Raw genomic sequence first — 115,343 nt, forward strand, 5'->3', positions numbered from 1 at the left:
CAACCTGCAGAATCATCTGATCGAGGGCGTCGTCTCCGCAAAGCGCTTTGTGGACGCCGCCCATGAGCACCGGACGACCGTCGGCATTCTGGCCGTCTCGCTCTATATTGCCGCCATTCTCGACGGCATGTCCGTCCATGACAGAAAGCGTCCCGTCGTCATCAGCGTGCCGGTGAATCTCCGGCAGTTCTTTCCCTCCGAGACGGCCCGGAACTTTTTCGGCGTCATCAACATTCCGTTCTCGGCCGACAAATACGACGGCACGCTGGAGAGCATCATCGATGTCGTCCGCGCCTCCTTTTCCGCACAGCTTACGCCCGACCGCATCAGCAGCACCATGAATTCCTACTCGGCGCTGGTCAACAATTACGTGGTCAAGGTCGTGCCCCTCTTTCTCAAGGAGCCCGTGATGACCTATTATCTGGCCCACGCGCACAGCGGCATCACCGCCACCATCTCCAATATGGAGCGCATACACATGCCCCGCGAGGTCGAGGGCTATATCGACCACTTCGCCGCTTTCATGACGGCGCCGTCCATGCAGATCACCATGGCGACCTACGGCGACAAGCTGGTCTTCGGCTCCGCCGGCTCCTACGCCGATCATCAGGTCATGCTCCATTTCTACCGCCGTCTGACCGCGATGGGCATGGAGGCCGAGATCGCCACCAACGACTGCGATGCGCCGGACAGCGCAGAGTCTGCCGCAGAAAAAAAGACGGCCGCGCGGCGCGCCCGGAGCCGGCGCAGAGAAAAGCGGCGCGCGGCAAAGCAGCAGAAAAAAGCCGCAAAGGAGGCCCGCTGATGCAGTATTGTCCGAAATGCCGGATCTCGATCCGGGGAAACAAGGCCTGCTGCCCCTTATGTCAGGGGCCGCTCACCGGCGAGCCCGGGCAGGGCGCGTTCCCGGTCACGCAGCAGAACATCGAAAGCAAGCTCTCCCTGTTTTTCAAGATCATCACATTCCTGCTGATCCTGATTGAGATTTCTCTGGCCGCCGTTAATTATCTGACGGGCCGTTCGCTTCCCGGCGTGTCGCTGGCCATGCTGATCGCGCCCGTTGTGTGGGCTGATCTCCGGGTCGCCACCTATTTCCGGAACAACGTCATCAAGATGCTCACCATGGAATTCTATATCGTCATGCTCATCTGCCTCATCGCTGATCTGCGCACCGGCTTTCACGGCTGGTCCGTCGCATGGGTAATCCCCTCGGTGTTCGTCTTCATGGCGATTCTCACGGTGACTCTCGGCATGATCGTCAAGCTGACGCTGGAAACCTATATCATCTATCTCTTTTTCATCGTGCTGCTCTCTCTCTTCCAGATGATCCCGCTGGCGCTCGGCGTCAATCCGTTCCCAATCCCGGCGGTTCTGTGCATGGCGGCGCTGGTCGTCTTCGGTTCCGGCGGCGTGATCTTCCGTTCGCGCGAGCTCCTGTCCGCTTCAAGGAAATGGTTCAGCCTTTGACCGCAGCCGCAGAACCGCCGGTGCAGGCTGTCCCCGACGCATGCCCGCACAGGGTGCTTCCGCATGGTGACTCCCATGAAAGATCAGACTTCATCCTCTGAAAATAAAAACCGCCGGGAACGGCGCCGGAAACAGGCAAAGGTGTTCGCCGCCAACGCGGGGAGCTTTGTCGAGCACTCGATCGGAAGCTTCATCGAGCAGCGCGAGGAGGCCCCTGTGCTGAGCGGCGAGCCCATGCTGCACGTCTGGTACCGCATCCCCGTTCCCGAGGGGCTCTCCGGCGACGGCACCGCCTACCATATCTATCTCCGCAGGGGAAACACGAAGCGGCTCTGCCTCTTTCTGTCCGGCGGCGGCGCGGCATGGAACGAATATACGGCGGCAAGGCCCGTCACCGGAGCCGCCGTCGCGGCCGGCGAGCCCAATTATTACTGGAATAATCTGCGCCCGTTCACGCAGATCATGAACATCAACATCGGCATCACCGAAAACAGCCCCGCACACAACCCGTTCTGGGACTGGAACATGGTCGTCGTTCCGTATACGACCGGCGATTTTCACGTGGGCCGAAACGATTTCCCGTACACCGCCCTCGACGGCTCCCGGCAGATCCTCCATTTTCATGGCCGACGCAATTTTGAGGAGGCCATGAAGCTCTGCCTTTCTTTCTTTGATACGCCCACAAAGCTCCTCGTCGCAGGGGACTCCGCCGGCGCGTTCGCCGTCCCCGCCCTTGCGGGAACCATTGCCGACGACTGGTATCCGGACTGCGGCGACATCACCCTCTTCTCCGACAGCGCCCTGCTCATCAACGATCAGTGGCAGAGCATCGCCCGGGATGTGTGGCACGCGGACGCCTCCGTATGGGAGCCGCTCCGCTCCGATAACATCGTTCTCGACTGGTACCGCGCGCTCCTTGCCTCGCACCCGGGGCGTTTCCGCTGCCTGTATGCCAGCTCCACCCACGACTATCTGCTGAGCGCCTTTTACAATGACATGACGAACCGCGTCTACCGCACCGACAGCGCCGTGCAGAAGTGCTTCCGCTGCCAGCTCCGGCAGCTCGTGCCGCAGCTTCGCGCTCTCGATCCGGATTTTTCTTTCTTCTTCAACAACTGGAAAAATCCCATCTACACCAAGGGGCAGCCCGGAACGATCCATACAGCCGTCCGGCTCCGCTATTTCTACACGCGCAACAAAAAAGGCGCCACGATGGCCGGATGGCTTCGTGACGCCGTAGAGGGCAGGCGCTATGATATCGGGACGGAGCTGCTTTAAGCGGGCAGATGCCCCGACGGAAGAAAAAGCCGCCGGCTTATCCGGGACAGCCGCCCGCCGGTACCGTCATTCGCTGTCATTTTTCCAGCGCAGGATGATCGCCGCCGTTCCGGGCAGCGTGAACTCTAAAATCCCATCCTGCACAGCACATCCCTCTCCCGCGCAGGAAAAGCCTCCGGCCTCCGTGAGCAGCAGGCGCTCCAGCCGGGCATCCGCGGGAATATCCGCATACAGCGCTTCGATCCGGAGTGTCCGCTCCGTCTCGTTGTTATTCACCAAAATCAGCAGCGTTTCCGACCGGTCAAAGCGGGCGTAGCCGATGACCCCCTGCTCCGCCGCCATCTGCCGCAGAGCCCCTGTGCGCAGGCACGGGTTTTCTCTCCGTATCCGGATCAGCTCCCGATGAAAGGCAATGAGCGCCTTGTCCTCTCTTCCCCACGGGTAGCTGCGGCGGTTGTCGGGATCCGTAAAGCCGCAGAGCCCCGCCTCGTCGCCGTAGTAAATCGTCGGCGCGCCCGGCCACGTCATCTGCAGCACGACCGCCTCGCGGAACACTGCCTTGTTCACATTCCGCTCCGCCGCCTCCGAGCCGAGCTCCGCAACGCGTCCCACCGCGTGATTCGTCCGGGTGAGAAAACGCGAATGATCGTGGTTCGACAGCTCGTTCATGCTGATATAGATCGGAGGAGCGCACATTTCCCCGTCGTTGAAGTAAGTCATGCGCTTCCAGAAGCTGTCCGTATCTCCCATGAGCTCCGGCCACCAGCTGTCGCTGTGCTTCTCCATGCCTGTCAGAAACCATGTCACCGGCTCCATGAACGCGTCATAATTCATGATCGTGTCCCACTCGCCGCCCTGCAGCCACGGTGAGGAATCCCCGTAATGTTCCGCCAGCACGACCGCCTCCGGATTCGCCTCCCGTACGGCCTCCCGGAAGCGCCTCCAGAAGCTGTGGTTATACTCCAGGGAGTGTCCGAGATCCGCCGCGACATCGAGGCGCCAGCCGTCGGCACCGTAGGGCGCAGACACCCACTTCCTCCCGATGGAGAAGATATATTCCTCCAGCTCCGGCGCGTTCTCATAATTGAGCTTCGGCAGCGTATCGTAGCCCCACCAGCTTTCGCAGCGCGTCTGCCCCGCCTTGTCCTTTCGGAAAGCAAACCAGCTCCGAAACGGAGATTTTTCGTCGGTATACGCGCCCCGCGGTCCGGGGAGCCGCTCATAGATGCCCTCGCGGTCAAAGCAGCGGTGGAACGAGCCGCAGTGATTGAACACACCGTCGATGATGACCCGGATTCCGCGCCGGTGCGCCTCCTCCACGAGCTGCGCGAACAGCGCGTCACTGGCCTCCAGATTGGCGGGATCGGTGGTCCTCAGAATATAGCGGGTCGCAAGCCGGTTGTCCGTCTCTCCCTCTGCGAGAAGCTCTCCGCCGTCCCGCACGATTCTGCCGTAGTGAGGATCGATGTGCTCATAATCCTGACTGTCATACTTGTGATTCGAGGGGGAAACAAACAGGGGATTTAGGTAGATCGCCTCAATGCCGAGCTCCGCGAGATAATCCAGACGATCCATGACGCCCTGCAGATCGCCGCCGTAAAAATCCCGGATATCGTCCGCCTGCGGAAGACGGTTCCAGTCCTCCACTCGCCTCGCCTGCGCCCCGACATACTGATACTCCCCGCTCAGCACATCGTTGGACCGGTCCCCGTTGCAGAAGCGGTCCACATAGATCTGATACATGACGGCTCCGACGGCCCATTCGGGTGTCCGAAAGCCGGGGATCAGGTTCCACCACGAGGCATCGCAGAGCTTCCTCTCCTCGCCGCGGCGCGTAAAGAAGATGCTCTCCGCCTCATCCTCCACGCGGAAATGCCACGAGAGTCTTTCCTCTCCTGTCATGACCGCCGCCTCATACCACGCAAAGCTTCCGTTCTCGCGCCCGCGCACCATGGGATATTCCCCGCGGCCGCGGATCACGAGAAAGCAGCGGCAATCCGCCGCCCTCCATGTGCGCAGCCGGATCGTCACCCGCGTGCCCGGCATCGGCTGCCACGGCTCCACATAATCCGACGTATAATCACAGAACAGCGCTTTCCGTTCCGTCTCGTTCATTCTGCTCCTCAGGCTGCAAATACGATGCTGAACAGGTGCTTTTTGCAATAAAAAAGACAGTGCTTGGGGGGACTGTCTCTTTTACAGAAGGTATTCTTCTAATGGGGTATAACAAAAAACTTATAATGTATTGGGGGGGGGTTACAATTAGTATAGTAGCATCCGCCCCCCGATCCGGTAAATATCAAGAAGTGACAAAGTTAACAATTATCATTGCCGGTTTTTGTTGATTTTTCACGATGCATTTACGATTCAAAGAGAGCCTCAAACTCGCTGCCCGTAATCTTCTCTTTCTCAAGGAGGAGCTGCGCCGATTTCTCGAGCACATCCCGGCGGTTCATGATGATCTCCTTGGCTTTCCGGTAGCAGTCGTCCACAATCGCCCGGACCTCCTTGTCGATCTCTCCCGCCATCAGCTCGGAATGCCGGCTGGCGTGCCCCAGATCATAGCCGAGGAACACGTCCTCTTCCTCCTGCTCGTAATTGACCGTTCCCAGATTCCGGGACATTCCGTAGCGCGTCACCATCTTGCGCGCCGCGGCCGTCGCCCGCTTGATGTCCGAGGAGGCTCCGGTCGTGATATCGTCGAGCACGAGCTCCTCCGCGATGCGTCCGCCAAGGCTGACCATGATATCCTGCAGCATCTGCCCTCTTGTCATGAACATCTCATTTTTCTCCGGCAGCGGCATCGTGTAGCCGGCCGCCCCCATGCCGGTCGGAATGATCGAGACGGTGTAGACCGGCCCCACATCCGGCAGATCGTGAAACAGAATCGCATGGCCGGACTCATGATAGGCGGTGATGCGCTTTTCCTTGTCGGAGATAATGCGGCTGTGCTTTTCCGCGCCGATTCCGATCTTGATGAAAGCCGCCTGAATATCGCTCTGCTGAATATAACCGCGGTCATCGGCCGCCGCCCGGATCGCCGCCTCATTCATCAGGTTCTCGAGATCGGCTCCGGAAAAGCCCGCCGTCGTCTGCGCAATCTCCGCGAGCTTCACATCCTCGCCCAGCTTTTTGTTCCGCACATGGACACGGAGAATTTCCTCTCTCCCCCGGATATCGGGGAGCGCCACGCTGATCTTGCGGTCAAAGCGCCCCGGACGGAGAATCGCGGGATCCAGAATATCCACGCGGTTCGTAGCCGCCATGACAATGATGCCCTCATTGACGCCGAAGCCGTCCATTTCCACAAGGAGCTGGTTGAGCGTCTGCTCTCTCTCGTCATGTCCGCCGCCCAGACCGGTGCCCCTGCGCCTTGCCACCGCGTCGATCTCATCGATAAACACGATGCAGGGGGCGTTCTTTTTCGCCTCCTCGAACAGATCGCGCACGCGGGAGGCGCCGACACCGACGAACATCTCGACAAAATCCGAACCGGAAATGCTGAAAAACGGCACGCCGGCCTCTCCGGCGACGGCCTTGGCAAGGAGGGTCTTTCCGGTGCCCGGGGCTCCCTCCAGCAGCACTCCCTTGGGAATGCGGGCCCCGATCTCCACGTATTTCTGCGGATTCTTCAGGAAGTCGATGATCTCCCCGAGCTCTTCCTTTTCCTCATGAAGCCCCGCCACGTCATCGAGCCGGACCGGATGCGAGCCGTCGGACATTTTGGCGCGGCTCCGCCCGAAATTCATCATCTTCTGATTCGCCCCGCCGCCCATCTGCTGCGCGTTCATCATGAAGAAAAAGAGCAGACAGACCCCGGCCACCATGAGCACCGGAACCACGCTGGTCATAAACCAGCTCTGCTGCGGCACATCCCGCACGATCGCGTCGATCCCGGCCTCCCGGGCCAGCGCCTCCACCTCGGTGATGTCCGTCGCGTAAAGAGTCTGCGTGCCGCCCTCGCGGAGCAGAACGCGGGCCGCCCCGGTCGGTGTGTCGCGGTTCGGAATGATCACGACCTGACTGACCCGGCCTGCACTGAGATCTTCCTCGTAGCTGCCCAGTGTATACGCCGTCGCATCCGGACTGAAATTCTCACGGAACAGCGGCGTCAGAAAGATCATCGCAAACAGGACGATCAGGCCGACCCAGAAATATGCATTGAAATTCTTCTGATTTTTCGTTTCCAAAAATACTCCCTCTCTGCCGCCTCAGTCGAGCGTCACAACGCCGATATACGGCAGATTGCGGTAGCGCTGGCCATAGTCCATCCCGTAGCCGACCACAAAGGTGTCCGGGATCGTGAAGCCACTGTAATCCGGCTTGAAATCCACGACGCGCCGCTCCGGCTTGTCGAGAAGCGTCGCCACGCGGATCGACGACGCGCCGCGTCCTGCGAGCATCTCCGTGAGATAGCTCAGCGTCCGGCCGGAATCGATGATATCCTCCACAATGATCACGTCGCGTCCTTCAATGGAATCGTCCAGATCCTTGTTGATGCGGACGACACCGCTCGACTTCGTCGCGTTTCCGTAGCTCGATACCGACATGAAATCGACATACACCGGAACCGAGATCCGCTTTGCCAGCTCGCACATGAAAAAGCTCGCGCCCTTGAGGATTCCCACCAGCGTGATGCTTTTCCCCATGTAGTCTCTGGAAATCCGTTCTCCCAGCTCACGGATCTTCTGATCGATCTGTTCCTCTGAAATCAGCACATTGATTGTCTCTGACATACTCTCCTCCGCCGCGGCGTTTTCTGCACCGTTATTTTCTGCCGTTTCCGGTCTCTGTATTTTTCAGCGTGATCTCCAGCAGCCGCTCCGTCCGGTCCGCCACCCCGAACCGTCCGCTCACGCGGAAGCCGGGCACCCACAGAATTTCATTGCCCGCCGCCGGGAGCACCAGCCTGTCACGGGCAGCCGCCGGTATCTTTTCATCGATCATAAAGCGGCGGAGCGTCTTCTTCTCTCCGCCCGCCCCGATGGTGATCACATCCCCGGGGCACCTCGTCCGGAAACACAAATCCGTGGCTATTCTATCATAATCAAAGTATTTCGTATACCGATCCGCCCGCTCGTCCGCAGTGCTCCGGCGCTGCTCCGGCGGGCACTCCCGGACGGCATAGGCCTCCGGAGCGCGCGGAAAAGGACGGGAGATTCCATTTCCGTCAATATAGAGTCCGGGAAGATTCTGCTGCGGAGCGTCCTCCCGGAAGAGGAGCAGGCTGCCGTAGCGCCGCTCCGCGCGGAGTCCTCCGGGGAACCGCATCTGCGCGCTCCCCTCCTGACTGCGGCACAGCGAGAGGAGCTGCTCCACATGCCTGCGCCCGATATTCTTCTTGCGTCCGGCCGCTCCGCAGAGCGCCCGGTACAGTATCCGACGCTGCAGGAGCAGCGGATATTCCTCCAGCCGACCGATGCAGAGGCCTCCCTCTGTCCGGCAGAGGGCCTCGGCCCGCCCGGTTTCCCGCTCCAGATAATCCTCCAGCTCCGCCGCCGCGAGCGCAAGCTCCGCGATATGCTCCGCTGCGCCGCCGTGCACCGACTCCTCAAGCGCCGGCAGGATATGGTGACGGATGCGGTTGCGCGTATACGCATCGCTGTCGTTCGTCTCGTCAAGGCACCAGTCTCTGCCCTTTTCCGCAAGATAGGCCTCAATCTCCTCCCGGGAGGCCCGGATGAGGGGACGGATGCGGTTCTCCGAGAGCGGCCGGATCCCCGAAAGGCCCGGAAGAGAACAGCCCCGGCTCAGATGAAAGAGCACCGTCTCCGCACAGTCCTCCCTGTGGTGCGCAAGTGCGATGCGGCAGGGGCGGCGCACCGCGGCGCATTCTGCATCCCAGTCCTCCGCCGCGCGGCGGAAAGCCTGCTGCCGCAGCTCCCGGCCCGCCTCCTCCAAAGAGAGGCGGTGCTCCCGCGCGTAGACGTCCGCCTGCATATACTCGACGCGCAGCGCGATCCCCTCCTCCCTGCAGAAAGCCCGGACAAAATCCGCATCCCGTTCCGCCGTCTCCCGGAGACCGTGCTGGACATGAACGGCGCGGAGGAGAAAGCCCATATCCTCCGAGAGCTCTTTCAGCACAAGCGCAAGGCACAGGGAGTCCGCACCGCCGGAAAGTCCTATAATCACGCGGTCGCCCGGCTGCGTCATATGAAATTCCACCATGGTCCGCCCCGTCCGGCGCGCCAGATCAGATGCTCTCACGATATCCTCCATGCCGAAGCGTTTTTTCAGCGAGGCACGCGCCGTAAAAAACACCCTGCGCCGGCGCATGACAGCAAAGAACGAAGACAGCTCACTCGCCGTCCTCGTTCCTGAAAACCGTCTCGCCCTCATAGACAAGACCCAGCTTGTCCCTCGCGACCTCTTCGATATATTTCTTGGTCTTCGTATACTTCTCGTATTCGTCGAGCTCGGCCTGCCGCTGCTCCTCTGCCGCAAGCTGCTCCTGCGTCGCCAGCTCCAGCTTCTGATCCGCCGCCAGCGTATTCTGCAGCGCGTAGCACCGGAAGCCGATGACGCCGACCACGATCCCCACTGCGAGCGCAGCGAGAAGAAGTCCTTTATGCCGCTGTCGCTTTCGTCTCCTCTTTCCGCTCACCCGACGCTCCCCCTCAAAGGTACCGGAACAGATCTCCGGCCGCTTCCTTGCGGACGGTTTCCTCCACCGCAAGAATCTCCGCTTTCGTCACGCGGTTTCCGAAGCTGATCTCGAGAATATCCCCGGGCTTCACTTCGGCAGACGCGCGCGCGGCTTTTCCGTTCAGCAGAACGCGGCCGTTGTCGCAGGCCTCGTTCGCCACCGTCCGCCGCTTGATCAGGCGGGAAATTTTCAGATATTTATCCAGTCGCATCGCCGTTCTTCATTTCCGGGAAAGAAATGGCCCGGAGATTTCTCTCCAGGCCATCACACATCAATGACACAACAATAATCAGTTGATGGCATCCTTAAGAGCCTTGCCGGCCTTGAACTTGGGAGCCTTGGAAGCCTTGATCTTCATGACCTTGCCGGTCTGAGGATTTCTTCCCTCGCGGGCCGCTCTCTCCGCAACCTCAAAGGTTCCGAAGCCGACGAGCTGAACCTTGCCGTCCTTCGTCCGGAGCTCCTCCGCCACAGTCTCGGTAAATGCCTTGAGTGCAGCCTCGGCATCTTTCTTGGAAAGTCCGGACTTCTCAGCCATCGCTGCGATCAGTTCTGTCTTGTTCATTTGTAACGATCCTCCTAAAGGTCTCTTTAATTGCCCGTTTTCACAGGTGACATACCATATTTATAGTCGCTCCGTAAGCGTTTGTCAACAAAAATCCCCATTTTGCGCCGTTTGCCGGATATTTTACAGCTGCCGCGGCCGGTGATCGTTCCTTCGTGGAAAATTTACTCCGCCTGAGAGAAAGAATCTCTCCCTACTCCGCAGATCGGGCACACAAAATCGTCGTCCAGATCGTCGAATTTGGTCCCTGCCGCGATTCCCTGATCCGGAGCTCCCTCCGCCTCATCATAGACCCATCCGCAGATATCACACACATACTTCATTTCCTTATCCTCCTCCATGCAGGTTGCCGTCCGCGCCCCCGCGCAGACAGATTTATGGCGCTCCGCGCCGTGAATCAATGAGTATCAGCCGCGCCCGAACGGAGCCACAGGGCTCCGGCAGCGCCGAAACGCGCCGGCCGCGCTGAAAGGTCATTGCACCTTTCTTAATCATATCGCGATCATGTCCCGGATGCTAGCCGAGATATTGCTTCAAAAGATATTCTCTCGTATTGTGATTCGGGTACTGGAGAACATCCTCGAGCATCCGCCGCAGAAGCACGCCCATTTCCCTGCCGGGCTGCACCCCCGCCGCGATCAGATCCTCCCCGCTCACCGCGAGATCCCGGAGAGTCAGGCAGTCCTTTTCCTCCAGAATCCGCCGGTATATGTTCTTCCATGCGTCGATTTTCTTCCGCTTTTCCTCCAGACGGTACTCGCTCTGCGCCGCGCCGTCCGCGAGCTTCACCTCAAAGAGCAGCGGGAAGAGCTCCTCCCCGATGACCGCCATGCTTTTGCGGATGGAATAGGGCGTCTCTCCCATATTGATGTCATGGTAGCGGACGAGCGTCTCGACCCGGTGCAGCGTGTCGTTGTCGAACTTAAGGCGTCTCATGATGTCCACGGCCATCTTCGCGCCGGCCGGCGCATGTCCGTGAAAATGGTCGATCCCCTGCGCGTCCGTAAAGTGGCAGGCAGGTTTCCCGATATCATGAAACAGCATCGTATACCGGAGCACCCGGTCCGCCCGGACCGCCTCCACCGAATGGAGGATATGCTCCCCTACATTATAGCGGTGGTGCGGATTGTTCTGGGAGGTTTCCATGCAGGCGTCAAATTCCGGCAGGATCACCCGTGTGATTCCCGTCTCATACAGCGTCCGAAGTTCCCCCGGATGATCCGACAGGAGGAGCTTTGTCAGCTCCGTACAGATGCGCTCGGCGCTGATCCTTTCGAGTGTGGGCGAGAGCTTCGCGACAGCTCGGCGTGTGTTCTCCTCAATTGTATAGCCGAGCTGGGCGGAAAAGCGGACGGCCCGCATGATGCGGAGCGCGTCCTCGCGGAAGCGCTGCCCGGGATCCCCTACGGCGCGGATGCTCCGGCGCCCGATATCCCCCAGCCCGTCGAAATAATCGATGAGCCCCTCCTCCGAATTATACGCCATCGCATTGATGGTAAAGTCCCGGCGGAGAAGATCCTCCCGGAGGCTCGCCGTAAAGGTCACCTCGCGGGGATGCCTGCTGTCCTCATAGACGCCGTCGATGCGGTAGGTCGTGACCTCGTAGCCGTCGTCCCCCATAAGAACCGTGACCGTGCCATGCTTTATTCCGGTGTCCGCGGTGCGGCGGAACAGCGCCTTGACCTCGCAGGGCGTCGCCGAGGTCGTGATATCCCAGTCGTCCGGCTCTCTGCCCAGTATGCTGTCGCGCACGCAGCCGCCAACCGCATAGGCCTCGTGGCCGTGCTCCCTGAGAGTTCTCAATATGGTATTGACTTTATCAGGAAGCGCTATCACAAAAGAGCTCAAGACTTTTTCTCATCCCCGGCCTGCACGATCGCCAGCGTCTGGCGCGCGATCGCAAGCTCCTCATTGGTCGGAACCACCATTGTCGCCACCGCATCCTCCGGCGCGGACAGAATGACCTCCTCCCCCCGGGTTCTGTTCCTCTCCGGGTCCACGGAGGTTCCGAGGAACTTCGTATATTCGGAGATCCGGGCGCGCATCGGCCCGTCGTTCTCGCCGACGCCCGCGGTAAAGACGATCGCATCCGCGCCGCCCATCTCCGCCGCATAGGCCCCGATGTACTTGCCGACGCGCAGCGCATACGCCTCAAGCGCCGTCTCCGCATCCTCATTTCCGTTTTCCGCCGCTGCCGTGAGATCGCGGAAGTCGTTCGACACGCCACCGGACAGGCCGAGCACGCCCGACTTCTTATTAAGAATCGAAAGCACCTCTTCGGCGCTGCCATTCAGCTTATCCATAAGGAACGTGATGATCGCCGGATCGAGGTCGCCGCTCCGCGTCCCCATCATCAGGCCCTCAAGAGGCGTAAGCCCCATGGAGGTGTCCACCGATCTGCCGTGGTCTACGGCTGAAACCGACGCGCCGTTCCCGAGATGGCAGACGATGATGCGCAGCTCCTCCCGCTTTTTCCCCAGAAGCTCGGCGGCGCGGCGGCTGACGTAGTCATGGCTCGTGCCGTGGAAGCCGTAGCGGCGGATCCGGTAATCTCTGTAATATTCCAGCGGTATACCGTAAAGATACGCCTTTCGGGGCATGGTCTGATGGAACGCCGTATCGAATACGCCGACCATCGGCACCTCCGGCATCAGCGCCCGGCAGGCCCGAACGCCGATCAGGTTGGCCGGGTTGTGAAGCGGCGCCAGATCCGACACCTCCTCGATGGCGGCAATCACTTCCTCGTCAATCAGGACGGCGGAGGCAAATTTCTCACCGCCGTGCACAAGCCGGTGTCCTACCGCCGCGATTTCTTTCAGCGAGCGGATTACGCCGACCTCTTTGTCCGTCAGCCTCTCGATGACCGCCGCGACCGCCGCATGGTGATCCGGCATGGGAAGCTCCGTCTTTTTTTTCTCTCCGCCCGCAGGCGCATGTGTTATGCAGGCTCCACCGCTTCCGATCCTCTCACAGATTCCCTTAGCGAGAACATTCTCCGAAACGCTGTCGATGAGCTGATACTTCAATGAAGAGCTGCCGCAGTTAATAACCAGTATATTCATTTTTGTCTCCATAGATATGCAAATCGATATGCAAATCCTGCCCGATCAGTACGCACGGCCCCAGTAAACCATCTTCTTCGCTGGCCGCCCGCAGCAGACGCAGGTATCCGAAAGCATCTCCTGCTCAAAGGGGATGCAGCGGCTCGTCACGCCGTAGTTTTCCTTGATTTTATCCTCGCAGGCGGGATCGCCGCACCACATGGCCCTGACAAAGCCCTTTGTCTCGCGGAAGTTCTCCTCGAACTCTTCTTTATTATGAGCCGCAAAGGTATGCGCCGCAAGATGCCTCCGGGCGCGCTCCAGCATCTCGAACTGCATGCGCTCCAGCGTCTCGCTGACCACGCGGGGAAGCTCCCCGATCCCGCAGCTTATCTTCTCGCGGGTATCTCTCCGGCAGATCACGGCGCTCCCCGCCTCAATGTCTTTCGGCCCGATCTCTATGCGCAGCGGAATGCCGTTCACCTCCTGCTCCGCAAATTTGAAGCCGGGACTCCGGTCCGTATCGTCGACCTTTACGCGGTAATCGGACAACGTCGCCGCGATGCTCTGCGCCGCCGCGAGAACTCCCTCTTTCCTCTGCTGGATCGGAATGACCACGACCTGCGTCGGAGCGATGCGGGGCGGAAGAACAATGCCGGAATCGTCGCCGTGCACCATGATAAGGGCGCCGATCACACGGGTCGTCATGCCCCACGAGGTCTGATACACGTAGTTCATCTTGTTGTCCCGGGCGGTGAAACGGATGTCATAGGCCTCGGCAAACTTTTTGCCGAAATCATGGCTGGTGCCGGACTGCAGCGCGCGGCCGTCATGCATCAGTGCCTCGACGGTGTAGGTCGCTTCGGCCCCCGCGAACTTTTCCTTATCGGTCTTGCGGCCCTTCACCACTGGAATTGCGAGCTCTTCGGCGAGGAAATCCGCATAGACGTTCAGCATCTGCTGCGTCCTCTGCTCCGCCTCCTCCGCCGTCTCGTGAATGGTGTGCCCCTCCTGCCACAGAAATTCCCGGGAGCGCAGGAACGGGCGCGTCTCTTTCTCCCAGCGGACCACCGAACACCACTGGTTGTAGAGACGCGGGAGATCACGGTAGGAATGGATATCCTGCGCATAGAAATCGCTGAACAGCGTCTCGGAGGTCGGACGTACGCAGAGACGCTCGGTCAGCGTCTCCTGCCCTCCGCTCGTCACCCATGCGACCTCCGGCGCAAAGCCGTTTACCAGCTCGCCCTCCTTTTTCATGAGGTTCTCCGGAATGAGCATCGGCATATAGACGTTCTGCACGCCGGTCGCCTTGAAACGTTCGTCGAGATTCCTCTGAATGTTTTCCCAGATTGCGTAGCCCGCGGGCTTGATCACCATAAAGCCCTTGATGTTACTGTACGCGATCAGATTCGCCTTAAGGACGACGTCCGTGTACCACTGGGCAAAATCCTCGTCGCGGGGCGTGATGGATTCCACAAATTTCTTCTGCTGTTCTGCCATGACAATCTCCAATAGTAATGATTTTGAAATTTACATTGCCGATTATCTCACACCCGCGAAATCTCTTCAACTCCGTCAGACGCCGATTCCGTTCTGCGAAGCCCCTTCATGCAGGCGGTTCATCGCCGAGAAAATCCCCCGGACGGATGCCCGCGTAATATTCGAGCTGACGCCGACGCCCCATGTGACCCGGCCACTGTCCGCATCCATGAGATGAATGTAAGCCGCCGCCTGCGAGTCCGAGCCGGCCGTCAGCGCATGCTCCGTATAGTCGAGAATGCGGTACTCCCGCCCGAGGCTCTCCCGGACGCCGCGTCCCACCGCATCGAGCGGCCCGTTGCCCACCGCCTCGAAGCTCTTCTCGCGCCCATACTCCGTGTAGACGACCGAAACTTTCGTATCGAAGCTGCTCTCCGTCTCGTTCGAGAGATCCGTCACCTGTATTCTGCGGAAATGCAGGGGCTCCTTGCAGTCCAGATAGCTCTCGCGGAACGCCGCCATGATCTCCTCCGGCGCAACCTCTCCCTCTCTCTCGGAGATCTTCTGTATCACATCGGCAAACTCGCGGTGCATTCCCTTGGGGAGCTTGAAGCCGAAATAGCTGTCCATCACAAAGGCCACGCCGCCCTTTCCGGACTGCGAATTGATGCGCACAATCGGCTCGTACCGGCGTCCGATATCCGCCGGGTCGATGGTCAGATACGGGACGGCCCAGTACTTTGAATTTCTCTCTCTCAGCGCCTGCATCCCCTTGTTGATGGCGTCCTGATGCGAGCCGGAGAATGACGTGAACACCAGCTTCCCGCCGTAGGGGTGACGCGGGTCGATGGGCATCTTATTGCAGCGCTCGCAGACCGCGATGATCTCGCCGATATTTTCAATGTTGAGCTTCGGATCGATCCCCTGTGAGAACATATTGTAGGCCACGTTCAGGATATCGAGATTGCCGGTGCGCTCGCCGTTTCCGAACAGCGTCCCCTCCAGTCGGTCCGCGCCCGCAAGGAGGGCCAGCTCCGCCGTCGCCGTCCCCGTCCCCCGGTCATTGTGCGGGTGGATGGAAAGAATCACGCTGTCACGCCGGTCGAGACGGCGGCTCATCCACTCCACGCCGTCTGCAAAGACATTGGGCGTCGTCATCTCCACGGTGGAGGGCAGATTGATGATCATCGGCTGCTCCGGCGTCGGCTTCCACTCGCCGATCACGGCGTTGCAGACCTCCAGCGCATAGTCCGGCTCCGTGCCCGTGTAGCTCTCCGGAGAATACTCGAGCATGAGATTCCCTCCGAAGTCCCGCATCCCCTCGCGAACCCAGCGGACGCCCTGCAGCGCCAGCTCTCTGACCTCATCCCGGCTCATGCCGAACACGACGTCCCGCTGCAGCGTAGAGGTCGAATTATAAATATGAAAAATTACATTCCTGCACCCGCGGATGCACTCAAATGTGCGGTCGATCTGCTCTTTCCGGCACTGGGAGAGCACCTGCAGACGAACGCCGTCCGGGATCCGGTCCTCCTCGATGAGACGGCGGATGAAATCAAACTCGATCTGACTTGCCGCCGGGAAGCCGACCTCGATCTCCCGGAAGCCCAGGCGCAGAAGCAGCTCGTACATCTCCAGCTTCTCATCCACCACCATGGGATCAATCAGCGCCTGATTGCCGTCCCGCAGATCCACACTGCACCAGACCGGCGCTTTCACGATCTCCCGATTCGGCCACTCTCTCTCCGGATACTGCATGACCGGCACTCTCTGATATCTCTGATAATTCAGCATAATGATCCTCCCCGCCGAAGCATTGCTGCACCTGCATGTGAATAAAAAAAGATCGATCCCGTGCGCCGGAACCGATCTCTGCATCAACTGACCGAAAAAAGGAAAGAGACAATTACTCTCCGAGACCCTCTTCGATTTCCCTCACCAGAAAATCCAGAGCCTCCCTCTCGTCCTCTCCGCTGCAGAAAAGTTCAATTTCATCACCGGATTTTACACACGCACCAAGAACACTCAGAACTCTCTTGGCATTCGCCGTCGTTTCCTTGAACTGAAACGTGATCTGAGACTTAAATAGCATGGCGTCCTTGCATAGGACCCCTGCGGGACCCAGATGAAGACCGGTTGGATTTTTGATCGTAACTTTCTGACTGACCATATTTTCTGAAAACTCCTGCATTCCCACATCATAATCCCTACAAAAGAGAACATCCGCCGCGGGAATTATATGAATTATATCACGAAACACAGGCAATGCAAACAGATTTACGCCATGACGCGCTCGATGAGATCCGCCAGCTCCTGCGCTTTTGCCGCGATCAGCTCCTGATCCCGGCCCTCGATCATAACCCGAACCAGCGGCTCCGTGCCGGACGGCCGGATGAGGACGCGCCCAGCGCCCGCAAATTCCTTTTCCAGTTTCGCACAGGCCTCCGCTACTTCCGGGAAGTCCATGTAATGCTCTTTCTTGTCATTGGCCACGGAGGCATTGATCAGCGCCTGCGGCATCATCTCGCAGATCGAGGCGAGGCGGGACAGCGGACGGTTCGTCTCGCGCATGACCTGAAGCAGGTGCAGCGCGCTTAAAAGGCCGTCGCCGGTCGTGTTTTCCCCGAGAAAGATGACATGACCGGACTGCTCTCCGCCGAGATTGTAGCCGTCCTCTTTCATTTTTTCCAGAACATAGCGGTCGCCCACCTTTGTCTTTTCCGTGCGGACACCCTCCCGGTCGCAGCAGAGGTAAAAGCCGAGATTGCTCATGACCGTCACCACGACGGTGTCCTGCGCGAGCGTCCCCTGACGCTTCATGAATTTCCCGACAATCGCCATGATCTGGTCGCCGTTGACAATATTTCCATGCTCGTCCACCGCAAGAAAGCGGTCCGCATCGCCGTCAAAGGCGAGGCCGCAGTCGGCCCTCTCGGCCACGACGCGCTCCGCCAGCTCCTCCATATGCGTGGAGCCGCAGTTCCGGTTGATATTGGTTCCGTCCGGATTCACATGGAGCGTGATCAGATCCGCGCCCAGCGCCCGGACCGCCTCGACATTCGTCCGGAATGAGGCGCCCTCCGCACAGTCCATTACGATCCGGAAGCCTCCCAGATCGACCGGCACAAGATCAATGGCATGCTGCACATATTCTCTCCACATCCCGAAATCGTAGGTGATGTGGCCGACGCCCTCTCCGGCCGGAAGCTCTTCATTCGGAATGCCGCTTCGGACCAGCGCCTCGATCTCGTCCTCCGTGGCATCCGGAAGCTTGAAGCCCTCTCCGTCAAAGAACTTGATCCCGTTAAACTCCATCGGATTGTGGGACGCCGATATCACGACGCCGCAGTCCGCATGATGTCTGCGGGCCAGATAGGCCACTGCCGGCGTCGGAAGAACGCCCAGATAGACGACGTCGGCCCCCACCGCACAGGCCCCCGCCATCAGCGCATTTGCGAGCATATCGCCGGACAGGCGGGTATCGCATCCGACGAGCATCACCGGCCTGCGGCCTCCGTCGTTCTTTGCGAGGACATAAGCGCCCGCCCGCCCCAGCTCCATGGCGAGCTGCGGTGTAAGCTCCCGGTTTGCAACTCCCCGAACCCCATCTGTCCCGAACATTCTGCCCATACTGTTCTCCATTCCTGCCGTCATTCCTTTATTCTTCATTCTTCCGGATCCGCACAACGGCCGTGACCGGATTGACTGCCGACGTGTACTCCGGCAGCGTAAAGCGCAGTCCTCCGATATAGCTTCCGGCCGGCCCCGTCCCGTCACCCGATAGATCAAGCTGCGACACGTCAAAGACCGGATCAAGCTCCGTCTCCGACAGCGCCGCAAGATCCGCCGAAAGGCCGCTGACCGTGAGCTGCAGCGGCGAATCAAGAAGCGGAGAGGCCGTATGCCCGAGATTGTCGTCAAGGCTTACGATTTCAAGACGGTATCCCTCCGGCACATTGACCGCCCTCACCTCGTTCAGCGCAAATTCAAGCGTCCTGTGCGACAGGGGCTCGACGCCCGCCGTTACCGTGACCTTGCCGTCGAAGCCGGCTTCCGCAAAGCTCGTGTTTTCCGGCAGATACTTACTCAGGTCGACAGTCCGCGACACCGTATCCGAGGCGCCGCTGATATCGAGCTCCTCTGCAGGAATCGCAATGGAGGAAATGCCGGACAGCACCGATCCTTTGCCGGCGATCACAACAGAGGCCGGCTCCACCGTAATCTCCCGGGTCGCGGCATAGCCCGAAGCCGGTGTCCCCGAAACCGAGGCCGCAACCGGCACCTCCCGGGTCGGCAGAATGGTGACCGTCACCCTGACTGAGCTGATGTTCATGGTCAGATTGGAGGGATCGACCGCCGTCCCCTCCGCATCCCGCAGCACCACGTCCGCGGCTGTCGTGATCGTCCCCGATGCGCCGGACACATCGACGATGGCTGCCGCCGAGACGATCGAGGATACCACGGACTCCGGCCCGGATACGCGGATCTGGTTCTGATCGGCCGCAGACTCGCGGACCACATAGCCCGCGCCCGGCTCACCGCTCGTCGAAACACGCAGCGTCAGTATCGTATCTTTCCTGTCCTCGATATTGAGCCGGACCGCCTCGAGACTACCCCGAATCGATTCCAGCTTGCCGTTGTACTTGTTCGAGGACAGGACGATATCCACGGTTTCCAGCTCGGAAAGGTTCTTCACGTCCGCCGTCGCCACAATATTGTCCTTGTCAATGGAATCCACGATGGATCTTGCCCCCGTCACCTTGACGACGGGAACCACATCCGTATTGTCGAGCACCGTGTAGACCTTGCCGGCCTCCGTGATGATATTCGTATTAAGGAGCTTTACCGGAATATTGTCAAACTGCGAGGTCACCACCGGATCATTGATCGTCGTGACGAGAAGCCACATGATGGCCGCGGTCACCAGCGCAAAAATTTTCAGCCCGATATTATTGAGAATCGCCGGTTTTTTCCTGTCCTTCACCATTCGCCTCCCGCACTGCTTCCGCCGTTTCCCCCGCGCGGACGGCTCTGCGCTCCGCAGGCGTCCTGCCGGCGATCTGCTCGAGCCGCTCCCTGAGCTGCTCCTGCGTCACTCCGCGCGTCAGCCGCCCCTTGTAGGCAAGGCTGATCCCTCCGGTCTCCTCGGAAACAATGATCGTCAGGGAATCCGTCACCTCGGAAATGCCGACGCCCGCCCGGTGCCGCGTCCCGAGGTCCTTGTCCATCCGGTTTTCCGACAGCGGCAGATAGCAGGTCGCCGACACCACGCGGCCGCCGCGCACAATCACCGCACCGTCGTGCAGCGGCGTGTTTTTCTCAAAAATATTGATCAGAAGCTGGCTGGTGAGCACCGCGTCGATATCGATCCCCGTCCGCTCATACTGCCGCAGCGGCGTAGTCTGCTCGATCACGATGAGCGCCCCCGTGCGGGCCTTTCCCATCTCGACGCTCGCGCGCACAAGCTCGCTGATCGTCCGTTCGGAATACCGGTCCGCCGTGCGCCGCGCCGGATCAAAGGGGACGAGAGATGTCATGAAATTTTTCTGCCCCAGCTCCTCCAGCGCCCCCCGCAGCTCCGGCTGCAATAATATGATCATCGCCGTCACCGCGATTCCCGTGACATTCTTCACAATCCAGAGAATTGTCGTCATATTCGCGATGGCCGCGACCAGAATGAACATCAGGATGATGACCATGCCGCGCATCAGCGACCACGCGCGCGTATTCTTGAACCAGAGCAGAATGTGGTACAGCAAAAAGGCGATGATCAGTATCTCTATGATATCCAGCCATCGAAATTTTGGCATATGCAGGTTGTACAGATAGTTCTGAAAAATGTCCGTTGTAAAATCCATGCCGGTCCCCATGCTGCCGGATTTGCAGGCGTCCGGACAGACGAAGCGTCACCTGTCCGCAGAGCGGCGGACAGCCCCCGCGGCGTCAGCCGCCCTGTTACCCGTGATTTTCTTCCTCGTCATAGACGGTATAATCCTCCGCGCAGCCCCCGTCTCCGCGATAGGCGTCGGCGTCATCGCCGTAGTCCTCGTACTCGTCGTAGCCGTCCCGGTCATCATCGCTTTGCATCTGCGCTCCGCGCCCGCCGCGCGAGGCCGGCGCATCATGCCGCCGCATGGTCCGGCTGATCGTCTTGACGGTCCGCTCCCGCGTCCTGAGCGACACCTTGGGAACCGCCTTTACATAATAGTAGTAGTCGTCATCTTCAAACTGCACCTGCTCGATGCGGGAATAATCCAGATTGAAGAAGAAAAAGGCCAGCCCGGAACAGATTGCCACCGAGACGATCATCCCCAGAAAAACCAGCGCGATCGAAAAGTTCGTATCGTAGATGACGTCGCCGATCAGAAGAAGAATGAGCTGCGCCACGGCTCCCGCGGCGATCGCGGCCGACCATGCGTAGGCGACGCGCATGCGTCGGACATAATAGACAAGAAGCACGCAGACGGAAAATGCGGCGATCATGACCAGCATCGTAGGATTGGCAAAAATCCCTCCGATGATGGTCTGCGAGGATTCCACCAGCGTGTCGCTGTCCACGCTGCTCAGCACCGTCTCATTCTGGCTGATGAAGGAGATGGCGAAATGCACGACCAGTCCGAACGCGATGGAAAGAGCCGCCGACGGAGAAAGAAGAAGCCCCGCCGCCATCGGAACGACATAGGGAATTCCCAGACGCAGGCAGACGGGCGTGAGGACAATCAGAACGCCGTCCCGGGGAGAAAAGCGGAAATACAGCAGAAAGATCAGAAGAAAAATCACCGCCGCCAGAGCGAGCGCCAGAACAGACAGGACGTAGAGCTGTACAAGAATCACCGCACCGATAACCGCGCACATGCCCCCGGAGGGAATCACCGCACAAAAAAGCGCCAGAATCAGGGTCGGCAGCGCGCCCGTCACCGCTCGCGAATAACCGGTGGCCTCCCCCACCATGGAGATTGCCGCCGCCGCGAGCAGGAACTTTGCAGCCGCAAGAATGTACTGAGAATACCGGCTGTAAATGCGCTTGATATTCTCACGTATTTCCAATAACGTCGTCATTTTCTGTCAGAATCCTTTCCCCCGTAGCCGTCGGACAGACGCCTCAGATCCTTGCAGTAGCGGCGGAGTCTTTCCTCTCCCCTCTCATAGCGCAGGGAACAGACGATCCATGTGACCGCCTCAAAGCACAGCATAAAAAGGACATATCTCAGGCCGACCCCGCGGGCAAGCGCGAGGATATCCATGCTGTACAGTGTGAGCATCAGCGTCTCGATATGATAAAATGCGTAGACCCCCGCAAGGACCGCAAACGCGGCCGTCCCCACAAGGAAAGAAAGAAGCAGCTCCTTGGAGAGATAGTCCCCCTTGAACCACGCGTCCCTGCGGACGTCCGCCTTTCCCGCATTTGCCTCATACATGGCCATCCGGGTCATAATCCGGATCTTCTCTTCGTTAAGCATTCTGTCCCGCCTGCGCTCCGATCGCCAGTGCCATGAAATAGACAGAACCGGCTCCGCCCCGATACAATGCCTCCGCACAGGCGTCCATCGTCGATCCTGTCGTATAAATATCATCGATAAGTATAATCGTCTTTGATTTTACATCATCCGAACAGCTATGAAAAGCGCTTTTGAGACAGCTCCGGCGTTCCGGGGCGCTCATGGTCTTAAGGGGCGCTGTATTTTCCGTCCGGATGAGGACGTCGCCGCGGCAGGGAATTCCGAGCCGCCTCTCCGTTCCCCGGGCAAGAAGCTCCGCCTGATTGTAGCCCCTTGCAAGGAGACGCTCCCGGTGAAGAGGAACCGGAACCAGCATATCCGCCGGCACGCGGAAGTCCTTCCGCAGCGCCCTGTCCAGCGCCGCAGCCAGCTCTTCGGAAAAATAGTCCGCGTATTCCGGCCGGTTCCCGTACTTGAAGCGAAGCAGCGGGCCTGAAATACTGCGGTAGTCAAATACCGCCGCTCCGCGCCGGTACGCATGGCGTCTCCCCGCACAGACCGGACAGAACAGCGCCTCCGGTTCGCGGAGCCGTCCCCCGCAGCAATGGCAGAGCGGCCCGTTCATTCTCACGGGAACCAGCGCGCAGGCGGGGCAGATCAGCGTGCCGAACGGCGCCGCCCGGTCACAGACAGGGCAGCGTCTCGGATAGAGCAGATCCAGCACTCTGTTTTTCCACAGACAATATCTCATGAATCCGATCCCCCAGACCGGTCCAGCGCATGTTCTGACTCGTCCCTGCGATCATCTGCGCCACAGCCGCCCGGCTCCCGATGATGACCACGCAGCTCCTTGCCCGCGTCACCGCCGTATACAGCAAGTTCCGGTTCATCAGCGCCGACGGGCCGGACAGGAGCGGCAGAATCACAACCGGATATTCCGACCCCTGCGACTTGTGCACCGTGACCGCATAAGATAATTCCAGCTCATCGAGATTCCCCAGCGGGTAATCCACGACACGGTTCTCGTCAAAGCAGACTGTCATGGTTTCCGCCGCTGCATCGATCCTCCGGATGATGCCGAAATCCCCGTTGAACACCCCCGTTCCGCTGTCGACCGGGATGTCATATCTCCCCGGAATACGCCATTCAAGCTGGTAATTGTTGCGCGTCTGCATCACCTTGTCTCCGACGCGGAACAGCGTATCCCCATGCCGGTGCTCCTGCTTTCCAGCTCCCGGAGGGTTCAGCGTGCTCTGCAGAATCTCATTGAGCTTCTCCACCCCGAGCAGTCCCTTTCGCATCGGGGTCAGCACCTGAATCTCCCCCGGCTCACAGTGAACATAGCCCGGGAGCTTATCCCGCAGGAGCTGCACGGTGTGCTTGTAAATCACCGGGACGCTCTCCCGCTCCAGAAAGAAGAAATCCCTGCTTCTCGTATCAAGCCGGATCGCCCTGCCCTCATGGATGCGGTGCGCGTTGACGACGATATCGCTCTCCGCCGCCTGACGGAAAATCTTTTCCAGTACAATGCTCCGGAACGCACCGGATTCGAGCAGATCCTGCAGCACCTTACCCGGTCCGACACTGGGGAGCTGATTCATATCGCCCACCATGATGAGTCTTGTCCCGGGGACAATCGCTTTGAGAAGCGCGAGAAACAGGTGCATGTCCACCATCGACATCTCATCCACGATGACCGCATCCGCCTCCAGAGGATCCTCCTGCCCCTTGGTAAACACGGCGCGGGAAAAGCCGCCGTCCGCGCCTCCCCCGCCGTCGCCGCGGCTCTCGGGGCCGCTCCCCGGCGCGCCGTCCACGCCGCGCACTCCCAGCAGCCGGTGAATGGTCCGGGCCTCGTACCCTGTCGCCTCCGACATGCGCTTGGCAGCGCGGCCGGTGGGCGCGCACAGCAGCACCTCGAGCTCCTCGGACAGCAGATAGCGGATAATCGTGTTGATGGTCGTCGTCTTGCCGGTTCCGGGACCGCCCGTGATGAGAAGCACCGAGTGGCCCGCGGCCTGCTGCACCGCGTTGCGCTGCAGCTCGTCCAGCTCGATCCCCTCCTCCGCCTCCAGTGCGCGGATCCTTTCCCGCACCTGCTCCTCTGTGCCCGCGTGATGCGGCGTCTCCCCGGCAAGCTCAAGCAGAAGCCTTGCGGTCTGCTGCTCCTCGTAATACGCGCGCGCCCCGTAAATCTGCACCTCGCCGCGTTTCCTCTGGATGTGAAGCTTCCCCTCTATCGCAAGATTCCCTAGCTGAACGGATATCGTCTCCTCCGGGAGATCAAGCAGCGCCCGGCTCCTGCGGAGGAGCTCCGGCTCCGGCAGATAGACGCTGCCCTCGCCCATCGCCTCCGAGAGAAGAAACAGAATGGCGCTGCGAACACGGTAATCCGAGTCCGCCCGTATGCCCGCCCGCTCTGCAATCTCATCCGCCCGGGCAAAGCCGATGCCCTGAATATCCTCCGCCAGCCGGTACGGATTTTCCCTCATGATCCCGTAGGTCTGCATCCCGTACTTCTGCCAGATCCGCACGGCAAAGCGGTTGCTGATCCCGTACTGCTGGAGAAAGAGCATGACGTCCCGGAGATCCCGCTTTTCACTCATCTGCGCCGCGATCTCCCGCGCCTTTTTCTCACTGATTCCCCTGATCTCCGCAAGACGCTCGGGCTCCTCCTCCATGATGCGGAGCGTCTCATCCCCGAATTTTTTGACAATGCGGGCCGCCAGAGCCTCGCCGATTCCCTTTACCGCGCCGGAGCCGAGATACCGCTGCATGGCCTGTGCGTCCTCCGGCGGACATTCCCGGAAGCTCTCCATCACAAACTGAGGCCCGTAGCTGGGATGCTCCCGGAAGCTCCCGGAAACCGCCAGATTGTCTCCCACGCTGATCGACGCCGGATAGCCCGTCACCGTCTCCTCGCCGTCCGCCGTTTCGAGCGCGAAAACCGTATACAGATTTGTCTCGTTGCGGTAGATGATGCCGGTCACATAGCCCCTAAGCTCCGTGAGCGCTCCTGATTCCTCCATGGCTGTCCCCCGCGCCGTTTTCTGCAGAAACGGCTGTCAAAACGCAAAACAACTATTCAGTCAGCCGCTGCGAATGGCCCTCCGAATAGTTGTTTTCTAACGATTTCTTAGAAAAGGCCGGCACAGCAGGGGCAAATCCGCCCCCGCATCCCCGCCGGCGGGAATATTCTTTTTCTTTCCTGCCGCTCAGTAATCGATATTGCTGCTGCTCGAAAGGAATTCAACGTACTTTCCGGTGCCGATCGCAACGGCTGTCATGGGGTCCTCCGCGGTCACCGTGTTGATTCCGGTCTTTGAGGAGATCAGCTCCTCGAGTCCGTGCAGAAGACTTCCGCCCCCGGTGAGAACAATGCCGCGGTCGGAGATGTCGGCCGCCAGCTCCGGCGGCGTCTTTTCGAGCACGCTGTGAATTGCCTCGACGATCTGATTCGTAGGCTCTTTCAGCGCCTCCTCCGTCTCCTCCGAGGAAACCTGAATCGTGCGGGGAAGTCCCGTCACGAGATTCCGCCCCCTGACCTCCATGAACTCGGGATCCGGCAGCGGATAGCAGCAGCCGATCTGAATCTTGATGTCCTCGGCCGTGCGCTCGCCGACGAGCAGATTGTATTTCCGCCGCATATAGCGGACAATGGCGTCGTCGAAATCGTCGCCCGCCACCTTGATGGAAGTGCTGACGACCGTCCCGCCGAGAGAAATGACCGCAATGTCCGTCGTGCCGCCCCCGATGTCGACGATCATATTGCCGCAGGGCTTGGAGATATCTATGCCCGCACCGATGGCCGCCGCGATCGGCTCCTCAATGATATAGACCTCCCGGGCGCCCGCCTGAAAGGTCGCGTCCTCGACCGCTTTCTTCTCGACCTCCGTAACCTGACTGGGCACGCAGACCGCGATACGGGGCTTGCGGAACGTTCTCTTGCCGATGGATTTGACAATGAAATACTTCATCATCTTCTCTGTGACGGTATAGTCCGAAATCACGCCCTGCCGGAGCGGCCGGACCGCCACGATGTTCCCCGGCGTTCTTCCCAGCATAAGGCGGGCATCCTCGCCGATCGCCTTGATCTTGTTGGAGTCGCGGTCAAACGCGACCACCGAGGGTTCTTTCAGAACAACGCCTTTCCCTCTGATATACACGAGGACGCTCGCGGTCCCCAGATCGATCCCGATATCTGTAAACGACATTTCTTACCTCATCGCACGGCTCTGCACACAGTGTTTTCTTTCACAGGGCTCCCGCCCGTGCCAATGATTATAAACTACGCGCCGCCCGGATTCAACCGCAGCGCCCCGGGATTCCTTCCCTCTCCAGCATCTTTCTCACATAATACCCCGTATAGGAGTCGTGATGCTCCGCGAGCTCCTCGGGCGTTCCTTTCGCGATAACCGTGCCGCCGCCGTCTCCGCCCTCCGGGCCGATGTCAATGATATAATCCGCACACTTGATGACGTCGAGATTGTGTTCGATAACGACGACGGAATTTCCTCCCTCGACGAGGCGCTGAAGAATCTTCACCAGTTTATCCACATCCGCAAAATGCAGCCCGGTTGTCGGCTCATCCAGAATGTAGATCGTCTGCCCGGTGCTGCGCCGCGACAGCTCCGCCGCGAGCTTGATGCGCTGCGCCTCGCCGCCCGAGAGCTCCGTGGAGGGCTGGCCGAGCTTCACATAGCCGAGCCCCACATCGTAGAGCGTCTGAATCTTATTCCGTATCGACGGGACGTTCTCAAAAAAGCCGAGCGCCTCCTCGATCGTCATATCAAGCACATCGTAAATGCTCTTTCCCTTGTACTTCACCTCCAGCGTCTCACGGTTGTAGCGTTTTCCGTGGCAGACCTCGCAGGGGACGTAGACATCCGGGAGGAAGTGCATCTCGATCTTGATGATGCCGTCGCCGCTGCATGCCTCACACCGGCCGCCTTTCACATTGAAGCTGAAGCGTCCCTTATTATAGCCTCTCGCCCGCGCGTCGCTCGTCCCCGCAAAGAGGTCGCGGATCATATCGAACACGCCGGTATAGGTCGCCGGGTTGGAGCGGGGTGTGCGCCCGATCGGAGACTGATCGATGTCGATGACCTTGTCGAGCTGCTCTGTCCCCGTGATGCCCTCGCTCTTTCCCGGGATCAGGCGGGCCCGGTTCAGATCGCGTGCAAGCGTCTTGTACAGAACTTCATTCACAAGAGAGCTTTTGCCCGAGCCGGAAACTCCCGTCACCGCCGTCATGACACCCAGCGGAAAATCGACGTCGATATGCTTCAGATTGTTGACCTCCGCGCCGTGCACAGTAATCCAGCCCGACGGGCTGCGGCGCTCTGCCGGAACGGGAATCGCCCGCGCCCCCGACAGATATTGTCCCGTGACGGAGGCCGGGTTCGCCATGATCTCCTCCGCAGTGCCGGTCGCGATCACCTCGCCCCCATGCGAGCCGGCCCCGGGTCCGATATCCACGATATAGTCCGCCGCCCGCATCGTATCCTCGTCGTGCTCCACGACGACGACCGTGTTCCACAGATTCCGCAGGCGCTTCAGCGTATTCAGCAGTTTGTTGTTGTCTCTCTGGTGCAGCCCGATGCTCGGTTCATCCAGAATGTAGCAGACCCCGACAAGGCCGGAGCCGATCTGCGTGGCAAGGCGGATGCGCTGTGCCTCGCCTCCGGAGAGGGAGGCGGTCCCCCGCGCCAGCGTCAGATAATCCAGACCCACATCGTTCAGGAAACCCACGCGGTTCATGATCTCCTTGAGAATCTGCCGGCCGATGAGCTCCTGCGTCTTTCCGAGCTTCATCTGCGAGAGAAAGGTCCGCAGCTCGCCGATGGACATACAGGTGATCTCATAGATATTACGGTCCGCGACCGTAACCGAGAGCGACTCTTTCCGGAGCCGCTGCCCGTGGCAGGCCGAACATGGCGTCACCTGCATGAATTCCTCATACTGCGACTTGGCGGACTCGGAGAACGCCTCCCGGTAGCGCCGCTCCGTGTTCCGCAGAAGTCCCTCGAACGCCGTCGGATAGACTCCCGTGCCGCGCTGGCCGGTGTAGTGCACGTCGACGCTGATCTCCGTCCCGTACATCAGCATCTGACGAATATCCTCCGGAAGCTCCCTCCACGGCGTATCGAGCGAAAAGCCGAATTTCTCCGTCAGAGCCGTCAGCAGCGCATTGGTGAAACTTGCGCTCTGCATGCAGCTCTGCCAGCCAATCACCGCGATGGCCCCGTCGTTGATGGAGCGGTTTTCATCCGGAACGATCAGCTTCGGATCAAACTCCATCTTGTAGCCGAGTCCCGCGCACTCCGGGCAGGCCCCGAACGGATTGTTGAACGAAAAGCTCCGCGGCTCGATCTCCGGAATACTGATGCCGCAGTCCGGGCAGGCGAAGCTCTGGGAGAACTCCATGGGCTTCCCCCCGATCACATCCACCAGAAGCAGTCCCTCCGCGAGCTGCAGTGCGTTTTCGATCGAATCCGTGAGGCGCCGCTCGATCCCCGGCCGCACAACAAGGCGGTCGATGACGATCTCGATGCTGTGCTTGATATTCTTGTCCAGCGCGATCTCCTCCGAGAGGTCGTACTGGTTCCCGTCGACGCGGACACGGACATAGCCCGCCCGTCTCGCGCGGTCAAAGATCTTTTCATGCCTGCCCTTTCGGCCGCGGACGACCGGCGCAAGGAGCTGAAGCTTCGTCCCCTCCGGCAGAGCCATGATCTGATCCACCATCTGATCCACGGTCTGCTTCTCGATGACGCGGCCGCAGTTCGGACAGTGCGGCGTGCCGATCCGGGCATACAGGAGGCGGAAGTGATCGTAGATCTCCGTGACCGTCCCGACCGTCGACCGGGGATTGCGGTTCGTGGACTTCTGATCGATGGAAATGGCCGGGGAAAGCCCGGAGATATCGTCCACATCCGGTTTCTCCATCTGCCCGAGGAACTGCCGCGCATAGGAGGACAGTGACTCCATATAGCGCCTTTGTCCCTCGGCATAAATCGTATCAAAGGCAAGGGAGCTCTTGCCCGAACCCGACAGTCCGGTCAGCACGACCAGTTCGTTCCGGGGGATATCCAGATCGATATGCTTCAGATTATGCTCGCTAGCCCCCCGGATCCGGATGCAGTCATCCTTGCTGATGATCTTCCGACGCGCCTCATCGGCGCGCGATTCCTTCAGAAATCTGTCTTCCTCTGCTTTTAACGCCGGCCAGTAGTCCGGCCTCATTTTCACTGCCATCATTTACCTTTCGTCACTTCCAGATAGTGCTTTTTCAGCTCGATGAGCTGATCCCGGAGCTCCGCCGCCGCCTCGAAATTGAGATCGGCCGCCGCCCGCTTCATCTGTTTCTCCGTTTTTTCGATGAGCTTTTTCAGCTCGGCCCCGCTCATGGATTCCGGATCCTTTTCAAAGCGGAGCTGTTCCTTTGATATCTCCTGCGAAATCGTGATGAGATCGCGCACCGCCTTGCGGATCGTCTGCGGCGTAATGCCGTGCTCTTCATTGTATTTCTGCTGAATTTCGCGGCGCCTTGCCGTCTCCTCAATCGCCCGCCGCATAGAATCCGTGACGGTGTCGGCGTACATGATCACATGGCCGTCCGCGTTGCGGGCCGCCCGGCCGATCGTCTGCACAAGCGAGGTCTCCGAGCGGAGAAACCCCTCCTTGTCCGCATCGAGTATGGCCACCAGCGCAATCTCCGGAATATCGAGGCCCTCCCGCAGCAAATTGATGCCGACCAGAACGTCGAATACGTCGAGCCGCATGTCCCGGATGATCTGCGCCCGCTCCAGCGTGTCGATGTCCGAATGAAGATACTTGACGCGGATCCCCGCCTCGGCGAGAAACTCCGTGAGATCCTCCGCCATTTTCTTTGTCAGCGTGGTAATCAGCACCTTGTTCTTCCGGTCGACCTCCCGGTGAATCTCGCCGATGAGATCATCGATCTGGCCGTCGATGGGACGAACGGAAATCTCCGGATCGAGAAGCCCCGTGGGCCGGATCACCTGCTCCGCCCGCATCAGCTCATGCTCCGCCTCATAGGGACCCGGCGTTGCGGAGACAAACAGCATTTGATCAATGCGCTGCTCAAATTCCTCAAAACTGAGCGGCCGGTTGTCCAGCGCCGACGGCAGACGAAAGCCATACTCGACCAGCGTCCGCTTGCGGCTCTGATCTCCGTGATACATCGCCCCGATCTGAGGAATCGTAATGTGGGACTCGTCCACCATGATCAGAAAATCATCCCGGAAGAAATCCATGAGGCACAACGGCGCGGAGCCCGGCGCGCGGCCGGAGAGCGGCCTCGAATAATTTTCGATTCCGCTGCAGAAGCCGGTCTCGCGCAGCATTTCAATGTCAAAATTGGTGCGCTCGGCGATCCTCTGCGCCTCCAGCAGCTTATCCTCGCTCTTGAAATAGCGGACGCGCTCCCGGAGCTCCGCCTCGATCTCATCGCAGGCGCGGTTCACCTTTTCCTGCGGAACCACGTAGTGCGAGGCGGGGAAAATCACGACGTGCTTCAGCTCCGCGCAGGCGCGTCCCGTCAGAGGCTCCACCTCCGTGATGCGGTCGATCTCGTCGCCGAAATATTCGATGCGAATGAGATGCTCCGAGCCCTCCGCCGGATTGATTTCCAGCACGTCTCCCCTCACGCGGAAGCAGCTTCGCTGGAGATCCGCATCGTTCCTTGTATAGTGAATCGAGATCAGCCGGTCGATGACCTCCTCCCGGCTCTTTTCCATCCCCGGACGCAGGGAAATCGACATTTTCTCATAGTCGTCCGGCGATCCCAGACCGTAAATGCAGGACACGCTGGCCACCACGATCACATCCCGGCGCTCCGTGAGAGATGCCGTGGCCGACAGCCGCAGCTTGTCGATTTCCTCATTGATCGCGGAATCCTTGGCGATATAGGTATCGCTCTGGGGCACATAGGCCTCCGGCTGATAATAATCATAGTAGGAAACGAAATACTCCACGGCATTTTCAGGGAAAAACTCTCTGAACTCGCCGTAGAGCTGGGCCGCCAGCGTCTTGTTGTGCGAGATGATGAGCGTCGGCTTGTTCACCGCCGCAATGATGTTCGCCATCGTAAAGGTCTTGCCGGAGCCCGTGACGCCGAGCAGCGTCCCGAACTGATTGCCCGAAAGGAACCCCTCCGTAAGCGTCCGGATCGCCTCCGGCTGATCGCCCGTGGGCTGATAGGGCGCCGCAAGTTTGAAATGATCCATGCCAATCACCACATTTTTTATTTTACTGAAAGGTTCAGCGCATCCGTGTGATTTTTTACACTGCGTTTCGTCAGAAAAAGCCGCAGTACAGACCGTGCACACAGTGCAGGCACGGGTATTGTAACACGGCTTGTCCGTTTATTCAAACATATGTTCGATGTTTTCCGTGAACGCTCCGTTATTTCCCGAGCTCCTTAAGGAGCAGCTCTTTCGCTTTATCCATCTGATTATCCGTCCCGTCCTCCCGGTATGCCTCCGCGTCGAGAGGAAGAACGACGTCCGGCGTGATGCCCACATGATTGATATCGCGCCCGTTTCTCGTGAAATAAGCAGCCGTCGTCAACTTGACCGCAGTTCCGTCCTGTAAATCATAGACCGTCTGTACCACGCCCTTGCCATAGGTTTGCGTCCCGACAAGCGTTCCGATCCCGGCGTCCTGTATCGCTCCGGAGAGAATTTCCGACGCGCTCGCCGAATAGTCGTTCACAAGCACGACCAGCGGCAGAGAAAATGCGTGCTTTCCGCTCGCGCTGTACTCCGTGCGCTCGCCGTCCCGATCCTCATAGTAGAAGATCAGCCCCTCCGGAAGAAGCTGCTCGGCAATCTCCGTCACCGTCGTCACATTGCCCCCGGGGTTCCCTCGCAGATCGAGAATCATGCCTTTCATCCCCTGCTCCCGGAGCGAGGCGAGCGCTTCCTCGAACTGCCCCGAGGTGACGTCGTCAAACTCGGCGATCGCAATATACCCGATCTGATTCTCGAGCATTTCGGACAGAACGGTCTCGGAGCTCACCTTGCCGCGGATGATCTGCACCTCAAGGTAATCGGGGTTTCCCTCCCGATAGAGCGTCAGATGGACAGGCGTTCCCTCCGGCCCGCGGATCATGCTCACCACCGTCTCCAGATCCGAGCCCATCGTCTCCTCGCCCTCGACCTTATAGATGATGTCTCCCGCCTCAAGTCCGGCCGCCTCCGCAGGGGACTGCCGTATCGTCCCGGTGATGACCGGCGCGTCCGAATCCGTGTTCCAGCTCACATAGGCGCCGATGCCGTAATAAACTCCCTCCGTCTCGGCGTCCAGCTCCGCAAGCTCGTCCTCATTGTAGTAGACCGAGTAGGGATCCTCCAGCGATTCCATCAGTCCGCGGTAGAGCCCGCTTTCTTTCTGCTCCCGGCTCGTGTCATCCGCATAATAATAGACCGAATCGATCAGCTCCTCGATCTGGCGGAGCTTGCGGATCGACTCAGAGCGGACCGCGCTCCCCGGAGTACGGGTTTCGGACGGCTCCGAGGGGAGCGCCGCCATCCCGCCGGTCCCTTCCCACGAGAGCTTCCCGCTGTGCAGAAGCGCCCCGGCTGCATATGCTCCCCCGAGAAGACAGATCAAAACGCCGGTGAGAATACCGGCAATAAAAAAGCGGGCCCCCATCCCCGGGCGCTTCCGCCCCTCTCCCGGAACGCTGTTCTGTCCCCGGCCATCATTCTGTCCCGGACGCTGATCCGGCATCCGATATTCTGTCATAGTATTCCTCCATGCCGAAGCGTTCCTCAGCGAGGCACGCGCTGAAAAATCCGCGCAGGCGGTTTTACGGCGTCCGCGTCACAGATAATTCATCGGATTCTGATATTCCCCGTTCAGACGAACGGAGAAATGCAGGTGCGGCCCGGTCGAATTTCCCGTGCTTCCGACCGCAGCAATCTGCTGCCCCGCCGAGACCGAGGTTCCCTCCGAGACATACAGCGCCGACGCATGCATATAGATTGTATACAGTCCATCCCCGTGATCGATCATCACGTAGTTTCCCATGGATGGACTGTACGACGCCGCCACGACCCGCCCGTCGTACGCGGAAAGAATCGGCGATCCGGACGGAGCCGCCATATCCACACCGTTGTGAAAGCGCTGGTTGCCGTAAAGCGGGTGCGTCCTCCAGCCAAAGGGCGATGAAATATAGGTATACCCCGGCGCCGGCCACACGAACGGCCCCCCGCCGTAGTGAATCTGATTCTCGGCAGCGAGCTTTGCCTTTTCTGCCGCCACGGCGCTCTCCAGCGCCGCAATCTCGGCCTCCTGCTGGGCCACCTCTGCAGCGTACTGCTCGATCGTCTGATTGGCACCCTCCAGTTCGCTCGCGACGCCGCCGATCTCGGCATTCTTGGCGGCGATCAGGCTTTCCACATTCGCTTCCTCGGCCTCCTGCTGGGCTCTGGCCTCCTCAAGTGTCTCCCGTTCCGCCTCCAGCGCCTCTTTCGTCACCTTCACCAGCCTTGTCTGTTCCTTGAATTCATTCAGTTTGTTCTGGTCATAGGCGGACAGCTGGGAAATGTAGAACGCCTTGTTCAGCATCTCGCCGAAGCTCCCTGCGGACAAAAGAAATTCCAGAAAATAATCCTGTCCCCGCTCATACATGAACTGGATGCGCTTCTTCATGGACTCGTACTGCGCCTGCTGCACCGCCACCGCCTCGTCCAGCTCCTGCTCCGTCCGGTCGATCTCCGCTTCCTTATCTTCGATATTCTGCTTCAGCGCGTCAATTTTAAGCTGAATATCTGTGAGGCTCGCATCGAGCTGCGTGACGTAGCTCTCCAGATTGCTCTTGCTCGCCTCGAGCTGCTCTTTCACCGCCTGCATATCGCTCAGCGTGCTCTTCATCTGCTCCCGCTCGCTTTTAGCCGCGCTGATCTGCGCCTCCTTTTCGCGGATGGAGTCGTTTGTCAGCTCCGCTGCGCGCACAAAATAAGAGGCGGAAAGCGCATTGCCGCCCACAGCGCTGCACAATATACAGATAGAAAACAATATGCCCCAGAGGGCATATTGCATAGCATGCTTTTTCTTCAATTTATCCGCTGTGCCTCATACTCCCATATGTCGCCGGACAGTAAATACGCTTCCGACAAAGCCGATTCCCACGCCCAGAGCAATCGAAATCGGAACGAGCGTCTGCATGATGACGGACGCCGGAAGAAAACGGATCAGACTTGTCAGCATGGAAAAACGCTGGGTAATATACTCCACAACCTTTTCGTAGACGAAATAGATCGCGGCCAGCGGAATCACCGAGCCCACAAAGCCGATGATGACGCCCTCGATCACAAAGGGCGCGCGGACAAACAGGTCCGTCGCTCCGACGTATTTCATAATGCTGATTTCATCCTTGCGGACAGAAATTCCTATCGTCACGGTATTGCTGATGAGGAAAATCGATACCAGAAGCAGAATCAGCACGATGCCGATATAAATATAGGTAACCAGACTGTTGAAGCCGCTCAGGGTCGTCGCCGTGATTTCCGAGCGGTTAACCTCCCGCACGATGTCGACCGATTCCAGATAGGATACCAGATCTGCCTGACGCGAGACGTCATTGAGATAGATTTCGAGATTGGCGGAATTTTCCAGCGGATTCTCCGTGAAGCCCTCCGCATACTCCCCGAGGTACTCGCCCTTAAAGGAATCCCACGCCTCCTGCGCGGAGACGTAGACGGCCTCCTTGACCTCCTCGCGCTCCTCGACTCCTATTTTCAACTGGCTGATCTGCTCCTCGGTGGTTCCCTCGTCAAAAAAAACTGTGACCGAAACCCCCTCCTCCGCCGTATGCACCACATTCTGAAAATCCACAATCATGGAGTAGAACAGGCCGAACAGAAAAAGGCACGCGGCAATCGTCGCAATGGATGCCAGCGTAAACCATTTGTTGCGCACAAGATTGCGCAGCCCCTGTCCGATGGTATAGAAAAAAGAACTCATCAATATCCTCCGCCTCTCCGGTCGTCGAGATCATAGAACTCAGATGTGACACCGGCAAAATCCGTTCCGTCGTCCTCTGCGTGATCCGGCTCCGGCGGAAGACTGCCCGTGTTTTCATGATAGTTCAGCTCATACCGGAAATCCTGATCAAACTCATCCGGATATTCATCGGGATACTCGCCGTGCGGCTCGTCGAAGTCCTGCTCTCCGCCGGACTCCCCGTACTCCTCCGCTCCGCTGCCCGGCAGCTCATCCATAAAGCCGTCGGTAGGAAGATCCTCCATCGGGGAAATATCGCCCGCCTCAGCGCTGTACGCGCGGTTTTCGGACTCGGTATACCCGCCGTTCTTTTCATCGCTGACGATCACGCCCTTCTTCATGGTGATCACCCGTTTGTGCATGGCGTTGACGATCTCGCGGTTGTGGGTCACGACGACAACGGTCGTTCCCTCGTCCATATTGACCTGCTCCAGACGCTTCATGATATCCCATGAATTGCGGGGATCGAGATTTCCGGTAGGCTCGTCGCACAGAAGAACATAGGGATGATTCACAATCGCGCGGGCGAGCGCCACGCGCTGCTGCTCGCCGCCGGAGAGCTCCGTGGGCATTCTGTCCCACTTCTTTTCCAGCCCCACGGCCCCGAGCGTCTTCGGAACATTGACGCGCATCTGCCTGACCGGCGTCTGGATGATGCGCTGCGCAAAGGCGACGTTTTCATAGACGGAGCGATCCCTGAGCAGGCGAAAATCCTGAAAGACGATACCCAGATTGCGGCGGAACTTCGCCACCTTGCGGTGAGGAAGCGTCGCCATATCGTAGCCGAGCACGTTGATGTTCCCCTCTGTCGCCGTCAGTTCATGGAGCAGAAGCTTGATCAGAGTCGATTTGCCCGAGCCGGAATCACCGACAATAAACACAAACTCGCCCGCCTTGATATCCAGCGAAACGCCGTTGAGCGCAGCGGTATTCTTGGAGTAGGTCTTGTATACGTTCCTCATGGTGATCACATTTCCTTCAGGAACGCCGTACGATAATCGTTTTGCCATTCAGGGCCCTTTCAATACTCAAACGTATCCATATTTTCCATATATTTCATATACTTTACTACCATCAGCGCGATTTTGAAAGTGATCGCGTCGTCGAACACACGCAGATCGAGCCCCGTGCTCTTCATGAGCTTGTCCAGACGGTACACCAGCGTATTGCGGTGAATGAAGAGCTGGCGCGAAGTCTCCGAGACGTTCAGATTGTTCTCAAAAAAGCGGTTGATGGTAGTCAGCGTCTCCTCGTCGAACTCGTCCGGATTGTGCGCGTCGAAAATCTCGCGGATAAACATCTTGCACAAAGGGAGCGGAAGCTGATAGATCAGGCGCCCGATGCCCAGCTCGTTGTAGGCGATGATATTCCGGTCCCCGAAGAAGATCCGGCCCACGTCGAGCGCCATCTTCGCCTCCTTATAGGAGCGGCTGACCTCCTTGAGCTCGCCGACCACCGTTCCGTAGGACACATGGATATCCTTCACGCCCGCCCCGCTTAAGTAGCTGCGGATCGCCTCCGCGGAGGCAGCAATCTCCTCCATATTTTCACACTCCGCCAGGTCCTTTACAATCACGACGCCGTTCTCATCCACCGCCGTGACAAAATCGGGACTCCCGGCCGCAATATACTCCTGCATGATTTCAAGGACATTGAATTCCCTGTCCGGCGCCGTTTCCACAATCATCGCCACGCGGCGGCCCGTCGCCTCAATATGCAGCTTCTTGGCTCTTCCGTAGATGTCCACCAGCAGAAGATTGTCCAGCAGAAGATTTTTGATAAAGCTGTCTCTGTCGTAACGCTCCTTGAACGCGCCGATGAGACCGTGAAGCTGAAGCGCCGTCATGCGGCCGATGATCTGCGCATGATCTCCCGCGCCGCACAGAACCAGAACAAACTCCAGGACCTGCTCGTCAAACACCTTGAAAAATTCGTACTCTCCCCAGCTCTGAGAATCGGCCGGGGACTCCGCAAAGCGCGGCACGACCGCCGCTGCCTCCGCAAATACCGGCGCCGTGACCGCCTGCTCTCTGCCCTCCACATCGAAAACTCCCAGCTCGCAATGTGAAATGTCACGGATTCCCTCAATCGTGTTCTGTAAGATCTGATTTGAAATCATACGCCCCCACACTTTCCCCACAGCAACCGATGGCTGAATTTATCTTAAAGCATCCTGCCGGAAAAATCCATAAAAACGCCGCCATTTTTTGTACACTTTTTTACATTTCTTCAGCACCCCGGAAGAATTCCAGAAATCGCGGATGAAATGCCTGCATTTCAGACCGATTTCGGGATTTCTTCCGAGGCGGACAAGCGGCGCAGCCGCTCTGACCGCCTGTATGAGCAAGCCGCAAGGCGGCTGCGAATACGGGGGCTGAAGCATTGCCCGATCTGTAGAGCAAGCCGCAAGGCGGCTGCGAATACGGGGCTGAAGCATTGCCCGATCTGTAGAGCAAGCCGCAAGGCGGCTGCGAATACGGGGCTGAAGCATTGCCCGATCTGTAGAGCAAGCCGCAAGGCGGCTGCGAATACGGGGGCTGAAGCATTGCCCGATCTGTAGAGCAAGCCGCAAGGCGGCTGCGAATGCCGGTTATCAGAGCTTTGCCAGCGTGTCCACTACGATATATATGACCGGAATCACCATTCCCGCAATGAGGGGCACGGAGATCAGAGATGGCCCCCGCCGCCGTTCTCTCCGTTTCTCCGTCATATCGTTTCCCTGACTCTCCGCCGAAAAGCGCCGGTTTTCCCGCATTTCACGGGCAGAAAACGGCTCCGGCTCTTCTCTTTCCACGCGGAAAACAGCCCGCAGAATCAGCACCGCAAGCGCGACGGACGCCGTGCAGATCCCCCCGACTGCAAGGCTCCCCGCAAGAAGCTTAGACGCTCCTGCCTGTGCAAGAACGTCCGCTGCCTGTCCATGCATGGAAAGCTCCTCAGCCGAAAAGCCGGACAGCGCTTCCTCCGCCCCGTACATCATCAGCACCTCCGCCGAGTTGAAGCTCACGTGCATCAGCACCGACGGCCAGATGCTCTGCGCCGCCTCATCCGCCGCCGCGAAGAAAATTCCCAGGACCAGCGCGTAGCAGGCTTGATTAAGATTCATGTGCATCAGACCGAAGAGAACGGCGGAAAGAAAAACCGCCCCGCGAACCCGGCCGCTGCGGCGAAGTCCCCGATAAATATAACCGCGGAAAACGAGCTCCTCACAGACCGGTCCCAGAACACCGATCAGCAGAAGCGTCTCCCACAGCGGCTCCGCGAGAATGGCGTCGCTCATAAGCTCCACCGCATTCTCCGTAAAAAGCATCGTCGCCGCGTTGACAAGAATCACCAGCGGATAAAGTACGATAATAAGGAGAAGGGACAGGCCCGCCGTAGCAGGACGGATTCTCCGGAAGCCGAACTGCTCTCCGACCGGCGTCAGCGTACAGAGTGCAAAAATGAGCGCCGGCACAAACAGAATTCCCTCGCTGAGAAGGCTGTTCCAGAAAAAGCCGGAGCTCTCCGGAAAATACGGCATCAGCACTGCCGCCGCAAGGCCCGTCAGAATATACAGGATGATAATGCTGAAAAACAGCGCCCCGGCTTTTTTCGGCGTCACGATAATCACCATACCGAAGCACTTTGGTGCGAGGTACGCGCCGCAAAATCCGCGCAGGCGGTTTTGCGGCTGCGATGGGAGCTATTTGGGCTTCGGCACAAACAGCCTTGTGAAAAATCAGCGCATCAGAGTGATGCTTCACACTACCTCCCGTCTTTCCGTTGCCGGGTCGGCGCAGCGCACAGACGGCCGCGCCGGCAGCCGCCTCCGGACCGTCACTGATTAATCATAAAATCAATAAGCCGCTTGGTATCCTCCGGCTCATAGGCGACCACCTCGAGCTCCGGAATCTCCCCGTTGGAAAAAATATTCACCAGTGAAACATACTGGGACAGCTTGGACTTGAGATTCAGGCGGTCTCCCTCCCCCGTCACGAGCTCCACCCGTCCGGTGCAGCTGTCGATCACCGAGAAAAATTTATTGATATCTTTAATGTTTTCTACTTTCATGCTATTCCTCCTTGCCGAAGCGTTTTTTGCGAGGCACGCGCCGCAAAATCCGCGCAAACGGCTTTGAGGCACGCGCCCCATGCACCCTGCGCCGGAAGCGCGCCCTCACTCCTGCGTAAGATAAATTCCGTCCTCCCGGATCCGGCAGAGGCCCGCTTTCATGAGGTGCCCCACCGCCCGCTTGAACTGGTTCTTGCTCATCTGCATCTCTTCCCGGATCCGTTCCGGATCCGCCTTGTCCGTGAACGGGAGAGAGCCGCCCCGTTCCCGCAGCCGTCGGAGCACCAGCTCGCTGTCCGCTTCAAGCTGAAGCACCGCTTTCTCGCGCAGCGCCAGATTCAGCTTCCCGTCCGGGCGGACGAGAGTGACCCGGGCGGAAACCGTCTCGCCGACGCGCAGCTCCCTCACCAGCTCCTGCTTCGGAATCAGCGCCGAGTAGCGGTCATCCACCGCCACAAAGGTTCCGAAATTCCGGCTCGTCTCGTAGACCGTTCCGGTTACGCGGTCCCCCGCGCGGTACGGCGAGTCCGAGCGAAGATACGGATAGACGTTCATCGTGGCGCAGAGGCGCCCGCTCTTGTCAATATAGACGGCCACGAGACAGCTCTGTCCCTCTTTCACTCTCTGATTCCGCGGCTGCTCATGAAACGGCAGCAGAAGATCCTTGTCGAGACCCCAGTCGAGAAAGGCTCCGACCCGGCCTGCCTGCACCACGGTGAGAAAGCCCACCTCATGGAGCTGCAGCTTCGGTTCCCGCCGCGTCGCGATCAGGCGGTCTTCGGAATCCCTGTAAATAAATACCTCGAGCTCATCCCCGGGCGCCGCTCCCTCGGGGAGCTGTGACTTCGGGAGGAGGATATGCTCCGGCGCGTCCTGCCCCTGACGGGGCTCCTCCGGGGCGCCGTCCCCTGAGACCCGGTTCTCCGAAACACTGTTATCCAAAACGCCGCTATCCGAAGTGCCGTTCCCTGAAATGCTGTTATCCGAAGCGGCGTTATCCGAAATACCACCCGCCGCCTCTTTCAGATAAGCGCCGTGCTCGGCAAGCTTCTCAATGACGAGCCTCTGTTTCCTGCCCAGATCGAACATCGGTCTGCCATCCTTTCTTTTCTCCGCGAAGCCCCCGGCTGCTAGAGCCACGCGTCCTGCTCCCTTTCGGTCCGCCTGCGGACACGGAGCTCTGCCGCCGCATAGAGCGCACCATCCGGCGTCCCCATGGTGATCGTGCGGATTCCCGGATCGCCGCTGCGCTCCGGCTCCCGCACATACTGCACAAACTGCATGGTATCTCCGATAAAGGCCTGCCTGCGGTACTCCACACGAAGCCCCGTCACCAGCTCCTCCGGCGGAATTCTCTCCACGGCAAAGCGGACATACTGTCCGTTATTGACGTGGCGATTCGAGTCGATATGACCGCGGTCAACGACGATGCTGTCCAGAAGCTCGCCGCCCTGCTTCGGAACCGCAATTTTCCGGGGCAGATACTCCATGTCCAGTTTATCATGAAGTTCAAATACTTCCACCATTTTCTGCGTCGCACGAACCGGAACCAGCCGGTTCAGATCCAGCAGCGACCACACGGAATTCGCAATCGCCAGACGCTCCCCCTCCGGCGTGTCCATCACAAAATTGCGGAGTCCGAGAAAGCCCCTGAGCTCATAGGGGCTGGTTCCGACCACCACGCGCTCGCCAAGCGCCGGGTAACGCCGGATATCGATCTGCCAGTAATTGACGATCCATGCGGCGCCCTGCCCCAGCATATACCGTATCCCGACGCCGCCGTCCTCCGACTGGAACGTGGAGCAGTCCTGAAAATAATTGATCAGCATGTCCGGCCGCAGAAGCCCGCCGCCGTCCACCTCACTGTAACGGACCCTTCCGTCAAAGCCGTACATCCGAAAATTCCTTTCCGAGCACCTCGCGGATTCTCTCCGGCTCCGCGGCCCATGTTCCCTGAATCATCTCCGCCGATCCGCCGCCTCTGCCCGAAAGATTTGCATTCAGCGCTTTCGCGTGCGCCCGCACATCCACGCGGCGGCTCCCGAGACAATAATACCACCCGCCCTCCTGCCGCGACAGCACCAGAGCCACGGCTCCGAGGCCTCTCTCCAGAAGATAATCGCAGAAGCGCCTCGTCTCCACCGGGGACAGCCCCTCTTCAAAAAGAATCTGCAGCGGCCTGTCCGCCGGCAGCGCTTCTGACGCCGCGGCGAAATACCACGTCATGACCTCCGCAAGCCTTCGGTCCTTGTCCGCGCTCTCCCCGCGAAGCCTCTGTACCGCCTCTGCGATGTGTCCCGGCTCCGCCGCCAACATCCGCGACAGCTCGATGCTCTGATCCACGCGGCGCGTGAGCTCCGACAGCGCGCGTCGCCCGCTTGCCATCTCAATCCGGACACCGCCCTTATAATTCATGAGGGAAAAACACTTGATCAGGCCGATCTCACCGGTCCGCGCGACATGGAGGCCGCAGCAGGCACAGGCATCCGTCTCCGGCACCGTGACGATGCGGACCTTTCCGGAGAGCTCCTTTTTGCTCCGGTATGAGAGCTCCCGCAGTTCCGCCTCATCGGGGTACGACTGCGCAATCGGAAGATTCCGGTATACCATACCGTTCGCCTGCCGCTCCAGCGACATCAGTGTTTCCCAGTCCATCGGCCCCGAAAAGTCGATGGTGATCATCTCCCCCATATGGAAGCCCACATTCTCGTAACCAAGCGCCGCATGCACCAGCCCGGACAGGATATGCTCCCCCGAATGATTCTGCATGAGATCGAAGCGCCGGTCCCAGTCGATCCGGCCGGTCACTCTCGTGCCTGCGGACACAGGAGCATCGCAGAAATGGACGATCGTCCCGTCCTTTCTCCGCCTCACATCCGTCACTCTCAGCTCTCCGTTCCCGTCGTCCGGGCGCAGAGTCCCATGATCCGCAGGCTGTCCGCCGCCCTCCGGATAGAATATCGTATCGTCCAGAACAACGGCAAAGCCGTTTCCCGCCGGTTCGCAGGAGAGAACCTTCGACACAAGCTCTCTCGCGTAGGGATCCCGATAAAATTTCTCTGTAAACTCTTCTATCATACAAAGCCTCATGCGAAAGGACGGAGCGGCGGCGAAAAATCTCCCGCCGCCGCTCCGCCCCTGCTTCTATATCTGCGAATCAATAGGTGATGGTGATCGCATGGAGAAAGCCGTCCGTACCGACGCCGACCTGCACCGTAATCGTGCTGCCGATGTACAGCGCTCCGACGCTGTTCATGTTTGTCGAGCTGTCCAGCTTGATCGTCATGTTCCCTCCGCTCGTGGACAGATACAGGGTGTCCGCCGTGGTTCCGGACATGATCTGGCCCTTTACCGTCGCCGACAGCGCGGGAGAAGCCGCATTCTGCGCGTTCTCCGTGCTGGCCACCTTTGCCGCATGCACATAGGCATCGCTCCCGAGATAAATATATGCCGTCACCGTGCGGTTCGGCACAAGAAGCTTGCAGCCGGTCAGGTCCGTGGAGCCATCAATCCGAATCTCCATTGTTCCGGCAGAGGTCTTCAGCACCATGGTGCCGTTTTTCGTATTGCTTTGGATCGTGCCGGGAACCTGTGTGGTGTTGACGCCGTTCACCGGGACGTTCGCGACGATCCTCTGCGTATCCGCTCCGTCTGTCACCTTCAACACGTGCAGATAGGCATCCGATCCCCGGCCGAGCGTCACGTTGACATTCTTGCCAATCACCAGAACCGTGACGCCGCTCAGATCGGAATCGTCGTCGAGCTTTGCCTGTATCACGCCGCCGTTCGTCTTGATATACAGCATCTCCACGGTCGTGCCGCTGGCAAGCGTTCCGGTGACGCCCATGGTATTCTTTTTATCCACCGTGATCAGACTGCTGGCAGAACTGCCGATGATGCTCTCCGCATGGAGATAGCCGTCCGTCCCGGTGTTGACTCCCACCGTAACCGCCCTGCCCGGAAGCAGAATCTTGCACTGCGAGGTATTCGTCTCCGCATCGATCTTGATCTGCATCTGTCCCTGCGCCGTCTTAAGGTACAGCAGCTCCGGGGTCGTGCTGCTCTCCACCGTCCCCTGCACCGTCGCCCACGCGGCAAGAACCGTCTGCGAAGCCGCAGGCAGATACCACGCCGCCGCAAGAACGGCCGCCGTCAGACAGATCCTCATCCACAGTTTTCTCATTCGCTTCTGCCCTCCCATCTTTTTCAATCCATCGCATCATTTCTCACACTAGTCGATCCGGCCCGCCGCAGAAAATGGGAACCAGACAAACGCCGCTTTTCCGATGATTTTATCCTCTGCGACAAATTTATTAGCCCAATAGCGCGAATCCAGCGAGTGATTCCGATTGTCCCCGAGCACAAAGTAGCAGCCCTCCGGCACCACATACGGGCCGAATGTCCCATCCATCGGCTCGGCGATGAAATCGTCCCGCAGCGGCTCCGCGGAATCGTCAATATAGACCCTGCCGTCAACGATCGTGACCGTCTCTCCCGGCAGGCCGATGACTCTTTTCACAAACAGCTCCGTCTCGTTGTCGGGATAATGAAAGATTACCACATCGTAGCGCTGCGGCGCCTCCTCCCGATAGGACAGACGGGTTCCCACAACGCGCGCGCCAGACGGAATCGTATTTTCCATGGAGCCGGACGGGATCTTTGCGTTGATGAGAAGAAACGTGTCCACAAGCCACACCAGAAGAAAAGCCCCCGCGACAATCGCGGCATCCACCGCAAGCTCCCGCTTCCAATTCACCCGTTCCTCTCCGACCTCCCGGCCGCCGCGCCGCCGCTCTTTATCCGTCAAAGTCCGTCTCCTGTCTGTCTGTACTCAGCGTAGGCGAGAATTCCGGCCACCGTCTTGGCATCACAGATCTCTCCCGTGCGGATTCTGTCTAGCAGCTCTCCCAACTCGTAAAAGGCAAAGGAAATGTCCTCGGTTGCATCCAGCCGCTGTTCTCCCTCGCGGCTCACATTCTCCGCCAGATACACATCCACCGTTTCGCTGCAGTAGGCTACCGCTGTTTTAAGCTGCGCGAGACGCACAAAACGCTCCGCCGCATAGCCGGTCTCCTCCAGAAGCTCCCGCCGCGCCGTCTCCTCCGAGGGCTCCTCCTCCGAGTCCCGGGTCCCCGCCGGAAGCTCCAGTGTCTCCGCGTCAATCGCCTGCCGGTACTGCCGGATCAGAATGATGCGCCCGTCCGGAAGAACCGGAACCGCCGCCGCGCCGCCGCCTCTCTTATGGCGGACATAATCCCATTCCTCCGTGTGTCCGTCCGGAAGAACCACCGTATCCCGGTAAAAATCCACAATCGTACCGCGGCATGCAAGCGTTCTGTCCCGCCGCTGAATCATATTTCCACTCCTCCGTGCTGCGCGCTGCTCCCGGCCCGTCCGGTTCCGCGGCAGATCATCCGCTGTTTTTACATCATACCATTTTGACGGCGCATTTTGTATAATCAATATCGCAGCGCTTCATTTCCGAGCTTTATTATCATATCACGCAGGAGGTTCCATGAACGCATCCCAAAACGCACGCGCGGAAGAGCTCATCCGCCATTACCACCTCGAACGGCACCCGGAGGGAGGTTGGTTTGCCGAGGTTTACAGCTCCTCTCTTTCTCTGCGGGAAAACGGCCGACCGATCGCCGGCAGCATCTATTTTCTTCTGCAGGGCGGTGACATTTCACATTTCCATCAGATCGACTGCGACGAGCCATGGTACTACCACGAGGGCTGCGGCGTCAGGATCACGGTGCTGGCGGAGGACGGGAGCCTGCGCGAGGAGCTCCTCGGCCCCGACTTCACGCAGGGGCAGCAGATGATGGTTTCCATTCCGAAAGGCGCCGTCTTCGCCGCCGAAAACCTCGATCCGAAAGGATATACCTTTATGAGCTGCATGACCGCCCCGAAATTTCAGTATGAGGGATTCCGGCTTGTGAGCGCCGACGAGCTCGCCGCCCTTCTCCCCGGGCGTGCCGAGACTCTGCGCCGTCTTTGTCTCTGATAAAGCAGCAGGCGGCCACTTTTGTCAAGTACGCACGCAAAAAGGCGGCGGTCGCTTTTCCGGCCTGCCGCCCGCCATTCATATTCTCTGTAAATAGGCGGCCGTCACTTCTCCTGCCGCTCCTCCGCGCTCATTTCATCCTCCTCCGGGCGCTCCAGCGTTTTCTTTCTTTTCTCATACAGAAACGCCAGCACAAAGAGCAGGGGCAGGGTCAGCACAAAGACCGATGCCGCAGCTATCACCGCTGAAGCAAGCCCTCCCACAGGGTACTCCGGATACCTGCGGCGGTTCGTGACAAACACAACCAGCCCGGTGAGTACCGCGGCGGCCCCCGAAAACAGGAGATTGGTCAGCGGATCCGCCTTGAAGCGGCGGTCCCATATTCCCTTTCTGATGCAGGCCGCAAGCATGTAGACCGTGAGGGCCATAAGCACCAAAAGCTCTCCCAGTGTCTCCCGGAAGCCCGCGCCGAGCGCAGTCTGCACCAGAATCGCCGCCAGCAGCCCCCAGAGAACAAGATAACAGCCGTTGTGCTCGATTTTCAGCAGACTCTGCTCCTGATATTCATCCAGATTATTTTTCCATTTCTTCATGTTCATCCTCCTCCCAGAATATATCGTTCAGCGTTACACCCAGCGCGCGGCAGATCGACGTACAGAGCTTGATGGACGGATTGAATTCCCCCGCCTCGATGAGTCCTATGGTCTGTCTCGTCACACCGGCTTTCGCCGCCAGCTCGGACTGAGACATATCCAGCTCGATTCTTCGGAATTTCATTTTCAGGTTCCGCATGCTCATCTCCTTTCTGATACAAATTATATTTTGCATTTCTCGCATTGTCAAGTATACATTACATATGGAATTTATATTCCTTACCATTCCCTGAAAAAGAACAGCAAAAAAGCAGCAGACGACGGATTTCGCCGAAACTGAAACATCTTGCGGAGACGGATCGCTCCTTCAATGAAGATATTCCTTCTTCTGCGTGAGGAAATTATTGACACTGCCGGTCTGAATCGCCCCATAAAAAGCCCGTGTCTCTGCGCAAATATTGGCAGAAACACGGGCATCTTCCAGAGGTTGGTTATTTCAGGATTATTGTGTATCGCCTTCCATGGAATTTCCTCTCGTCATCATGAGAGGAACCGGTGAAAATCCCTCGGGACGATCATAGAGCTGGCAATCACAGTCATCCAGATGTTTTACCTTGAATCCGTTTGCCTTATACTCTTTATAATCAAAAGCGTTCAGCTCATCGATTGCGATTTGATGGAAGTGGTCAAAATCGGGCCACCATTCCCAGCCGCTCCCGAAATCATTGTATAAATACGCATCCGCAATTTGTTTGCCCAATTCCGGAGTCACATAAAAGGCACCCATCGCGAGGACATTGACGCCATTCCCTGTAATTGCGCGGAAAGCGGCCGGAACCGACTCGACCACGCCTGCATGCACCCCAGGACATTTGCTCGCCGCAATGTGAATCCCCATGCCGGTTCCGCAGAAGATCATGGCCCTCTCATATTCCTTTTCCGTGATCATGGAACCGACTCTCAGCCCGATGCGGTGGAACATCAGCTCCGTATCGTTTGGATCCGAGTCCGGAAGGACCCCGATATCCTTGATCCTCCAGCCCTTATTTTCCAGATATTTTTTTACCTCCTCTTTCAAAGGATATCCGGCAAAATCAGCGCCCATCAACAGTTCCTTGTCTTTTACTGACCTCATGTTCGTTCCTCCTTATTAAGATAGAATCGTGCCTGTGTCCTGGCGCAAAACGCACTCGTGCCGCGAATCTGTCCCCGCCCCTTCCAGTGGATGTGACCAATGATAAGTGCCAGCCTCTGCCAGACTTGTATCCCCCCAAGGCAGGAAAACCCGCGCTTTGGTTCCGGTGGGAACAGTCAGAAACAGGTGCATATTTCTATATTCCTTTCTCCAAAGAACATGGATATCGCCGTACTTAGTGGCGACGGACGCCTCCGCATACAACAGCTCGGAGGGAATGTAAGGCTGAACAATGAAATCACGCCATCCTTCTGCCCCATGCTGCAGTCCTGCCAGATATTTGTAAAACCACAGTCGGACCGATCCATACATCGGATGATTATGCGAATTCATCGTAGGATTTTTCTTCAGCTCGAACCGCTCCCAGATGGTCGTCGCCATGTTTTGCAGCATATAACCAAAGGAAGGATAGTCTTCACTGGTAATTAATTTCCACGCATCATCAACATACCCGTACCGAGTCAGCTCCTCAAACAGGTATCGCGTGCAGAGGTTTCCTGTCGTGATCCGATAATTTTCTCTCACAAGGGTATCGCGCAGGTTCCGGGCCGCCCGCTCCCGATGCGCGGGGGGCAGAATATCCAGCCAGAGCGCAAATGCGTAGCACGCCTGGGAGCCGGTCCCGACTACGTCAGTTTCTTCATCAAACCATTTCTGCAGGAAGGCAGCCTGAATTTTTTCTGCCAGAACCCTGTAATATTGTGAATCCGACTCATATCCCAGGACATCCGCCATTTTTGTCAGAAGCCGTGCGTTATAATAATAGTAGCCTGTCGAAATGAGCACCCCCGGCGTGACCGCGGACACGGCATTTTCCTGATCGACACAGGCATAATCCGGAGCGGCCCAATCTCCATAATACGAGTAGTTCACGATATCGTGATCACTGTGTTCTCCCAGCAGCTGATTCCACCTGCAGAAGCCCGGGTAGCCTTCTCGAAGCACTTCAGGATCCTCTGTCTTGAAGTAATGTTCCATACCGGCAATCAGAAAGGATGAACACACAGGATCCGCCGGTCTGCTTCCAAATGCAAAGGGAGCGGTACAGGTAATACTGCCATCCTCGGCCTGCGTGTCCAGACAGTCCCTCACCAGTTTTTTATAAATGGCAGCCGTGTCAAAGTCGTAGGAAAGGGCCTCCAGCCGTGCGGTATAGTCGTTCAGCCATCCCATTCTCTCATCCCGCTGCGGGCAATCGGTCATCAGCCCCTGAATATTGGACAATTCCGTCTGAATAGCGCAGTCATAGATTTCGTTGACCAGTGCATTGCCGCATTTGAAGAAAGAACTTGTGCGGATATCGGAATAGAGTCGGATCGCTTCCATATCGTCCTTCCCTACTGCAGTCGGATAACCACTGACTTCCACATACCGAAATCCATGGTATGTAAAATATGGCTGCCAAAATGCGGTTCCATCCTCGTTCCCTGAGGCAATATACGTATCCGTACACTGTGCGTTCCGTAAAGGCGCAGTAAACAATCTGCCACTTTCATCAATTTCTTCCGCATGGCGGATCTGGATCCTGTCTCCCGCCTGCATCAGACCGGGAATTCTGATTTTGCAGACCCCTGCAAGATTTTGTCCAAAATCAATTTGATAAACTCCTCGCTCAACCTCGGTTACTACCTTGGGAACATAGTGCTCCTGTTCGCTGACATAGGGAACCAGCTGCGGCGTCATGAGACTGCAGGGTTCCTCCGTTTCAATGCAGAGTTCTCCATTGGATTCTGAACGCGGCGGATTCACCATGGATGCATCAAAGATTTCCCCATCGAAAATATCGGAAGCAACAATCGGCCCGCGGAACACGTTCCAGGAGCTGTCCGTCCCAATGATCTCTCTGACGCCATCGTCCATTCGGATCTGCAGCTGTGCGCGGAGTTCTGTCTCACCTGTGAACTCCGGAATTCGTTTGGTCAGTTCATAGCAGACATTCTGGCTGGATCTCCACCCCGTAGAGACCGCGATGCAAATCCTGTTTCTTCCGGGCTTCAGGATATCCGCGATCCCCGGAACCACATTATAATAAACGCGCTTGTCATACTCACTGCTGATCGGATTCAAGGGATACGCAAAAACCTTTTCACCATTGATTTCCGCATAATGAAAGCCGATACCACACAGGAATAAACACGCTGATTTTGCAGTTCCTGAAAGGGTAAAATCCTTATAAAAATAAAGTACATCATTGGGTTCGTGCACAGCCTTCGTAATCCAGGCAGCATTCCAATCCGTCAGAACCCCATAGCAAAATCGGTGTTTTGTCGTGCACTCGCCCCCTTTGGCCTGTACGTACACCACCCTCGCGAGATAGGCTTCTCCTGCCGTGAATGCAGGCCCGGAATATCTCACCGACAGCGAAGCCACATCCGAAAATACACTTTGCCAAAGGAGGTGTTCTTCATGCCAGACTTCGACCCTCCCCTGGATCGTCTCTGCATGTCCGCTCACGGCCCAGGAAATTTCAGGTGTTACTGTATCAATAATCGTTGCAGAATTCTCTGTTCCAGTTGAATTTTCAATTCGAAGATTGTATGGTTTCATTTTACCCTCAAAAAGTCCCTAAACGGTTCACATGGTCTTCGCGCCTTATCCCTTTACAGCGCCGACCATCATGCCCTGAATATAATATTTTAAGGTGCTGGCCATGGATACCACCAGAGGAATCGTTCCAATGATAAATGCTGCCGCAATCAATCCCAGATCATTGCTCCCCTTCCCGGCGGCATTGTTGAAGACAATCTGACAGAAGGTCTTGATTTCATCTCCGCTCGTCAATACGACGGTCGGCCAGATGAAATCATTGTACATTGCCACAACCGCCGTAATTCCTACGGTAATCAGAATCGGCTTTGACAGGGGAAGTGCAATAATGAAAAATTTTCCCCACTCGTTTGCCCCGTCAATTTCAGCCGCCTCAAACAGATCCTTGGGCAGCCCCTGGAAGTAGGAAGCCGCAATGATGATTCCAAAAATCTGCTGCCCCGAAATATAAGGAATGATCAGGGACCAGTAGGTGTTCAAAAGATTCATCTTCGTCACGATTTCATAAGTAGGAACGATCATGAGCGTGTACGGTATCATCATCACCGCCAGCACCAGGTTGTAAAGGATGGTTTTTCCTTTGAATTTCAGACAACCGAAGGCGTAGCCGGCCAGCGAAACGTTGATGATAATCCCCACCAGTGATATCGCGCAGACGATCAAGGAATTGAGGACGGGCTTGAACGAAAAGGAGAATGCCTTCACAAAATTCGCCCAGTACGGTTCTGTCGGCAGCCCCCAGAAATCCGTTTTAATAAGTACATTGGGTTTTAAAGACATATTGAACATGACAAACAGCGGGACGAAGGTCAGGATGAGAAGAATCAGAATAAAGATTCTGCTCACAATACCGCCTGCAGAAATTCTCGTTTTCATGATTAATCCTCTTCACCAAAGAGCTTGCGGCTCAAGATAGTAACTATGACAATCACCGCCATCAAGAGGATGCCCAGAGCGGAGGAGTATCCAAAATTTCCGTCTCCAAACGCAATCTGGTACATCTGCAGTGCCGGAATCATGGTTGAATAGCCAGGACCTCCGCCTGTAGTGGCAAAAACATTTCCGAACCCTGACAGACTGCTGATTAATGACAGTGTGAACACGGTTTTGATGTAGGGCTTAACATTCGGAAGGTGAATTTTCGTCACAATCTGCAGGCTGGCAGCGCCATCGATCCTGGCTGCTTCATTGATGTCTGCACTCAGGGTATTCAGCCCGGTGTGAAAAATCAGAAAGTACATTCCTGAAACAAAGGGGAAGCCGATCAGCACGATAGAAATTAACGCCGTCTGTTCCTCGTTTAACCAGTTGCGTGTCCAATCGGACAAACCGATACGATTCAAAATACTGTTGAATCCGAAATGGGGATTGTATAGATATTTCCATAATAAAATAATGACAATGGACGGTACCATCATCGGAACGACAAAGCCAAAGCGGAGAAAATCATGGAACCTGCCCTTTTTGACGAAAAAAAGCAGTTCGGCAGCCAGCAGAGGCCAGAAAATACTGTTGAATACAGCAAATCCTGAAATAACAGCCTGATTGATAAAGGAAACCTTAAAGACGGGATCCGAAAAAGCGCGTTGATAATTTTCCAGCCCGACAAATTCTCCAATCACGCCAAACCGCACATTCATAAATGAATTCACAAGCGCTTTCCCGATGGCGTAATAAGAAAAAACAGCCATCATCACAAAGGCGGGCAAAAGAAACAGATAGGGGATTACTTGCCTGTACAGCGATTTTTTCTTCATGCACTGCTCCTGAAAAAAGGGCTGTAAGGTACACTTACAGCCCTGATTAAGAAGGAACTGAGGATACAGACTGCTATCAATTTGCCTGATCCGGTGTGGCAGGATCGAGGTCGAAGCCTGCATTCTTAATCTGTTCCTGATTGTAATGATCGTAGACGGTCTGCATCTGTGTCAGAAATTCATCAACTCCGATCTCGCCTGATGCGAAACCATTCATAAGATCATGATAAACCGGCGCATCCGCTGCGGTGTTCCACTGCATTCCGGTCGCAAACGCCCATTCTTTGGACGGACTGGACTCAAATCCCTTGAGCAGCTGCTCCAGCTCATCGCTCAGCTTCACGTTGTTGATGACGCAGGGGCCCTGAACGAAGTTTCCATTGTTTAAGGTTTCCTCGTAGCAGAGCTTTGCATTGTCTGCAGAATACCAGAACTTGTAGAAGTCCTTGACTCTTGCCATGTGATCCTCATCGTCCTTGGGAACAATGCTCATAATGTTTCCAAAGTCCCAATAACCTCTCAGATCACTTCCAAAGCCTTCCGGCGGATTGTCAAATTTTGCAATCTGGGTGGTTCCCCAATTAAACTTCGCGCTCTCCGGGAGCTGGTTGATATCACTCAGAATCAAACCCGCGTTGAAACTCGCCTGATAGAGCATCGGGGATGTCTGAGACTCAAAATCCGTGATAGCCTCTGTACTGTCACCCGAAATCCAGTTTGCCGGGAAATACTGGGCCGCCGTGTAGAAAGTCTCGTAGATCTTCTTGTTCAAATCTGTGCCAATTCCGTTTTCAGTGGCGTATTTCATCTGGCGTTCCACAGAAAAAACGGTGAACTGGTCGCTATACAGATTCGTGTCATCAAACTTGAAATCCTTGTTTGCCGCCATCGTTTCTTCATTCCAGAGGGCATCCTCCGGCTGAACCAGGAACTGCTCTTCCTGGTTTCTGTAAGCCGCATCCGCGATGGTATTCGCCAGGCGGAAGCTCTCCATTCCAGCAGCAACCGGGATGTCATATCCCTTGTCTTTGAACTTCTGGCAGGCATCAATAAATGTCTCAAAGGAATTCGGGACAGCAATTCCCTCTTTTTCAAACAGATCCTGATTGTAGAACAGAGCAAAACCGATTTTGTCAAACGGGAGCCATGTGATATATTTCCCGCCCGCTTCACTCAGAGCCAGGGCGAGATCTTCTTCGTTGAACGCATCCCGCACTTTTCCACCATTGTATGGATTCTCCTCATCGAGCATAGCGGTCATATCATAGAGGTAGCCCTTTTCAACTGCCAGGCCGGTATTGTTATTCCCAAGAGCCATCCCAACGAAATTGCCATGCACAATATCCGGAGCCGCTTTTCTGTCGCCGCTTAACGAGGTGACCATCTTCGTCTTGTAGGCATCATTGTCCGATACGACGTCAATGACGACCTTTGTCTCGGGATGAAGCCCGGTGTATTCCTCTGCGAGCTTCTTCTCCCCTGCCGTGTAAAAATTATTGATGACAGAGACGGTGACAACGTCGTCTTTGCTTGTGTCCCAGCCGGCTTCTGCAGAGCTTGCCGCCACCCCGCCCGTCCCGGCAGCTTCCGACGATGCCGCGGCAATTCCCTCAGTGGCATTGCCGGAGTTCGTGCCGACCGCCTGCCCACAGCCGGAGACGAGTGCTGCGGTCAAAATAACAGACATTCCTGTCTGCGCTGCTTTAATGCGCCATTTCTTCTTGTTCACTCTTGTTCCTCCCTGATTTCTTAAAAGTTTTCCTGCCTTTAACCACCAAACGACTTATTCACACCATAAAAATCTGCTTCAGCGCTAAAACAGATTTTTTACGAGCAGTTACATTTCGAGGCCGAATCCCTCTCGATTAATTTCAGAGGGTTGCATGAATAGCCAACCACGTTGTTCGTCATGCTTGCATGCAGCATTTCAAATGCCTGTTTCCCGAATTCGAACTGATCAAAGCCCATCGATGTAAGGGACGGGAGAGTGTATTTGCCTAGTTCAATTCCATCAAACCCCATCACCGATACATCGTCAGGCACGTGCATCCCCTTCTCTTCAAGAGCCCGGATCGCGCCGATCGCCATCAGATCATTGGTGCAGATGACAGCCGTAAACCGGGCGCCGGAACCGAGCAGAGACTCTACCCCCCTGTAGCCTTCGTTCATGCCCGTTCTGTAGGGCGTTTTCCCGTCCACATAAAGCCGCGGATCGAATTCCATCCCATATTTCTTCAGGGCCTTGATATAACCGGCATAGCGAAGATCATAAGCAAAGGTGCTGGACAGCCCACTGACATAGGCGATCGATCTGTGCCCCAGGCTATGCAGGTAGGAAATCGCCTGGTCCATGGCATCGATATAATCATTCTCAATGGCGGCGACCCGTTTGTGATCCACATTAATGTTTCCGCTGGCAATGACCCTGACGCCATTTTCTACCAACGAATAGAGGCGGTCCGTTTCAAACTTATAAGGCAGCGCCGTCACGAAAATTCCATCCAGTTGCCTCTCTAAAAAGCTTTCAAAATAATCATGTACTCTGCCGGAGGTTGTGCACACATTCACAAAGTACCCTTTATCATTTGCCGCATTTTCAAAGCCGGTAACCAGCCCTGCAGAAAATGGATTGGAAATATCTTCCAGAACAATTCCCAGTTGCATAGTCTGATTGGTCGCCATGCTCTTCGCAACAAAATTAGGGTGATACTCCAGCTCGCGAATAGCCTGCATGACGCGATCGTAGGTTTCCTTTTTGACCTTCTCCGGTTTATTGATCACGAAAGAAACTGTGGCAGAGGAAACGCCTGCTGCCTTCGCCACATCATTTCTCGTAACTTTTTTCCCTGTTTTTCTACTCGCGTAAGTATTATTTTTGTCCATATCGCTTAATATTCTATATTTATATTCCAAAGTTTATAATGTATTTGATATCTTTATTATAGCTTTCCACAGATATTTTCCAATACTCAAGATATACAAATTTACGCGTGTAGATTTGTGAGTATTTCATAGTTCCGTTTCCCTGCTGCCAGAGTCAGATGAATGCAAAATGTTCCGGCTCTGAAAAGGATCTTTGCATAAAGAAGCCCGGAAAGCTCAAAACAACAAGCTTTCCGGGCTTCCAAACAGCGTGGAGCATACGGGATTCGAACCCGTGACCTCTTCCATGCCATGGAAACGCGCTCCCAGCTGCGCTAATGCCCCGTGCTCACTGCTACACAATAAACCATATACTCCGCCGGTGTCAACAAAAGATTTCCCTTTATCACATTTTCCCGTATTTTCACCGCATTTTCCGCGCATCCGGGCGTTTCCTTCAGGACTCGCGTTCCCGCCCCGCGCTCCCGCCTATCGCGCAGACCCTTGCGGTTTCGATCCCGGAGAGCAGGATCCGGTCGTACGCCATGCGGGGGTACACCCCCACCGACGCACAGGTGAGGCCGTGCTCCGCCGCGAGCTCCATCAGGCAGCGGTCGAGCACGATCTCCATTCCGAGCGCGCCGCGTTCCTTTCTGGGAATCCGTATCACGCCGGTCCGCTCCGAGGCAAAGCGGTCCGAAAAATCGCTCCTGCCCGCTCCGGTCCGGTCGATGACCAGCTCCTCCTCGTCCGCGGAGAGCTTCAGCGCTTCTCCGTAGCCGTTGGCAAAGCTGATGCTCCCGCCCGCGCACAGCTCCACGGATACTCCGACCGCCTGCCCCACGGGGAGCCCTGCCGAGGCATCCTCCCGCCCGGACAGCTCCGTTCCGCTGCAAAGCGTTTCCCGCAGGCCGCAGAATTCACTTTTCAGGCGATAGCCCTCCGACGTTTCGACGAGAGAGAGCTTCCTTCCCAAAGTCATCTTCCCCTGAAAGCCCTCCTCCCCGGCCGGCGATTCGTTCGCATAATCCCAGTTGTCCGCCCAACTGATCATAATCCTCTCCGGCGCGTCATTGAACGTGACGGACGCATAGCTGTCGGTCCCGTAATCCAGCAGCAGGGGCTCCGGAGAACCCTGCGTATCGAGAAAACGATCCCCGTCAAATGTTCCGACATAATACTGCGTGACGTGAGACATTCTGTTGCCGGGCATCACCGGCTCTCCCGCCCCGGGCTCCGGCACGATCATGCTGACGATCAGCACCCAGAGGACACCCTCCGGCGTCTCCATCGGAAAGCAGTCCGGACATTCGCAGATTCCGCAAAGTCCATGCTCCCCGCAGTAAAACTCACCGGTCTTTTCCCATGTCCTGAGATCCTGCGAGGCATAAAAGCTGACGCAGTCCTCCGTCGCAAGCGCCATGCTGAAGCCTCCGCGCACGGGATTGCGGAACACCTTGGGATCGCGGCTGTTGCCTCCCGGTATTCCCTTAATGACGGGGTTCCCCTCATATTTCGTGAAGTGAATATAATCGGTACTGTACGCGATGCTCTGTTCTTCTTTTTTGCTGGTCAGATTATGATTCGTATATACCAGCACCATCGGCGGCCTTGTTCCGTCGCCGAAGCCGGTCACATTGTCCGTATCCATAATGGCAGAGCCGGAAAAAATCGCACCCAGATCATCCGGGACCAGCGCCATCGGGAGATGCTCCCAGTGAATCAGATCCCGCGATACGGCATGTCCCCAGTGCATCGGCCCCCAATGGGTCGCGTTCGGATAATGCTGGTAAAAAAGATGATAATTCCCGTTTTCGTAAACCAGCCCGTTCGGATCATTGATCCATCCCTTTTCCGCGCTGAAATGAATGATCGGTCTGTATATCTCTGTTTTTTTCATAATGATCTCTCCGCCGATGGACTGGTAGAAAAAACGGACGGCCGCCCTGTCCTGTCCGGCGGCCGTCCTGCAGCGTTCCCAGGCGTTCTTTCAGGAAGCCGGTATCACCGGCTGATTATTCTTTGCCTTTGCTGCGGTCGACTGCCGTCTGATAGATATCCACAACATCCTGCACGCCCGCCGCATCCAGCTCGGAGAGGTACATGTTCCAGTTGTCGTCCGTGACGCCGGTCGTAATCCATGTATTGATATAGCGGTCGACGATATCCGACACCGTGGGCTGAATCTGAGCAAGCCGCATCAGCTCTTCCGTGGTCATCATGACACGCGGGATCGCGGTATACTCCGCCATGATCTCCTCTTTTCCGTTCGTCTTCTGGTTCTCAAGGAGCTGCACCGCATCGTAGGCATAGCCGCAGACCGTCTCATAATATTCGTCAAGAACGATCATCGAGCCGCGGCAGGGCGTGGAGTTGACGCGCGCCTCGCCGAAATTCGTGTACTCCGGCTGCTGCGCGACATACCGTCCGTCCTCATCAAGAGGTGTGCGGATGATGCCGTTTTCGTCTTCCTTGTAGTTGTAGCCGATGGCTCCCCAGTTGGACTGCACCGAGATCGACGGATCGCCGACCATGTAATCCACGAATCTTGCGAGGACATGAGGGAAGCGGCAGGTAGTTGTGATCGCGGTGTTGGAGGAATCCTGAAGCTGCGAATAGTTATTCAGGAAGCCCGACTTCCCGGCCTCGCCGGTCAGCTGCGGAATCGCCACATACTCATCGTGCACGTCAAGGTTGGTGATCTCCTGATCGGTCCATGTGCAGAAGCATCCGATGCGCGCGACATCCTCCTTGATCAGAGAGGACTTGAACGACGCGCTCTCATCCGCCTCAAAGGAGCCATCCCAGATCAGACCGTCCGCATACAGCTGATTGAAGAACTCCGCCGTCTTGCGGAACGCCTCGTCCTTTGCCGTGAAAACGACCTTGTCATCAATGAGGCGCAGATGGTCCGCATAGGCATTGCCTCCGCAGTAGGAATCCGCCTGTCCGAAGCACCCCGTGAAGCGGTAGAACATATTGTAGGAGCCAAAGGTATCCGTCGCGCCGAACCATGACGCCATGGGGATCTCATCGCTCACGCCGTTTCCGTTGAGATCGCCCCCGTCGCGGAACGCCTCCAGGCATTTCACCCACTCGTCCACCGTGGTCGGAACCTCGAGTCCCAGCTCATCCAGCCACGTCTTGTTGATCAGCATCGGCCCGCCGGTGAGCACCAGACCGTACATCTCCTCAATATAAGGGAAGCCATAGGTGTGCCCGTTCGGCGCGGTGATTTCCATGCGGTACGTCGGGCGCTCATCGAGAATCTTTTTCAGATTCGGCATATACTCATTGATCAGGCCCTCGGTCGGAAGAAAAATATCCTGATCCGCATACTGAACGACGATATTGCCAGATTTTCCGTCCCCAAAGTTCCAGAACGCGTCCGGAAGATCATCGCCGGAGGCCAGCATCAGGTTGATCTTCTCCTGCGCGCCCTCACCGGGGATGGGCTGCCAGTCAAACTCCACGCCGGTGTCCTCAAACCACTTCTGACACATTGCGAGCTCCGCGGGAGCCACAACGCGGTCCGCCGAGTTCACAAGCAGCATGGAAATCTTTCCGTACTTCTCCTCGAACGCCGCCGGATCCTTGATGATCGGCAGCGTGCCGTCGAGCCGGATCAGACCGGCGTCGACCGCCTCCTGCTCCTCCGGGGTCAGACCGGTATCCGATGCCGACGTCGCGCTGTCGACCGCTTCCTGTATATCGGTCGCGCTCTCACCGGACGACTCGCTCGCTCCTGTTCCCGTTCCGGCTGCGCCGCCGCAGCCCGAAAGCAGTCCCGCCGCCATCACGGCGCCAAGAACCGTTGCCAGCACTCTCTTGTTCATAATGCTTTTCCTCCCTGGACTTTTTGTCCGTGAATGTATCAACCCCGATCAGCCCTTGACAGCGCCGATCGTAACACCCTTTGCAAAATATTTCTGAATGAACGGATACACGGCAAGGAGCGGCGCCGCGGAGACAACGACAATGCAGTATTTTAGCTGCTCCGCGAGCTTCTGCTTGGTCACCATCGCATCTCCGGACGAGCCCATCTGGTTCGCCTGATTCATCAGCACGAGGTTCCTCAGCACGACCTGCAGCGGCATTTTGTTGTCGTCCTGCAGGAACATCAGCGCGTTGAAGAACTGGTTCCACAGCGCCGTCGCGTAAAACAGCGCCATGACGGCAATGATCGTGGACGAAATCGGGATCGCGATCTGCAGAAAAAACTTGAAGTCCGAGCAGCCGTCGATCCGCGAGGCCTCCAGCAGCTCCTCGGGCACGCTCGACTCAAAGAACGAGCGGCAGACGATCAGATTGTAGGCCGACACGGCGGTCGGCAGAACCATCGCCCATATCGTGTTGTAAATGTTCAGTGCCTTGACCGTGAGATAGAGCGGAATGATGCCGCCGGAGAAGAACATCGTGAACGTGAAGATGAAGATCAGTCCTCTTCTCCCCGGAAGATCCTTTCTCGACAGCGCATAGCCTGCGGGAATGGTCGCTGCCAGTGCGATCAGCGTCCCGACGGCGGTATACAGTATCGTGTTTTTGTATGAGGTCCAGAGCGGCTTGTACCGGAACGTCGTGAGATACCCCTTGAAGTACGGCGCCTCAAGATAGAAAAGCGGCTTGCCGGAATTGACGGTCACAGGGTCCGTCATCGACGCCAGAATCACATAATAAATAGGGTAGATGATAATTACGCACAAGAGGAGCATCAGGACGATGATCAGTCCCATAAAGGCACGGTCTCCTCCGGACATCTTCATTTTGTGCCTCGGTGCCGGCTCTGTCTTCCATTTACTCATTTCCATCCTCCTCGAAAAAATCAGAAAATGCTGATGTCGCTCACTTTCTTGGCGATCATATTCGCAGCGACCAGAATGATGAAGTTGACAACAGAGTTGAAGAGCCCCACCGCCGTAGCGAAGCTATACTGCGCCGTCTGAAGACCGACCTTGTACACGTAGGTTGAAATCAGTTCACTCACAATGGTATTGGAGCCGTTCTGCATCAGGTACGCTTTCTCATAGCCGATGTTCATGATGTTGCCAATCTGGAGAATCAGCATCAATATGACGGTCGGCATAATCATCGGGATATCGATGTAGCGTATTCTCTGCCACTTGGACGCCCCGTCGATCATGGCCGCCTCGTAGTAATCCGGGCTCACGCTCGTCAGCGCTGCAATGTAGATCACCGCGTTGAAGCCCATCGTCTGCCAGATATTCGAGCCGATATACAGTGTCCGGAACCACTGCGGAAGCGAGGTAAACAGAATCGGCGCGTCGCTCCCGACCATGTGATTCACCACGCCGGTTGCCGAAAAGAATACCGAAATGATGCTGACGACAACGACATTCGACATGAAATACGGGGCGTAGCTGATCGTCTGGATGGTCTTTCTCACCCGGTCACCCTGAATCTGGTTCAGCAGGAGCGCAAAGATGATCGGAATCCAGAATGCGATCGCAATGCTCTCGAGAGAAATGACAATTGTATTCTTAATGGAATTGAGCGCGATGCTCGTGCTGAAAAACTGTCCGAAATACTTTCCGATCGGATCCGCCCAGGGACTCCCCAGGATCCCCTGCCGGATCTTGTAATCCTTGAACGCGATGATCAGCCCGTACATCGGATAGTACGCGAATACCGCCGCCCAGAGGAGCGCCGGCAGGAGCAGAACATACAGCTGCCACGCGCGCAGAACGCCTTTTGCGCCGGACTTCTTTCTCACGCTCACCGCCGGCGCCGCCGTCATGTGTATCTTCATATTCCCTCCCTCTGCAAATACCGGATCACTTTCATTATCATGAAAGCGCCCTTGAAGAATCGGTAAAGTTACCGGTTACTTTACGGCTCAATTTTATTCTTTCTTTAATGAATAGTCAACAGCTTTTTGCGTAACCGGTTCCTGTACCGTATTTCCGATTCTTCTGTTAAAATGAAAGGAACATTTGCAGAGGAGCTTCGATCTTCCTCGATCCTTAATCGCCGTATTTCATGCTGTCCCCCGCGAGGCCCGCCGTATGCGTCTGAAAAACAAAGTCACCTTTGATGACATCGCAAGCTACACCGGATTTTCAAAAACCACTGTATCACGCTATTTCAATAATCCCGATTCCCTGACCGCCGAGAATCAGGCTACGATTGCGCGTGCGCTGAAAAAGCTGAATTATCATGAAAACAAGGTGGGCCGCATACTCGCCAGCGGCCACACGGAATTCATCGGACTGATCGTTCCGAATCTGTATATGCATTTCTTCGCCGAGACATTGCAGGCCTTCCTTGCGACCTACAATCGCTACGGCTACAAGTTCCTGGTCTTTGAGGGGAACCGGACCGAGGACGAGGAACGTCGCTATATTTCAGAACTTCTCGCCTACAACGTGGAAGGAATGATCGTTATGAGCCACACCATCCCCTCCGAGGAGCTCGCCGGCTACGGCATTCCGCTCGTCACCATCGAAAGAGAGGATCGCTGCGTCTCCTCCGTCAACACGGACAACCTGATGGGCGGGATCCAGGCCACCAGCCTCCTGTATAAAAACAACTGCGACATTCTGTTCTACATCGACGGGATCAACGACCACATCGTTCCGGCGCAGGGCAGACAGATCGGCTTCGAGCAGATCTGCCAGCAGCAGAAGATCGCGCACGAGGTGATCCTGCGGGAAATCGGGCACAGCTACGAGGAAAGCTATCGGGTCATCTCCGGGAGCATCGACGACATCGCCATCCGCCATTCCGGAAAAAGAAAGGGCATCTTCTGCGCCAACGACACCTATGCCAGCATGGTAGTGACGCATCTCGTCCGAAGCTACGGAAGCTTTCCGGATGATTTCCGTCTGATCGGCTTTGACGGTTCTCCTATTTCCGCACAGACCGTGGTTCCTTTCAGCACGATCGGGCAGCAGATCGACAAAATCGTAGAGGCCACCATGGAGCTTCTGATCGAGCAGATTCAAAACCGGACAAAGAGAATCCCCGTTGAGACCCCCGTCCGGCACAAGGTAATCACCCCCGTCCTGATCTGCCGGGACACCTCGCGGCCGGATGCCTTTCTGGAGCGCGAGCGCCATCGTTACGAGTGACGCCAAAGCGCCCTTCCGGCCGACTCAGTCGCATGGATGTTACGCACAGAATGCCGCGCGTTCCGCTTAGAAAAAATCTGTTCAGAAAAAGGCCTGACCCCTGCAAACAGGAAATCAGGCCTTTGCTGCTTAAGCGGTTCTTTCTATCCGGCTTTCCGGATGCAAGGCATGCGAACCGTCAGAATTACCGGCTGAAATTGAACGCCTGTGTTCCCGGGTAATCCGCGCAGACGCCCAGCTCCTCTTCGATTCGGATGAGCTGATTGTACTTCGCGACGCGCTCGGATCTCGACGGCGCGCCGGTCTTGATCTGGCAGGTGTTCAGCGCCACCGCCAGATCGGCGATCGTGGTATCCTCCGTCTCGCCGGATCTGTGCGAAGAGATCGCGGTGTAGCCGGCCTTATGCGCCAGCTTGATGGCCTCCAGCGTCTCGGATACCGAGCCGATCTGATTCAGCTTGATAAGAATGGAATTGCCGCAGCCCAGCTCAATGCCCTTTTTCAGTCTCTCGGTGTTGGTCACGAAGAGGTCGTCGCCGACAAGCTGCACCTTATCGCCCAGCTCTGCGGTCATCTTCTTCCAGCCCTCCCAGTCTTCCTCATCCAGACCGTCCTCGATGGAATAGATGGGATATTTTTCAACAAGGCTCTTCCAGTGCGCGATCAGCTCGTCAGAGGTGAAATCTCTGCCGGATTTCGGCTGATGATAGAACCCCTTGCCTTTCTCGCTCTTCCACTCGGAGGATGCCGCGTCCATGGCAAGCACGAAATCCCGGCCTGGCTCATAGCCCGCATTGCGGATCGCCGTCAGAATGTGCTCGATGGTATCCTCATCGTCCTTAAGATCCGGCGCGAAGCCGCCCTCGTCGCCGACCGCCGTCGTATTGCCCTCGGCCTTAAGAAGCTTCTGCAGCGCGTGGAACACCTCGGTGCACCAGCGAAGTCCCTCGGAGAAAGAGGGCGCGCCCGCCGGCATGATCATAAATTCCTGCGTATCCACGGAGTTGGTCGCATGCGCGCCGCCGTTCAGAATATTCATCATCGGAACCGGAAGCTTCGTCGCCTGCGCCCCGCCGAGAAAGCGGTACAGCGGAATGTCAAGAGAGGCCGCCGCCGCTCTTGCCGCTGCAATGGAAACCGCGAGAATCGCGTTTGCGCCGAGCTTCGACTTGTCCTTTGTCCCGTCCGCCGCAATCATCACCGCATCCACCGCATAAGTATCGGACGCATCCATGCCGAGCAGGGCCGGCGCAATGACGCGGTTGATGTTTTCGACCGCTTTCAGGACGCCCTTTCCGCCGAAGCGGGAGGCATCCCCGTCCCGGAGCTCGAGCGCCTCGAACTCGCCGGTGGACGCGCCGCTCGGGGCCGCGCCCCTCCCCACCGTGCCGTCAGCCAGCGTGACCTCAGCCTCTACGGTCGGGTTGCCTCTCGAGTCAATGATCTGTCTTCCATAGACCTTTTCGATCTGAAGATAATCGTGCATTTTATTCTTTCCTCCTGTATACTTCCGTCATTCTGCACACCGCCTCCCCTGTCAGGCCGCTTCTTCTTTGGTCCGCCGCCCTGGGCTCCCGGGTTAGCTCTATCTAATTATCACTATGAAGGTACACCATCCCGGCGCCTCTTGTCAATGTACCGCGCCGGACTCTTCCCCCTTTTCCGCGCCCCGGAGGAGCTTCCCTGTGCCGCACCGGCGGCATTCAGCGCCCGCATGGAATTCAGAATACACAGCACCGCCACGCCCACATCGCCGAATACGGCCGTCCACATCCCCACAAGCCCGGGAATGGACAGCAGCAGAATGAGGAACTTCACCGCAATCGCGAACATCACATTGCAGCGGACAATCCGCATGGTCCGGCGGGCAATCCGCATCACGGCGGGGAGCTTGCGGATATCATCGTCCATCAGGACGATATCGGCAGCCTCAATCGCCGCATCGGAGCCGAGAGATCCCATCGCGAAGCCGACATCCGCGCGCACCAGCACCGGAGCGTCATTGATGCCGTCCCCGACAAAGCCGAGCCGCCCCGGGCTTCCGGCCTCCTCCATGCTCTGTATCAGCGCCTCCGCCCGCTCCACCTTCTGCGCGGGCAGCAGCCCGCTGTAAAACTCACCGATCCCGAGCCGGCCCGCGACGGCCTCCGCCGCCTCCCGGCGGTCTCCGGTCAGCATGACGATTCTCTCAATGCCGGCCCGCCTCATGTCCGCGACCGCCTCTTCCACGCCCTCCTTCAGCTCATCGGAAATCAGGATCGTACCGGCAAATACGCCGTCATACGCCACATACACAAGCGTCCCGCCGGCCGAAAGCAAAGGACTTCCGGCGGCGTCTGCCGGAGACACCGGGCCGCCCGCTGAAACGGGAACCGGCGACGCCGCTGAAGCCGCCGAAAAGCCCTCGATTCTCTCCTTTTGCATCAGTCCCGCATTCCCGACAAGGAGACGCCTGCCGTCCAAACAGACTACGCTTCCCAGTCCTGCCAGTTCCTCCGGCTCCGTGACACGGGCCGGATCGGCGGCCTCGCCGCAGGCCTCCCGGATCGACTGCGCAATCGGATGATTGGAATACTGCTCGCCGCAGGCCGCGAGTACAAGGAGTTCTTTCTCTCCGAAACGTGGATCTTGCCCCGCTCCCGCTTCCCCGTTCCGCTCCGGGCGAAGAAGCAACGGGGCCTCCGTAAGCCGTTCCGCCGCTTCCTGCGACGGGAAGATTCCCGACACCCGGAACTCTCCCCGCGTCAGCGTCCCCGTCTTGTCCATGACCAGCGTGCGGAGCGTGGCCGCAGCCTCGAGATAATTGGAGCCCTTGATCAGAACGCCGATCCGGGAGGCGGCGCCGATCCCGCCGAAAAAGCCCAGCGGAACCGAGATCACCAGCGCACAGGGACAGGAGACGATCAGAAAGTTGCAGGCCCGCCGGACGGAATCGGCCCATCCCCAGCCGAAAAGGAGCGGCGGAAGAATCGCAAGCACCGCCGCGCCGGCGGTCACAGCCGGCGTATAGATTTTCGCAAAGCGGGTGATGAAATTCTCAAGCCGCGCCTTTCTCGTGCCCGCATTTTCCACAAGTTCCAGAATCCGGGCCACCGTCGAGTCCTCGTACTCCCGGCTGACCCGCACCCGCAGCGCGCCGCTCCCGTTGATGCAGCCCGAGATCACCTCATCGCCGGCCGCGGCCCTCCGGGGTACCGACTCCCCTGTCAGAGCCGCCGTATCGAGAAAGGAGCTCCCTTCCAGAACCGTGCCGTCCAGCGGGATCTTCTCCCCGGGCTTTATGACAATGACATCGCCCGCATGAACTTCCTCAGGCTCGACCACCTCCAGACCTCCGTCCTCCCGGAGGAGATTTGCGTACTCCGGTGCGATGGACATCATCTGCGCGATGGAGCGCCGCGATTTTCCCACCGCAAGGGACTGAAACAGCTCCCCGACCTGATAGAAGAGCATGACGGCCAGCGCCTCGTCATAATCTCCACTCCCCGAAAGCCCAAGCACCAGCGCCGCAAAGGTCGCGAGCACCATCAGAAAATTCTCGTCAAAAACCTGCCCGTGCGCGATGTTCCGGAACGCGCGCCATATGACGTCATAGCCGATGAGAAGATACGGGAGGAAATAGCAGAGAAAACGGAAGCCGCCGGGAAGCGGCTCCATAACCCCTGTGCGCTCCAGTATCAGGAGCAGCGCAAAGCACGTAAGCACCACCGCAATCCGCATCAGTGTCTGTCTTTGTTTCTTCGTCCAGTTTTTCAAGAATGAGCCCTCTCCGGATTCCCGCAAAAATGAGGGGCTGCCGCATCAAGGCTTCCTCACACAATATGCGGTCATTTCATCGGATGGAAGCCACATGCTTATGTGCAAGGAAAAGCTGAATACGACAGCCCCATCCGCTTTCTCTTTTTTCAGTCCGTATAGATCACCGCATCCGGCTCCACGCGCTTCGCCGTGCGGAGCACCTCGGCCAGTACCTCGTCAAAACCCTCGTCGGTTGTCCGGAGCATCATCTTCTGCGTCAGAAAATTCACCTGACACTCCTCCACGCCCTTTACCCGGCGGATCGCCTCCTCCAGCTTTGCCGCGCAGACCGCGCAGTCCACATCAATTTTGAATTTCTTTTTCAAACTGCTGTCCTCCCTCTGCAAGTTTCCGTTCCGTCTCGGGAACCGCTTCCTGCGGCAAATCTCCGCGGACAGGCTCCCGGCCATTTTCCGTCCGTCACTCCATAATGTGATTCAGACCCTGCGCGATGATCGTCCGCACATGATCATCCGCGAGATAATAGATGATCTGCTTTCCCTCCCGCCTGCCATTCACAAGCTTCGCATTCCGCAGGAGCTTGAGCTGATGCGAGACCGCCGACTGCGTCATATGCAGGGTCTCCGCCAGATCGCACACACAGATGTCCGCCTCAAATAGTGCAAAGAGGATCCGGATCCGGGTGGAATCGCCGAACACCTTGAACAGCTCAGACAGATCCGCGAGCGTATCCTCGTCCGGCATGCTCCCGATGACGCTGCGCACCGTATCCTCATGGATGACATGCTCCTCGCAGCGCTCCACATCATTGATCGCCATGATCACCACCAAACCTTTCTATATATGAACATATATTCATATGTTTGAATAAAATATAGCTCTGATCCGAAAGTCTGTCAACCGTTTTCATTAAAATCCGCTCATGAAAAAGGCGGGGGACACGCCCCGCCTTCCCTCCCGGATGACCGCCGTCCCGGCCGGTCCTTTACGCTCTCTGCGCGTCAGACCCACCCGTTGATGCTTCATTCCTCCGCATATCTTCCGTCTGCGTGAAGCAAACTCCCCGACGCAGTTCTATCTCCTGTGTCTCACCGTTTTCCGTCAGGAGAAGCTGCATGTCCTGTCCCGGCATGATTCGCAGGTACGTGACTTTTCCGTGCTCCCACTTCATATCGAGAACGGCATCGCCGCAGATCCGCATGCCGCGGATTTCGCCGTCCGTCAATTCCTCCGGGAGAGCAGGAAGAAGATGCAGTCTCCCCTCTCGGCTCTGCACCAGCATCTCCAGCATTCCCGCGGCAGCTCCCATATTCCCGTCGATCTGGAAGACATAGCCGTCCCCCACCGGGTGCGTGTCCATAAGATTCGGGAACGTACCCATCGTCAGGATCGCTTTCAGGTTTTCAAACGCCCGCTCCCCCTGACGGAAGTTCGCCCAGAGGACAATGATCCACGCCCTCGACCATCCGGTATGCCCGCCCCCGTGTGAAAGCCGGTAATCCAGCGCTTTTTCCGCCGCGACCATCAGTTCCGGCGTGTCTTCCCATGTGATGGAATAACCCGGGTACACGCCGAACAGATGCGATATATGCCGGTGCCCCGGCTCCGGCTCCCGGTATTCCTCTCTCCATTCCAGCAGCCTGCCGTCGCTTCCGATCCGCAGCGGAGGGAGACGCCGCAGAAGCTCCCGCGCCGCTGCGGCCTTATCCTCCGGCTGATGGAGCAGCCCGCAGGCACGGCAGTAGATTTCAAAGAGGTCGCGCAGAATCTCGATATCTATCGTCGCGCCCTCACACATCGCCCCCATCTCGCCATGATCCGTCTGATAGGTATTTTCCGGCGACACAGAGGGAGATGTGACAAGATACCCCTCCCGATCCTCGATCAGAAAATCTTCAAAAAACAGCACGCATTGTTCCAGCACATCAAAATGCTCTTTCAGGAACGCAAGATCCTGCGTATAGAGATAGTGTCTCCAGATATGCGTAGCAAGCCATGCCTCCCCCATCACCCAGTAGGTGGAGGGAATCCAGATATCCTGCGGCGCGGTGTCCGCATGAATATCCGTATTGTGATGCGCCACGCTGCCTCTGCAGCCGTACATTTTTTCCGCCGTCTTCCTGCCGTTTTCACTGACCCGCCTCAGAAGATCAAACAGAGGGAGATGACACTCCGATAGATTGGCGCTCTCCGCCATCCAGTAATTCATCTCCGTATTGATATTGATGGTGTATTTGGAATCCCACGCCGGATAAAGCTGATCGTTCCATATTCCCTGCAGATTCAGCGGCAGCGTCCCTTCGCGGCTCCCCGCGATCATCAGATAGCGGGCAAACTGGAAATACTGCTCGAGCAGCCGTCTGTCCGCGACTCCGGCGGCTGCCCGTTTCAGCCGCTCGTCCGTAGGCAGTTCCTCCGCCGCGCCGTCTGTTCCGAACGTCAGAGACATTCTCGAAAACAGTGCAAAGAAATCCTCCTCATGCGCACGCATAAGAAGAGAGATATTCTTCTCACAGGCAGCATTGACGACCTGCCGGCAGATCGCTCCGCAGTCCGGATGTCGGAAGCCGGTCTCAATATCGAGCAGGATGGTTGCCTCCGTCACCTCTTTCGCCTCGACGAACCCGCCGACCGCCGTCACGCTTCCACCCGTCGTCTTTACCCTGAAAAACGTATGAAAGGGAATCCCTCCCACCGGCGCGTCCACCTGCATATACGCGCCGTCCTCTCCGCAGCTCCCCGATTCATCCTGCTGATGCCCGGCCCGCTCCAGATGGCAGTGAAAGGAAAAAGGCGTCCCGTCTTTGGTCGTCAGATGCACGAACATGCACTGATCCGGACAGGATATCCCGTAGCTTCTCTGAAACACCGTATCCCCGCAGCGGTATTCCAGTTCCGCCGTACCAGTGTCCATATGCAGCGTCCGACGGTAATCGCTGTACCGCGGACGGCTCCCCTCCTCCGTGTACTGACCGGGCGGGACATCTCCCTCCGCGTCGAAATGCAGCAGAAGCTCTCCGGCGGTCTGATAGGCCCGCGCCGACTGCGGCGTACCGGACAGCGCTTTCATCGAAAGGCGCTGCGCATCGGCAATCCTGCCCTCCCGCAGATGCTTTCTGATTTCCGGAAGATGCCGCCGCGCATCCGGATTGACCCGGTCCAGCGGCTTCCCGCTCCAAACGCTCTCCTCATTCAGAGAGATTTTTTCCTGAAAAACGCCGCCGTACACCATTGCCCCGAGTCTTCCGTTGCCCAAGGGCAGCGCCTCACACCAGCGTTCCGCCGGTTTTTCATACCATAATTCCATGTCCATACCCCTTTGCCGCGCTCTTTGCGGCAGCGATAAGTTCTGGTGATCTCAGCCTTTCACTGACCCAACCATCATACCTGTCACAAAATATTTTTGAAGAAACGGATAAATGCAGAGAATCGGCAGCGCTGCCACCACCATGGCCGCCGTCTGAACCGACAGGGTCGTTGTGTTCGAGGACGACGCGCCGGCCATCGCGGAGGTTGCGCTCACCTGTGTGGAATTGATCACCTGCATCATCAGGTACGCGAGATTCCGCAGAGCCTTCGACTGTACAAAAAATGTACAGTCATACCAGTTGTTCCATTTTCCGACACCGATAAACAAAATACAGGTGGCAAGAAACGGCTTTGAAATCGGCAGAATGATGCGACTGAACACCTTCAGCTCGCCGGCTCCGTCCATCATGGCCGATTCCCGCAGCGATCCCGGAATATCCTCAAAAAAGGTAATGCCGATCAATATAAAAAATATATTCAGAGCCCCGGGAATAATATACACCAGATAGTGATTGATGAGTCCCAGGGCTTTAAGAAGCGCATAATAGGGAATGATCCCTCCGGAAAAATACATACATACGATAATGATTGTCATGTACAGCTTCCGATGAACCAATTCCCGGAAAGAAAGCGCATACGCCACCAGAACCGTAAACAAAACGCTCACCAGTGTCCCCAGCGCCGTAGCGGAAACCGATATCCCCAGCCCCCGCAGCCATTTTATATCAGAAAAAAAGTCTCTGTAATTTCCCAGCGTAAATTTTCTCGGAAACCAATAAATCCCCCCGAAAGAGGCATCCAGCCCTTCGTTCAGCGAAATAATAAAAATATAATAAAAGGGATAAACCGTAACAAAAATCAGCACCGCACAAAAGATATAGTTGATCGTATCCAGAATTTTATCCTCTGCAGATTTTTTCAGCCAGCGCTTCATACTTCCTCCCGAATCGAACCGTCCCAGACAAAGCTCGCAGCAGAAAAATTCATTCAGAACAGGCTGCTGCCCGCCGTCCTTTTCGCCGCCGCATTGCTGACAAACACAAAAATCAGCGAAATGACGGATTGTACCATCCCCACCGCGGCCGCATACGCATATCTGCCGTTCGCAAGTCCGACATCGTACACATAGGTCTGAATAATTCCCGATGCCTCGCTGTTCATCGCATTCCCGAGCAGATAGCTCTGTTCAAAATTGGATCCTCCCAGACCACCACCGAACAGGTTCCCCAGCGCCAGAATCAGCACCGTAACAATGGTCGGCTTGATGCTCGGCAGCGTGATATACCTGACCCTCTGGAGACGGGATGCGCCGTCTAATATCGCGGACTCGTACATTTCCATATTGATGCCCATGATTGCGGCAAGAAAAACGATCGCCCACCATCCGGTTTCTTTCCACATATCGAGCACCGTCGCAAGCCCCCAGTACATCCCCGCATCCGTCAGAAAGCCGATCGGTTTTTTGATTACGTGAAGCGCCAGAAGAAAACGGTTCAGAATTCCGGACGAAGACAGAAACTGATACGAAATCCCCGATATAATAACCCACGATATGAAATGAGGAAGATAACTGGCCGTCTGCGTCAGCTTCCTGAACCACCCGCGGCGCATATCGCTGAGCATGACGGCAAAGGCAATCGGCAGCGGAAAGGTAAATATCAGCTTGCACAGACTGATCCCGACTGTATTTCTGACCAGCACCGGAAACTGAAAATCCGTCACAAATTCCCGGAAAAATTTCAGTCCGACCCACGGCGCCGTAAAGATGCCGAGCCATCCGTCCGTGATCTTATAGTCCTTAAAGCCCATCACCAGACCGGCCATCGGGATAATATTAAAAACCGACAGGTACAGGATCCCTGCAAGGACAAAAAGCTGAAGCGGTAGTTGTTTGCGGAATCCGCTCTTATGCTGTCCTACCTTCCGCCTGCGCATAGTTTTTCCCCCCGTATTCACAGCAGGCTGTGCGCATTACTGCTCACAGCCTCCGAACGCTTCCGTCTCTGTTCCGTCATCAGAACCCAAATTCCTGCTTTACTTTTTGGATCTGTTCCGTCATATAAGTGTTGTATGTGCCGATTCCCGCACTGTCGAGCGCTTTCATGAATTCCTCGCAGGCCGACTCAAAATCCTCATCCGTATCCGAAAAAATCGCCTTGGCTTCATACTTTTTCCGGATGTCCTCCAGCTTTGTATAGATAACGCCCTCTTCGCTGGTGGTCGATGGCTTGGCAATCCCGAGCTCAGGATAGTTGACGAAGCCCTTGCTGTATGCGCTGAACTCCTTCAGTTTGTCCTCCTCCATCCCCGAATAGTTCATATAGATCTCATCGATCGCCGACGCGCCAAAGTAGAACATTGTATTGTATTTTGAATACCAGACCTCACTGTTGCCGCGCGCCTCCAAAAACTCCTCGCTGAACTGCGGCACGCCGTTTTCATCCAGCATCCAGTCGTCACCCTCAACGCCCCACATGGAGGTGCGCCCGCCCTCCACAGAATTCAGATAGGCAAACAGCCTTGCCGCCGCCGTGACATCCCCGCAGTTCCGGGAAATAAACAGTCCTCCCCAGCCCTTGCCATCCCCAAGCGGAGGCTGTCCCAGCGGAGCAAGAACCGCCCACTTCGCCGAGTCACTGACCGCATTGCTCTGTAACTGCGTAAAGTTGGAATTTGCAAGGTACCAAGGATAAAAGACGCAGCCGTCATTATACGCTCTCTGGTGTCCGATTTCCTCATTTTCATTGGCATACTCTTCTGCCGAGATAAGTCCGTCCCGGTACAGAGAATTGGCATATTTCAAAAAGGACTTGTATTCCGGCGTCGCGCTTTCATAACGGTATTCCTTACCGTCATATTTTCCCTGACTGACCCCCGTCCAGATGGAGATGGGCTGAAGCTTCCAATATCCGCCCATCCCGAGAGGCGTCATCTCCGGATACGCCGTTTTCACTTCTTTAAGACAATTCCGGAATTCCTCCAGATTCGTCGGGACCTCGATTCCCGCCGCTTCAAGCAGATCCTGTCGGTAATAAATGCAGGTCTGCCCCTGCGCTCCCAGCTTCAGCTTATCCCAGTCCTCATTGCTGTTGTAATTGTTCAGCAGAGTATAGGCCCTGCCGTCCTCAGAAAGCGTACTGGCGATCCGGGTTCTCTCGTCATAATTCTCGGCGTTCTCAAAGGAAACACCCGTCATTTCCGCAAGCTCGTCCAGCGGAATGCACACATTGGAATTGCTGAGCTCATTGATCTCCGTGTCCGAAAAAACCAGATCCGGCAGCTCTCCCGACGCGATCATCACCCCAAGCTGTTTGGAATCGGTCGCGATGGTAACATCCAAATCAGTTCCCGTCGCCGCCTTGATCGCATCCGGTATTTTCCCTGTGAAGGAATCCACCGGATACCATGACATATTGATGAAAATAGACAGCTTGCTCAGCTCCCCGCTTTCTCCTGTGGATTCCGATGCCTTCGTTGCCTGCTCTCCGCTGTCTCCCGCCCCTGCCGCGGTTTCCGATGAAACGCCTCCGCAGCCGGAAAACAGCGCTGCCGCTGTTAATATAGCCAGAAAATATGCCGATAGCTTCTTTCTCATCCGTACTCCCTCCCCTCATCAATACATACTGTTGTCTGAATACTCTGCGGCTTCCGCATATTCAATCTACTATCTCGACAGCAATAATAAAAATGTCATTTCTTTAGATATATGCGCATTTTTCAGTTTTCGAATTGCCATATTGATGGGAAAAAACAATAATGAATAGTAGAGCTCCACCCTCTGTCAGCCCGCAGAGGCGTCGGCCGCGTCTCGAAATGGAGGGAATGATGTCCGCTGCGCAGCGAAAACTCATGAAATGGTTTCTGGACCAGAAAATATCCACAAAAATGCTGCTCGGCTTTATATTTACCGTTCTCCTGCCGATCGGCACGCTGTCGCTCATAATGTCCCGATATAATGCATATCAGACGGAAAAGGCCTACGCCGGACAGTTGAGACAGAACGCCGCCGCTCTGGCCTTTCAACTGGAATCCTCGCTGACGCAGATCAGCAACTACCGCTTCTGCTTTGATAATACAAAAAGTATTCAGAAATATCTGATCGGGGAATACTCCAGCACCTCAGAATTTCTGTTCAACTATTATGATTCCATAGAAAACTGCTTCAGCAGCTACGCCAATGACCATCGGGTACATAAAATCGAAATCATCGCGGACAACAGCTACCGCATCTACGTGCCGGATCGCCTGATTTCCACTGCCGGGACCGACGACTATGACGCCTTGTGCCGGCAAGCCGCCGCAAGCTATTCCGGATTTTGGGAGAGCGGCGATGACGGGTACTGGAATTATTACAGGCTCATCTATCTTTCCGGAACCACCAGTCCGATCGGTCTGCTTAGGATTCAGGCCGATGCCGCCCGGGTATTGGAGCAGTTCACCGGAATCCCCTCCGAGCCGCTTTACCTTCTCTCCGGCGACGATGTTTACTGCTTCTCCGATGGAAGCTACCGGCTCGCCGACGAACCGGAGGAGCTGCGCGGGGCGCTGCTCGATGGAGAATTTCTGACTGTCCCGATCCGCTCCGCTTCCTTTATGCTGTGTATACCGATGAAAGCCTGGAACCGTTCGCCGGAATTCGTCTTTTTTTATTTCACCGCCGCACTGTTCAGCATGCTCTTTTTCAGCGGGATTTATTTTTTTCTCAACCGGCTGAACATCGGCAGAATCATCGATTTTAACCGCTTTATCTCCGCTCAGCGCCCCGATGATCTCCGTGAATACAGCAGCAATTTATATACCGATGAAATCGGCGGCGTCATCGCAGCATACAACCAACTGGTGAACGAGGTAAACCATTTGGTGCACGACAATCTTGAGGCCAGCCTGAAAATGAATGAAGCGAGATATTATGCCCTGCAGGCTCAGATCAAGCCGCATTTTCTGTATAACATTCTGGAAAATATTCGCGCTTCCTCTGAAATACACGGCGATCATACGACTGCGGGAATGACGGAAATATTCGCAAATTATATGCGCTACGCCATGAACAATGATACCAGAAGCGCACCGCTTAGAAACGAGCTGAACGCCGCCCGCAATTTCCTGCGGATCAATCAGATACGCCTCGGCGATCAACTGCAATACTCCTTTTCCATAGAGACGGAGCTCGACAACATCTCCTGCCCAAGATTTGTTTTTCAGACCATCATTGAAAATTCCATCCGTCATGGGAAAATCAGCGGCATTCCGCTGCGGATATCCATTCATATCACGCCGTCTCTCGACAATGCGGAAAGCGTGCTCATCCGCGTGGCGGATAACGGCCGCGGCATCGATCCCGCCATGCTGAAATTCGCGCAGGATATCCTCTCCTCCCGCCGGATCTATCCGGCCACAAAGCATGTCGGTCTGCGCAACATCAATGACCGTCTCCGTTCGCACAATCCGGACCGCAGCGGGCTCAGCATCCATTCCGCGTCCCCGCCGGACGCACAGCACGGCACCATTGTCAGCTTCAGACTGTACAGAGGAGGAGAACCATGACGATTCTGATCGTTGAAGATGAAGCCAGAATCCGCAGCGCCATTGTCTCTTATCTGCGGGAGATCCGGGAATTTCCGTGCACGCTGTTCACCGCGGAAAGCGGGGAGGACGCGTGGAATCATTATTCCTCCGTTTCCATCGATCTGATCATCACCGATATCCGGATGCAGGAAATGAGCGGTCTTGCGCTGCTTGAAAGATTCCATATAAACCGCGGCAGAATACGCTTTATCATTATCTCCGGCTACGACGATTTTTCCTACGCGCAGCAGGGAATACGCCTTGGCGTCTATGATTATCTGCTGAAGCCGATAAACAAAAGTCTTCTGCTGAACGACGTGCGCAGCCTGCATCACGCTCTGTTTGCGGAGAAGGAAAGTCGGCCGGCGCTCCCGCCGGCTCTCATCTTTGACTTCGATCTCGATGACAGCAGCTTCCCAGTCTCTCTCCGGGAGATCATTCAATATATCCGACAGAATTATATGTATGATATTTCTCTGAATATACTGGCAGATGAATTCATGTTCAACCCCTGCTATCTCTCCAATACCATCAATAAAACAACCGGTCACAGTCTTGGCTTTCTGCTGGACTGCGTGAGACTTCGCGCGGCAGCCTCTCTCCTGCTGGGCAGCAAGACCTGTACTGTCGCCGATGTGAGCCGGATGACGGGATACAGCAGCGAGCGCCGTCTCTATCAGGCATTCCAGAAAAGACTTGGCACCACGCCCGGGGAGTTCAGAAAACGATATTCCCGCCGCTGAGCCCAAAGCCTGCTCCTTTGCGCCGGAGCTATTGATATCCCGTACCCCCGAAGATACCCGGAGATATCCTCATAGAGGGTGCTGTGACCGCAGCCGCATGAATCCGCACGGTCTTCACCTCAAACGGACGGAAGTCAAGTGAAAACGCGCCCTGTTCAGAGGGCAGGGCCGCCGTCTTCTCCTCCAGCATATTGCAGAGATACATGTCTCCGCTCCATGCGCTGCGTATCCGGACGGAGACCGAACGGTTCATCGACTCGTAGAAACGAAGAATGCGGTCGCCGCTTCCGTCCTCCGCCGTCTTCACCGTCTCCAGAATCACCGCGGGATCATCGATCCGGAGCCAGCTCCCGTTCCCGCGCCGGCCTGCGCGCGTAAGAAGCGGCACATTGAGCTCATACCCCTGACGCACCACATCGCTCTCACCAAAGCTCCCCTCCCACGCGGTAAAGGCATAGACAAAGCGGTGCTCTCCGTTATCCGCCCGCAGCTCCGGGGACGCCCCCGCGCGAAGCAGGGTCAGCTCCAGCGCGTTTCGGTTCATGCTGATTCCGTATTTCCCGTCATTGAGAACCGCCGCACCGTGAGAATCCTCTGCGAGCGCGGAATATCGGTGATTGCATACCTCGAAGCGCTCCCTGTCATAGCTCCGGGAGCGATGGGCAGGCCGCCGGATATATCCGAACTGAATTTCATTGATCCCCTCTGAGGCATGCACCGCGACCGGGAAAGAAACTTTCAGCAGCCGGTGCAGCTCTTTCCATTCGATCGTTGTATGAAACTCCAGACGGCGGCTCTCCGCGGCAAGCACAATCCGCTGTTCATACGAGGAATTGCCGATGCGGCCGCGAACCAGAAGCTCCGCCGCAAGCCCCTCGCCCACCGGCTCCGCGGAAACGCTCTCCGCTCCCGGAAGCTCCTGCTCCCGGTAATTCGAATCAATATCCCATGCGTCAAAGCGCCGCGGCACATCCTTATACAGGCGGAAGCGGTTCATCGGAGCCTGCACAAATTCCCTGCCGCTCTCTTTCCATACAAAGCTGATCAGCTCACCCCGCCTGTCTACGGAAGCTCTCACAAAGCGATTTTCCAGCACAAACGCACCGTCCGCAAGCCGCACGACAGCCGCGATCCCGGGCTCCGGCCGCTCTGCCTCGCGGTCCCGCTCCGCCGCCCGGTTCGACGGAATGAGGCTGGCAGAGCCGACGGACGGCACAGAAACCAGCGCCATCAGCCGGCCTCCGATGTTCTGCACCGGAATCCTCTGCAACAGGATATTCTGCGTCGGAATATTCTGCACCGGAACGTTCTCTGCTGCCTCGCCCGCCGCCGCGCCGCTTTCCTCTATCACCGCCGCGCCCTGCGCAAAGCGTTCGGGCAGCTCCACAAGTCCCGTCCGGTCAAAGCTGAGAGAATTAAACACCGTCACGGCATCCCCGTCCCGGCAGAGCAGCGCATCCATGCAGTCCTTCGTCCGCTGCGACGCCTCCGCGATCAGCGCGCGGACTCTCCTGTCCGCCTCCCTGTGGATGCGGGCGATCCCCGAGCCCGGGAGAATGTCGTGGAACTGATGAAGCAGCAGTTCTTTCCACAGCCTCTCCGCCGCGTCCTTGTCCACCTTGTCCGCCGCGCACATCCAGAGCTCCAGCTCCCGAAGCGCGGCCTCCGCTCTTCGGTTGTTGTACTTGATTTTTGCCTGACTGGTGTATGTCCCCCGGTGAGCGGTGAAATACAGCTCGCCGACATAGGTATTCACCGGACCTCCCGCTTCCTCCATATCATGGAAAAATTCCATCGGCCCGGCCATTTTTACAGCCGGCATTCCCTCCAGATTTTTCTCCCGTCTGCCGTATTCCAGATAATCTCTGGACGGGCCGCCTCCCCCGTCTCCATAGCCGAAGGGCAGAAGAAACGCGTCGAGATCTCTCGTCTGGCTGCGGGTTCTCCAGATCTGCTGCAGTTCGGAGGGATCCGTCCGATATGTATAGTTGGTCGGAAGAAAGGCTGTGACCGACGAGCCGTCCATGCCCTCCCAGCGGAAATAATGATACGGGAACTGCTCTCCGTCGTTATAGGACCAGAATATTTTCTGCGTGACAAGATAATCCACGCCGCAGCCCTTAAGAAGCTGCGGAAGCGCCGCCGTATAGCCGAAAGTGTCCGGAAGCCAGAGAAGCCGGCTTTCCACGCCGAATTCCTTTTTATAATATGCCTTTCCGTAAAGAAGCTGGCGGATCAGCGCCTCTCCGCCCGCCATGTTTGTGTCCGGCTCCACCCACATGGCGCCGTCCGCAATCCATCTTCCCTTTTTTACCGCCTCCTGTATGCTCCGGAACAGCTCCGGCGCATACTCCCGGCACATTTCATAAGCGGCCGGCTGGCTCTGGATGAAGCGGTATTCCGGATATTCCTCGAGAAGCCTGAGCTGCGCCGCAAAGGTGCGCGCCGTCTTGCGGAACGTCTCCTCCATAGGCCAGAGCCACGCCAGATCCAGATGGGCGTTTCCCACCGCATAAAACTTCGGCACGGTCGCGCCGTTCTCCGCCGCCAGTACCGGTGCAAGCACCGCCCGCCCCGCAAGATATGAGGCGATGCGGCTCTCTCTGTCCTGCTCAAAATCCACGGCCAGCGTAAACCGCTCGAGCGCCTCCGCGACTTTTGCCGCCCGGAGCGAGGAGGGCTCCAGCGTGTCCAGCAGCTGACACAGCGTATCGGCATCCATAAAAAGCTGATAGCAGGTCTCATTCCATATTCCGTAGCTGCAGCGCCCGAGTGTTCTGCGCTTTCCCTCCTCCGGATGCGCCTCATACGCTCCCGGCAGCACCGGCCCCGTGGCACAGCCGCCGGTCGGGGCCTCCGGATAATCATGGCCCGCATACGTCTCCATCTGAATCGTATATGTCTCGTCTCCCGCCGCACAGGCCGTCAGAAAATTATCCTCCAGAAAATGATGCGGCCGGTCGACCCAGTCCGCCCGGTAGGTCCCGAACGCCTGTCCGTTCACAAACAGCGTGCTCTCCCCGCCGGGATGCAGGTCCATGACGATTCTCTCGCCGCGGGCCCGTTCCGGCAGCACGATCCGGCTCCTGAACCAGCAGTACTCCCACTCCGTTCCCCACTGCCAGCCCGGCCGCACCGCCTCGTAGGAGAGCTCCCCCGCCCTCTCCGGAGAGAGCCGCTCCATGGTCCGGGCCGCCTCCCATGAAAGCTCGCCGAGCGGCTCATAGAAATCATCCTGCAGCGTGCGCATCCAATGCTTCAACCGGTCACGCCATTCGGCGCTCATTACGTTCATCTCTGCCTCCCGCCTGCGGCTCCCATCCGCGCTGCTTTCACCGGCAGCTCAGCCGTCCCCGCGCATTGTCTGAACCGTCAGCTCAAAATCCTCCGGAATGTCCGCTTTCCCGCAGATCTGTATTTCCTCCGGAATTCTCAGAAGAAGCTTTTTGATATCCTTATTCCAGTCGACATAAATGCTTCCGAACGGCGTCGGGATTCCCCCTCTGCACCAGCGCAGCTCCGTATCCGGAAGTCGGAACGATATGCTTTTCCACCCGCTCTCTTCCCGGCGGACCCCAAGCAGATATTTCTGCATCAGCATCGCGGGAACTGTGGACCACGCATGACAATAGCTCCGCGTCCGGCTGTTTTCATAGAAGCCGGGGAAAACCTCCCAGCACGTGGTCGACTCGTATCGTATCATCTCACCCCAACGTTTTTCGATATCCTCGAACATCTCCCTCTGCCTGCCGAGCCTTGCCCACGCCTCGTACAGATAATACAGCATAAACGGCGATCCCACATCCAGAAAGTCGTCCGGACGGTGCAGGACGTATTCCGATACCCTTTGCTTCCGGTACGGCTCATCATCCAGTATCCCATAGAGAAGAAGAAGCGTATGCGTCTGTATGCTGTATGTTTCCGCCAGATCCCTCTTCGGGCTCCAGCCATCTCGAAAAGCCTCTCTCTCACTATCCCAGAGCCTGTCCAGAAGATATTTCCTTAATATTTCCGAAGTGTCAAGAAACTCCCGCCGGTCTGCCGCATAGCTTTTTCCGGCCTCTTCCCCCGGCGCTTTGTTCTCCATCCGCGAGGCAAATTCCGCGGCCTTGCGGTAGCACCACGACAAAATCCCCTGATAGGCTGTGCTCACACAGTCATTGGAAACATCCAGCTTCGCCCAGTCGATCAGATTCCACGAGCGGACGAGGAACCCGCCCTCCGGCGTAATGAGCTTTCTGTAATACCGAAGTCTCTCTCTCAGCTCCCCATAGATCGCATCCAGAATGCCGCTGTCCCCGCTCACTTCGATATACTGCGCGAGCATCACCATCCAGTTCATCGTCCACATCGGGATCGGTGTGATCCAGTCCGTCGGCGTCAGCGCATTGCCCAGCGGCGTCATATCCGCAGCCGTCGCGCCGAATAAGAGATTGTGCCTGATAAATCCATAATCCCCGGACAGAAACGCATCCACGGCCGCGCTCACCTGCGAGTCTCCCAGCCAATACGCCTGCTCATAGGTCGGAGAATCGGCATACGTATCCGCCTTGCTGTCCTCCATCGTCTGTCTGCACATCTGCCATATCCGGTTCAGCCGGTCACGATTGCACGCAAAGCTCCCGCTCCCCGCAGAAGCGTATGTCTCATGCTGCAGCGCAAGCGTCCTGAGCTCCACGCTCCGCCCGCCGCAGCTCCGTACACTGATCATGGCATACCGCAGCCCCATTTTTGCCATGACGGTGTAGCTCTGCCAACCCTCGCGGCAGATATAGCGGACGCCGTTGTTTATTCCGATCGTATGATCGATTTCCCCCCGGTACATATTTTCAAATCCGTAAATATCCAGAATCGTCCCTGCCGGCGCTTTCACGGATATGGTCAGATACCCCACATAAATATCGCCGAAGTCAGCGATCAGTCTTCGATAGTCCCCCGCTGCCGGCGGATCGATCACCGTAGTCTCATCATTGCTCCACAGAATCCCGAGATGCCTGTCACGGATCGCATAATCGGCCCGCGGGACCGCCAGACGGGCCAAAGAGAGCAGATAGGCATCCTCCATAACATCCTCCGGCGCCGTCCATTTCACCTCATACCCGAGCCGGCCGGCCGTTTCCGCCAATGCCTCTGCCGACGAGCAGGCAAAAAGCTGCTTCTCTTCCTCTCCGATCATGCTGATATCCGGATGAATGGTATGAAACCCGTCCTGCAGCGCTGTGATTTCCATGACCGGTCCCACGACAAAAAAGTTGCCCCGATCACCAGCTCCGCACTTCTTCATGCAGATATCCTGCGGAAAGCGGAGCTCGATATGGCTGTACAGATCATCATATTTCCCGTGCAGGAACATAAGAAAGAAATTGTCGCCTTTTTCGAGCCTCACCTCCACGTCTCTGGCCGCGTCCGTAATCTCATATACCGTCTCTCCGAGCCGGAACGAGCCGATGAGCCCGTTCCATGTCCGATTCGGGAAGCTGATTCTCCCTTTCTGCTCAGACCCGCTTACAATAATGCCGCCCAGAAACGCATTGAAGTTCGTTTCATCCGCATCCCGCCTGTCGCCGAAAAAGGCTCTCCGCGTATTCACCGTGAAGACCTGACCGCCCTTTTCCACATCCTCCAGCCGGACAATCTGCTTCGGGTAAACCATCTGCGTATGACAGCTCCGCACCGGAAGCGGCGTCAGCTCCCTTTCTTTCGGCTCCGCAGGCTCTCCGGTCTCTGCCGCGCCGCATGTCAGAACCCTCGGTAGCACCCGCTCAGAGTATACATATGACCTCGCGGGCCCCACAGAGGGCCAGCTCTCCGTAATCCCGGCATCCTCTCGCCAGCGCTGCGAAAACTTTCTTCCGTCAAAATATTCCGCAAACCCGAGATTCACATTTCGTTTCGGCGCATATGTGATAAAGCCCGGATTTCTCAGCGCCCGGGTTTCCGTTCCCGAAGCTGCGATGACGGTATCGCCGCACAGAATCTCAAAAAGCAGTCCCCCCTCATCCGCCTGCGACTGATAGGTCGACCAGCCGTAGTTCCACACCTCGACCGCGAGATAATTCTCCGAAGACAGCAGCAGCGGCGTGATGTCATAGCTGTCGCAGAAGCATCTGCCCCTGACGTTTCTCCCCGGCCCCCGTCCGACAGGCTTTCCGTTCAGAAGCACCTCATATTTCGTGACCGCCGTAATCCGCAGCAAAACCGGTTGTCCGGCCGTGAGATCACACCCGTCAATCCGAAAGCGCTGCGCAAAGCAGGCCCTCTCATTCTCCGTCGTGAGTCCGTCCGCAAGCCATATCCATTTTCCATGTGTTATCATCACATTTTTTACTCTTTAACCGAGCCCCCCGTAAGTCCGGATACAATCTGCTCCGAAAACAGAAAATAAATGATAAGAATCGGGATGAGCGCCACCGTGACGGCCGAAAAAATCTTATCCCAGTTCTTAAGAAAGTTGCAGGTATATTCATAGATCGCAAGCGTCAGCGTGTAAGCGCTTTTCTTCTGGATGAATACCATAGGCAGGAAAAAATCATTCCAGACCATAATGAACTGAAGAAGCCCGACCGTGAAAAATACGGATTTGGAAACCGGCACGATAATGCCGGCAAAGATGGTCAGATCACCGGCCCCGTCAATTCGTGCGGATTCTATCACCGCAACGGGAAATTCTTCAAAAAATCTTGTAAAAATCGTAAATGCAAACGAAAAATTTGCCGCGTAAATAATCATGAGACCATAAATATTTGCCAGACCCGCCTTGGAGAGCATCAGATACAGCGGCAGTATCGTAAGCTGTACCGGGACCATCAGGCCGACAAGAAAATAGCCCTGCAGAAAGCCTTTTCCTCTGAAATCGTACTGTGCGACGCCATAGGCGAGGAGCGACGATACGGCAATCATCAGAATGAGCGCCACGCCCACAAGGCAGACGCTGTTCAGGATATAGCGCCAGAATTTCTCCTCCACAAAGACCGTGACATAATTCTCCAGCGTCGGCTTCTGTGGCCACCCCGTTATGTTCCGGATGAGCTCCGTCTTCGTTTTGAATGAATTGGTCACCGTGACCGCGATCAGAAAAATCGTAATAAAGGAGTACAGCACCATCACCAGAGAGATCATATCCTTACAGATCCTCGTCCCTCTCCCTGTTCTGTAATCCGAAATCGTCTTGTCTTTCCATTTCTGCTTCACTGCCGCTTCCCCCTACTTTCTGATCCACTTGATAATCCGGAACGTCACAAGATACGCGATGAGAATAATTCCCAGCAGCACGACGCTGATCGACGAGCCGAAGCCGATATCCGTCGTCCCATAGTACGTCCCTCCGAACGCGTAGCGGTAAAAAACCATGGCGATAAAATCCATGGTGTTGTCAATTCCGCCGGAAGATCCGAATACAACATAGGGAAGTCCGAACATGGTCAGCGCATAGATGACGCTGAGCGGAAGATTCGACGATAGGGAAGCCCTCATATTCGGCAGAATCACGGAGAAGAAGCGCCTCACATCGCCGCAGCCGTCCAGAACGGAGGCCTCTATGATGTCTATGGAAACAGCCTGCATATCCGCATAAAAAATCATCATGCCGGAGCCGATGCACTGCCAGACGATCATCGCCACAAATACCTTAAACATCCATTTCGGATCACCGATCCAGGCCACCGTATAGGAGCTGCCCAGCGTATTTCTGATCAGGCTGTTCAGCATTCCTATGTTTCCGTCAAAAACAAGAATGGAGAAGAAGCCCACGATCGCCGTGCTCAGTACATACGGCAGAAAGAGCATGACCCGGATATATTTGCTGAATTTTATCCGAAGATACAGGATATACGCAAAAAAAAGCTGAAGCGGCGTAATGAAGAACAGAACCGCGAGAAGATACTTAAATGTCACCTTTAAGGAATTCATCAGAATCGGCGACATCCGTTCCCCGAACAGCAGATAGGCAAAGTTATCAAGCCCGACAAAGGTCATCGGACCTATACCGCTCCACTGAAAGAACGAAAAACAGACTGAGCAGATAATCGGTACGATCACAAAAACCGTATAGAGAATGGTTCCCGGAAGAATAAAATACAGGTACGTCCGGCGTTTCTTATTTCTGTTTGTCGACTGTTCCATCGTTGTCCCCAATTGTATAAAAATAGAGGGCTGTCTGACACAGCGGACAGCCCTCCCGATAACGCTCACCGTTTACTGAAGATACTCCTCCCTGCTGAGGCACAGCGCCTGAAGCTCATCCACAAAATCCTGAACGCTCATGGCTCCGGTAAGAATTTTCAGCTGATCCTCCTCCCATACGTTGCAGGGAGAATCGCCGGTTCCCGCCTGATGGCCGAGAATATCATAGTAGCTCGTCGCCATCGTCGTAAAGCTCCCGGACACCTCGCGGACGACCGGATCCTCCGCGACGATTTTCGTCGTGCAGGGAATGCCGCCGCTCGCGTTGAGCCACCTTGTCTGCCCGTCCACCGACACAAAGTAATTGACAAACGCAAGCGCTGCGTCCTTGTTCTGCGTCTTCGCGCTGACTGCCATGCCGGCGCTGTTCGTCGCGACAAACGGATATTCTCCGTCCTCGGTGGGAAGCTGGAACGCGCCGAAATTAAGCTCCGGATTGAGCTCCTCAAAGGTCGAGATATTCCATGTGCCGTTGATCACCATGGCCGCCTGCCCGGTGGCAAACGCGATGGTTGCGCCGTCGCCGGTGGCTCCCGTCCAGTTCGGACCGAAATATCCCTCCTCGCCCCATTTAAGAAGCGTATTGTAGGAATCCACCACGCGCTCGTCGTTCACATTGACGTAGCCCTCCGTCTCCCATTCCCGGATATAATCGAGATGCTGCGCCGCGAGAATCGGCTCCCAGATAAAGAGGATATTCCACGGATCCGAGGCCGCAAGGCTGATCGGCTGAACGCCCGCCTCTTTCATGCTCCGGAGAAGCTCCTCAAATTCGGAAAAGGTTTTTGGAATCTTCCAGCCGTTTTCCTCAAAGATATCCTTATTGTAAAAGACGGCTCGCCCTCCCGTCTCCGCCGTGGGCGTCTGATAAACGGAGCCGTCCTCCAAGGTGACGATATTCATTGCCGTCGTATCGTCAAACGTACTCCAGTCAACAAGATCCGTGAGCTCCATGAGCAGCCCCTGCTCCACATAGGACTCATAATTGGTGGTCGCCTTTCCGTTCGTCCAGAAAACGTCCGGGCACTCATTCGCCTGCATCGCGGTCTGGAGAAGATTGTAATACTGATCGCTGGTCTTGACAGAATACTCGACCTCCACGTCCGGATATGCTTCATGGAAGCCCTCGATCACAGCCTTGAGCGGCTCCTCAAACTGCGCTGTATGCTCCCACACCACAAGCTTTCCGCCGACCTCGCCGCCGGTCTCTGCCGTCTCTGTCGTTTCTTCTGCCCCGGCCGATTCTGCGCTCTCGGAATCCGACGCGGCCGTCCCGGCCGGCTCTGCTGTTCCTGTCCCTGACGAACCGCAGGCGGCCAGTGAAAGCGCCATGGACGACGCGGCAAGCAGCATAAGCAGTTTTCTGTTCATCTACGTCACCTCCCTGATGTACGGCTTCGGCCCCACCGCCGAAGCTCTCTTTGTTTATTATGTATAAATATTAGCATCATGGGCCGGATTATTTTATGCACTTATTTCTTGATTTGCTTCAAAAATTGTATTTTAATTGTGCTTTATGTATCCTTTTTAAGCACTTTTTTACGTTTCATTCACTTTTTTATGATATCGCGCCCTGTACTGCCTGACGGTTATCTTCTCCATCTTCTTAAAGAGCCGGAAGAAATAATTTACATTGGGAATGCCGACCGCGTCGCTGATCGTCTCCGTGGAAGCTCCGCTTGTCCTGAGCATGAGCTTGGCCTTTTCTATCCGGAGATAGTTGACATACTGCACGTAATTCATATTGAATTTATGCTTGAAGTACTGCGAAAAGTACGACGCGCTCATCCCGAACCGCTCTGCCACCGCCGCCTGCGGAAGATCTCTCATATAATTTTCCTCAAGATATTCCCGGATCTGCTGGAGCTCGTCCTGCCCCTTGGCTCCCTTAGCCGTGAGCTCAACCATGCGGACCAGCCATTGTTCCATTGAGCGCAGGGATTCCATCCTGCTGATCATCCGGTAACTCGGTTCCTCCCCGATATAACTCTCTGCGCGGTCGAGACCGTACCATTTTTCACCATAGGCAATGGCTTCCTGAAGAAATCGCATAACCTCTTCCTTTATTCTCTCCGGGGACGGATGCTTTTCTCCGCAATACGCAAAATATTCCCGAATCTCTTTCCGCATTTTCCGGAGCCACACCGCCGAAAAGGCATCTTCACGGCTAAACGATATTCTCCTGTTTTCTCCCGCATGCTTCTCCGTTATTTCCGCCGGCGCTTCAAAAATCCGGCTTTTCTCATAAAAAAAAGATTCGGCAGCCGCTTCCCTCGCCTCTTCCATGCTCTCCTGAAGCGCCGCCTCGTTGGAAACGCTTCGGGAAACGCCGATATAACAGTTTTTACCCATATACAGGGACAGATTCCCGCTGATTTCTCCGAAATGCTTTTTCAGCGCGGCCAGTCCCCCGTCTCCCGCAATCATCCCGACAAGCTCGCAGCCGTGCCGGATAAAGCAGCTGCCGATATCATATTTTTCAAGCATGTTCCTGACCATGCCGCCGACAAGCTCCATGCTGATATCCTCTTCCGTCGCACGGTACAGCTCGTTCTCCCCCCGGAAAACAAAAAACGCGCACCGCAGACAGCTCCCGGATTCCAGAATCCTCTTCGCGTCATCATGGATATAATTCCGCATATTTTCGAGCTCCCCGGAGCCGGCCTCCTTTTTCAGAGAGATCAGAATGTCCGGCAGCTCGTGTTCATTGAGCTCATGCTTCAGGATATACCTGCCGGCCCCGCACTCCATCGCCTCCCTTGCATAGGAAAAGTCTTCATAGCAGCTTACGACGACGAACTGCATTTTCGGATACTTCTCTCTCAGCTCTTTCATCAGGGAAAGTCCTGATTCCCCCGGAAGACGGATATCCGTAAGAAGAATATCCGGAGGCTCTCCGGCGACGCCCTCTTTCGCTTCCTCCGCCGAAGCATAGGCTCCGGTCACGCGGATGACCGGCGATTCCTCTATACTCATCCGCAGCCCCAGCCGCACCAGCGTTTCATCCTCCACAATGGCTACCCGAATCATCCGATCTCCCCTCAATTACCGGAAGCGTAAGGCATACCCTCACTCCTCCGTCCGCATTATTCCCGATCTGCACCTGATAGCGTTCCCCATAATGAAGTCGGATACGTTCTCTTACATTTTCAATCCCCACACTGTCCCGGACACTCTGCTCCGGTCCCGGCACGGCCGCATCCTCCGTTTTCGCGGCAGAAAAAGGATCCTTCGGCGCCGCTGCGGGAAGCCCTCTTCCGTTGTCGATGATTTCCACCATCAGATCCTCACCCCGCCGCATTCTGATCTGAATTCTGCCCTCGCGGGAGCTCCCCCGGAAGCCGTGGATAATACAGTTTTCCACAAACGGCTGCAGCATGAACCGCCCGATCATAAGTCCCATGACGTTCTCCGGAATATCGTATTCCACCGTAAAATTCATGAAACGGATCTTCTGAATATAAATATAGCTTTCTACCAGATCGATTTCTTCCCGGACAGAGATATCATCCTGCTTGTTGTACGCCACACCGGAGGTCAGCTTCATCAGCGACTCCACCATCATTTTGATGCTCTGCTGCTTATTCAGCACCGCCATCCATTTGATCGAATTCAGCGTATTGTATAAGAAATGCGGTCCGATCTGCATATAGAGCACCTTGATCCGCTGGAGATTTTTCGCTTCCTCCTCCGATCGGACTCTTGCCAGCAGACGCTGTATCTTGATGATCATTTCATTATACTTTTCCGCAAGCTGCCGGATCTCATTGCCGCCCGGAGGAAGCGGCACCTCCCGGAATTCTCCGAGCGAAACCCGCTCCATGCCCGAGCTCAGCATCCCGATCGGCCGGACAATAAAGCGGTGCATGGCAAAGTACCCGCAGAGCAGCACGATCACATAAAATACGGAAAACAGAACAGAGAGCCTGATCAGTGAATTTACGCGGGAATACAGCTCCTCCCGGTCCACGACAGCCACGCTGGTCCATCCGGTTTCCTGCAGCCGGTCATACACGGCAATCTGAGGCTGTCCATCCTCCCCGGTGATGAAAACATACCCGCTGTCCGAGGAGAGAAGCGCCGGCGAAATACCCGTCCCCTCACTGGTCCCCACAAGCTGTTTCCGGTCCGAACCGATGATCTTTCCATCATCGGAAAAAATATACCAGTGACTTCCGCTTTCCGTGAGAACAGGATAATTCATCAGCTTTGCCAGCGAATCGCTGTAAAAAAACATATAAAGAACGCCCACGGCGCCGCTCGGAGAATTGATGGCTCTTCCAAGAGCATAGCACTTGGTTCTGGCGGAATTGACGCTCTGCATGATATTCGTCGGGAGCCATACCCTCTTTCCCTCCGCCGCAATGACGGCGGCCTCATATCTGTCCCGGTATTCCTGCAGATTCACATAGGATTTCCCATACGTATACACCTGGTTCTCGAGACAAAGCGCTATCCCGTTGGTCGATCTTCTCGTATTCAAAATCGACTTCATGACGACTTCCATGGCATCCGAGGACTCGCCATAGACGCCGCCGTCTATATATCGCTTTGTCGACGCATCATAATAGACGGTCATGGACAGCTCGTCGTAGTTTTCCAGAAGAAGCGCTATGCTTTTATTCGCTGCTTCCAGAAGATTTTTCCTCTCCTCGATCGCTGTCGTCAGAAGATCATGGGAATATCTTCTCACCATGAAGAGAAACAGGAAGACGCCGGGCATAATAATGGAAACCAGCAGAATAATAATAACCTGCACGCCGGTCCGGCTGCCGATCCATCTCCATGATCTCTTCAATTTCCCGCCCCCGTATTCCGCATTTCCAGCCTCCGCGCCGGGCGCTTGACCAGAAGCACCGCGATCATCAGTACGGCCGTCACCGCAAGGCTGACCGGATACACCGTCATAATGGCCGCAAAGCTCCTGTGCGCCGGAAACACCAGATATATCCACGCAATCCGGGTGCCGCACACGCCGGCCATCGTCAACAGCGCCGGAATCAGCGATATCCCGTACCCCCGAAGATACCCGGAGATATCCTCGTAGAGGGTGCTGAAAACATAAGCAAAAAAGATATACATCAGCCGGGTGTAGCCGCTGCGGATCACCTCCGGATCGGCGTTGAAAAGCCCCAGAAGCTCTCTGCCGAGGAACAGGATCAACGCGACCGCCGCGCCAAGACCGAGATACCCCTCCGCCAGACACAGCGCCAGCGTCCGCCGGCAGCGCCCGAGCTTCCCCGCGCCGTAATTCTGTCCGGTAAAGGTCGTACAGGTCTGCGCGAACGAGTTCATCACATCATAGGCAAAAATCTCAATATTGAATGCCGCGCCGGAGGCTGCCATCACAATCGTTCCCAGACTGTTGATCGCCGTCTGAATGATGATATTGGCAAAGGAGAATACCGCTCCCTGCAGCCCTGCCGGGATTCCGATCCGGAGAATGCGGGCCAGTATCGGCCCGTCCGGCCGGAGCGACGCGCGGCAAAGCCGGATCGCGCTCTGTGTGCGGAGCATTCCCGCAAAAAGGACCGCCGCGCTCATTCCGCTGGAGATCAGCGTCGCCAGCGCCACGCCGTCCACCGTCATACCAAGACCCGCGACAAACACAAAATTCAATGCCACATTGACTGCTCCCGCCGCCGTCAGCGCGATCAGCGGCGTCCGGGTATCGCCATAGCCGCGGAAAATGGCCGCCGCGAAATTATAGAGCAGGATCAGCGGGACCCCCAGAAGATAGATGCGCAGGTAGCGCACGGCCAGCCCCAGCACCTCCTCCGGCACGCTCTGGCTCCGGAGCATCGGCTCGGCAAAAAGCTCTCCGCACACCATGAGCATAACGCCCATCACAAGCGCCAGAACAACCGACGTATGCACCGCTTTCCGGATTGTGTCCTTGTCGCGTCCGCCGGCCGCATTGGCGACCACCACATTCGTCCCGAGAGAAATGCCCGTAAAGGAATGAACCAGCAGGCCGATCACCGGACTGCTCGCTCCCACCGCCGCCATGCAGACCGCACCCAGCTTCCCGGTGCAGCGCCCCACCACCGCGACATCCGCTGCGTTGAACAGCTGCTGCAGAATCCCCGTCGCCGCCAGCGGCAGCGCATAGAGCAGGATCTTATCCCAGAGGGAGCCGTTTATCATATCCATTTCTTTTCTGCCGCCCGCTTCCGCGGCCGTCTTTCCCGTCATCTCATTCATCCCTTACTGAATCCAACCCTTTCGCTTCTGTCCGATGCCGATCTGCGCCTGATACGCCTCCCGGACCTGCATGATGCAGTCCCTCCGGCTGCGGTTCTCCCCGCACACCGTTCTTCTGACTGCTCTACCATAACTTTATTCCGTACAAAGATCAACATCTGACTGCAAGGCAGCCAGCATCCGTTTTCTTCGCCCTCACGCAAAAGACAGTCCCCGGCCTCATCTGCCGGGGACTGTCCGAAATAAACTGGGCTAGAAGGATTCGAACCTTCGAAATGACGGAGTCAGAGTCCGTTGCCTTACCACTTGGCGATAGCCCAATATGCAATTTGCAGCGGCGAACCCGCTACAAATTGATATTATACTGAAACACTTATGGAAATTCAAGTCATTTATTCCATTTTAATTGTCCGACTTGTTCTGTGCGAATGCCGTTTTGTCTGACTCTCCTAGACCTCAAACAGCAGATCCTGATAGGTGGGGAAAGGCCACATCGCCTTGTCCACAAGGAGCTCCAGCTCGTCACAGGGCTTCCGGAGAGCCGCCATAGCCGGCTTGACCGAATCCTTATAGAAAAACGCCTGCTTTTTGCGGTCCGCGATCTGTCCCGCCTGTTCGTCCAGCGCTTTCAGGTTGTTCAGCGCATTATCCGCCTCATTGATGAGCGCGGCGACCTCGTTCAGGCGTCCCATCTCCGCCATAGTCGAGACCCCCGCCTGCTTCAGAGCATTGGTAGTGGTCGCCAGCCTCCCGGCATAGTGAATGCAGGCCGGAAGAATCTGCCGCCCCGCCATGTCGATCATGGTCAGCGCCTCGATGTTGATCATCTTGGCGTAGGTTTCATAGGTGATCTCCTCGCGCGAGGACAGCTCCGCCTTTGTGAAGATGCCGAAGCGGGAGAACAGCGCCACCGACTTGTCCGTCGTCAGCGCGGAAGCCGCCTCCACCGTGGACGGAATATTCGGCAGACCGCGGCGGGCCGCCTCTCTGACCCACGCCTCCGCGTAGCCGTTGCCGCTGAAAATAATCCTCTGATGCTCAATCAGATTCTTCTTGATCAGATCGTGCACGGCGCCCGGAAAGTTTTCCGCCCGTTCGAGCTCGTCCGCCGCATCGGAAAACGCCTCCGCAACGATGGCATTGAGAACGGTGTTGGCCGAGCCGATGGAATCCGCCGAGCCAACCATGCGAAACTCAAATTTATTACCGGTAAAGGCAAACGGCGAGGTACGGTTGCGGTCCGTCGCATCTTTTTTCACATCCGGCATCGTAGAAATCCCGGTCCTCAGCACCCCTCCCTGAATATGCTTTTCCGCAACGCCCGTCTCAATGAGCTGGCGAACGACGTCCTCGAGCTGCTCGCCGAGAAATACGGAAATAATCGCGGGGGGCGCCTCTTTCTCCCCGAGACGATGATCGTTTCCCACATCCGACGCGCTCTGACGCAGGAGATCCGCATGGATGTCAACCGCCTTGAGCACGCAGGAGAGCACCAGAAGAAACTGGACGTTTTCCTCCGGCGATTCGCCCGGGTCAAGAAGATTCACGCCGGTGTCCGTCGTCAGCGACCAGTTGTTGTGCTTGCCGGAGCCGTTGATCCCCGCAAAAGGCTTTTCGTGCAGGAGGCACTGCATATTGTGATGAATCGCGACACGCTTCATCGCCTCCATGATGATCTGATTGTGATCCGTCGCCACATTGGCATTCTCGTAGATCGGCGCAAGCTCATGCTGGGCCGGAGCCGCCTCATTGTGCTGCGTTTTGGCCGGCACACCCAGCTCCCAGAGCTCGTTGTTGAGGTCTTTCATATACGCGCCGACGCGCTCCCGGATCACGCCGAAGTAATGATCCTCCATCTCCTGTCCCTTGGGAGCCGGCGCGCCGAACAGCGTCCGTCCGGTGAACACCAGATCCGAACGCTTCTGCCATTTTTCCATATCCACGAGAAAATATTCCTGCTCCGCGCCGACCGAGGGCGTCACCTTGCGGGCCGTCGTATTTCCGAACAGGCGGAGAATGCGGAGCGACTGTATATTGATCGCCTCCATCGAGCGCAGGAGCGGCGTCTTTTTGTCGAGCGCCTCACCGTTATAGGAGCAGAACGCGGTGGGAATGCAGAGCGTAAGGCCCGTTGCCGTCCTCTTCAGAAAAGCGGGCGAGGTGACATCCCATGTCGTATAGCCGCGGGCCTCAAAGGTGGAGCGGAGGCCGCCCGAGGGGAACGAGGAGGCGTCCGGCTCGCCCATGATCAGCTCCTTGCCGGAAAACTCCATCAGCATGTGGCCCTCCGGGTCGGGCGCGGTCACAAAGGCGTCGTGCTTCTCCGCAGTGATGCCCGTAAGCGGCTGAAACCAATGGGTATAATGGGTCGCGCCCTTTTCCATCGCCCAGTCCTTCATGGCCTTGGCCACGACATCCGCATCGGTGCGGGAGAGCTCGCCGCCCTCGCTGAGTATCCTCAGAATTTTCTGATAAACCTGCTTCGGAAGACGCTCGTGCATTGTGCTGATTGAAAAAACATTTTCACCGAACATTTTTTCCACATTCGTAATGTCTGCCATAAACCTCCGGTCTCCTGCTGCCGTCTCTCTTTTGCCCGCATCGGCTTTCTGCGCATTGCTGTATACCAAAATGCACCATATCCGGAAAAATTACAAGTTTTTTCTGAGATTTTCCCCGGGCGTCATGCGCAGAAGATCTCCTGTCTGCACCGGCTCATCCAGCGTGAGCCAGAGCGGCTGCTTCGGATGCGGCGCGCTGCTCACCGCCTCTCCCTCCTCCGTGTGCAGCGCCAGCACACGGGCCGGGACATCGCGCCCGTCCGGCTTCATGATTTCAATGCGGTCTCCGACGCAGAACTTGTTTCTCTGCTCAAAATATCCCCGTCCCGCCTCGTCAACCGATCCGATCCGTCCCAAATATACCGCGTCCTGCGTATAGATATTGTTGTCGTAGACCATCGAGCTCTCATCCGGCCTGCCGAAGTAGAAGCCGGTCGTAAACTGCCGGTAGGTGCATTTGCGAATCTCCTCCCGGTACCAGTCCAGATTCGCCCGGTATTTCTCCTCGCTCTCCGTGCAGTCGTCGATCGCCCGGCGGTAGGTCCGCGCGACCGCCGCGACATAGAGCGTCGTCTTCATGCGGCCCTCGATTTTAAAGCTGTCGATCCCCGCCCCGAGGAGCTCCGGGATATGTTCGATCATGCAGAGGTCTCTGGAATTAAATATATAGCTGCCACGGTCATTCTCATAAACCGGAAGATATTCGCCCGGCCTCGTCTCTTCAACCAGTGCATACTTCCAGCGGCAGGGGTGCGTGCAGGCCCCGCGGTTCGCGTCGCGTCCCGTAAAAAAATTGGACAGCAGGCATCTTCCGGAATAGGAGATGCACATCGCGCCGTGAATGAACGCCTCCAGTTCAAGCTCCGGGGACGTTTTCTCCCGTATCTCCCGGATCTCCGCAAGGCTCAGCTCCCGCGCACAGACGACGCGCTTTGCCCCGAGCCTGTGCCAGAACCGGAACGTCTCATAGTTAGTGTTGTTCGCCTGCGTGGAAATGTGCCGCTCCGCGTTCGGACAGAGGCGTCCCGCTTTCTCAAACATGCCGGGGTCCGCGATGATCAGCGCGTCCGGCTTCAGCTCCGCCAGCTCGCGGAGGTAATCATCCGCCGCCGCAAGATCGCTGTTATGCGCCAGTATATTCGCTGTCACATGCACCTTGACGCCGTGCCCGTGGGCATAGCGGATACCCTCCACCATATCCTCCCGCGAGAAGTTCTTCGCCTTTGCGCGGAGACTGAACGCCTCCCCTCCGATATATACGGCGTCCGCCCCAAAATTCACCGCCGTCTTTAATACCTCCAAACTGCCCGCGGGGATGAGCAGCTCCGGTTTTCCGTTTTTCAGCATCCTTATGCCTCTCCCTCTGCCTCCTCCGCGCCGCGCCCCCTCCGGACTGACAGCGCCGCGCCGTCCCCGGTTCCCAGAAGAACCGTCCGGAGCTCCGGCGTCTCCATCAGGAGCTCCAGATACTCGCGCATCCGCCTGTGAATCGTCCGGTTCCGTCTCGTTACGGCATAGCGGGATTCCAGAATGTCGCCGTCCTGCAGAATATTATCCGACACGAGAACACCGCCCGGCGCAAGGAGACGCAGCACCTCCGGAAAAAAGCCCGCGTACTGCCCTTTCGCAGCGTCCATGAAAATCAGATCATACGGCCCTGCGAGAGTGGGGAGGAGCTTTGCTGCATCACCCTCAAGCAGGCGGATCGGCTCTGCCGAAGAGGTCTCCGCCGAAGAGACCTCCGCCGCCGCGAAATTTCGCCTCGCTTCCCGCGCTCTCTCCCCGTCGCGTTCGATCGTCGTAACATGCGCCCCGGGCGGCGCGTATTCCCGCAGGAACAGCGCCGAATATCCCACCGCGGCGCCCACCTCCAGAATCTCACGCGGGCGCTGCAGCGCAAGGAAAAACTGGAGAAGCCTCTGCGTCTGCGGGCGAATCATCGGAACGCCGTCCTCTCTTGCCCGCCGTTCCAGCGCAGCAAGAAACGGCGTCTGCTCTGTCGCCCATGATTCAATAAACACGGAGAGACGCTCCTCTCTCTCCAGCCATTCCTCCATAAGTAGTCCTCCATGCCAAAGCGTTTTACGCGAGGCACACGCCATCATAAAAGGGGAAGTCCATCGGACTTCCCCGGTTTTATAAAGGATATTCGTCGCCGGCCGCACGCAGAGAAAGAGCGCCGCCGCGAAAGCGCGTCTTTTTATGGCTTTCGCCTTTCTATGGGCTTTCACTTCCTCCTATGCTCTCGCTTCCCTCTGTACTTTCGATTCCCTCTGTGTTCTCACCCCCCGTCTGATTCGGCATTGCTCGCAGACATGCGCTCCATCATCTCCTCCGGGAGCATCTCACTGCTCAGCTCATAGGTTCCCGCCGTCAGCTTTCCGTCATACTCCGAGAACTTGAGCTGCACGCGGAAGACCAGACTGCTCTCGATCAGATCCTCGTCCGCGAGGAGCCTCGCGATCGCGGCATCCGACATATCCGAGGTGATCGTCACGGAGGCTGTGATCCCCTCGCCGGCGCGGTCCCGCGCTTTTGGCGAAAAGATGCTGTACCCCAGCGCATACATCCGCTTCGTCTCGCTGATAAAAAAGAGAATCAGCACCGCGATGACGACGTATTTTGCAATATTTCCCATCAGATCCGGAATGCCCTGACGGCGATTGAACACTTCCCTGCGTCTTTTCACACTTAGACCTCAAGAATCATCGGAATAATCATCGGTCTGCGCTGCGTCTTTTTCCAGAAATAATCGCTCAGCTCCTCGCGGACAGCCGCCTTGAGCTTGTTCCAGTCCGAAATTCCCTTTGCCTTGCAGCCAAGGATCGCTTCTCTCGCGATGGCCGTCGCCTCATCCATGAGCTGGTCCGCCTCTTTCAGATAGACGAAGCCGCGCGAGGTCACCTCCGGCCCGGACACCATCTCGCCCATATAGCCGTCGATGGCAAAAGACACCATGACCACGCCGTCCTCCGCCAGATGCTGGCGATCCCTCAGCACGACGTTTCCGACATCGCCGACGCCCAGTCCGTCGACCATGATCGCCCCGGTCTGCACACGGCCGTTGATACGGGCTTTTTCTCCGTCCAGCTCAAGGATATCCCCGGAATGGAGAATGAAAATCTCCTTGCTGTCATAGCCGAGGTCGCGCGCGATCTTGGCCTGCGCCTTGAGGTGCTTGTATTCGCCGTGCACCGGAACGCAGAACTTCGGCTGCACCAGCGTGTAAATGAGCTTAATCTCCTCCTGACAGGGGTGCCCGGACACATGCACATCCTGAAAAATCACATCCGCACCTTTCATCAGCAGGCGGTTGATCACGTTTGTGACCGACTTCTCATTGCCCGGAATCGGGTTCGACGAGAAGATGATCGTGTCGCCGGGGCCGATATGGATCTTGCGGTGCGTGCTCTCCGCCATGCGCGACAGAGCCGCCATGCTCTCCCCCTGACTTCCCGTCGTGATGATCACCGTCTTTTCCGGCGGATAATTTTTCAGCTCGGCGATGTCGATCAGCGTGTTGTCCGGAACACTGATGCAGCGGAGCTGCTGCGCGGTCTCGATGATATTGACCATGCTGCGCCCCTCGACCACGACCTTGCGGCCGTACTTGTAGGCCGAGTTGATGATCTGCTGCACGCGGTCCACGTTGGAGGCAAACGTCGCGATGATCAGACGGGTGTCCCTGTGCTCCTGAAACAGCGTGTCGAACGTGCGCCCGACCGTCTTTTCCGAGGCGGTGTAGCCGGGGCGCTCCGCATTCGTGGAATCGCACAGAAGCGCAAGCACCCCCTTTTTCCCCAGCTCCGCAAAGCGCTGCAGATCAATCGCGTCGCCGTAAACCGGCGTATAATCCACCTTGAAATCGCCCGTATGGATCACGGTTCCGACCGGCGTATGAATCGCCAGCGCCGCCGCGTCCACAATGCTGTGATTGGTCTTGATGAACTCCACGCGGAACTGTCCGAGATTAACAGACTGCCCGAACTTCACCACCTTGCGGCGGGTCGTCCTCAGCATATTCCGCTCCTCGAGCTTGTGCTCGATGATGCCCATGGTCAGACGGGTTCCGTAGATCGGGACATTGATGTCCCGCAGCACGTAGGGGAGCGCCCCGATGTGATCCTCATGCCCGTGCGTGATGACAAAGCCCTTGACCTTGTCCAGATTATTCTGCAGGAACGTCGTGTCCGGGATCACGAGATCGATTCCGTACATATCATCCGTCGGGAACGAAAGACCGCAGTCCACGACAATGATGCTGTCCTCGTACTCGAACGCGGTGATGTTCATTCCGATCTGCTCCAGACCGCCCAGCGGGATGATCCGCAGCTTGGAATCGCTGTTATTCTGTTGTTCTTTCTTACTCACATTATACCTCTCGCTGCGTCCTCATCCGGGGGAATCCTCCGTGATCTGCGGGCCCGGCGCAGCACGGGCCTCCCCCATAGACAATATTATACGGCGCTTCAGGACTCGATACGGATATCCATGTCCTCCAGCGCATCCTTAAACAACACCATGACCGCATCCAGCTCGGTATCGTCCTCGACAATCTCATAGACACTCTCCGGAGCGCCCTCCGGGGCTGTGTCGCGCAGAACGAGCGCCTCTCCGGCGCCCTCTTCGCTGTCCGTGACCAGAATATACGTCTCCCCGCGGAGCTGTGCCTGATCCAGCACGTAAAATCCCACCGGTTCTTCCAGTCCCTCCGGCGTAAAAACAATCTTTTCCATCAGAAATTTCCAAAGCTCCTGTCTATATACATGCAAAAATCAGCGTAGCGGCGGCGCCCCGCGCCAACCGGCCATCTCATCCGGATGATTCTCCATAAATTCCTGAAGAATCACATTCGCCGCGATCATATCGACATATTTCTTCCGGTCCTCTGCACGGATCCCCATGGAATCCATGATTTCATCCGATTCCACGGTCGTAAGACGCTCGTCCTGCATGAACACAGGAAGTCCCGTGCGGCGGTGCAGAGTCTCGGCAAAATCCGAAGCCAGCCTCGCCCGCTCGCCCTCTGTTCCGTCCATATTGAGCGGCAGACCGCAGACGATGGCTCCGACCTGCTCCTCCCGGATCAGCTCCTCAATCCGCGCAAGCGTCCTGCGTAGCTTGTTCTCGCGATCCCGGCGGACGATCTCTTTCGGCTGCGCCGTGACGAGCAGCTCGTCGCTCAGCGCCACGCCAACCGTCCTTGCGCCGTAGTCCAGTCCCATGATGCGCATGACTCAGCCCTGATCCCAGTGATTGCCGCGGATATAGCTCCTGAGGATTTCCTCGACCAGCTCGTCCCGCTCAACTTTCATGATCAGGCTTCTGGCCCCCATATAGTTGGTGATGTAGGTGGGATCTCCGGACATGATATAGCCGACGATCTGGTTGACCGGATCATAGCCCTTGGTCGTAAGCGCCTCGTAAACCACCGCGAGAACCTTTTTCGCCGCGGACTCCTTTTCCGGCTCAACCTTGAAATACTGTGTGTTTCCGAACTCTTCCCCGTTTCCGTTTCTGATATCTGTCATGGCAAAACTCCAAACTGCAAAATCCGCTCTGCAAGGCCTACCGCAGAGCGCCCACGGTTTACGGCCGGTATTCCAAATTAAATTCTATATTACTCCATTTCCGACCGGGATTCAATCTTCCCGGATGCGCCGCAGGACGGTGCCCGGGATGTGCCGCAGGCCGTCTCCGACGGATCAGAGAGTCTCCTCAGCCTCCGCTTCGCGGGACAGTTCCCGGAGATACGCCCGAATCGCCGGTTCCCCCGCAAGGCGCTCCCACAGTGCGCGGATCGTCTCCCGGAACGTGGGGTCCAGCTCTGCCTCCGATTCGATCAGCGGACAGGCATAGCCAAGCTCTATGTCGTTCCACCGGAGCTCAAGTGCGCCGTCTTCATCAATATACGGCCAGAGAGGGAAGCTGCGGCACTGTATCGGACGCAGCGCGCGCACGCACTGCTCCGGCCCCGGCGCCGTGCACTCCGCAAAGCGGAAGCCGAGTTCCTCCATCCGTGCATCCTCTCCGGTCTTCACCCGGATCATCGAGGCGCCGTCCTCATGAAGCGCCGCCTCCCCGGGCAGCAGCCAGATTCCGGTCTCTTTCCCCTTCTCCGGCCGGCAGCAGACGGCGCCGCAGATCTGTCCGCAGTCAAAGGGAAGCGGAGCTGCCGCGTCCGACATGCGGTACAGCCGGCGATACGTCTCTTCCGTAATCATTTCTTCTGATTCCTTTCGCTCCCGCTGCGGTTCGCCCCGCCCTGCAGGAGGCTCTGTTCCTCCCCGGCCGTTGGTACCAGATCCGCTATTCCGGCGCGCAACACAAGAAACGCGGTTCCCGGCAGCTCCCGGACGAGCCGCCCCTCGACGAGCTCTCCCGGCTTCGCTTCGGTCTCTCTCGCCGGGACGGCACAGGGCAGGTAGCGGCTTGTATGGCCGATCAGATAATCCGTCTCCGGCGCGGCGTCTCCCCGCACAGTCTCCGCCGCTTCCATAACAGACGCCCGCGCTGCGACTGCTTCCTCCGCGCGGAGCTGCGTGCGCCGGGTCAGCTCTCTCCCGCTGCATATCTCCTCGGCAAGCAGCGTCTCCGTCTCTCCGAGGAACTGCTCCCGGTAGCGCCGGGACTGCCGCCTCGTCAGCTCCTGCACAAGCTCGCTCCGCTCGGCCTTGACGCTCTCCGGCACCTGCCCCGGCATCGCCGCAGCGGCCGTGCCGTGTCTTGCCGAGTAGCGGAACACATGAATCTCATAGAAATCGACTGCCTCCAGAAAGCGCAGCGTCTCCTGAAATTCCGCCTCCGTCTCCCCCGGGAAGCCGACGATCACATCAGTGGTCAGCGCCGGCCGGTCATAATAGCGGCGGAGCCGCTCCGCGCACGCCATGAATTCCTCCGCCGTGTAGTGACGGTTCATGCGCCGCAGCACCGCATTGCTCCCGCTTTGCAGCGACAGGTGAAAGTGAGGGCATATCTTTTTCTCCGCCGCGATGGCAGAGACAAAGTCCTCGGTCATGACGCGCGGCTCCAGCGAACCGAGACGTATCCTCTCGATTCCCGGAATCTCCGCGATGCGCAGGAGGAGCCGCTGCAATGCCACACCCCCGACGCCGGCCGGCGTTTCCCGCCTTTCGCCGGTCTCCTTTTCCCTCGCGGCGTTTTCCCGGTCAAGACCGTAGGAGCCGATGTGGATTCCGGTGATGACGGCCTCGCGGACGCCGGACACCGCAAGACCGCAGAGCTCCGTGAGGATCTCCTCCTCGTCCCGGCTGCGCACGCGCCCCCGCGCATACGGGATGATGCAGTAGCTGCAGAACTGATTGCAGCCGTCCTGTATCTTGATATAGGCTCTCGTATGTCCCGGGGAATCAAGCATCATGCTCTCAAAGACCGGATGATCCGTGAGGTTTCCGGATCCCGGACGATCCGCTGCGGGCACCGCCTCCGCACTGCCGTCCCCCTTCCGCGCCGCCAGAAATTCATCCAGGATCAGGGCGATATCGCCCTTGCGGTTGTTGCCGATGGCAAGATCGACGGCCGGATCTTTCCGCACGCCCTCCGCATCGGTCTCCACATAGCAGCCGACCGCCACAACCACGGCCTCCGGATTGCGCTTTTTCGCGCGGTGCAGCATCTGCCGGCTCTTCCGGTCCGCGATGTTTGTCACCGTGCAGGTGTTGATCACATAGATATCCGCCCGCTCCTCAAAGGGGACGAGACGGTACCCCCGCTCCCGCATTTTCTGGATCATGACATCCGTTTCATAGCCGTTTACCTTACAGCCCAGATTGTGAAACGCAATCGTCCGTACCATTGACTTTTCCCCTGCCCGAACTTAGTATATTGGATAGTGAACCGATTCTCACAAAGGAGGCAGCTTTTTAATGAAAACCGTAAAGATTTCTCTGAATTCCATCGATAAGGTGAAGGCCTTCGTCAACGATATTACCCGCTTTGATTATGACTTTGATCTGGTATCCGGCCGCTACGTGATCGACGCCAAATCCATCATGGGGATCTTCTCCCTCGATCTGAGCAAGCCGATCGACCTGAATATTCATGCCGAGGACAACGTGGAGGAGATTCTCTCCGTGTTGAAGGCCTATATCGTTTCCTGACTCGTTTTTTCTGCAAAGCACAGACAGGAAAGCTGCCGCTCCGGTTTTTCTCTGATCGGATACGGCAGCTTTTTTCTGCATCAATAGCCGGGCTTCAGATCATCCTCCCGCGCTTTCAGAATGCGGTGCCCGCTCTCTGTGACGATGATGATTTCATCCGTCCCGAGCGCTCTCTCCATCATTTCATCAATTTTCTCATCCAGCTGATGCTCGTGGCGCTCGATGACGTCCGAAATCGGCTTCGTCACCGGATGCTTCGCCACAAAAATCGTGCAGCAGTCCTCGTAGGGAAGAATCGACGTTTCGTAAGAATCGATTTTCTTGGAGATCGCAACGATCTCCTCCTTGTCAAAGCCGATCAGAGGACGGAACACCGGCAGACGGCAGACGGCGTTGGTGCACTCGAGCGAGCGCAGCGTCTGGGAGGCCACCTGCCCCAGACTTTCTCCCGTGATCAGCGCTCCGCAGTCCGTGCGTGCCGCAATCTTTTCCGCGAGGCGCATCATATAGCGGCGCATGATGATCGTCAGCTCATCGTGCGGGCATTTCTCATAGATGTACAGCTGAATTTCGGTAAAATTGATGTTGTGCAGAACAATCGTACCGGTATAGCGGGCCACGATCTTCGCGATGTCGATCACCTTCTGCAGCGCCCGCTCGCTGGTATAGGGCGGCGCGTTGAAATAAACGGCATCCAGCTTCAGGCCGCGCTTGCCCATCATCCAGCCGGCGACAGGCGAGTCGATGCCGCCGGAAAGCAGAAGCATTGCCTTGCCCGCGCTGCCGACCGGCAGTCCTCCCTGTCCGGGCAGCACCCGGGTATAGACATAAATGCGGTCACGGATCTCCACATGCACCGTCACCTCCGGGCGATGCACGTCGACCCGCAGAGACGGATAGCGCTGCAGAAGATCCCCTCCGAGGGCCGCGTCAAGCTCCTGCGAATTCATCTCGTAGCTCTTGTCGAGCCGTCTCGCCACGACCTTAAAGCTCACGCTGCGCTCCGGATATTCCTCTCCGAAAAAGTCGCCCACCGCCGCCGAGAGCTCCGGGTAGGGCACGACGGGCAGCACCTTCATCGGGCAGACGCCCGCGATGCCGAACACTCTCTGCAGCGCGCCGGTCACTTCCCCGTAATCATATTCTCCCTCCGCATCGACAAACATCCGGCCGGATTTGCGCGAAACCGCAAACTTTCCCTCGCAGCGGCGGAGCGCGATCTTAATCTGATCCACGAGCTTTACTTCAAAGTCGCTCCGGTTCTTTCCCTTGACGCCGATCTCGGCATATTTAATCAGAAATGACTGATACTGCATATTTTTATCACCCTTGTTCTGTCAGCCTCTGGTATAGCGGCGAAGCATCGGAATCAGCTCCGCCAGAGCCGCTGCCGCCGCGTCCATATCCTCCATACGATTCAGCACAGAGGTGCTGAGACGAATCGTATTATCCATCCGCTCCTCCGGCGTTCCTATCGCCTCCAGCGTTGCCGAACGATGCGGGCGGTTCGAGGAACAGGCACTTCCCGAGGAGACATAGATTCCTCTATCCTCCAGCGCGTGAAGCAGCACCTCGGCTCTCACGCCCGGAACAGAGAGACTGATGACCTGCGGCGCGCTGTCCTTTCCGGCGCGTCCGTTCACCGAAACCTCCGGAATAGCGAGCGCTTTCTCGAGAAAATGCGCTTTCATGGCAAAAAGGCACTCCCTGTCCTCCTCCAGATGCTCATAGAGGCGCTTTGCCGCCAGCGCCATGCCTGCGATCCCCGCGACGTTTTCCGTCCCGGAACGCAGGCCGCCCTGTTGTCCGCCCCCATGCAGAAGCGGCTGTATCTTCACTCCGTCTCCGACATAGAGAAGCCCCACGCCCTTTGGCGCATGTATTTTGTGCCCGCTCACCGCGACCAGATCCGCATGCAGCTTTCTGGGAACGATCTGCGCCTTGCCGAACGCCTGCACGGCATCGACATGAAACAGCGTGTCCGGATTCTTCGCCTTGATCGCCGCGCCGATCTCCGCAACCGGCTCCACCGCGCCGATCTCATTGTTCGTGTGCATGACGGAAACAAGAATCGTATCCTCCCGCAGTACTTCCGTCACCTGCTCCGGGGAGACCCTGCCGTCCCTGTCCACCGGGAGATAACGGATCTCAAATCCCTCTCCCTCGAGCTGCCTCATCGCCTCCAGCACCGCCGGATGCTCGACCTTCGTTGTGATAAGATGCCTGCCGCGTCGGCAGTTCGCACGGGCGCAGCCGATAATCGCAAGATTGTCGGACTCCGTACCGCAGGAGGTAAAAATCAGATTCTTCGGCTGACATTTCAGAATTCCGGACAGAAGCTCCTTCGCCCGGCGCAGCTCGCGCTCCGCTTCCACACCCTTGTGGTGCATACTGGAGGGATTCCCGTACTCCTCGAGAAAAATCCGGCTCACAAGCTCCGCCACCTCCGGAAAAACGCGCGTCGTCGCCGAATTATCGAGATATATTTCCTTTGCCGTCAAAGCCGCTTCCTCTTTCTTCCCCTGCTGCCGCAGCTCACCGGATCTCCTGCGTGTAGATGAGCCATGAAAGGACCGTCATTCCCGCCGTCTCGGTGCGCAGTATCCTCCTGCCGAGCGTGACCGGCAGAACGCCCGCCTCCTGCGCCATGCGGACCTCCTCCGGCGCAAAGCCGCCCTCCGGCCCGATGAATACCGCGACGCGGGAGCCCGGCTCTATCCTCTCGATCAGCTCCCGCGTGCCCGGCGTATTCTCCGCAAGCTCATAGGGGAGGAGCTTCACCTCCATCGCCGCGGCGTACTGAACGGCCTCCTGCATCGTCATCGGCTCCCGCACGGCAGGCAGTATCCCGCGGCGGCTCTGCTTTGCCGCCGCCTCCGCGATGGACTGCCAGCGCTCCGCGCGCCGACCTCTTTTCTTCTCGTCCAGCTTCACAACGCAGCGCTCCATGGCGACCGGAACAATTTCGCTCACGCCCAGCTCCACGCACTTCTGAACGATCCATTCCATCTTGTCCGCTTTCGGAATGCCCTGAAACAGCGTGACGCAGACGGGAAGCTCGGTATCGGCCTCTTTGACAAAACGAAGACGGAGAAGAATCTGCTCCTCCCCGATCTCCTCGATGCCGTAGCGGTATTCCCTTGCATCGACGCCGTTGCTGACCGAAATTTCTTCGCCCGGCCGCATCCGGAGTACATTTTTTATGTGATTGACGTCCCCGCCGGTTATGGTGAGCAGTTCTCCCTGCTGCGCCGAGGGCTCTGCAAATAAATGGAGCATATGCCTCTTTTCAGAATCCCGCAAGGAGCGGGCGTCATTCCGCGCAGGAAAGCGGCCTGCGTCCCGTCACGCAGCGCCATTCCCCCTGCACCGTAATATCCAGAAGCTCAAGGCCCGCCGCCTGCATGGCCGCCGCGACCTGCGGCTCGCTTCCCTCGATGATCCCGGAGGTGATGCAGACCGCCCCCGGCTTCATCGCGCGCACGGCCGCCGGCACAAGAGGCACCAGCACCGACGGGAGAATATTTGCCGCCACGATATCATACTGCGCAACACCGACCCGTTCCTGCACCGCGGGGTCGTCCACAAGATTTCCGAGAATCATTTCAAACGCCGCAGGATCGACGCCGTTCGCGCAAAGATTATCCTGCACTGCCGGAACGGAGCAGGGATCAAGGTCCGTTCCGACCACGTGCCCTGCTCCCAGCATCAGAGAAAGGATGCCCAGAATTCCGCTCCCGGTCCCGATATCGAGAAGTCTTGCTCCGGGCGTCAGAAACCGCCGGATCTGCCGGACGCAGAGCTGGGTCGTCTCGTGCATCCCGGTGCCGAACGCCGTGCCGGGATCAATGTGAAAAACAAGAGCGGGCTCCTCTCCCTCCCCGACCTGCGGCGTCTCCCATGAGGGAATGCAGAGAATATCGTCGATGCGGAACTGATGGAAATACTGCTTCCAGTTGTTGATCCAGTCCGTATCCTCGGTTTCATCCGTGAGTATCGCACCGTCCCCGATGAAGCCGCAGCGCTCCCGGAGCCCTGCGAGCACCGCCTCTATCAAGGCGCAGAGCTCATCCGGCGTCCGCACAGAGCCGTCCTCCAGCTTCAGCGTGCCGTCGTCCTGTTTTTCGACAAAGAAGCTTAAGACCGCCGTGCCGTCGTCCTCCGGCGCTTCCGGCAGGATATCAACGAACATCTGCTCCTTTTCCTTTGCCGTGAACGGCACATGATCCTCGATCTGCGCCCCGTACAGGCCAATGTCCTGCATGGAGCTGATAATGATGTCCTCTGCCTCCGCGGTGGTGCGGACCCGGAATCTCATCCAGCGCATTCTGAATCCCTCATGCGGCGCCGACATAGTCAGCATGCCAGTTTACTTGAAAAATTTGCTCTTCTTCTTTTTCTTTGTGTCCTCTGCGCCGCTCTCCTGTCCCGCAGCGCCCGCCGCCTCCAGCGTGTTGCCGGTGAGCTCGTCAAACTGCTTCAGGATGTCACGCGCCTCCTTGCTGAGCTTCGTCGGTACGTCCACAACCAGCGTCACATACTGATCGCCGCGCAGCTCCCGATTCCGCAGCGAGGGGACGCCCTTTCCGCGCAGCCGAACCTTTGTATCGGTTCTGGTTCCGGGTTTCACATCGTAGATCACCTTACCGTCCACCGTGTCGATAAAGATCGGCGCGCCCAGAGTCGCCACCGCATAGGAAATTTTAACCGCCGAATAGAGATCCATGCCGTCGCGGACAAAACCCGGGTCGGAGGCCACGATGACCTCGACCAGAAGATCGCCGCGGGGACCGCCGCCGCGCCCCGGCTCTCCTTTTTCGCGGATGCGGACGCTCTGTCCGTTGTCAATGCCCGCCGGGATAGTGACGCTGATGGTCTTGCGCGAGGTCTTATACCCGCTTCCCCCGCAGTCGGGGCATTTATCCTTGATATACTTACCGGTGCCTCCGCAGTCTGGACAGACCGTGCGGTTCTGAATCATGCCGAAAAGAGACTGCTGCGTGTAGATCACCTGTCCCTTGCCGCCGCACTTGGGGCACATCTGCGGCTGCGTGCCGGGCTTCGCCCCCGTCCCGCTGCAGGTGGGGCAGGGCTCTTTCAGATTCAGCGTCAGATCCTTTTCGCAGCCGAACACCGCCTCGCGGAAACTGATGCGCACGCTGGCGCGGACGTTCGCGCCCTGCACCGGCCCTGTGCCGCCTCCACTCCGGAAGCCGCCGCGGCCGCCGCCGAAAATATCACCGAAAATGTCGCCGAAAATATCGCTGAAATCCGCGCTATTAAAATCAAAGCCGCCGCTTCCGAAGCCGCCGCTCCCGTCAAAGGCCGCGGTGCCGAACTGATCGTACTGCTTGCGTTTGTCCGGGTCGCTCAGGATCGCATAGGCTTCCGATGCTTCCTTGAATTTTTCCGCCACATTCTGGTCTCCGGGATTCATGTCCGGGTGATATTTTTTGGCGAGCGCGCGGTAGGCTTTTTTGATTTCGTCCGCCGACGCGGTCTTTTCCACACCGAGGACCTCGTAATAGTCCCGTTTCTTTTCTGCCATAATGCCAGTTTCCTCTCATATAACCCGTCAAAACCCAGACTGCGAAACAGGCCGCTCGCCTGTATGCAGCCTGGGCTGTAACAGTCAGTTCATCATCATACTACTATGTTCCGCTCCGCGCAATTCCGGCTGCCGAATCTTACGGCAACCTGCCGTCCGCAGGCGGAGGGGACGCTTTCTGTCCCTGCGTTATACCTCGCGGTAGTCTCCATCCACGACGTCGTCGTTTCCGCCTGCATTTCCGCCCGCTGAAGCACCGCCGGCCGCGCCGCTCATATCCGGGCCTGCGCCCTGTGCCCCGGCTGCTCCCTGCGCCGCCTCATACATCTTGGTAAACAGCGCCTGCGCGTCGTTCATCAACTTTTCTTTCTTGGTCTTCAGCTCGTCGACATCCGCGTCGCTGATGTCCTGCTGATCCTTGGTCCGGTCGAGCACCGCCTTGAGATCCGCCAGATCAGCCTCTACCGTCGACTTTTCCGCGGCATCGACCTTGTCTCCGGCCTCCTTGAGCGCTTTCTCCGTCTGAAATGCGAAAGAATCCGCCTCATTTCTGGCATCCACGGCGTCCTTGCGCTTCTTGTCCTGCGCCTCGTACTCCGCCGCCTCTTTCACCGCCTTTTCGATATCCTCCTCGGACATGTTCGAGCCCGCCGTGATCGTGATGTGCTGATCCTTGCCGGTTCCCATATCCTTTGCCGAAACATTGATGATGCCGTTGGCGTCAATATCGAACGTCACCTCGATCTGAGGGATTCCGCGCGGCGCCGGCGCAATGCCGTCAAGGCGGAAGCGTCCCAGAGACTTGTTGTCGCGGGCAAACTTTCTCTCACCCTGCAGAACGTTGATGTCAACCGCCGTCTGATTGTCCTCCGCAGTGGAGAACACCTGGCTCTTCTTTGTCGGGATGGTCGTGTTGCGCTCGATGAGAGGCGTTGCGATCCCGCCCATCGTCTCGATCGACAGCGTCAGCGGCGTGACATCGAGCAGGAGGATATCCCCTGCGCCCGCATCGCCGGCGAGCTTGCCGCCCTGAATCGCCGCGCCGATCGCGACACACTCGTCGGGGTTGAGCGTCTTGCTCGGCTCATGGCCAGTAAGCTGACGGACCTTTTCCTGCACGCAGGGAACACGAGTGGAGCCGCCGACCAGAAGAACCTTGCCCAGATCCGCATTCGTAAGACCAGCATCTTTCATCGCATTCTGCACCGGAATCGCCGACCGCTCGACAAGGTCGCTGATCAGCTCCTCAAACTTCGCTCTGGTCAGATCGACGTCGAGGTGCTTGGGCCCCTCGGAGGTCGCCGTGATAAACGGAAGATTGATGTTCGTCGTCGTGGAGGCGGACAGCTCTTTCTTGGCCTTTTCCGCCGCGTCCTTGAGGCGCTGCACCGCCATCTTGTCTCCGGACAGATCCACGCCCTCCTTCGACTTGAACTCGGAAATCAGCCAGTTCATGATCCTCTGGTCAAAGTCGTCGCCGCCGAGCCGCGTATCGCCGTTGGTGGCAAGAACCTCAATGACGCCGTCGCCGATCTCGATGATGGAAACGTCGAACGTGCCGCCGCCGAGATCGTAGACCATGATCTTCTGCTCTTTTTCATTGTCAAGGCCGTAGGCCAGCGCCGCTGCTGTGGGCTCATTGATAATTCTCTTAACATCCAGTCCCGCAATCTTCCCGGCGTCCTTGGTCGCCTGACGCTGCGCGTCATTAAAATAAGCGGGAACCGTGATAACCGCATCGCTGACCTTTTCTCCCAGATAGGATTCCGCATCCGCCTTGAGCTTCTGCAGAATCATGGAAGAGATCTCCTGCGGGGTATATCTCTTGCCCTCAATTGTCGGTCCCTCCGGCGTACCCATTTTTCTCTTGATGGAAGCGATGGTATTGTCCGCGTTGGTGACCGCCTGACGCTTTGCCGGCTCGCCGACAAGGCGCTCGCCGTTCTTTGTGAAAGCAACGACGGAGGGTGTGGTGCGCGCGCCCTCTGCGTTCGGGATAACCGTGGGCTTACCGCCCTCCATGACCGCTACGCAGCTGTTCGTCGTTCCTAAATCAATTCCAATGATCTTTCCCATAATATGTTCTCCATTTCTGCACCGAAGTGCCTGTTCCCTTTCTCCGTCTGTCTCTATATTCATCGGGAAGCCCGAGGATATACTACTGTACAACGCCTACCATACTGTGCCGGAGCACCGTGTCATGATACATGTAGCCTTTCAGCAGCTCCTGCGCCACGATGCCGGATTCATACTCCTCCGACTCCACCTGCATCACCGCATTGTGAAAGTCCGGATTGAATTCCTTTCCGATGCACTCGATCGGCTTTACGCCCAGCGCCTCAAGCTGTCCCAGCATCTGGCGGTACACGGCGTCCATTCCTTTGGCAAAGGCTCCCTCTTTCTCCTCTGCGGAGAGGGCCGCCAGCCCGCGCTCAAAATTGTCTACAATCGGAAGAATCTTTTCCGCGACGTTTTTCTCGCCCATCGCGAAGCGCTGTTCTTTCTCCTTTTCCGTTCGCTTGCGGTAATTGTCGAACTCGGCCATCTGCCGCTTGATCTGATCGGAAAGCGCCTCGTTCTTCGCTTTCAGATCGGCGATCTCCTTTTTGGACCGCCGCCCCAGAAAGCCGCCGCTCTCTTTCTCATTCTCCGGCGCCTCCCCGGCGTCCTCCGGCTCATCGGCATCCGCCGCCTCTTCCGATGATGCAGCCCCGGCTTCCCCGGCGCCTCTCCCGGCCGTTTCCTGCGCCGCCCCGGGGCTGTCCTGCGCCGTACCAGCCTCTGCCTGCGGCTCCGCCGCTCCCGCGTTCTTTGCCGCCTGCTTCTCCTCCGAGACCGTCTGGCCGGTGTCCTCGGTGTAATTCTTCTTTTCTTCCGTCATGCGTATGCTCCCTTTCCCGTATCGCTACTCTTTTTTATAGTAATCATCGAGCTGGCTCATGATCTGCTTCATGACCCCCACGACCCGGTCGTAATCCATACGCTTGGGTCCGATGATGCCGATGGTACCTTTCATGCCCTCGCCGAGCTCGTAGGTCGCGGTCACAATACTGCAGTTCTCCATGCCGTTTGTGAGCGCCGGAACCTCGCTCCCGATATAGACCTGAATGCCGTCCTCGCTCTGCTCCGCCAGCGTCTCCTGCACGATGCTGCCCAGAACCCGCTTTTCCTCAAAGTCACCGATGATGCGGCTCGCTTTCGACTGGTCAGCCAGCTCCGGATAGCGGAAAATGTTGTCCGCGCCGCTCGTATAGATCTGCGGCCGTTCATCCGCCCGGATCGCCTCCGCCGCCGCGTCAATCACCGTGGAAATGATGGCCCGGTGCTCCCCGGCCTGCTGCTTGATGGATTCGATCAAGCCGAGGTTGATCTCCTCGACCGCCGTCCCGGCAAGATTGCCGTTCAGCAGCATGTTCAGCTTCAGCAGCTCCTGCTGGTTCAGCTCCTCGCTCACCGGAATCATGGTGTTCCGGATGAGATTGCCCTCGATAACAATGACCGCCAGTATGTGGCCCGAATCAACCTGCGAGAGCTGGATGAACTTGATCTTGTTGCTTCGGATCACCGGTGTCGAGATCATGGAGGCGTAGTTGGTATTCGCCGCAAGGAGCTTTACCACCTGCTTCAGAAGATTCTCAAGGCGGTCCTCCCGCTCCAGCAGGAGGCTCTCGCGCTCGCTCTGCTCGAGCTGCTTCTCCCGCAGCATCTCATCCACATACAGGCGGTAGCCCGCATCCGAGGGGATGCGTCCCGCCGAAGTATGCGGCTGAACGATGAGCCCCAGCTCCTCCAGATCCGACATCTCGTTGCGGATCGTCGCAGGGCTCAGATGCAGGTCGGTGTACTTCGATATGGTTCGGCTCCCGACCGGCTCGCCCGTCTCCAGATAGGTGCGGACGATCGCCTGCAGGATCTTCATTTTTCTCTCCGGCAGCTCCATAGGCAGGTCCCGCTTTCTGTATCCGATGGCGTTGATGCTGTCTGGCCGGCCCGGCACATAGGCCCGGTCGTTTTTGTTAGCACTCTTTTCGTTTGAGTGCTAACGCCTTACAAGTGACAATATATCGCTGCGACTGAGGGATGTCAACTTGAAATTTCTTAAATAAAACTAAAAAGGCACGCAGCAGGTTTCCCCGCTGCGCGCGCTCCTCTTGCCTTTTCTGTATCTTCTACGGGGCCGGCTCTCCGGCTCCGCATCAGATCTCGAAGCTTCCGACCTCTCCGTCGATCACATAGTAAACTCTGGACTCCTCGGGCTTCACATAGAGCTTGACGTCCTTTGCATCCGCCGCCGTCTTGCCGACAACCTCAAGCGCTTTTGCCGCAAGCTCCTCGGTGCTGTAATCCTTTCCGAAGAACTGAACGCGCATCTCCATCTTGGGAGCGCTCTTCTTCACTGCTCTGGACGCGGTCTTTTTCACCTCGGCGGCTTTCTTTTCAACTGCCTTTACCGTCTTTGCCGCCGCTTTTTTGACCGTCTTTACTTCCTTTGCCATTTCTTCTGCCTTCTCTTCTGCCGCTTTTACCGTACTGTCAATCTTTGCTGCAACATCTTCCTTTTTGAGCGCGGACTGCTTTACCGTCGCTTTCGGTTTTGCTGTGGTCTTCTTCTCTGCCATGGTGAATCTTTCTCCTTTCGCGGAATGCCCGCAGGTCAAAGCCACGGAAACCCTTGCAAATACGGGGTTTCTCTTCAATTACGCGTAAAGACTAGCACACCGCACCCGCATTGTCAATATTTTGCAAAAACGCGGAATCTCTGAGGAATTCCGCGGGCCTGCACAAAAACAGCCCCCGAAAATCATCTCGCCAGAAGTCCGAAGTAGGTGATGACCACCGCGCCGAGAATCACACGGTACCAGCCGAAGGGCTTGAAATCATGCTGCTTGATGAACGCCATGAGAAAGCGGATAACCAGAATCGAGACGATGAACGCAACCAGCATGCCGGTTCCCAAAATGATGAGCTCCTCCGTCGAAAACGAGGGGCCATGCTTCAGAAGCTTTAAGAGCGACGCCCCCGCCATAACCGGAATCGCCAGAATAAAGGTGAACTCCGCCGCGACCGTGCGGGAAATTCCGATCAGCAGCGCGCCGATGATCGTCGCCCCGGAGCGCGAGGTTCCGGGCAGCACCGCCGCAATAAGCTGAAACAGACCGATGATCATCGCCTGACGAAAGCTGAGACTCTCCATCGACGTGGTCGTCGGAATCATGTCCCGGTTGCGATGCTCCACAATCAGAAACGCGACGCCGACGAGGATCAGCATCACCGAGACGACCTGCCAGTTATAGAGATGCGCGTCGAGCCAGTCGTCCGCGAACACGCCGATCACTCCCGCGGGAATACAGGCCGTCAGCACTTTCCCCCACAGAAGAAAGGTCTCCCTGCGCAGCGCAAGTCTCCTGCGGCGGCGGTGCCGGACGACGCCGACCGGCCAGATCGTTTTCCATGACAGCAGGATCACCGCGAGGATCGCGCCGAACTGGATCACGACAAGAAACATATCCCAGAACTCCTGCGACACCTCCATCGGAAACAGCTCATGCAGCAGAATCATATGTCCCGTGCTGCTGACCGGGAGCCACTCCGTAATCCCCTCGACGATTCCGTAGAGTACCGCTTTCAGATAATTTTCCATATCATCCTCCGTAAAGGCCCGAAATATTCTGTATCAGCTCTCCGCCATCTCCGGATACCGTTCCCGCACAAAGCGCTCAATGACGGGGAGTGCTCTCATGACCTTTTCCGTTTCCACACAGTAGGCAATGCGGAAATACCCCGGCGCGCCGAAGCCGTCCGCCGGCACGAACACAAGATCGTAGTCCAGCGCTTTCCGGCAGAATGCCGCCGCATCTTTCTCCGGCGCTCTCGGAAGCATGTAAAACGTCCCCCCGGGGCGCGGTACCTCAAAGCCGAGGCGCGTGAGCGTCTCATACAGAAGCTTCATATTTGTCTCATAGACCGAAAGCTCCGCCGTTTCCCCGCAGCACCGCCCCATGACACGCATCATGAGCGAGGACGGGCAGTTGTGTCCTATGCCGCGGCTGATCTGTCCCATCATCGGCACCAGAAGCTCCGCCATCTCGCAGGCCGGATTCACCGCCACGTAGCCGATGCGCTCTCCGGGCGCCGAGAGCGACTTGGAGAACGAGTAGCAGGTCAGCGTATTGTCATAGAAGCCCGCCGTATAGGGCAGCGTTTTTCCGTCGAACACGATCTCCCGGTACGGCTCGTCGGAAATCAGAAACAGCGGATGTCCGCACTCCTTTTCCTTACGGACAAGCAGTTCGGACAGACGGCGCAGCGCCTCCTCCGAATATACCGCGCCGGACGGATTATTCGGTGTATTGATGAGCACCGCCGCCGTATTTTCTGTGATCATCTCCTCCAGCGCGTCAAAATTGATCTGAAAGTCCTCAAAACGCGGCGGTATCACGCGGAGCTTTGCCCCTGCCCCCGTGATATAGGGAACATACTCCGGAAAGAACGGCGCCGGGACAAGAATTTCATCCCCGGGCTGCGAAACCGCCCGCAGCGCATGGGCAATGGCGCCGGCCGCTCCCGAGGTCGGGAAGATGTGCTCTCCCGTATAGCACGTCCCGAAGCGCCGGTTCAAAGACGCCGCGATCTGCTCTTTGACCTCCGGAATTCCGAGGCTCGGACTGTACCCGTGAAGGGCGAGAGGAGAAAGCTCATGCAGCAGCTCTTCGCAGACCTCACGGAAGCTCTCCGGCGGCGGAACCGACGGGTTCCCCAGACTGAAATCGAACACATTTTCATCGCCGATTTCCTTTCCCAGCGCCGCCGCGAGCTCCGACAAGTCCCGGATCACCGAGCGGTGTCTCAGCATCGCGAGATAATTCTGATTGATCATGGCCATCCTCCCCGCCAAAGCGCCCCGCGCTCTCTCAGATCACCGGCCCTGCCACAATGACATCCATGCGTCCCTCGAACACGGCGCCCTCCTCCGGCGCGCCGCCGACAGACGCCGGAAGCAGGAAGCTGTCTCCTTTTTTCAGGGGAAAACGGCTCCCCTGCGGTGCGCTGCTGTTTTTTATTATAAGGCTTCCTCCCCCGTCCGTCACGGTGCAGATCCGGAACCACCGGTCCGCCGGGAGCTCGGCGCTGTCAGACACCGGCAGGCGGGACACATAGTAAAACCGGCAGCGCACCAGCTCCGTAAGACGCCCCGCCGGCAGCGCGTCCGTGTGCCGTACCAGCTTCTCCGGCTCCCTCGCGGGGACCCCAGACACCTCGATGCTCTGCCGGATATGGAGCTCCCGCGGGCGGCCGTCCTGCAGGCGGTCATAGTCGTAGACGCGGTAGGTCACATCGCTGCTCTGCTGCGTCTCCAACAGCATGACGCCCGCCGTGATGGCGTGAATCGTCCCCGGCTCAAGCTGGATAAAATCGCCTCTTCGGACAGGAACGCGGCGCAGGAGGCTGTCCCAGCGCTTTTCCGCGATCATACCGGCAAACTCCTCCCGGCTCTTCGCCGTGTGCCCGAGAACAAGCGTGCAGTCCTCCGGGCAGTCGAGAATATACCAGCACTCCGTTTTACCCCGCGCGCCGTTCTCGTGCTCCGCGGCATACGCATCGTCCGGATGCACCTGAATGCTCAGGTCCTCTCTCGCATCGATAATCTTCGTAAGGAAAGGATATCCCGCCGCGCGATACTCCTCCGGGAGAGGGCCGAAAAATTCCGGCACGTCACGCCACAGCTCCGCGAGCGTTCTGCCTGCCGCCGCGCCGTTTACCGCGACCGATTCCCGCCCCGGATAGGCACTGACCGCCCAGCATTCACCGACGTGTCCCTCCGGAATGGCGAAGCCGAATTCCTCCGCAAGGCGCCGCCCGCCCCATATATTTTGCTGGAAATACGGCCGAAGAAATATCGGCTCCGCCGCCTCACTGTTCCCGCTTCTGTTCATGCTCATTCTTCCTCTGTTCTGCGCGCCGTACTCCCCGGTGCCGGCCGCAGCCGGGCTCCTGCCTTTTCCATATACTCCAGATTCCGCCGAATCAGCTCACAGCGCTGCCGCACGCACAGAACGCTCCGCCCCGGGTCGGCGGGAGTCTCGAAAACATAGTCCGTAAGCTTATCCAGCGTTGTCACCGCCACGTGTACGCGAGTGTCACTGGACGCGTAATAGAGCAGGACTTCACCATTTTCCTTTACAATCGCGCCGTTGGAAAATACGACGTTGGAGACATCCCCGACACGCTCCGCGCCTCGGGGGCCGATAAGAAGTCCCGATGGTTCCGCAATGACACGGGACGGATCCTCAAGCGCCGTCGCGTAGGCATAGATCACGTAGCGCAGTCCCGCCGCTGTATTGCGGACGCCATGCGCAATGTGAATCCATCCCCGCTCCGTGCGGATCGGAACGCTGCACTCGCCATTCTTCGCCTCGGTGATCTGGTGATATTTCCGACGGCTCAGAATGTTCTCCTCATCAATCACCGCATGTGTGATATCCTCACAGAGTCCCAGCCCGATGCCGCCCCCGGAGCCGGTATCGAGAAAACTGTCCATCGGCCGGGTGTAGAACGCATATTTTCCGTCTATAAATTCCGGATGCAGCACGACATTGCGCTGCTGCGGGGAACGCTTCGTGATGAGATTGGGGAGACGTTCCCACGTCTTCAGGTCTTTCGTCCGCACAATGCCGGCCGCCGCCACCGCAGCCGAGAGCTCCGGCGCCCCCGTATCCTTGCTTTCGGAGCAGAATACGCCATAAATCCACCCATCCTCATGCTTCGTGAGACGGATATCGTAGACATTGGTTTCCTCCGGGCAGCTGTCCTCAAGGACCACCGGATAATCCCAGAAGCGGAACCCGTCGATACCATTGTCCGACTCCGCCACGCCGAAAAAGGATTTGCGGTCGTTCCCCTCGATCCGCGCTATAAGGTAATACTTCCCGTTCAGCCCGATCGCACCGGAATTCAGCACGGCGTTAACTCCGAGACGCTCCATGAAATGCGGATTCGTCTCGGGATTCATGTCGTAGCGCCAGAACAGGGGAATCATTTCCCTGGTCAGCACCGGATTCACATAGCGCTCATAGATTCCATTATAAAACGTATCGTCAGGACGGTTCCTGCGGTTCAGCAATGCATCCAGCCGCGCCGCTGCACAGCTCACTGTTCCGCGCCAAGCCTCCGCATTACTTCGAGGCACATCCGCCCGTTGTGATACGGGCATTTCCACGGCTCCACAACCGGCCTGCCCTGTATGGGCTTCCCCTCCTTTGTCACCTCCCAGAACCACTCGGCACCTTCTCTCGGATCCGCTACATGGTCACGGATAAATTCCCATGTTGAAACCGCCGCCTGCCAATATTCCTCCCTCTCCGGATGCTTCTGCGCGGCGTTGAGAAAGCCCAGCACCGTCTCGGCCTGCACCCACCACACACGGTTTTCCTTTACCACTCCCCTCTCGCACTCCGCCGGAAGCGAATGGCCGTCATAGGCGGCGGCAAGAAGATTGTCCGCCATGGCGTCTGTGAGCGGCGCGATCTGCGCCTTGAGCTCCGGTTCCGCAAGAACCTCGAGCCCCCTGTCGAGAAGCCAGCTCGTCTCAATATCGTGCCCATAGGAATAGAGATCAAGCAGGGAGTGGAAGCAGCTGTCAAAAAACACCTCCTGCCGCCGCTTCTCCGGATTCCAGATCTTTTCCGCAAAATCACGGAGAATGTTCACAAGCCGCTCCTTTACCGGCTCCGATTTCGATACGCGGTACAGATTCGTATACGCCTCGAACACATGAAGAAGCGTATTCATCGTCCGATCCGCCACAACGTCGTTCTCCGACAGCTTATCGTTGACGGCCGGCCGGAACCGGAGATCCAGCGCCTCGAGGTATCCGATTTCGTCCCTCATCCGGCTTTCAATGAGCTGAAACTGCGTCATTGCCAGGTCCAGCGCTTTCGGGTCGCCGGACGCTTCATAGTATTCTGAGAGCGCATAAATCGAAAAAGCCTGATTATACGTATGCTTTGTCGTATCGAGAGGATCTCCGGCAAAAGTCACCGACCAGTATACCCCGCCATGCTCCGTGTCAAAGCAGTGCTCCCTCATAAAACGGAACGCATGCTCCGCCTCGTGAAGCAGCTCCGGATCTCCGAGCTCCAGAAAGCAGCGGGAAAAAAACCACACAATGCGGCTGTTCAGAATACAGCCCTTTTCCGCCTCCCGGTTCACATGGAGATCGTAATCCACATAGCCGTAATACCCGCCGTATATATCGTCGCGCAGACGCCTCCAAAACGGGATAATCCGCTCTCTCAGAT

95 protein-coding genes, 2 tRNA genes and 1 pseudogene (2 of these 98 only partly in view) are annotated in these 115,343 nt (G+C 57.2%); 8 read left to right on the forward strand and 90 right to left on the reverse strand.

Going from position 1 to position 115,343, the window contains the following annotated elements:
* From E0E20_RS01730 to E0E20_RS01740, 3 genes are all read left to right on the forward strand, one after another.
* On the forward strand, positions 1–805 hold the 3' portion of the coding sequence (locus E0E20_RS01730; RefSeq protein ID WP_207302813.1) for a hypothetical protein. Its footprint begins 587 nt before the window's first position; the window shows 805 of its 1,392 coding nt (coding positions 588–1,392); its start codon lies beyond the left edge, outside the window; the stop codon is at positions 803–805.
* Positions 805–1,467, forward strand: coding sequence for a DUF6320 domain-containing protein (locus tag E0E20_RS13830; protein ID WP_165443936.1), 663 nt, complete (start codon positions 805–807; stop codon positions 1,465–1,467). Before E0E20_RS01730 ends, E0E20_RS13830 begins: the two co-directional genes overlap by 1 nt.
* Positions 1,468–1,542: 75 nt before the next feature.
* Positions 1,543–2,745, forward strand: coding sequence for a pectin acetylesterase-family hydrolase (locus E0E20_RS01740; protein ID WP_130836337.1), 1,203 nt, complete (start codon positions 1,543–1,545; stop codon positions 2,743–2,745).
* 66 nt (positions 2,746–2,811) lie between these two features.
* Here the strand turns inward: E0E20_RS01740 and E0E20_RS01745 are convergent, their stop codons facing one another.
* The 36 genes and pseudogenes from E0E20_RS01745 to E0E20_RS01920 form a co-directional block, all read right to left on the reverse strand.
* Positions 2,812–4,860, reverse strand: a complete 2,049-nt coding sequence (locus E0E20_RS01745) for a glycoside hydrolase family 13 protein (RefSeq protein WP_130836338.1) — start codon at positions 4,858–4,860, stop codon at positions 2,812–2,814.
* A gap of 245 nt (positions 4,861–5,105) precedes the next feature.
* A complete protein-coding gene (ftsH, locus tag E0E20_RS01750) occupies positions 5,106–6,869 on the reverse strand; it encodes an ATP-dependent zinc metalloprotease FtsH (RefSeq protein ID WP_130836491.1) in 1,764 nt (587 codons plus the stop codon).
* 87 nt (positions 6,870–6,956) lie between these two features.
* Complete coding sequence (gene hpt, locus E0E20_RS01755; RefSeq protein WP_130836339.1) at positions 6,957–7,481, reverse strand: hypoxanthine phosphoribosyltransferase; 525 nt, start codon at positions 7,479–7,481, stop codon at positions 6,957–6,959.
* Positions 7,482–7,512: 31 nt separating this feature from the next.
* Positions 7,513–9,084 carry a tRNA lysidine(34) synthetase TilS gene (tilS, locus tag E0E20_RS01760; protein WP_130836340.1) on the reverse strand — a complete coding sequence of 524 codons (1,572 nt, stop codon included), beginning with the start codon at positions 9,082–9,084 and terminating at the stop codon, positions 7,513–7,515.
* The gene (locus E0E20_RS01765; RefSeq protein WP_242622605.1) at positions 9,044–9,349 is read right to left on the reverse strand and encodes an FtsB family cell division protein; all 306 of its coding nucleotides are present in this window, start codon (positions 9,347–9,349) and stop codon (positions 9,044–9,046) included. The genes tilS and E0E20_RS01765 overlap by 41 nt, the downstream gene beginning before the upstream one ends.
* Before the next feature lie 13 nt (positions 9,350–9,362).
* Positions 9,363–9,602: an RNA-binding S4 domain-containing protein gene (locus E0E20_RS01770; protein ID WP_130836341.1), complete on the reverse strand. Its 240-nt coding sequence runs from the start codon at positions 9,600–9,602 to the stop codon at positions 9,363–9,365.
* A gap of 78 nt (positions 9,603–9,680) precedes the next feature.
* Positions 9,681–9,956 (reverse strand): HU family DNA-binding protein, encoded by a 276-nt coding sequence (locus E0E20_RS01775; protein WP_130836342.1) that lies wholly within the window; start codon positions 9,954–9,956, stop codon positions 9,681–9,683.
* 164 nt (positions 9,957–10,120) lie between these two features.
* On the reverse strand, positions 10,121–10,279 hold the full coding sequence (locus E0E20_RS01780) for a rubredoxin (RefSeq protein WP_130836343.1): 159 nt from the start codon (positions 10,277–10,279) through the stop codon (positions 10,121–10,123).
* A 193-nt stretch (positions 10,280–10,472) separates the two neighbouring features.
* The gene (locus tag E0E20_RS01785) at positions 10,473–11,804 is read right to left on the reverse strand and encodes a CCA tRNA nucleotidyltransferase (RefSeq protein WP_242622606.1); all 1,332 of its coding nucleotides are present in this window, start codon (positions 11,802–11,804) and stop codon (positions 10,473–10,475) included.
* Complete coding sequence (locus E0E20_RS01790; RefSeq protein WP_130836344.1) at positions 11,801–13,018, reverse strand: acetate/propionate family kinase; 1,218 nt, start codon at positions 13,016–13,018, stop codon at positions 11,801–11,803. The genes E0E20_RS01785 and E0E20_RS01790 overlap by 4 nt, the downstream gene beginning before the upstream one ends.
* Before the next feature lie 45 nt (positions 13,019–13,063).
* Positions 13,064–14,500: a proline--tRNA ligase gene (gene proS, locus E0E20_RS01795; RefSeq protein ID WP_130836345.1), complete on the reverse strand. Its 1,437-nt coding sequence runs from the start codon at positions 14,498–14,500 to the stop codon at positions 13,064–13,066.
* A gap of 75 nt (positions 14,501–14,575) precedes the next feature.
* Positions 14,576–16,273, reverse strand: coding sequence for a 2-isopropylmalate synthase (gene leuA, locus E0E20_RS01800; protein WP_130836346.1), 1,698 nt, complete (start codon positions 16,271–16,273; stop codon positions 14,576–14,578).
* Between the two features lie 112 nt (positions 16,274–16,385).
* Positions 16,386–16,649: an HPr family phosphocarrier protein gene (locus E0E20_RS01805; RefSeq protein ID WP_130836347.1), complete on the reverse strand. Its 264-nt coding sequence runs from the start codon at positions 16,647–16,649 to the stop codon at positions 16,386–16,388.
* Between the two features lie 107 nt (positions 16,650–16,756).
* On the reverse strand, positions 16,757–18,109 hold the full coding sequence (glmM, locus tag E0E20_RS01810; protein WP_130836494.1) for a phosphoglucosamine mutase: 1,353 nt from the start codon (positions 18,107–18,109) through the stop codon (positions 16,757–16,759).
* A 28-nt stretch (positions 18,110–18,137) separates the two neighbouring features.
* Positions 18,138–19,466 carry a CdaR family protein gene (locus E0E20_RS01815; RefSeq protein ID WP_130836348.1) on the reverse strand — a complete coding sequence of 443 codons (1,329 nt, stop codon included), beginning with the start codon at positions 19,464–19,466 and terminating at the stop codon, positions 18,138–18,140.
* A complete protein-coding gene (gene cdaA, locus E0E20_RS01820; RefSeq protein WP_130836349.1) occupies positions 19,429–20,337 on the reverse strand; it encodes a diadenylate cyclase CdaA in 909 nt (302 codons plus the stop codon). The genes E0E20_RS01815 and cdaA overlap by 38 nt, the downstream gene beginning before the upstream one ends.
* Before the next feature lie 97 nt (positions 20,338–20,434).
* A complete protein-coding gene (locus tag E0E20_RS01825) occupies positions 20,435–21,538 on the reverse strand; it encodes a hypothetical protein (RefSeq protein ID WP_130836350.1) in 1,104 nt (367 codons plus the stop codon).
* Positions 21,535–21,939, reverse strand: a complete 405-nt coding sequence (locus E0E20_RS01830) for a hypothetical protein (protein ID WP_130836351.1) — start codon at positions 21,937–21,939, stop codon at positions 21,535–21,537. Before E0E20_RS01830 ends, E0E20_RS01825 begins: the two co-directional genes overlap by 4 nt.
* Positions 21,932–22,669: a ComF family protein gene (locus tag E0E20_RS01835; protein WP_130836352.1), complete on the reverse strand. Its 738-nt coding sequence runs from the start codon at positions 22,667–22,669 to the stop codon at positions 21,932–21,934. Before E0E20_RS01835 ends, E0E20_RS01830 begins: the two co-directional genes overlap by 8 nt.
* Positions 22,602–24,947 carry an SF1B family DNA helicase RecD2 gene (recD2, locus tag E0E20_RS01840; protein WP_130836353.1) on the reverse strand — a complete coding sequence of 782 codons (2,346 nt, stop codon included), beginning with the start codon at positions 24,945–24,947 and terminating at the stop codon, positions 22,602–22,604. The genes E0E20_RS01835 and recD2 overlap by 68 nt, the downstream gene beginning before the upstream one ends.
* 186 nt (positions 24,948–25,133) lie before the next feature.
* A complete protein-coding gene (locus E0E20_RS01845; RefSeq protein ID WP_130836354.1) occupies positions 25,134–26,132 on the reverse strand; it encodes a rod shape-determining protein in 999 nt (332 codons plus the stop codon).
* A 91-nt stretch (positions 26,133–26,223) separates the two neighbouring features.
* Positions 26,224–29,175, reverse strand: coding sequence for an excinuclease ABC subunit UvrA (gene uvrA / locus E0E20_RS01850; protein WP_442911468.1), 2,952 nt, complete (start codon positions 29,173–29,175; stop codon positions 26,224–26,226).
* Positions 29,175–31,169, reverse strand: coding sequence for an excinuclease ABC subunit UvrB (gene uvrB, locus E0E20_RS01855; protein WP_130836355.1), 1,995 nt, complete (start codon positions 31,167–31,169; stop codon positions 29,175–29,177). Before uvrB ends, uvrA begins: the two co-directional genes overlap by 1 nt.
* Before the next feature lie 178 nt (positions 31,170–31,347).
* Positions 31,348–32,691: a S41 family peptidase gene (locus tag E0E20_RS01860; protein ID WP_130836356.1), complete on the reverse strand. Its 1,344-nt coding sequence runs from the start codon at positions 32,689–32,691 to the stop codon at positions 31,348–31,350.
* Between the two features lie 78 nt (positions 32,692–32,769).
* Positions 32,770–33,936, reverse strand: a complete 1,167-nt coding sequence (locus E0E20_RS01865) for a murein hydrolase activator EnvC family protein (protein ID WP_242622608.1) — start codon at positions 33,934–33,936, stop codon at positions 32,770–32,772.
* Between the two features lie 87 nt (positions 33,937–34,023).
* Positions 34,024–34,920: a permease-like cell division protein FtsX gene (gene ftsX / locus E0E20_RS01870; protein WP_130836357.1), complete on the reverse strand. Its 897-nt coding sequence runs from the start codon at positions 34,918–34,920 to the stop codon at positions 34,024–34,026.
* A gap of 317 nt (positions 34,921–35,237) precedes the next feature.
* Positions 35,238–35,924 (reverse strand): annotated as a pseudogene (ftsE, locus tag E0E20_RS01875) (cell division ATP-binding protein FtsE); the annotation flags it as partial.
* Positions 35,925–35,974: 50 nt separating this feature from the next.
* Positions 35,975–37,072 (reverse strand): PucR family transcriptional regulator, encoded by a 1,098-nt coding sequence (locus E0E20_RS01880; RefSeq protein ID WP_130836358.1) that lies wholly within the window; start codon positions 37,070–37,072, stop codon positions 35,975–35,977.
* A gap of 474 nt (positions 37,073–37,546) precedes the next feature.
* On the reverse strand, positions 37,547–38,569 hold the full coding sequence (locus tag E0E20_RS01885; RefSeq protein ID WP_130836359.1) for a type II CAAX endopeptidase family protein: 1,023 nt from the start codon (positions 38,567–38,569) through the stop codon (positions 37,547–37,549).
* A 203-nt stretch (positions 38,570–38,772) separates the two neighbouring features.
* Positions 38,773–39,006, reverse strand: a complete 234-nt coding sequence (locus E0E20_RS01890) for a polya polymerase (RefSeq protein ID WP_130836360.1) — start codon at positions 39,004–39,006, stop codon at positions 38,773–38,775.
* Between the two features lie 105 nt (positions 39,007–39,111).
* The gene (locus tag E0E20_RS01895; RefSeq protein ID WP_242622609.1) at positions 39,112–40,146 is read right to left on the reverse strand and encodes a CvfB family protein; all 1,035 of its coding nucleotides are present in this window, start codon (positions 40,144–40,146) and stop codon (positions 39,112–39,114) included.
* On the reverse strand, positions 40,137–40,901 hold the full coding sequence (locus tag E0E20_RS01900; protein ID WP_130836361.1) for an acyl-[acyl-carrier-protein] thioesterase: 765 nt from the start codon (positions 40,899–40,901) through the stop codon (positions 40,137–40,139). Before E0E20_RS01900 ends, E0E20_RS01895 begins: the two co-directional genes overlap by 10 nt.
* Positions 40,888–42,084 (reverse strand): alanyl-tRNA editing protein, encoded by a 1,197-nt coding sequence (locus tag E0E20_RS01905; RefSeq protein WP_130836362.1) that lies wholly within the window; start codon positions 42,082–42,084, stop codon positions 40,888–40,890. Before E0E20_RS01905 ends, E0E20_RS01900 begins: the two co-directional genes overlap by 14 nt.
* Positions 42,085–42,163: 79 nt before the next feature.
* Positions 42,164–43,189: a hypothetical protein gene (locus tag E0E20_RS01910; RefSeq protein ID WP_130836363.1), complete on the reverse strand. Its 1,026-nt coding sequence runs from the start codon at positions 43,187–43,189 to the stop codon at positions 42,164–42,166.
* Between the two features lie 48 nt (positions 43,190–43,237).
* The gene (lepB, locus tag E0E20_RS01915) at positions 43,238–43,813 is read right to left on the reverse strand and encodes a signal peptidase I (protein ID WP_130836364.1); all 576 of its coding nucleotides are present in this window, start codon (positions 43,811–43,813) and stop codon (positions 43,238–43,240) included.
* Positions 43,810–44,361 carry an NUDIX hydrolase gene (locus tag E0E20_RS01920; RefSeq protein WP_130836365.1) on the reverse strand — a complete coding sequence of 184 codons (552 nt, stop codon included), beginning with the start codon at positions 44,359–44,361 and terminating at the stop codon, positions 43,810–43,812. The genes lepB and E0E20_RS01920 overlap by 4 nt, the downstream gene beginning before the upstream one ends.
* 160 nt (positions 44,362–44,521) lie before the next feature.
* Between E0E20_RS01920 and E0E20_RS01925 the strand changes: the two genes are divergently transcribed.
* Positions 44,522–45,013, forward strand: coding sequence for a cupin domain-containing protein (locus tag E0E20_RS01925; RefSeq protein ID WP_130836366.1), 492 nt, complete (start codon positions 44,522–44,524; stop codon positions 45,011–45,013).
* A gap of 104 nt (positions 45,014–45,117) precedes the next feature.
* Here E0E20_RS01925 and E0E20_RS01930 read toward each other — a convergent pair whose 3' ends face one another.
* From E0E20_RS01930 to E0E20_RS01990, 13 genes are all read right to left on the reverse strand, one after another.
* The gene (locus E0E20_RS01930) at positions 45,118–45,606 is read right to left on the reverse strand and encodes a DUF6773 family protein (protein ID WP_130836367.1); all 489 of its coding nucleotides are present in this window, start codon (positions 45,604–45,606) and stop codon (positions 45,118–45,120) included.
* Positions 45,587–45,805 carry a helix-turn-helix transcriptional regulator gene (locus E0E20_RS01935; protein ID WP_130836368.1) on the reverse strand — a complete coding sequence of 73 codons (219 nt, stop codon included), beginning with the start codon at positions 45,803–45,805 and terminating at the stop codon, positions 45,587–45,589. The genes E0E20_RS01930 and E0E20_RS01935 overlap by 20 nt, the downstream gene beginning before the upstream one ends.
* A 303-nt stretch (positions 45,806–46,108) precedes the next feature.
* Positions 46,109–46,741 (reverse strand): RpiB/LacA/LacB family sugar-phosphate isomerase, encoded by a 633-nt coding sequence (locus tag E0E20_RS01940; protein ID WP_130836369.1) that lies wholly within the window; start codon positions 46,739–46,741, stop codon positions 46,109–46,111.
* 15 nt (positions 46,742–46,756) lie between these two features.
* Complete coding sequence (locus E0E20_RS01945) at positions 46,757–49,348, reverse strand: alpha-L-rhamnosidase (protein ID WP_130836370.1); 2,592 nt, start codon at positions 49,346–49,348, stop codon at positions 46,757–46,759.
* Between the two features lie 45 nt (positions 49,349–49,393).
* Positions 49,394–50,224 carry a carbohydrate ABC transporter permease gene (locus E0E20_RS01950; RefSeq protein ID WP_130836371.1) on the reverse strand — a complete coding sequence of 277 codons (831 nt, stop codon included), beginning with the start codon at positions 50,222–50,224 and terminating at the stop codon, positions 49,394–49,396.
* Between the two features lie 2 nt (positions 50,225–50,226).
* A complete protein-coding gene (locus tag E0E20_RS01955) occupies positions 50,227–51,105 on the reverse strand; it encodes a carbohydrate ABC transporter permease (protein WP_165443937.1) in 879 nt (292 codons plus the stop codon).
* Between the two features lie 76 nt (positions 51,106–51,181).
* Complete coding sequence (locus tag E0E20_RS01960) at positions 51,182–52,834, reverse strand: ABC transporter substrate-binding protein (protein WP_130836373.1); 1,653 nt, start codon at positions 52,832–52,834, stop codon at positions 51,182–51,184.
* Positions 52,835–52,932: 98 nt separating this feature from the next.
* Entirely contained in the window at positions 52,933–53,928 is a 996-nt protein-coding gene (locus tag E0E20_RS01965; protein ID WP_165443938.1) for a LacI family DNA-binding transcriptional regulator, read from the reverse strand.
* 311 nt (positions 53,929–54,239) lie between these two features.
* A tRNA-Ala gene (locus E0E20_RS01970) sits at positions 54,240–54,312 on the reverse strand.
* Between the two features lie 112 nt (positions 54,313–54,424).
* Positions 54,425–55,867 (reverse strand): glycoside hydrolase family 32 protein, encoded by a 1,443-nt coding sequence (locus E0E20_RS01975; RefSeq protein WP_130836375.1) that lies wholly within the window; start codon positions 55,865–55,867, stop codon positions 54,425–54,427.
* 115 nt (positions 55,868–55,982) lie between these two features.
* Positions 55,983–57,803 carry an extracellular solute-binding protein gene (locus E0E20_RS01980; protein WP_130836376.1) on the reverse strand — a complete coding sequence of 607 codons (1,821 nt, stop codon included), beginning with the start codon at positions 57,801–57,803 and terminating at the stop codon, positions 55,983–55,985.
* A 48-nt stretch (positions 57,804–57,851) separates the two neighbouring features.
* Positions 57,852–58,769, reverse strand: a complete 918-nt coding sequence (locus tag E0E20_RS01985; RefSeq protein WP_242622610.1) for a carbohydrate ABC transporter permease — start codon at positions 58,767–58,769, stop codon at positions 57,852–57,854.
* Positions 58,770–58,789: 20 nt separating this feature from the next.
* On the reverse strand, positions 58,790–59,734 hold the full coding sequence (locus E0E20_RS01990; protein WP_242622611.1) for an ABC transporter permease: 945 nt from the start codon (positions 59,732–59,734) through the stop codon (positions 58,790–58,792).
* 256 nt (positions 59,735–59,990) lie between these two features.
* Between E0E20_RS01990 and E0E20_RS01995 the strand changes: the two genes are divergently transcribed.
* A complete protein-coding gene (locus E0E20_RS01995; RefSeq protein ID WP_130836378.1) occupies positions 59,991–61,055 on the forward strand; it encodes a LacI family DNA-binding transcriptional regulator in 1,065 nt (354 codons plus the stop codon).
* Between the two features lie 184 nt (positions 61,056–61,239).
* Here the strand turns inward: E0E20_RS01995 and eno are convergent, their stop codons facing one another.
* The 8 genes from eno to E0E20_RS02035 all read right to left on the reverse strand — a co-directional run bounded on the left by eno (position 61,240) and on the right by E0E20_RS02035 (position 71,718).
* Positions 61,240–62,541 carry a phosphopyruvate hydratase gene (eno, locus tag E0E20_RS02000; protein WP_130836379.1) on the reverse strand — a complete coding sequence of 434 codons (1,302 nt, stop codon included), beginning with the start codon at positions 62,539–62,541 and terminating at the stop codon, positions 61,240–61,242.
* A 113-nt stretch (positions 62,542–62,654) separates the two neighbouring features.
* Positions 62,655–64,775, reverse strand: coding sequence for a heavy metal translocating P-type ATPase (locus E0E20_RS02005; RefSeq protein ID WP_130836500.1), 2,121 nt, complete (start codon positions 64,773–64,775; stop codon positions 62,655–62,657).
* 185 nt (positions 64,776–64,960) lie between these two features.
* The gene (locus E0E20_RS02010; RefSeq protein WP_130836380.1) at positions 64,961–65,179 is read right to left on the reverse strand and encodes a cation transporter; all 219 of its coding nucleotides are present in this window, start codon (positions 65,177–65,179) and stop codon (positions 64,961–64,963) included.
* Positions 65,180–65,273: 94 nt separating this feature from the next.
* Positions 65,274–65,633, reverse strand: a complete 360-nt coding sequence (locus E0E20_RS02015) for an ArsR/SmtB family transcription factor (protein WP_130836381.1) — start codon at positions 65,631–65,633, stop codon at positions 65,274–65,276.
* Between the two features lie 166 nt (positions 65,634–65,799).
* Entirely contained in the window at positions 65,800–68,121 is a 2,322-nt protein-coding gene (locus E0E20_RS02020) for a glycoside hydrolase family 95 protein (RefSeq protein ID WP_165443939.1), read from the reverse strand.
* A gap of 51 nt (positions 68,122–68,172) precedes the next feature.
* Positions 68,173–69,057 (reverse strand): carbohydrate ABC transporter permease, encoded by an 885-nt coding sequence (locus E0E20_RS02025; RefSeq protein ID WP_130836383.1) that lies wholly within the window; start codon positions 69,055–69,057, stop codon positions 68,173–68,175.
* Between the two features lie 53 nt (positions 69,058–69,110).
* Entirely contained in the window at positions 69,111–70,058 is a 948-nt protein-coding gene (locus E0E20_RS02030) for an ABC transporter permease (protein ID WP_130836384.1), read from the reverse strand.
* Between the two features lie 79 nt (positions 70,059–70,137).
* The gene (locus E0E20_RS02035; RefSeq protein WP_130836385.1) at positions 70,138–71,718 is read right to left on the reverse strand and encodes an extracellular solute-binding protein; all 1,581 of its coding nucleotides are present in this window, start codon (positions 71,716–71,718) and stop codon (positions 70,138–70,140) included.
* Between the two features lie 254 nt (positions 71,719–71,972).
* Between E0E20_RS02035 and E0E20_RS02040 the strand changes: the two genes are divergently transcribed.
* Complete coding sequence (locus E0E20_RS02040) at positions 71,973–73,667, forward strand: sensor histidine kinase (protein WP_165443940.1); 1,695 nt, start codon at positions 71,973–71,975, stop codon at positions 73,665–73,667.
* Positions 73,664–74,431, forward strand: coding sequence for a response regulator transcription factor (locus tag E0E20_RS02045; protein WP_130836387.1), 768 nt, complete (start codon positions 73,664–73,666; stop codon positions 74,429–74,431). The genes E0E20_RS02040 and E0E20_RS02045 overlap by 4 nt, the downstream gene beginning before the upstream one ends.
* 28 nt (positions 74,432–74,459) lie before the next feature.
* Here E0E20_RS02045 and E0E20_RS02050 read toward each other — a convergent pair whose 3' ends face one another.
* From E0E20_RS02050 to mtaB, 19 genes are all read right to left on the reverse strand, one after another.
* Positions 74,460–77,726, reverse strand: a complete 3,267-nt coding sequence (locus tag E0E20_RS02050) for an alpha-mannosidase (RefSeq protein WP_130836388.1) — start codon at positions 77,724–77,726, stop codon at positions 74,460–74,462.
* Between the two features lie 48 nt (positions 77,727–77,774).
* The gene (locus E0E20_RS02055; RefSeq protein WP_130836389.1) at positions 77,775–80,747 is read right to left on the reverse strand and encodes a family 78 glycoside hydrolase catalytic domain; all 2,973 of its coding nucleotides are present in this window, start codon (positions 80,745–80,747) and stop codon (positions 77,775–77,777) included.
* An 8-nt stretch (positions 80,748–80,755) separates the two neighbouring features.
* Positions 80,756–81,622, reverse strand: a complete 867-nt coding sequence (locus tag E0E20_RS02060; protein ID WP_130836390.1) for a carbohydrate ABC transporter permease — start codon at positions 81,620–81,622, stop codon at positions 80,756–80,758.
* A gap of 12 nt (positions 81,623–81,634) precedes the next feature.
* Entirely contained in the window at positions 81,635–82,552 is a 918-nt protein-coding gene (locus tag E0E20_RS02065; protein WP_130836391.1) for a carbohydrate ABC transporter permease, read from the reverse strand.
* 72 nt (positions 82,553–82,624) lie between these two features.
* On the reverse strand, positions 82,625–83,983 hold the full coding sequence (locus E0E20_RS02070; RefSeq protein ID WP_130836392.1) for an ABC transporter substrate-binding protein: 1,359 nt from the start codon (positions 83,981–83,983) through the stop codon (positions 82,625–82,627).
* 168 nt (positions 83,984–84,151) lie between these two features.
* Complete coding sequence (locus tag E0E20_RS02075) at positions 84,152–85,642, reverse strand: response regulator transcription factor (protein WP_130836393.1); 1,491 nt, start codon at positions 85,640–85,642, stop codon at positions 84,152–84,154.
* Positions 85,614–87,410, reverse strand: coding sequence for a sensor histidine kinase (locus E0E20_RS02080; protein ID WP_130836394.1), 1,797 nt, complete (start codon positions 87,408–87,410; stop codon positions 85,614–85,616). The genes E0E20_RS02075 and E0E20_RS02080 overlap by 29 nt, the downstream gene beginning before the upstream one ends.
* The gene (locus E0E20_RS02085) at positions 87,407–88,807 is read right to left on the reverse strand and encodes an MATE family efflux transporter (RefSeq protein WP_130836395.1); all 1,401 of its coding nucleotides are present in this window, start codon (positions 88,805–88,807) and stop codon (positions 87,407–87,409) included. The genes E0E20_RS02080 and E0E20_RS02085 overlap by 4 nt, the downstream gene beginning before the upstream one ends.
* Positions 88,808–89,063: 256 nt before the next feature.
* Positions 89,064–89,136 (reverse strand) — tRNA-Gln (locus tag E0E20_RS02090).
* Between the two features lie 129 nt (positions 89,137–89,265).
* Positions 89,266–91,377, reverse strand: a complete 2,112-nt coding sequence (locus tag E0E20_RS02095) for a glutamine synthetase III family protein (protein ID WP_130836396.1) — start codon at positions 91,375–91,377, stop codon at positions 89,266–89,268.
* Between the two features lie 90 nt (positions 91,378–91,467).
* Positions 91,468–92,724, reverse strand: a complete 1,257-nt coding sequence (locus tag E0E20_RS02100; RefSeq protein ID WP_130836397.1) for a peptidase U32 family protein — start codon at positions 92,722–92,724, stop codon at positions 91,468–91,470.
* Between the two features lie 2 nt (positions 92,725–92,726).
* On the reverse strand, positions 92,727–93,434 hold the full coding sequence (locus E0E20_RS02105) for an O-methyltransferase (RefSeq protein ID WP_130836398.1): 708 nt from the start codon (positions 93,432–93,434) through the stop codon (positions 92,727–92,729).
* 224 nt (positions 93,435–93,658) lie between these two features.
* Positions 93,659–94,066, reverse strand: a complete 408-nt coding sequence (locus E0E20_RS02110) for an endolytic transglycosylase MltG (protein WP_130836399.1) — start codon at positions 94,064–94,066, stop codon at positions 93,659–93,661.
* Between the two features lie 2 nt (positions 94,067–94,068).
* Positions 94,069–95,748 (reverse strand): ribonuclease J, encoded by a 1,680-nt coding sequence (locus E0E20_RS02115; protein WP_130836400.1) that lies wholly within the window; start codon positions 95,746–95,748, stop codon positions 94,069–94,071.
* 98 nt (positions 95,749–95,846) lie between these two features.
* Positions 95,847–96,113 (reverse strand): DUF1292 domain-containing protein, encoded by a 267-nt coding sequence (locus tag E0E20_RS02120; RefSeq protein ID WP_130836401.1) that lies wholly within the window; start codon positions 96,111–96,113, stop codon positions 95,847–95,849.
* A 39-nt stretch (positions 96,114–96,152) separates the two neighbouring features.
* The gene (gene ruvX, locus E0E20_RS02125; RefSeq protein ID WP_130836402.1) at positions 96,153–96,611 is read right to left on the reverse strand and encodes a Holliday junction resolvase RuvX; all 459 of its coding nucleotides are present in this window, start codon (positions 96,609–96,611) and stop codon (positions 96,153–96,155) included.
* A 3-nt stretch (positions 96,612–96,614) separates the two neighbouring features.
* The gene (locus E0E20_RS02130; protein ID WP_130836403.1) at positions 96,615–96,908 is read right to left on the reverse strand and encodes an IreB family regulatory phosphoprotein; all 294 of its coding nucleotides are present in this window, start codon (positions 96,906–96,908) and stop codon (positions 96,615–96,617) included.
* 174 nt (positions 96,909–97,082) lie between these two features.
* Positions 97,083–97,601 carry a hypothetical protein gene (locus E0E20_RS02135; protein ID WP_130836404.1) on the reverse strand — a complete coding sequence of 173 codons (519 nt, stop codon included), beginning with the start codon at positions 97,599–97,601 and terminating at the stop codon, positions 97,083–97,085.
* A complete protein-coding gene (mtaB, locus tag E0E20_RS02140; RefSeq protein ID WP_130836405.1) occupies positions 97,598–99,193 on the reverse strand; it encodes a tRNA (N(6)-L-threonylcarbamoyladenosine(37)-C(2))-methylthiotransferase MtaB in 1,596 nt (531 codons plus the stop codon). Before mtaB ends, E0E20_RS02135 begins: the two co-directional genes overlap by 4 nt.
* A gap of 70 nt (positions 99,194–99,263) precedes the next feature.
* On the opposite strand from mtaB, the gene E0E20_RS02145 reads away from it, so the two are divergent.
* On the forward strand, positions 99,264–99,497 hold the full coding sequence (locus E0E20_RS02145) for an HPr family phosphocarrier protein (RefSeq protein WP_130836406.1): 234 nt from the start codon (positions 99,264–99,266) through the stop codon (positions 99,495–99,497).
* A gap of 80 nt (positions 99,498–99,577) precedes the next feature.
* Here the strand turns inward: E0E20_RS02145 and thiI are convergent, their stop codons facing one another.
* From thiI to E0E20_RS02215, 14 genes are all read right to left on the reverse strand, one after another.
* A complete protein-coding gene (gene thiI, locus E0E20_RS02150) occupies positions 99,578–100,813 on the reverse strand; it encodes a tRNA uracil 4-sulfurtransferase ThiI (RefSeq protein ID WP_130836407.1) in 1,236 nt (411 codons plus the stop codon).
* A gap of 21 nt (positions 100,814–100,834) precedes the next feature.
* Positions 100,835–101,998: a cysteine desulfurase family protein gene (locus E0E20_RS02155; protein WP_130836408.1), complete on the reverse strand. Its 1,164-nt coding sequence runs from the start codon at positions 101,996–101,998 to the stop codon at positions 100,835–100,837.
* A gap of 34 nt (positions 101,999–102,032) precedes the next feature.
* Positions 102,033–102,776, reverse strand: coding sequence for a 16S rRNA (uracil(1498)-N(3))-methyltransferase (locus E0E20_RS02160; RefSeq protein ID WP_130836409.1), 744 nt, complete (start codon positions 102,774–102,776; stop codon positions 102,033–102,035).
* Positions 102,777–102,810: 34 nt separating this feature from the next.
* Positions 102,811–103,824: a 50S ribosomal protein L11 methyltransferase gene (locus E0E20_RS02165; protein ID WP_130836410.1), complete on the reverse strand. Its 1,014-nt coding sequence runs from the start codon at positions 103,822–103,824 to the stop codon at positions 102,811–102,813.
* A 42-nt stretch (positions 103,825–103,866) separates the two neighbouring features.
* Entirely contained in the window at positions 103,867–105,045 is a 1,179-nt protein-coding gene (gene dnaJ / locus E0E20_RS02170; protein WP_130836411.1) for a molecular chaperone DnaJ, read from the reverse strand.
* Between the two features lie 189 nt (positions 105,046–105,234).
* Positions 105,235–107,121 carry a molecular chaperone DnaK gene (dnaK, locus tag E0E20_RS02175; RefSeq protein ID WP_130836412.1) on the reverse strand — a complete coding sequence of 629 codons (1,887 nt, stop codon included), beginning with the start codon at positions 107,119–107,121 and terminating at the stop codon, positions 105,235–105,237.
* 82 nt (positions 107,122–107,203) lie between these two features.
* Positions 107,204–107,926, reverse strand: coding sequence for a nucleotide exchange factor GrpE (grpE, locus tag E0E20_RS02180; protein WP_130836413.1), 723 nt, complete (start codon positions 107,924–107,926; stop codon positions 107,204–107,206).
* 24 nt (positions 107,927–107,950) lie between these two features.
* Complete coding sequence (gene hrcA, locus E0E20_RS02185) at positions 107,951–108,964, reverse strand: heat-inducible transcriptional repressor HrcA (protein ID WP_242622612.1); 1,014 nt, start codon at positions 108,962–108,964, stop codon at positions 107,951–107,953.
* Between the two features lie 277 nt (positions 108,965–109,241).
* Positions 109,242–109,664 carry a DUF6465 family protein gene (locus E0E20_RS02190; RefSeq protein WP_130836415.1) on the reverse strand — a complete coding sequence of 141 codons (423 nt, stop codon included), beginning with the start codon at positions 109,662–109,664 and terminating at the stop codon, positions 109,242–109,244.
* A 182-nt stretch (positions 109,665–109,846) separates the two neighbouring features.
* The gene (locus E0E20_RS02195) at positions 109,847–110,686 is read right to left on the reverse strand and encodes an undecaprenyl-diphosphate phosphatase (RefSeq protein ID WP_130836416.1); all 840 of its coding nucleotides are present in this window, start codon (positions 110,684–110,686) and stop codon (positions 109,847–109,849) included.
* Between the two features lie 33 nt (positions 110,687–110,719).
* Entirely contained in the window at positions 110,720–111,922 is a 1,203-nt protein-coding gene (locus tag E0E20_RS02200; protein ID WP_130836417.1) for a pyridoxal phosphate-dependent aminotransferase, read from the reverse strand.
* Positions 111,923–111,956: 34 nt separating this feature from the next.
* Positions 111,957–112,985, reverse strand: a complete 1,029-nt coding sequence (locus tag E0E20_RS02205; RefSeq protein WP_207302814.1) for a type I phosphomannose isomerase catalytic subunit — start codon at positions 112,983–112,985, stop codon at positions 111,957–111,959.
* Positions 112,982–114,196: a glycoside hydrolase family 130 protein gene (locus tag E0E20_RS02210; RefSeq protein WP_242622613.1), complete on the reverse strand. Its 1,215-nt coding sequence runs from the start codon at positions 114,194–114,196 to the stop codon at positions 112,982–112,984. Before E0E20_RS02210 ends, E0E20_RS02205 begins: the two co-directional genes overlap by 4 nt.
* A protein-coding gene (locus E0E20_RS02215; protein ID WP_130836420.1) for an AGE family epimerase/isomerase crosses the window boundary here: on the reverse strand, positions 114,193–115,343 show its 3' portion. 37 nt of this gene lie beyond the right edge of the window; the window shows 1,151 of its 1,188 coding nt (coding positions 38–1,188); its start codon lies off the right edge, out of view — the gene reads right to left on this strand; the stop codon is at positions 114,193–114,195. Before E0E20_RS02215 ends, E0E20_RS02210 begins: the two co-directional genes overlap by 4 nt.

The sequence above is a fragment of the Lachnoclostridium sp. Marseille-P6806 genome, from assembly GCF_900625025.1.
Classification (GTDB): domain Bacteria; phylum Bacillota; class Clostridia; order Lachnospirales; family Lachnospiraceae; genus CAG-791.

Bases quoted from the DNA above. Each gene is read 5' to 3' on its own strand.
- E0E20_RS13830 (WP_165443936.1), top strand. From the start codon at position 805: ATGCAGTATTGTCCGAAATGCCGGATCTCGATCCGGGGAAACAAGGCC.
- E0E20_RS01740 (WP_130836337.1), top strand. From the start codon at position 1,543: ATGAAAGATCAGACTTCATCCTCTGAAAATAAAAACCGCCGGGAACGG.
- E0E20_RS01745 (WP_130836338.1), bottom strand. From the start codon at position 4,860: ATGAACGAGACGGAACGGAAAGCGCTGTTCTGTGATTATACGTCGGAT.
- ftsH (WP_130836491.1), bottom strand. From the start codon at position 6,869: ATGATCTTTCTGACGCCGCTGTTCCGTGAGAATTTCAGTCCGGATGCG.
- hpt (WP_130836339.1), bottom strand. From the start codon at position 7,481: ATGTCAGAGACAATCAATGTGCTGATTTCAGAGGAACAGATCGATCAG.
- tilS (WP_130836340.1), bottom strand. From the start codon at position 9,084: ATGAGGGCGAGACGGTTTTCAGGAACGAGGACGGCGAGTGAGCTGTCT.
- E0E20_RS01770 (WP_130836341.1), bottom strand. From the start codon at position 9,602: ATGCGACTGGATAAATATCTGAAAATTTCCCGCCTGATCAAGCGGCGG.
- E0E20_RS01775 (WP_130836342.1), bottom strand. From the start codon at position 9,956: ATGAACAAGACAGAACTGATCGCAGCGATGGCTGAGAAGTCCGGACTT.
- E0E20_RS01780 (WP_130836343.1), bottom strand. From the start codon at position 10,279: ATGAAGTATGTGTGTGATATCTGCGGATGGGTCTATGATGAGGCGGAG.
- E0E20_RS01790 (WP_130836344.1), bottom strand. From the start codon at position 13,018: ATGAATATACTGGTTATTAACTGCGGCAGCTCTTCATTGAAGTATCAG.
- proS (WP_130836345.1), bottom strand. From the start codon at position 14,500: ATGGCAGAACAGCAGAAGAAATTTGTGGAATCCATCACGCCCCGCGAC.
- leuA (WP_130836346.1), bottom strand. From the start codon at position 16,273: ATGCTGAATTATCAGAGATATCAGAGAGTGCCGGTCATGCAGTATCCG.
- E0E20_RS01805 (WP_130836347.1), bottom strand. From the start codon at position 16,649: ATGGTCAGTCAGAAAGTTACGATCAAAAATCCAACCGGTCTTCATCTG.
- glmM (WP_130836494.1), bottom strand. From the start codon at position 18,109: ATGGGCAGAATGTTCGGGACAGATGGGGTTCGGGGAGTTGCAAACCGG.
- E0E20_RS01815 (WP_130836348.1), bottom strand. From the start codon at position 19,466: ATGGTGAAGGACAGGAAAAAACCGGCGATTCTCAATAATATCGGGCTG.
- cdaA (WP_130836349.1), bottom strand. From the start codon at position 20,337: ATGGATTTTACAACGGACATTTTTCAGAACTATCTGTACAACCTGCAT.
- E0E20_RS01825 (WP_130836350.1), bottom strand. From the start codon at position 21,538: ATGACGACGTTATTGGAAATACGTGAGAATATCAAGCGCATTTACAGC.
- E0E20_RS01830 (WP_130836351.1), bottom strand. From the start codon at position 21,939: ATGCTTAACGAAGAGAAGATCCGGATTATGACCCGGATGGCCATGTAT.
- E0E20_RS01835 (WP_130836352.1), bottom strand. From the start codon at position 22,669: ATGAGATATTGTCTGTGGAAAAACAGAGTGCTGGATCTGCTCTATCCG.
- recD2 (WP_130836353.1), bottom strand. From the start codon at position 24,947: ATGGAGGAATCAGGAGCGCTCACGGAGCTTAGGGGCTATGTGACCGGC.
- E0E20_RS01845 (WP_130836354.1), bottom strand. From the start codon at position 26,132: ATGTCGTTTACAGATATCGGGATCGATCTGGGGACCGCGAGCGTCCTC.
- uvrA (WP_442911468.1), bottom strand. From the start codon at position 29,175: ATGGCAGTGAAAATGAGGCCGGACTACTGGCCGGCGTTAAAAGCAGAG.
- uvrB (WP_130836355.1), bottom strand. From the start codon at position 31,169: ATGGATCATTTCAAACTTGCGGCGCCCTATCAGCCCACGGGCGATCAG.
- E0E20_RS01860 (WP_130836356.1), bottom strand. From the start codon at position 32,691: ATGACAGAATATCGGATGCCGGATCAGCGTCCGGGACAGAATGATGGC.
- E0E20_RS01880 (WP_130836358.1), bottom strand. From the start codon at position 37,072: ATGATTTCAAATCAGATCTTACAGAACACGATTGAGGGAATCCGTGAC.
- E0E20_RS01885 (WP_130836359.1), bottom strand. From the start codon at position 38,569: ATGGTGATTATCGTGACGCCGAAAAAAGCCGGGGCGCTGTTTTTCAGC.
- E0E20_RS01890 (WP_130836360.1), bottom strand. From the start codon at position 39,006: ATGAAAGTAGAAAACATTAAAGATATCAATAAATTTTTCTCGGTGATC.
- E0E20_RS01900 (WP_130836361.1), bottom strand. From the start codon at position 40,901: ATGTACGGCTTTGACGGAAGGGTCCGTTACAGTGAGGTGGACGGCGGC.
- E0E20_RS01905 (WP_130836362.1), bottom strand. From the start codon at position 42,084: ATGATAGAAGAGTTTACAGAGAAATTTTATCGGGATCCCTACGCGAGA.
- E0E20_RS01910 (WP_130836363.1), bottom strand. From the start codon at position 43,189: ATGAGAAAACTGTGGATGAGGATCTGTCTGACGGCGGCCGTTCTTGCG.
- E0E20_RS01920 (WP_130836365.1), bottom strand. From the start codon at position 44,361: ATGATTCAGCGGCGGGACAGAACGCTTGCATGCCGCGGTACGATTGTG.
- E0E20_RS01925 (WP_130836366.1), top strand. From the start codon at position 44,522: ATGAACGCATCCCAAAACGCACGCGCGGAAGAGCTCATCCGCCATTAC.
- E0E20_RS01930 (WP_130836367.1), bottom strand. From the start codon at position 45,606: ATGAAGAAATGGAAAAATAATCTGGATGAATATCAGGAGCAGAGTCTG.
- E0E20_RS01935 (WP_130836368.1), bottom strand. From the start codon at position 45,805: ATGCGGAACCTGAAAATGAAATTCCGAAGAATCGAGCTGGATATGTCT.
- E0E20_RS01940 (WP_130836369.1), bottom strand. From the start codon at position 46,741: ATGAGGTCAGTAAAAGACAAGGAACTGTTGATGGGCGCTGATTTTGCC.
- E0E20_RS01945 (WP_130836370.1), bottom strand. From the start codon at position 49,348: ATGAAACCATACAATCTTCGAATTGAAAATTCAACTGGAACAGAGAAT.
- E0E20_RS01950 (WP_130836371.1), bottom strand. From the start codon at position 50,224: ATGAAAACGAGAATTTCTGCAGGCGGTATTGTGAGCAGAATCTTTATT.
- E0E20_RS01955 (WP_165443937.1), bottom strand. From the start codon at position 51,105: ATGAAGAAAAAATCGCTGTACAGGCAAGTAATCCCCTATCTGTTTCTT.
- E0E20_RS01975 (WP_130836375.1), bottom strand. From the start codon at position 55,867: ATGAAAAAAACAGAGATATACAGACCGATCATTCATTTCAGCGCGGAA.
- E0E20_RS01980 (WP_130836376.1), bottom strand. From the start codon at position 57,803: ATGAACAAGAGAGTGCTGGCAACGGTTCTTGGCGCCGTGATGGCGGCG.
- E0E20_RS01985 (WP_242622610.1), bottom strand. From the start codon at position 58,769: ATGAGTAAATGGAAGACAGAGCCGGCACCGAGGCACAAAATGAAGATG.
- E0E20_RS01990 (WP_242622611.1), bottom strand. From the start codon at position 59,734: ATGAAGATACACATGACGGCGGCGCCGGCGGTGAGCGTGAGAAAGAAG.
- E0E20_RS01995 (WP_130836378.1), top strand. From the start codon at position 59,991: ATGCGTCTGAAAAACAAAGTCACCTTTGATGACATCGCAAGCTACACC.
- eno (WP_130836379.1), bottom strand. From the start codon at position 62,541: ATGCACGATTATCTTCAGATCGAAAAGGTCTATGGAAGACAGATCATT.
- E0E20_RS02005 (WP_130836500.1), bottom strand. From the start codon at position 64,775: ATGCGGATTGCGGTGGTGCTTACGTGCTTTGCGCTGCTCCTGATACTG.
- E0E20_RS02015 (WP_130836381.1), bottom strand. From the start codon at position 65,633: ATGGCGATCAATGATGTGGAGCGCTGCGAGGAGCATGTCATCCATGAG.
- E0E20_RS02020 (WP_165443939.1), bottom strand. From the start codon at position 68,121: ATGGAATTATGGTATGAAAAACCGGCGGAACGCTGGTGTGAGGCGCTG.
- E0E20_RS02025 (WP_130836383.1), bottom strand. From the start codon at position 69,057: ATGAAGCGCTGGCTGAAAAAATCTGCAGAGGATAAAATTCTGGATACG.
- E0E20_RS02030 (WP_130836384.1), bottom strand. From the start codon at position 70,058: ATGCGCAGGCGGAAGGTAGGACAGCATAAGAGCGGATTCCGCAAACAA.
- E0E20_RS02035 (WP_130836385.1), bottom strand. From the start codon at position 71,718: ATGAGAAAGAAGCTATCGGCATATTTTCTGGCTATATTAACAGCGGCA.
- E0E20_RS02040 (WP_165443940.1), top strand. From the start codon at position 71,973: ATGAAATGGTTTCTGGACCAGAAAATATCCACAAAAATGCTGCTCGGC.
- E0E20_RS02045 (WP_130836387.1), top strand. From the start codon at position 73,664: ATGACGATTCTGATCGTTGAAGATGAAGCCAGAATCCGCAGCGCCATT.
- E0E20_RS02050 (WP_130836388.1), bottom strand. From the start codon at position 77,726: ATGAACGTAATGAGCGCCGAATGGCGTGACCGGTTGAAGCATTGGATG.
- E0E20_RS02055 (WP_130836389.1), bottom strand. From the start codon at position 80,747: ATGATAACACATGGAAAATGGATATGGCTTGCGGACGGACTCACGACG.
- E0E20_RS02065 (WP_130836391.1), bottom strand. From the start codon at position 82,552: ATGGAACAGTCGACAAACAGAAATAAGAAACGCCGGACGTACCTGTAT.
- E0E20_RS02070 (WP_130836392.1), bottom strand. From the start codon at position 83,983: ATGAACAGAAAACTGCTTATGCTGCTTGCCGCGTCGTCCATGGCGCTT.
- E0E20_RS02075 (WP_130836393.1), bottom strand. From the start codon at position 85,642: ATGATTCGGGTAGCCATTGTGGAGGATGAAACGCTGGTGCGGCTGGGG.
- E0E20_RS02085 (WP_130836395.1), bottom strand. From the start codon at position 88,807: ATGACGGGAAAGACGGCCGCGGAAGCGGGCGGCAGAAAAGAAATGGAT.
- E0E20_RS02095 (WP_130836396.1), bottom strand. From the start codon at position 91,377: ATGGCAGACATTACGAATGTGGAAAAAATGTTCGGTGAAAATGTTTTT.
- E0E20_RS02100 (WP_130836397.1), bottom strand. From the start codon at position 92,724: ATGCTGAAAAACGGAAAACCGGAGCTGCTCATCCCCGCGGGCAGTTTG.
- E0E20_RS02105 (WP_130836398.1), bottom strand. From the start codon at position 93,434: ATGGAGGAATGGCTGGAGAGAGAGGAGCGTCTCTCCGTGTTTATTGAA.
- E0E20_RS02120 (WP_130836401.1), bottom strand. From the start codon at position 96,113: ATGGAAAAGATTGTTTTTACGCCGGAGGGACTGGAAGAACCGGTGGGA.
- ruvX (WP_130836402.1), bottom strand. From the start codon at position 96,611: ATGCGCATCATGGGACTGGACTACGGCGCAAGGACGGTTGGCGTGGCG.
- E0E20_RS02130 (WP_130836403.1), bottom strand. From the start codon at position 96,908: ATGACAGATATCAGAAACGGAAACGGGGAAGAGTTCGGAAACACACAG.
- E0E20_RS02135 (WP_130836404.1), bottom strand. From the start codon at position 97,601: ATGATTACGGAAGAGACGTATCGCCGGCTGTACCGCATGTCGGACGCG.
- mtaB (WP_130836405.1), bottom strand. From the start codon at position 99,193: ATGGTACGGACGATTGCGTTTCACAATCTGGGCTGTAAGGTAAACGGC.
- E0E20_RS02145 (WP_130836406.1), top strand. From the start codon at position 99,264: ATGAAAACCGTAAAGATTTCTCTGAATTCCATCGATAAGGTGAAGGCC.
- thiI (WP_130836407.1), bottom strand. From the start codon at position 100,813: ATGCAGTATCAGTCATTTCTGATTAAATATGCCGAGATCGGCGTCAAG.
- E0E20_RS02160 (WP_130836409.1), bottom strand. From the start codon at position 102,776: ATGCTCCATTTATTTGCAGAGCCCTCGGCGCAGCAGGGAGAACTGCTC.
- E0E20_RS02165 (WP_130836410.1), bottom strand. From the start codon at position 103,824: ATGCGCTGGATGAGATTCCGGGTCCGCACCACCGCGGAGGCAGAGGAC.
- dnaJ (WP_130836411.1), bottom strand. From the start codon at position 105,045: ATGGCAGAAAAGAAACGGGACTATTACGAGGTCCTCGGTGTGGAAAAG.
- dnaK (WP_130836412.1), bottom strand. From the start codon at position 107,121: ATGGGAAAGATCATTGGAATTGATTTAGGAACGACGAACAGCTGCGTA.
- grpE (WP_130836413.1), bottom strand. From the start codon at position 107,926: ATGACGGAAGAAAAGAAGAATTACACCGAGGACACCGGCCAGACGGTC.
- hrcA (WP_242622612.1), bottom strand. From the start codon at position 108,964: ATGAAGATCCTGCAGGCGATCGTCCGCACCTATCTGGAGACGGGCGAG.
- E0E20_RS02190 (WP_130836415.1), bottom strand. From the start codon at position 109,664: ATGGCAGAGAAGAAGACCACAGCAAAACCGAAAGCGACGGTAAAGCAG.
- E0E20_RS02195 (WP_130836416.1), bottom strand. From the start codon at position 110,686: ATGGAAAATTATCTGAAAGCGGTACTCTACGGAATCGTCGAGGGGATT.
- E0E20_RS02200 (WP_130836417.1), bottom strand. From the start codon at position 111,922: ATGATCAATCAGAATTATCTCGCGATGCTGAGACACCGCTCGGTGATC.
- E0E20_RS02205 (WP_207302814.1), bottom strand. From the start codon at position 112,985: ATGAGCATGAACAGAAGCGGGAACAGTGAGGCGGCGGAGCCGATATTT.